Origin of the sequence: Microbacterium album (assembly GCF_014643695.1) — a bacterium.
In the GTDB taxonomy this organism is placed as follows: Bacteria; Actinomycetota; Actinomycetes; order Actinomycetales; family Microbacteriaceae; genus Microbacterium; species Microbacterium album.
In genome coordinates this window covers 57,672-171,805 of the sequence record NZ_BMJY01000005.1, presented here as the reverse complement: position 1 = coordinate 171,805, position 114,134 = coordinate 57,672, and the positions used below count along the sequence as shown (strand labels likewise).

Annotated in this window: 107 protein-coding genes, 1 tRNA gene and 1 pseudogene (2 of these 109 cut by a window edge); 73 read left to right on the top strand and 36 right to left on the bottom strand. The window is 70.8% G+C overall.

What is annotated here, in order from left to right; translation table 11 throughout:
* The 4 genes in view from IEX37_RS08290 to IEX37_RS08275 are tightly spaced (at most 53 nt apart) and all read right to left on the bottom strand, a layout consistent with a single transcriptional unit that may run on beyond the window.
* A protein-coding gene (locus tag IEX37_RS08290) for a hypothetical protein (protein ID WP_188755789.1) crosses the window boundary here: on the bottom strand, positions 1-666 show its 5' portion. It extends 18 nt beyond the left edge of the window; the window shows 666 of its 684 coding nt (coding positions 1-666); it begins with the start codon at positions 664-666; its stop codon lies off the left edge, out of view.
* Positions 648-1,058 (bottom strand): hypothetical protein, encoded by a 411-nt coding sequence (locus tag IEX37_RS08285; protein WP_188755788.1) that lies wholly within the window; start codon positions 1,056-1,058, stop codon positions 648-650. The genes IEX37_RS08290 and IEX37_RS08285 overlap by 19 nt, the downstream gene beginning before the upstream one ends.
* Positions 1,059-1,111: 53 nt before the next feature.
* Positions 1,112-2,815, bottom strand: coding sequence for a putative T7SS-secreted protein (locus tag IEX37_RS08280; RefSeq protein ID WP_188755787.1), 1,704 nt, complete (start codon positions 2,813-2,815; stop codon positions 1,112-1,114).
* A complete protein-coding gene (locus tag IEX37_RS08275) occupies positions 2,812-3,105 on the bottom strand; it encodes a hypothetical protein (protein WP_188755786.1) in 294 nt (97 codons plus the stop codon). The genes IEX37_RS08280 and IEX37_RS08275 overlap by 4 nt, the downstream gene beginning before the upstream one ends.
* A gap of 241 nt (positions 3,106-3,346) precedes the next feature.
* Between IEX37_RS08275 and IEX37_RS08270 the strand changes: the two genes are divergently transcribed.
* The 15 genes from IEX37_RS08270 (at position 3,347) to IEX37_RS08200 (ending at position 15,599) form a co-directional block, all read left to right on the top strand.
* Positions 3,347-3,643, top strand: a complete 297-nt coding sequence (locus tag IEX37_RS08270) for a flagellar protein FlgN (RefSeq protein ID WP_188755785.1) — start codon at positions 3,347-3,349, stop codon at positions 3,641-3,643.
* 46 nt (positions 3,644-3,689) lie between these two features.
* Positions 3,690-4,895 (top strand): hypothetical protein, encoded by a 1,206-nt coding sequence (locus IEX37_RS08265; RefSeq protein ID WP_188755784.1) that lies wholly within the window; start codon positions 3,690-3,692, stop codon positions 4,893-4,895.
* 50 nt (positions 4,896-4,945) lie between these two features.
* Positions 4,946-5,683: a hypothetical protein gene (locus IEX37_RS08260; RefSeq protein WP_188755783.1), complete on the top strand. Its 738-nt coding sequence runs from the start codon at positions 4,946-4,948 to the stop codon at positions 5,681-5,683.
* Positions 5,680-6,303, top strand: a complete 624-nt coding sequence (locus IEX37_RS08255; protein WP_188755782.1) for a hypothetical protein — start codon at positions 5,680-5,682, stop codon at positions 6,301-6,303. Before IEX37_RS08260 ends, IEX37_RS08255 begins: the two co-directional genes overlap by 4 nt.
* Positions 6,300-6,941, top strand: coding sequence for a protein TPRXL (locus tag IEX37_RS08250; RefSeq protein WP_188755781.1), 642 nt, complete (start codon positions 6,300-6,302; stop codon positions 6,939-6,941). The genes IEX37_RS08255 and IEX37_RS08250 overlap by 4 nt, the downstream gene beginning before the upstream one ends.
* 149 nt (positions 6,942-7,090) lie before the next feature.
* Positions 7,091-7,411, top strand: coding sequence for a flagellar protein FlgN (locus IEX37_RS08245; protein ID WP_188755780.1), 321 nt, complete (start codon positions 7,091-7,093; stop codon positions 7,409-7,411).
* Between the two features lie 16 nt (positions 7,412-7,427).
* Positions 7,428-8,612, top strand: a complete 1,185-nt coding sequence (locus IEX37_RS08240) for a hypothetical protein (RefSeq protein ID WP_188755779.1) — start codon at positions 7,428-7,430, stop codon at positions 8,610-8,612.
* Positions 8,609-9,256, top strand: a complete 648-nt coding sequence (locus IEX37_RS08235) for a hypothetical protein (RefSeq protein WP_188755778.1) — start codon at positions 8,609-8,611, stop codon at positions 9,254-9,256. Before IEX37_RS08240 ends, IEX37_RS08235 begins: the two co-directional genes overlap by 4 nt.
* On the top strand, positions 9,253-9,882 hold the full coding sequence (locus tag IEX37_RS08230; protein ID WP_188755777.1) for a protein TPRXL: 630 nt from the start codon (positions 9,253-9,255) through the stop codon (positions 9,880-9,882). The genes IEX37_RS08235 and IEX37_RS08230 overlap by 4 nt, the downstream gene beginning before the upstream one ends.
* Positions 9,879-10,610 carry a hypothetical protein gene (locus IEX37_RS08225; RefSeq protein WP_188755776.1) on the top strand — a complete coding sequence of 244 codons (732 nt, stop codon included), beginning with the start codon at positions 9,879-9,881 and terminating at the stop codon, positions 10,608-10,610. The genes IEX37_RS08230 and IEX37_RS08225 overlap by 4 nt, the downstream gene beginning before the upstream one ends.
* Before the next feature lie 24 nt (positions 10,611-10,634).
* Entirely contained in the window at positions 10,635-11,402 is a 768-nt protein-coding gene (locus IEX37_RS08220) for a hypothetical protein (RefSeq protein WP_188755775.1), read from the top strand.
* Between the two features lie 178 nt (positions 11,403-11,580).
* Positions 11,581-11,868 carry a WXG100 family type VII secretion target gene (locus IEX37_RS08215; protein ID WP_188755774.1) on the top strand — a complete coding sequence of 96 codons (288 nt, stop codon included), beginning with the start codon at positions 11,581-11,583 and terminating at the stop codon, positions 11,866-11,868.
* Positions 11,869-12,139: 271 nt separating this feature from the next.
* On the top strand, positions 12,140-12,844 hold the full coding sequence (locus IEX37_RS08210) for a hypothetical protein (RefSeq protein ID WP_188755773.1): 705 nt from the start codon (positions 12,140-12,142) through the stop codon (positions 12,842-12,844).
* A complete protein-coding gene (locus tag IEX37_RS08205; RefSeq protein WP_188755772.1) occupies positions 12,834-14,702 on the top strand; it encodes a periplasmic substrate-binding domain-containing protein in 1,869 nt (622 codons plus the stop codon). The genes IEX37_RS08210 and IEX37_RS08205 overlap by 11 nt, the downstream gene beginning before the upstream one ends.
* Before the next feature lie 180 nt (positions 14,703-14,882).
* Positions 14,883-15,599, top strand: coding sequence for an FHA domain-containing protein (locus tag IEX37_RS08200; protein ID WP_188755838.1), 717 nt, complete (start codon positions 14,883-14,885; stop codon positions 15,597-15,599).
* 125 nt (positions 15,600-15,724) lie between these two features.
* Here the strand turns inward: IEX37_RS08200 and purB are convergent, their stop codons facing one another.
* Positions 15,725-17,107 (bottom strand): adenylosuccinate lyase, encoded by a 1,383-nt coding sequence (gene purB / locus IEX37_RS08195; RefSeq protein ID WP_188755837.1) that lies wholly within the window; start codon positions 17,105-17,107, stop codon positions 15,725-15,727.
* Positions 17,104-17,619: a low molecular weight protein-tyrosine-phosphatase gene (locus tag IEX37_RS08190; protein WP_188755771.1), complete on the bottom strand. Its 516-nt coding sequence runs from the start codon at positions 17,617-17,619 to the stop codon at positions 17,104-17,106. The genes purB and IEX37_RS08190 overlap by 4 nt, the downstream gene beginning before the upstream one ends.
* A 166-nt stretch (positions 17,620-17,785) precedes the next feature.
* Here IEX37_RS08190 and IEX37_RS08185 point away from each other — a divergent pair, with 166 nt between their 5' ends.
* From IEX37_RS08185 to IEX37_RS08170, 4 genes are all read left to right on the top strand, one after another.
* On the top strand, positions 17,786-18,055 hold the full coding sequence (locus IEX37_RS08185) for a hypothetical protein (protein ID WP_188755770.1): 270 nt from the start codon (positions 17,786-17,788) through the stop codon (positions 18,053-18,055).
* Positions 18,052-19,368, top strand: a complete 1,317-nt coding sequence (locus IEX37_RS08180; protein WP_188755769.1) for a hypothetical protein — start codon at positions 18,052-18,054, stop codon at positions 19,366-19,368. Before IEX37_RS08185 ends, IEX37_RS08180 begins: the two co-directional genes overlap by 4 nt.
* 147 nt (positions 19,369-19,515) lie before the next feature.
* Complete coding sequence (locus IEX37_RS08175) at positions 19,516-20,376, top strand: ABC transporter ATP-binding protein (RefSeq protein ID WP_188755768.1); 861 nt, start codon at positions 19,516-19,518, stop codon at positions 20,374-20,376.
* Positions 20,376-21,254: an ABC transporter permease gene (locus IEX37_RS08170; protein ID WP_188755767.1), complete on the top strand. Its 879-nt coding sequence runs from the start codon at positions 20,376-20,378 to the stop codon at positions 21,252-21,254. The genes IEX37_RS08175 and IEX37_RS08170 overlap by 1 nt, the downstream gene beginning before the upstream one ends.
* 33 nt (positions 21,255-21,287) lie before the next feature.
* On the opposite strand, the gene IEX37_RS08165 is transcribed toward IEX37_RS08170, so the two are convergent.
* Positions 21,288-21,683: a phage holin family protein gene (locus tag IEX37_RS08165; RefSeq protein ID WP_188755766.1), complete on the bottom strand. Its 396-nt coding sequence runs from the start codon at positions 21,681-21,683 to the stop codon at positions 21,288-21,290.
* Between the two features lie 37 nt (positions 21,684-21,720).
* Between IEX37_RS08165 and IEX37_RS08160 the strand changes: the two genes are divergently transcribed.
* The 17 genes from IEX37_RS08160 (at position 21,721) to IEX37_RS08080 (ending at position 36,730) form a co-directional block, all read left to right on the top strand.
* Positions 21,721-22,836, top strand: coding sequence for a histidinol-phosphate transaminase (locus IEX37_RS08160; RefSeq protein ID WP_188755765.1), 1,116 nt, complete (start codon positions 21,721-21,723; stop codon positions 22,834-22,836).
* Entirely contained in the window at positions 22,833-23,996 is a 1,164-nt protein-coding gene (pdhA, locus tag IEX37_RS08155; RefSeq protein ID WP_188755764.1) for a pyruvate dehydrogenase (acetyl-transferring) E1 component subunit alpha, read from the top strand. The genes IEX37_RS08160 and pdhA overlap by 4 nt, the downstream gene beginning before the upstream one ends.
* A 2-nt stretch (positions 23,997-23,998) precedes the next feature.
* Positions 23,999-24,988: an alpha-ketoacid dehydrogenase subunit beta gene (locus IEX37_RS08150; protein ID WP_229663161.1), complete on the top strand. Its 990-nt coding sequence runs from the start codon at positions 23,999-24,001 to the stop codon at positions 24,986-24,988.
* Between the two features lie 40 nt (positions 24,989-25,028).
* A complete protein-coding gene (locus IEX37_RS08145; RefSeq protein ID WP_188755763.1) occupies positions 25,029-26,366 on the top strand; it encodes a dihydrolipoamide acetyltransferase family protein in 1,338 nt (445 codons plus the stop codon).
* Between the two features lie 72 nt (positions 26,367-26,438).
* Positions 26,439-27,608: a metal ABC transporter solute-binding protein, Zn/Mn family gene (locus tag IEX37_RS08140; RefSeq protein WP_229663155.1), complete on the top strand. Its 1,170-nt coding sequence runs from the start codon at positions 26,439-26,441 to the stop codon at positions 27,606-27,608.
* A 63-nt stretch (positions 27,609-27,671) separates the two neighbouring features.
* The gene (locus IEX37_RS08135; RefSeq protein ID WP_188755762.1) at positions 27,672-28,511 is read left to right on the top strand and encodes a metal ABC transporter ATP-binding protein; all 840 of its coding nucleotides are present in this window, start codon (positions 27,672-27,674) and stop codon (positions 28,509-28,511) included.
* Positions 28,508-29,458 carry a metal ABC transporter permease gene (locus IEX37_RS08130; protein ID WP_188755761.1) on the top strand — a complete coding sequence of 317 codons (951 nt, stop codon included), beginning with the start codon at positions 28,508-28,510 and terminating at the stop codon, positions 29,456-29,458. Before IEX37_RS08135 ends, IEX37_RS08130 begins: the two co-directional genes overlap by 4 nt.
* Positions 29,459-29,468: 10 nt before the next feature.
* On the top strand, positions 29,469-29,867 hold the full coding sequence (locus tag IEX37_RS08125; protein ID WP_188755760.1) for a Fur family transcriptional regulator: 399 nt from the start codon (positions 29,469-29,471) through the stop codon (positions 29,865-29,867).
* Positions 29,864-30,910: a permease gene (locus tag IEX37_RS08120; protein ID WP_188755834.1), complete on the top strand. Its 1,047-nt coding sequence runs from the start codon at positions 29,864-29,866 to the stop codon at positions 30,908-30,910. Before IEX37_RS08125 ends, IEX37_RS08120 begins: the two co-directional genes overlap by 4 nt.
* On the top strand, positions 30,903-31,769 hold the full coding sequence (locus tag IEX37_RS08115) for a TIGR03943 family putative permease subunit (RefSeq protein WP_229663153.1): 867 nt from the start codon (positions 30,903-30,905) through the stop codon (positions 31,767-31,769). Before IEX37_RS08120 ends, IEX37_RS08115 begins: the two co-directional genes overlap by 8 nt.
* Positions 31,759-33,183, top strand: a complete 1,425-nt coding sequence (locus tag IEX37_RS08110; protein WP_188755759.1) for a TolB-like translocation protein — start codon at positions 31,759-31,761, stop codon at positions 33,181-33,183. The genes IEX37_RS08115 and IEX37_RS08110 overlap by 11 nt, the downstream gene beginning before the upstream one ends.
* The gene (locus tag IEX37_RS08105; protein WP_373286259.1) at positions 33,162-33,854 is read left to right on the top strand and encodes a DNA-3-methyladenine glycosylase; all 693 of its coding nucleotides are present in this window, start codon (positions 33,162-33,164) and stop codon (positions 33,852-33,854) included. The genes IEX37_RS08110 and IEX37_RS08105 overlap by 22 nt, the downstream gene beginning before the upstream one ends.
* Before the next feature lie 180 nt (positions 33,855-34,034).
* Positions 34,035-34,271: a 50S ribosomal protein L28 gene (gene rpmB / locus IEX37_RS08100; protein WP_188755758.1), complete on the top strand. Its 237-nt coding sequence runs from the start codon at positions 34,035-34,037 to the stop codon at positions 34,269-34,271.
* On the top strand, positions 34,271-34,441 hold the full coding sequence (rpmG, locus tag IEX37_RS08095; RefSeq protein ID WP_155049151.1) for a 50S ribosomal protein L33: 171 nt from the start codon (positions 34,271-34,273) through the stop codon (positions 34,439-34,441). Before rpmB ends, rpmG begins: the two co-directional genes overlap by 1 nt.
* Before the next feature lie 2 nt (positions 34,442-34,443).
* Positions 34,444-34,749, top strand: coding sequence for a 30S ribosomal protein S14 (gene rpsN / locus IEX37_RS08090; RefSeq protein WP_188755757.1), 306 nt, complete (start codon positions 34,444-34,446; stop codon positions 34,747-34,749).
* Between the two features lie 158 nt (positions 34,750-34,907).
* Positions 34,908-36,254, top strand: a complete 1,347-nt coding sequence (locus IEX37_RS08085; RefSeq protein WP_188755756.1) for an MFS transporter — start codon at positions 34,908-34,910, stop codon at positions 36,252-36,254.
* A gap of 188 nt (positions 36,255-36,442) precedes the next feature.
* Positions 36,443-36,730, top strand: coding sequence for an HU family DNA-binding protein (locus IEX37_RS08080; RefSeq protein WP_188755755.1), 288 nt, complete (start codon positions 36,443-36,445; stop codon positions 36,728-36,730).
* A gap of 171 nt (positions 36,731-36,901) precedes the next feature.
* On the opposite strand, the gene IEX37_RS08075 is transcribed toward IEX37_RS08080, so the two are convergent.
* Positions 36,902-37,153: a DUF6458 family protein gene (locus tag IEX37_RS08075; RefSeq protein WP_188755754.1), complete on the bottom strand. Its 252-nt coding sequence runs from the start codon at positions 37,151-37,153 to the stop codon at positions 36,902-36,904.
* Positions 37,154-37,273: 120 nt separating this feature from the next.
* Here IEX37_RS08075 and IEX37_RS08070 point away from each other — a divergent pair, with 120 nt between their 5' ends.
* Positions 37,274-39,253, top strand: coding sequence for a bifunctional copper resistance protein CopD/cytochrome c oxidase assembly protein (locus IEX37_RS08070; RefSeq protein WP_229663152.1), 1,980 nt, complete (start codon positions 37,274-37,276; stop codon positions 39,251-39,253).
* Positions 39,254-39,343: 90 nt separating this feature from the next.
* Here the strand turns inward: IEX37_RS08070 and IEX37_RS08065 are convergent, their stop codons facing one another.
* Complete coding sequence (locus IEX37_RS08065) at positions 39,344-40,474, bottom strand: hypothetical protein (RefSeq protein ID WP_229663151.1); 1,131 nt, start codon at positions 40,472-40,474, stop codon at positions 39,344-39,346.
* A 135-nt stretch (positions 40,475-40,609) separates the two neighbouring features.
* Here IEX37_RS08065 and IEX37_RS08060 point away from each other — a divergent pair, with 135 nt between their 5' ends.
* Together IEX37_RS08060 and IEX37_RS08055 are read left to right on the top strand one after the other, a co-directional pair.
* On the top strand, positions 40,610-42,001 hold the full coding sequence (locus IEX37_RS08060; RefSeq protein ID WP_229663150.1) for an ATP-dependent DNA helicase: 1,392 nt from the start codon (positions 40,610-40,612) through the stop codon (positions 41,999-42,001).
* A gap of 64 nt (positions 42,002-42,065) precedes the next feature.
* Positions 42,066-43,334 (top strand): serine hydrolase domain-containing protein, encoded by a 1,269-nt coding sequence (locus IEX37_RS08055; protein ID WP_188755752.1) that lies wholly within the window; start codon positions 42,066-42,068, stop codon positions 43,332-43,334.
* 49 nt (positions 43,335-43,383) lie between these two features.
* Here IEX37_RS08055 and IEX37_RS08050 read toward each other — a convergent pair whose 3' ends face one another.
* The 7 genes and pseudogenes from IEX37_RS08050 to IEX37_RS08020 form a co-directional block, all read right to left on the bottom strand.
* Positions 43,384-43,734, bottom strand: coding sequence for a hypothetical protein (locus IEX37_RS08050; RefSeq protein WP_188755751.1), 351 nt, complete (start codon positions 43,732-43,734; stop codon positions 43,384-43,386).
* Positions 43,735-43,973: 239 nt separating this feature from the next.
* Positions 43,974-44,348 (bottom strand): DUF4440 domain-containing protein, encoded by a 375-nt coding sequence (locus IEX37_RS08045; protein ID WP_188755750.1) that lies wholly within the window; start codon positions 44,346-44,348, stop codon positions 43,974-43,976.
* A 320-nt stretch (positions 44,349-44,668) separates the two neighbouring features.
* A complete protein-coding gene (locus IEX37_RS08040) occupies positions 44,669-45,658 on the bottom strand; it encodes a LysR family transcriptional regulator (protein WP_188755749.1) in 990 nt (329 codons plus the stop codon).
* 68 nt (positions 45,659-45,726) lie between these two features.
* Positions 45,727-46,659 (bottom strand): zinc-binding dehydrogenase, encoded by a 933-nt coding sequence (locus IEX37_RS08035; RefSeq protein WP_188755748.1) that lies wholly within the window; start codon positions 46,657-46,659, stop codon positions 45,727-45,729.
* Positions 46,660-46,717: 58 nt separating this feature from the next.
* The gene (locus IEX37_RS08030) at positions 46,718-47,242 is read right to left on the bottom strand and encodes an MmgE/PrpD family protein (RefSeq protein ID WP_229663149.1); all 525 of its coding nucleotides are present in this window, start codon (positions 47,240-47,242) and stop codon (positions 46,718-46,720) included.
* Between the two features lie 142 nt (positions 47,243-47,384).
* A pseudogene (locus IEX37_RS08025) lies at positions 47,385-48,107 on the bottom strand (MmgE/PrpD family protein); the annotation flags it as partial.
* 8 nt (positions 48,108-48,115) lie between these two features.
* On the bottom strand, positions 48,116-49,306 hold the full coding sequence (locus tag IEX37_RS08020) for a M24 family metallopeptidase (RefSeq protein WP_188755745.1): 1,191 nt from the start codon (positions 49,304-49,306) through the stop codon (positions 48,116-48,118).
* 327 nt (positions 49,307-49,633) lie between these two features.
* Here IEX37_RS08020 and IEX37_RS08015 point away from each other — a divergent pair, with 327 nt between their 5' ends.
* The 5 genes from IEX37_RS08015 (at position 49,634) to IEX37_RS07995 (ending at position 55,049) form a co-directional block, all read left to right on the top strand.
* Positions 49,634-50,866 carry a type 2 periplasmic-binding domain-containing protein gene (locus IEX37_RS08015; RefSeq protein WP_188755744.1) on the top strand — a complete coding sequence of 411 codons (1,233 nt, stop codon included), beginning with the start codon at positions 49,634-49,636 and terminating at the stop codon, positions 50,864-50,866.
* 169 nt (positions 50,867-51,035) lie between these two features.
* Positions 51,036-51,530 carry a TRAP transporter small permease subunit gene (locus IEX37_RS08010; protein WP_188755743.1) on the top strand — a complete coding sequence of 165 codons (495 nt, stop codon included), beginning with the start codon at positions 51,036-51,038 and terminating at the stop codon, positions 51,528-51,530.
* 68 nt (positions 51,531-51,598) lie between these two features.
* Positions 51,599-53,014 (top strand): TRAP transporter large permease, encoded by a 1,416-nt coding sequence (locus tag IEX37_RS08005; RefSeq protein WP_229663148.1) that lies wholly within the window; start codon positions 51,599-51,601, stop codon positions 53,012-53,014.
* A 115-nt stretch (positions 53,015-53,129) separates the two neighbouring features.
* Positions 53,130-53,648, top strand: coding sequence for a flavin reductase family protein (locus IEX37_RS08000; RefSeq protein ID WP_229663147.1), 519 nt, complete (start codon positions 53,130-53,132; stop codon positions 53,646-53,648).
* A gap of 54 nt (positions 53,649-53,702) precedes the next feature.
* Positions 53,703-55,049 carry an NtaA/DmoA family FMN-dependent monooxygenase gene (locus IEX37_RS07995; RefSeq protein WP_188755742.1) on the top strand — a complete coding sequence of 449 codons (1,347 nt, stop codon included), beginning with the start codon at positions 53,703-53,705 and terminating at the stop codon, positions 55,047-55,049.
* A 340-nt stretch (positions 55,050-55,389) separates the two neighbouring features.
* Here IEX37_RS07995 and IEX37_RS07990 read toward each other — a convergent pair whose 3' ends face one another.
* The gene (locus tag IEX37_RS07990; protein WP_268236529.1) at positions 55,390-56,424 is read right to left on the bottom strand and encodes an amidohydrolase family protein; all 1,035 of its coding nucleotides are present in this window, start codon (positions 56,422-56,424) and stop codon (positions 55,390-55,392) included.
* Between IEX37_RS07990 and IEX37_RS07985 the strand changes: the two genes are divergently transcribed.
* The gene (locus IEX37_RS07985) at positions 56,374-57,003 is read left to right on the top strand and encodes a GntR family transcriptional regulator (RefSeq protein ID WP_188755827.1); all 630 of its coding nucleotides are present in this window, start codon (positions 56,374-56,376) and stop codon (positions 57,001-57,003) included. The genes IEX37_RS07990 and IEX37_RS07985 overlap by 51 nt on opposite strands.
* Before the next feature lie 97 nt (positions 57,004-57,100).
* On the opposite strand, the gene IEX37_RS07980 is transcribed toward IEX37_RS07985, so the two are convergent.
* Positions 57,101-57,171: transfer RNA gene (locus tag IEX37_RS07980), tRNA-Gly, on the bottom strand.
* Between the two features lie 100 nt (positions 57,172-57,271).
* Entirely contained in the window at positions 57,272-57,754 is a 483-nt protein-coding gene (locus IEX37_RS07975; protein WP_188755740.1) for a hypothetical protein, read from the bottom strand.
* A 131-nt stretch (positions 57,755-57,885) separates the two neighbouring features.
* Here IEX37_RS07975 and dcd point away from each other — a divergent pair, with 131 nt between their 5' ends.
* Positions 57,886-58,491, top strand: coding sequence for a dCTP deaminase (dcd, locus tag IEX37_RS07970; protein ID WP_188755739.1), 606 nt, complete (start codon positions 57,886-57,888; stop codon positions 58,489-58,491).
* Positions 58,492-58,894: 403 nt separating this feature from the next.
* Positions 58,895-60,055 (top strand): zinc-binding dehydrogenase, encoded by a 1,161-nt coding sequence (locus IEX37_RS07965; protein ID WP_229663146.1) that lies wholly within the window; start codon positions 58,895-58,897, stop codon positions 60,053-60,055.
* 22 nt (positions 60,056-60,077) lie between these two features.
* On the opposite strand, the gene IEX37_RS07960 is transcribed toward IEX37_RS07965, so the two are convergent.
* Both IEX37_RS07960 and IEX37_RS07955 read right to left on the bottom strand, forming a co-directional pair.
* Positions 60,078-60,443, bottom strand: coding sequence for a YchJ family protein (locus IEX37_RS07960; RefSeq protein ID WP_188755737.1), 366 nt, complete (start codon positions 60,441-60,443; stop codon positions 60,078-60,080).
* Between the two features lie 13 nt (positions 60,444-60,456).
* The gene (locus IEX37_RS07955) at positions 60,457-61,881 is read right to left on the bottom strand and encodes an MFS transporter (RefSeq protein WP_373286258.1); all 1,425 of its coding nucleotides are present in this window, start codon (positions 61,879-61,881) and stop codon (positions 60,457-60,459) included.
* Between the two features lie 199 nt (positions 61,882-62,080).
* On the opposite strand from IEX37_RS07955, the gene dnaK reads away from it, so the two are divergent.
* From dnaK to glgB, 9 genes are all read left to right on the top strand, one after another.
* Complete coding sequence (gene dnaK / locus IEX37_RS07950; RefSeq protein WP_188755735.1) at positions 62,081-63,946, top strand: molecular chaperone DnaK; 1,866 nt, start codon at positions 62,081-62,083, stop codon at positions 63,944-63,946.
* The gene (locus IEX37_RS07945; protein ID WP_188755734.1) at positions 63,946-64,686 is read left to right on the top strand and encodes a nucleotide exchange factor GrpE; all 741 of its coding nucleotides are present in this window, start codon (positions 63,946-63,948) and stop codon (positions 64,684-64,686) included. Before dnaK ends, IEX37_RS07945 begins: the two co-directional genes overlap by 1 nt.
* Before the next feature lie 139 nt (positions 64,687-64,825).
* Positions 64,826-65,815, top strand: coding sequence for a DnaJ C-terminal domain-containing protein (locus IEX37_RS07940; RefSeq protein ID WP_188755733.1), 990 nt, complete (start codon positions 64,826-64,828; stop codon positions 65,813-65,815).
* Positions 65,816-65,904: 89 nt separating this feature from the next.
* Positions 65,905-66,333: a heat shock protein transcriptional repressor HspR gene (locus tag IEX37_RS07935; RefSeq protein ID WP_188755732.1), complete on the top strand. Its 429-nt coding sequence runs from the start codon at positions 65,905-65,907 to the stop codon at positions 66,331-66,333.
* A complete protein-coding gene (gene glgX, locus IEX37_RS07930) occupies positions 66,330-68,474 on the top strand; it encodes a glycogen debranching protein GlgX (RefSeq protein WP_188755731.1) in 2,145 nt (714 codons plus the stop codon). Before IEX37_RS07935 ends, glgX begins: the two co-directional genes overlap by 4 nt.
* Positions 68,475-68,581: 107 nt before the next feature.
* Positions 68,582-70,564 (top strand): alpha-1,4-glucan--maltose-1-phosphate maltosyltransferase, encoded by a 1,983-nt coding sequence (locus IEX37_RS07925; protein WP_188755730.1) that lies wholly within the window; start codon positions 68,582-68,584, stop codon positions 70,562-70,564.
* Positions 70,561-72,330 carry a maltose alpha-D-glucosyltransferase gene (gene treS, locus IEX37_RS07920; RefSeq protein ID WP_188755729.1) on the top strand — a complete coding sequence of 590 codons (1,770 nt, stop codon included), beginning with the start codon at positions 70,561-70,563 and terminating at the stop codon, positions 72,328-72,330. The genes IEX37_RS07925 and treS overlap by 4 nt, the downstream gene beginning before the upstream one ends.
* Positions 72,327-73,844 (top strand): maltokinase N-terminal cap-like domain-containing protein, encoded by a 1,518-nt coding sequence (locus IEX37_RS07915; RefSeq protein ID WP_188755728.1) that lies wholly within the window; start codon positions 72,327-72,329, stop codon positions 73,842-73,844. Before treS ends, IEX37_RS07915 begins: the two co-directional genes overlap by 4 nt.
* Positions 73,841-76,093: a 1,4-alpha-glucan branching protein GlgB gene (gene glgB, locus IEX37_RS07910; RefSeq protein ID WP_188755727.1), complete on the top strand. Its 2,253-nt coding sequence runs from the start codon at positions 73,841-73,843 to the stop codon at positions 76,091-76,093. The genes IEX37_RS07915 and glgB overlap by 4 nt, the downstream gene beginning before the upstream one ends.
* Positions 76,094-76,366: 273 nt before the next feature.
* Here glgB and IEX37_RS07905 read toward each other — a convergent pair whose 3' ends face one another.
* Both IEX37_RS07905 and IEX37_RS07900 read right to left on the bottom strand, forming a co-directional pair.
* Positions 76,367-76,636, bottom strand: coding sequence for a GlsB/YeaQ/YmgE family stress response membrane protein (locus tag IEX37_RS07905; protein WP_188755726.1), 270 nt, complete (start codon positions 76,634-76,636; stop codon positions 76,367-76,369).
* A gap of 132 nt (positions 76,637-76,768) precedes the next feature.
* Entirely contained in the window at positions 76,769-77,359 is a 591-nt protein-coding gene (locus tag IEX37_RS07900) for a hypothetical protein (protein ID WP_188755725.1), read from the bottom strand.
* Between the two features lie 36 nt (positions 77,360-77,395).
* Between IEX37_RS07900 and IEX37_RS07895 the strand changes: the two genes are divergently transcribed.
* On the top strand, positions 77,396-77,905 hold the full coding sequence (locus tag IEX37_RS07895; protein ID WP_229663145.1) for an adenine phosphoribosyltransferase: 510 nt from the start codon (positions 77,396-77,398) through the stop codon (positions 77,903-77,905).
* 38 nt (positions 77,906-77,943) lie between these two features.
* Here the strand turns inward: IEX37_RS07895 and IEX37_RS07890 are convergent, their stop codons facing one another.
* The 4 genes from IEX37_RS07890 to IEX37_RS07875 form a co-directional block, all read right to left on the bottom strand.
* Positions 77,944-78,876 carry an NAD(P)-dependent oxidoreductase gene (locus IEX37_RS07890; protein ID WP_229663144.1) on the bottom strand — a complete coding sequence of 311 codons (933 nt, stop codon included), beginning with the start codon at positions 78,874-78,876 and terminating at the stop codon, positions 77,944-77,946.
* Positions 78,877-78,943: 67 nt separating this feature from the next.
* On the bottom strand, positions 78,944-80,377 hold the full coding sequence (locus IEX37_RS07885) for an NAD-dependent succinate-semialdehyde dehydrogenase (RefSeq protein ID WP_188755722.1): 1,434 nt from the start codon (positions 80,375-80,377) through the stop codon (positions 78,944-78,946).
* 22 nt (positions 80,378-80,399) lie between these two features.
* On the bottom strand, positions 80,400-81,620 hold the full coding sequence (locus IEX37_RS07880; protein ID WP_188755721.1) for an iron-containing alcohol dehydrogenase: 1,221 nt from the start codon (positions 81,618-81,620) through the stop codon (positions 80,400-80,402).
* Complete coding sequence (locus tag IEX37_RS07875; RefSeq protein ID WP_188755720.1) at positions 81,617-82,672, bottom strand: Ldh family oxidoreductase; 1,056 nt, start codon at positions 82,670-82,672, stop codon at positions 81,617-81,619. The genes IEX37_RS07880 and IEX37_RS07875 overlap by 4 nt, the downstream gene beginning before the upstream one ends.
* A gap of 146 nt (positions 82,673-82,818) precedes the next feature.
* Between IEX37_RS07875 and IEX37_RS07870 the strand changes: the two genes are divergently transcribed.
* Together IEX37_RS07870 and IEX37_RS07865 are read left to right on the top strand one after the other, a co-directional pair.
* The gene (locus IEX37_RS07870; protein WP_188755719.1) at positions 82,819-83,628 is read left to right on the top strand and encodes an IclR family transcriptional regulator; all 810 of its coding nucleotides are present in this window, start codon (positions 82,819-82,821) and stop codon (positions 83,626-83,628) included.
* A gap of 61 nt (positions 83,629-83,689) precedes the next feature.
* Positions 83,690-84,862 (top strand): enolase C-terminal domain-like protein, encoded by a 1,173-nt coding sequence (locus IEX37_RS07865; RefSeq protein ID WP_188755718.1) that lies wholly within the window; start codon positions 83,690-83,692, stop codon positions 84,860-84,862.
* Positions 84,863-84,888: 26 nt separating this feature from the next.
* On the opposite strand, the gene IEX37_RS07860 is transcribed toward IEX37_RS07865, so the two are convergent.
* Genes IEX37_RS07860 through IEX37_RS07840 form a run of 5 tightly spaced genes read right to left on the bottom strand, consistent with a single transcriptional unit; the run spans position 84,889 to position 91,252 of the window.
* Positions 84,889-86,028, bottom strand: a complete 1,140-nt coding sequence (locus tag IEX37_RS07860; RefSeq protein ID WP_188755717.1) for a mandelate racemase/muconate lactonizing enzyme family protein — start codon at positions 86,026-86,028, stop codon at positions 84,889-84,891.
* A gap of 1 nt (position 86,029) precedes the next feature.
* Complete coding sequence (locus IEX37_RS07855) at positions 86,030-87,217, bottom strand: mandelate racemase/muconate lactonizing enzyme family protein (protein WP_188755716.1); 1,188 nt, start codon at positions 87,215-87,217, stop codon at positions 86,030-86,032.
* 1 nt (position 87,218) lies between these two features.
* Positions 87,219-88,331 (bottom strand): ABC transporter ATP-binding protein, encoded by a 1,113-nt coding sequence (locus IEX37_RS07850; RefSeq protein WP_188755715.1) that lies wholly within the window; start codon positions 88,329-88,331, stop codon positions 87,219-87,221.
* A 24-nt stretch (positions 88,332-88,355) separates the two neighbouring features.
* Entirely contained in the window at positions 88,356-90,131 is a 1,776-nt protein-coding gene (locus tag IEX37_RS07845) for an ABC transporter permease (protein WP_188755714.1), read from the bottom strand.
* Entirely contained in the window at positions 90,128-91,252 is a 1,125-nt protein-coding gene (locus IEX37_RS07840) for an ABC transporter substrate-binding protein (protein WP_188755713.1), read from the bottom strand. Before IEX37_RS07840 ends, IEX37_RS07845 begins: the two co-directional genes overlap by 4 nt.
* 446 nt (positions 91,253-91,698) lie before the next feature.
* On the opposite strand from IEX37_RS07840, the gene IEX37_RS07835 reads away from it, so the two are divergent.
* From IEX37_RS07835 to IEX37_RS07795, 9 genes are all read left to right on the top strand, one after another.
* Entirely contained in the window at positions 91,699-93,102 is a 1,404-nt protein-coding gene (locus IEX37_RS07835; RefSeq protein WP_188755712.1) for an MmgE/PrpD family protein, read from the top strand.
* Positions 93,103-93,125: 23 nt separating this feature from the next.
* Complete coding sequence (locus IEX37_RS07830) at positions 93,126-94,262, top strand: flavin reductase (RefSeq protein ID WP_188755711.1); 1,137 nt, start codon at positions 93,126-93,128, stop codon at positions 94,260-94,262.
* A complete protein-coding gene (locus IEX37_RS07825) occupies positions 94,259-95,752 on the top strand; it encodes an aldehyde dehydrogenase family protein (protein ID WP_188755710.1) in 1,494 nt (497 codons plus the stop codon). Before IEX37_RS07830 ends, IEX37_RS07825 begins: the two co-directional genes overlap by 4 nt.
* 148 nt (positions 95,753-95,900) lie before the next feature.
* Entirely contained in the window at positions 95,901-96,911 is a 1,011-nt protein-coding gene (locus IEX37_RS07820) for an ABC transporter substrate-binding protein (protein ID WP_188755709.1), read from the top strand.
* Between the two features lie 39 nt (positions 96,912-96,950).
* Positions 96,951-97,760: an ABC transporter permease gene (locus IEX37_RS07815; RefSeq protein ID WP_188755708.1), complete on the top strand. Its 810-nt coding sequence runs from the start codon at positions 96,951-96,953 to the stop codon at positions 97,758-97,760.
* A 2-nt stretch (positions 97,761-97,762) separates the two neighbouring features.
* The gene (locus IEX37_RS07810) at positions 97,763-98,530 is read left to right on the top strand and encodes an ABC transporter permease (RefSeq protein WP_188755707.1); all 768 of its coding nucleotides are present in this window, start codon (positions 97,763-97,765) and stop codon (positions 98,528-98,530) included.
* Positions 98,527-99,339 carry an ABC transporter ATP-binding protein gene (locus IEX37_RS07805; protein ID WP_188755706.1) on the top strand — a complete coding sequence of 271 codons (813 nt, stop codon included), beginning with the start codon at positions 98,527-98,529 and terminating at the stop codon, positions 99,337-99,339. Before IEX37_RS07810 ends, IEX37_RS07805 begins: the two co-directional genes overlap by 4 nt.
* A gap of 73 nt (positions 99,340-99,412) precedes the next feature.
* The gene (locus tag IEX37_RS07800) at positions 99,413-100,714 is read left to right on the top strand and encodes an NtaA/DmoA family FMN-dependent monooxygenase (RefSeq protein WP_188755705.1); all 1,302 of its coding nucleotides are present in this window, start codon (positions 99,413-99,415) and stop codon (positions 100,712-100,714) included.
* On the top strand, positions 100,711-101,814 hold the full coding sequence (locus tag IEX37_RS07795) for a zinc-binding dehydrogenase (protein WP_188755704.1): 1,104 nt from the start codon (positions 100,711-100,713) through the stop codon (positions 101,812-101,814). The genes IEX37_RS07800 and IEX37_RS07795 overlap by 4 nt, the downstream gene beginning before the upstream one ends.
* 23 nt (positions 101,815-101,837) lie before the next feature.
* On the opposite strand, the gene IEX37_RS07790 is transcribed toward IEX37_RS07795, so the two are convergent.
* A complete protein-coding gene (locus IEX37_RS07790) occupies positions 101,838-102,785 on the bottom strand; it encodes a LysR family transcriptional regulator (RefSeq protein ID WP_188755703.1) in 948 nt (315 codons plus the stop codon).
* Positions 102,786-102,868: 83 nt separating this feature from the next.
* Between IEX37_RS07790 and IEX37_RS07785 the strand changes: the two genes are divergently transcribed.
* Both IEX37_RS07785 and IEX37_RS07780 read left to right on the top strand, forming a co-directional pair.
* Positions 102,869-103,984: an alcohol dehydrogenase catalytic domain-containing protein gene (locus IEX37_RS07785; protein ID WP_188755702.1), complete on the top strand. Its 1,116-nt coding sequence runs from the start codon at positions 102,869-102,871 to the stop codon at positions 103,982-103,984.
* A gap of 65 nt (positions 103,985-104,049) precedes the next feature.
* A complete protein-coding gene (locus tag IEX37_RS07780) occupies positions 104,050-105,201 on the top strand; it encodes a M24 family metallopeptidase (RefSeq protein WP_188755701.1) in 1,152 nt (383 codons plus the stop codon).
* A 39-nt stretch (positions 105,202-105,240) separates the two neighbouring features.
* Here the strand turns inward: IEX37_RS07780 and purQ are convergent, their stop codons facing one another.
* The gene (gene purQ / locus IEX37_RS07775; protein WP_188755700.1) at positions 105,241-105,948 is read right to left on the bottom strand and encodes a phosphoribosylformylglycinamidine synthase subunit PurQ; all 708 of its coding nucleotides are present in this window, start codon (positions 105,946-105,948) and stop codon (positions 105,241-105,243) included.
* Positions 105,945-106,193 carry a phosphoribosylformylglycinamidine synthase subunit PurS gene (purS, locus tag IEX37_RS07770; RefSeq protein WP_188755699.1) on the bottom strand — a complete coding sequence of 83 codons (249 nt, stop codon included), beginning with the start codon at positions 106,191-106,193 and terminating at the stop codon, positions 105,945-105,947. Before purS ends, purQ begins: the two co-directional genes overlap by 4 nt.
* 159 nt (positions 106,194-106,352) lie before the next feature.
* Here purS and IEX37_RS07765 point away from each other — a divergent pair, with 159 nt between their 5' ends.
* Together IEX37_RS07765 and IEX37_RS07760 are read left to right on the top strand one after the other, a co-directional pair.
* Positions 106,353-107,813, top strand: a complete 1,461-nt coding sequence (locus tag IEX37_RS07765) for an HNH endonuclease signature motif containing protein (protein ID WP_188755698.1) — start codon at positions 106,353-106,355, stop codon at positions 107,811-107,813.
* Entirely contained in the window at positions 107,789-108,163 is a 375-nt protein-coding gene (locus IEX37_RS07760; RefSeq protein ID WP_188755697.1) for a PLD nuclease N-terminal domain-containing protein, read from the top strand. The genes IEX37_RS07765 and IEX37_RS07760 overlap by 25 nt, the downstream gene beginning before the upstream one ends.
* 28 nt (positions 108,164-108,191) lie before the next feature.
* Here the strand turns inward: IEX37_RS07760 and IEX37_RS07755 are convergent, their stop codons facing one another.
* The gene (locus tag IEX37_RS07755) at positions 108,192-108,866 is read right to left on the bottom strand and encodes a DUF2690 domain-containing protein (protein WP_188755696.1); all 675 of its coding nucleotides are present in this window, start codon (positions 108,864-108,866) and stop codon (positions 108,192-108,194) included.
* A 608-nt stretch (positions 108,867-109,474) separates the two neighbouring features.
* Between IEX37_RS07755 and IEX37_RS07750 the strand changes: the two genes are divergently transcribed.
* Positions 109,475-114,134 carry the 5' portion of an Ig-like domain-containing protein gene (locus IEX37_RS07750; protein ID WP_188755695.1) on the top strand. The gene runs 1,340 nt beyond the window's last position, so 4,660 of the gene's 6,000 nt are visible here — the first part of the coding sequence; the start codon lies at positions 109,475-109,477; its stop codon lies beyond the right edge, outside the window.

Below are 114,134 nucleotides of genomic sequence, written 5' to 3'. Positions count from 1 at the left end.
GTGCCAGTAGGCGACGCGGATGAGCGCGTCGAAGAAGCCCACGAGCGTGTCCTGCAGGGCGCCGAGCGGAGCCGTGAAGACGACGAGCAGGAACCCCTTGGTGCCCGGCACGGTCAGGTAGTACTCGACGGCGAGCGTGTCGACCGTCTCCGGCACGTCCTCCGGCCGCGCGCCCGCGTGCGCCAGGGCGTCGGCCGACACGGGGCCGCCGAGGGGCGCCGGGACGCGCTCGCGTCGGACGCGCCGGGCCACCTCCGACTCGGCCGTGCGGAAGCGGTGGAGCTCGCCGGGCGCGCCGGACTCGAGCGCCCGCTCGAGCACGGCCATGGTGGCCGCGGGCGCCGTGCCGATCGCCGGGCTGAGGCGCCGCTCCGGCTGCACGACGAACGCCGAGAGCGGCAGCGGCGTGCCGGGAATGACCTGCAGCGCCACGTGCAGGGCGAGTGCGTCGCCCCCGATGGGCTGTTCGAGGCCCGCCAGCAGGCGGCGCTCGGCGGCGATCCGCACGGGAGCGAGCGCATCCCCCGGCAGCTGGCGTCGCACGAGGCCGCGGATCGCCTCGCGCGCGGTCTCCCGGTCGTGCAGGGGGATCTGCCACCACGCACCGGGCAGCCGCAGTCGCAGCTCGGGCAGCGGGGACGCGCTCGTCACCGCGGCTGCTCCCATGCCCCGAACCTCTCCTCGAGCTCCGCGGCCGTGTAGCCGCCCCACCGCTCGCCGCCGAGGCGCACCGTGTCGGGCCGTCCTGAGTCCGGAAGCGGCTCCGGCGTCACCCAGACCGAGATGCCCTCCGGACGCGTCTCGGCCGAGCGCCAGGCCGTGCCGAGGACGTCGTCCACGATGTCGCGCAGGGAGTCGTCGTCGAGGCTCTCCGCGTCGGGAACCGACACGGTCACGACCAGCTGGACGTTGGTGGGCAGGCCCGGCTGCTGGTACTCCGCGAAGGCCGCCGCCACGCCCGGCACGTCGGCGATCGCGGAGACGGTGCCCTCCGCGTCCGACGGCGCACAGGCCGTGAGAGCGAGCAGAGCGGACGCCGCGAGCGCGGCCGCGGACACGAGACGGAGCGTGCGGGCCCCCGCGTTCGCCGCGCGAGACGTTCGGCGCCGCATCAGAAGCCCTCCGCTCCGCGGTACACGTACGCGACCTCGTCATCCGCGAAGAACCGCCCCTGGGACTGTGCCACGGCGCCGTATGCGTCCTGCGTCGCGCGGTCCACCGCCCCCGCCGCGACCAGGTCGCCGCTGTCGAGGGCCGCGGCGGTGTCGGCGTACAGGGCGGCGCTGTGCTGGCTCACGTCGACCGGGAGCACCCCTGCGCCGGAGCCCCCCGACGGATCGACGCCGATCGTGACCCAGCCCGCACGGTCGGGCGGCGGGGCCTGTCCGTCCAGGCGGTGCACGGGGTCTCCCGCGTGCTGGAGGGAGACGACGGACACGTCCTCGGGGATCGCCATGTGGTCGACGGGGGCGCCTGCCACCGCGATGGCCTCGATGTTGAACGGGCTGGCGGGATCGGAGGCCATCTTGGCCGCGAGGATGCCGCCCTGACTCCAGCCGGTCACCATGACGGGATCGTCGGGGCCGATGCCCGCGCGGGTCATCGCCTCGACCACCATCCGCTCGTACGCGGCCTGATGGTGCGGCGCGAGCATCAGGGCGTAGTTCGATCCGAGGTCGTTCGCGGCCCCCTGGTCGATCCCGAACCCGAAGCCCTCCCAGTCCTTCGTGGAGGGGACCGTGACGCGCCACACGGGCCTGCCGTCCTCCGTCCCCACCTGGACGATCTCGATCACCGTCGCGTCGCTGCCGCCGAGCTCGTCGAGCGCCGCCGCCTGCTGGAACAGTCGCTCGTAGGCGGAGTATGCGCGCCCGGTCTCGCGGTCGTGCGTGGCGACCGGGCTGACACCCACGTAGTCGAGGTGAGGGGTGGGCTTGATCGCCTCGATCGCCAGCAGCGTCGCCATGGGCGCGTTGAGCATGACCGTCAGCGCGAGAGAGGCGGCGATGACGGCGTCGAGCACCTGCTCGGGGGTCGTCCCCGTCGCCAGCAGCGTCAGCGCGAACCCGGGAGCCAACAGGAGCGACAGCGCCGTGAGGGCGACCGCCAGCACGATGAGAGCCGTGACGAGCGTCGCGAGCGCCGTGAACACCCACTCCGCGAACGACGCGATCCACTCGCCCGCACCCGCGAAGAAGTCGCCCACGCCGCGCCAGAAGCCGTTCCAGTCGTCCCAGAAGCCGTCGTTGAGCGCCTCGAGCACCGGTTCGATGAGGTCCGCGGCGCGCTCGGCGGCGCGGTCGCGGTCCTCCACCGCCTGCTCGTAGAGCGCGAGGCTCGTGCGGATCGTCTGTTCATGGGTGTCGATGGACTGCTCGAGCCGCGTCACCTCGTCGAGCATCCACCGCGGCGGGTCGTCCTCCCGCGTCGCGGCGGCGTCGGCGTTCAGCCGGGCGGAGTCGAGCGCGCCGTACAGCGGGATGACCGCGGCCCGGGCGTCCTCGAGGTCCTCGGCCGCGCGCAGCGCGTCGTCCTGCGCGGCGCGGAGCGCGACCGCGTACTCGGTGAGCGCGGCGGCCGTGGTCTCGTAGCGCGGCAGCGCCTCGACGATGCCCGTGGCGGTGCCGCGCGCCTCGGTGCGGAAGTGGTCGGCCGCCTCGCCCCGGGAGGCGTCCTCGTCCGCAAGCGCATGGAGCAGGTCGGCGATCGACTGGATCTGCTCGGCCACGCCCGCGTAGCGGGTGCCGGCGTCGCTCAGGCGGTCGGGGTCGCCCGGCAGTGCGCCGAGCTGCGGGGCGGACCACGCGAGGCTCACCGCGCGCCCTCCAGCGCGCCGGCGTACTGCGCGTCGAGCTCGCGGAACGTCTCCCGGATCGCCTGGGCCAGGTCCGCGACGCGGGCGATCTTGTCGGCGAGCTCGGCCCGGCGGTCGTTCCAGGCGCCGCCGAAGTCGTCGACCGCGCGGCTCAGTCGGGGGTGCCCGGTGTCGTACCCCAGTCCCCGGTCGAACGCGTCGGTGCCCGTGAAGGCCTGGTGCAGGTCCCGCAGCTGCGCCTCCACGGACTCGAGCCCCGCGAGATGCTGCCTGACGTCTTCTCCGGCCACGGTTCCCCTCCCACCCCACCGGTCCAGCACGACGGTAGCGCGCGGCCGCGCCGCACCGCATGGGTACTCCTGCCGATGGGCCGATGGTGGCGGATGGGTCACGCTGTGGCATTGTCGGCCCCGGGTGGTCGAGGCGAAGGCCGCGGCCGGAGCGGTGGCGGCCCGGGGAGTCCTCCCCCTGTGCAGACCGGGGGCGCGGTGCCTAACGTGGTCGGGGACGTGAGAGCGGAGGGAGAACGCGGTGCCTGATGTGAAGATCGACTTCGACACGATGGGGGAGCTCGAGCGGAAGCTGGGCCGCATCATCGCGGAGTTCCAGAACGCATCCGGGCGGGCGGACGACCTCGCGGCGGCGATCGGGAGCCCGTACGGCCGATCCGGGCTGCGCGAGCGCTCACGGGACTTCGAGGACCGCTGGGAGGACAAGCGCAAGGAGCTCGTGGAGAGCCTGGAGAAGATCCAGGAGCACGTTCAGAACGTCGTGCAGGGTTTCCGCGACGGCGACGCCGAGCTGGCGACCCAGCTGAGCACGGAGTGACGCGAGGCGGATGCGCGTTGCGAAGCCGAAGGGAGAGGGGTGAGAGTTGTACCGGTCACCGGGATTGAACGAGATCGGACGGCTTGAGGGCGACGGATCGGCGATCTGGCTGCGGGGGCGCGCGATCGAGCGGCTGGGCGGCTACATGACCGACGCGGCGGACATCCTCCAGGCCGTCAAGAACAGCGGCGACGGTCAGTACGGCGACGCCGTCGACGCGCTGCGCGAGGAGATCGGCGACGCGTTCCAGGTGCTGCGGCAGGCGGGCGAGCTCTACACGCCCGTCGGGCCGGTGATCGCCGAGTACGGCGACGCGGTGCGGGACGTGCAGCCGCGCATCGATGCGAAGGTCGAGGACTGCGAGTCGCTGTGGGCGGCGTACGAGGCTCTGCCCGGCAGCCTCTACGGTCCGCGGTCCACGAGCGACGACGAGGACGAGCAGGCGGCGCAGGACGAGTACGCGGCCAAGCTCGCCGCGTACCAGCGGTGGGAGGACGCGGCGAGGGAGTACGACTCCCTGTACTACTCGTGGTCCTTCGCCTACGAACAGGCGGAGTTCGGCATCAAGGACGGGATGGCCGGCAAGATCCGCGATCCCAATGGCTGGCTGGACGCCCTGAACGGCATCGTCGAGGTGCTCGGCTGGGTGGCGTTCGGACTCGCGATCCTGGCGATCGTCTTCGCGGGCCCGTTCGTCGCGCTCGCGGCGATCGTGGGCGGGCTCATCCTCGTGCTCACGGTGGTGCAGTACGCGCTGGGGGAGGCGACCCTCGCGGATCTGGGGTGGGCGCTCGTCGGAGTGCTGCCGTTCGCCAAGCTGGGCACGCTCTTCAAAGGCGGGGTCGGCGGTTTCCTCGCCGAGGCGTCGTTCGGGCTCAAGCCCAGCAACTTCTCGAAGGTGGCGAGCGAGTTCAAGCAGATCCGCGAGATCATGGAGCCCGCGGGGGGCAGCGTGGTGCAGTGGGCGAAGAACGGCACCACCGCGGCCTGGCGCAACGGCGAGGGAATCGCCGGAATGCTCTCCCGCCTCACGACGGGCAAGGACCCCAAGGGGTGGATGAGCATGGTCGAGGGGAAGGGCCTGGAGAACATGAGCGTGCTGGGCCAGCTCGGGTTCATGGGCGACCTCGTCTGGCAGACCGGTCATGGCATGCTGGGCAACATGCTGAAGATCGAGGGGCTGGTCAACAAGGTCACGGGCGGCGAGTCGGTCAAGAAGGACATGCCCACGTGGGTGGAGGTCATCTGGTGACGGCCGCGGGCGCGGGGAGCGAGCCGATGTCCCAGGCGCAGACTCTCCGGGTGGAGAAGTGGGCGCACTCCAAGTCGGCGATCAGCAGGCCCTCGGAGATCGAGCGGCGCGTGCTGCTCGAGAGCCCGCGCGCGCGTGCCGAGACCGCCGCGGAGAAGCTGAGCGGCAATGCGTGGGCCATCGCGCTGCCGATCCTCCTGTTCGTCTCTCCCGTGATGGGGTTGGCGGCGCTGCTGTCGAGCCCGGACGTGACGGGGTGGTGGAACGGCCTCGGGCTGACCACCGCGCTGATCGCGTGCGGTGCCTGTTTCGCCGTGTCCGTGGTGACGCTCGGGATCGTGCTGTCCGGCTGGTTCCACTCGGGCCGCAAGCGGGACGGTGCGAGCGTCGCGACGTCGTTGCTCGTGGCCGTCTGCGCCGCAATCTCGCTGTGGCTGATCGTCGCGGTCGCGCCGACGTCGCCGGACCTGGCGGGCTGGAGCATCCCCGTCTGGGTGGCCGCCGTGGGCGGCGCGGCGGTGGCGATCGTGCTCCTGGTGGCCTCGACCCGGACGGCGGACCCGAAGCCGGAAGGGCGCGCTGCCGCCTCCCTGCCCGTCGACGTGGACGAGCTCAGCGAGCACGAGGTGCAGGAGCTGCTGGCCCTGCGCGGGCGCGTGGTGGACATCTTCGCGGCGAAGGGTGAGATCCCCGCCCGCGTACTGGAGCTCATCCCCGGGGTTCCCCTGGGGCGCCTGCACACGCTCGACGACGTCTACCTCAAAGAGAAGTACCCCCACCTGTCGTGAACCCTCCCTCCGCACCGCTGCGATTCCGCCGTATCGACGTGCCCGACGCCTGGCTCCCTGTGCCAGCCGGTCTCGACGAGGACCGTGCCGTGGCCTGGGTGCGGGGCGTCGTCGACTCGCTGCGCGACGACTGGGCGGATGTGTGGGACGACGACTACGAGGCACAGCTCCTGGTGCCTCTGCTCGGGGTCGTGTCCGAACGCGGCCCCGAGGCCGGCACGCTGTTCGTGTGCTGGCCCGCCGTGTCGCCGGTGATGGTGCTGATCGGCGTCTCGACGGTGCCGACACGCGACGTGCCCGACTGGGGCGCCGAAGGCTACGAGCCGACCTACTGCAGCGCGGCGGGCATCGGCCCGGGGATCGAGTGGAGGCGTCGGCGCACCGTCCAGTTCCGGGACCGGCCGCTCGAGCTCGTCACCAGGGCGCTGGTCTTCGCGAACGAGCACAGGAGCGTCGTCGTGGACATGACGGAGACGACCGCGGCCTTCGCGGCGCAGGTCGCTCTCGACCTGCAGCCGTTCGTCGACTCGCTGGAGATCGAGCATGAGGACGGCACCCGATTCCGGTCGGGGCCGCCCGCGGGGCTCCTGCAGCCCGCGGAGTGGGGAGGGGAATCGTGACCGAGACGAGCGGCCGGATCTCGCTGCGCGAGGAACTGGGGGCGGCGCCCGATCCCGACTTCGAGCTGACGCTCCTGCCGGGATGGACGAAGTGGGTACCGGACGAGGGCCGATACGTGGAGATGGGCAGCGCGATCCGGCGCCGGTTCGCGGAGCTGGGCCGCACCGACCTGATGAGCGCGGCGCAGGCGATGCTCGCGGACACGTTCGCGGACCTGCGCCGGCAGTCGGTGATCGCGGTGTTCTCCGCGACGGAGGAGCGTGACGAGACGATCTGGCTCCCGGGATCGATCGTGGCGAGCATCCGGCGCGGCGGCCCCGACTATTCGCTCGACGAGCTCGTGTCGGGTCTGATCCGGGAGTTCGGCGCGGAGCCGCTGTTCGGGGACAAGCGCTTCATCCGCTATGCGCGCGTCTCGCGGCGTGAGGTCGAGGGGCAGGTCCTGCGGGTGAAGGCGATCGAGTACCTGACGCCGGTGCCCGCCGGGCCCCGCACGCGCGCTCTGGCCCTGACGGCATCGTTCGGGGCGCCGGCGTCGGTGCCGGAGGACGACACCCGGCTCAAGGCGTACGAGCTGGCGTTCGACGCGATGGTGAGCACCCTGCGGTGGGTTCCGCCCCGGCCGACATCGGGCTGAGGGCCCGTTCGGGCGGCGCCGCACGGGTCGTCGGGTCGGGTCGTTCGGGGCGGGACGGCGGGACCGGGTAGTCGGGACCGGGCAGAGCTGCCCCTGTCCGCATCGCCGGTTGTCTCCTAGCGTGTTCACCGGTGGGAAGGAGCAGATCCATGAGTGACGTCTATGTGTCGCTGACCGACCTCCGGCGCGTCGGCCGCCAGCTCGAGCGGATCGCCAAGGAGTTCGAGCACGCCGTGAGCGTCTCCGACGCTCTCGAAAGCGCGATCGGGACGCCCTTCGGGCGGTCAGAGCTGCGGAGGAAGGCGGGCGACATCGAGTCGCGCTGGGACATCCAGCGCGGCCGGCTGGCGCAGCAGCTGACCGAGGTGAAGGAGCACGTCGACGCCGTCGTCGAGACGGTGGAGGGGTTCGACACCGAGGTGGCCGTCCTGCTCGACCCGTGCGCCAACCCGACCACCGCGACCCGCTGAGCCAGGAGAGTCCGACGTGATCATCATGCAATCGCCGTCAGGGCGTCTCATCGAGGAAGTGACGGGTGAGCCCGAAGACATCAGGGCACGCGGGCTCGAGATGGTCCGGCTGGGCAGCCGCATGGAGAACTGCGCGAGCGTGCTCGCCGACATCAGTACCCGGGCGACGGCCGATCAGGGCCAGGCGGTGGACGCGCTGCGGGAGTCCATCGGCGACTCGTACGTGACGCTGCGCGAGGCCGCGGAGCTCTACAAGCCGCTCGGGCCGATCATCCGCCAGTACGGCACCGACCTGGCCGCGGTCATGCCCGTCCTCAACGGCCACGTGGGCGAATGCGAACGCCTGCTCCTGACGTACATCTCCCTGCCGGGGGAGGTCCAGCCGCGGGGGACGGGCGGCCTCTTCCAGCCCGAGGACGGCAGCCCGGAGGCCGAGCAGCAGCGCGCGGAGGACGAGGCGAAGAAGGCGGCGTGGGACGCCTACCAGGCCGAGGGCGAGCTCTTCGACCGCGCGTACGACACCTGGGAGGAAGCGTTCGACACCGCCGTCTCGGGACTCAGCGAGGAGATGGCCGGGACCATCGAGGACGGCGGCTGGCGCAGCTTCCTGCACGGCTTCAGCGAGGTCCTCGGCTGGGCCGGCCTCATCGTGGGCGTCGCCGCCCTGATCATCGGCGGGCCCCTGCTCGCCGCGATCGCGCTCGCCATCGGCGTCGTCGCCCTCGCGGTCACCGTGATCCAGGCGGTGCAGTTCGGCGACAAGAACGGGTGGGACATCGCTTTCGCCGTCGCCGCCATCATCCCGGTCGGCAAGCTGGGGCCGAAGTTCATGCGTCTCGACTTCGCCGACGAGGTCTCCAACACCTTCAAGGTCTTCAAGCCGTCCACGTGGAGCGGGGCGTGGACGAATCGCGCGACCACCGACGGGCTCATCAGCATCGGCCGGACCCAGGGGTGGAAGAGCGCCCTCAGCAAAGGAGTGACGGGATACAGCAAGGAGGACTGGATCGGCCTCAGCTTCCTGTACACCCTCGGTGACGCCGGGCAGAGCCTGAAGGTCGGCCCGGTCGCCATGGTCGCCGAGGGCGTGTTCAATCTGGGCACGAACGTGCTGAAGTACCAGGGGTGGTTCAGCAAGGCCTTCGGGGACGGCAGCAGCTGGAAGCAGTCGATCCCCGAGCCCGTCCGGATCCTGCTGTGACGCCGGCCGACCCGGGCGGACCCCTCGAGGAGTGGCGCATCCGGCTGGAGACCGTCGAACCGGGCTGGCTGATCCTGCCGGGGGATCTTCCCCGTCAGGAGTGGGATGCCTGGGTGCGAGCGGCGACGGGCGAGCTGCGCGAAGCCTGGGGCGAGCAGTGGGATCCCCGCGCGGAGGACGACGTGCGGACCCTGCTCGGGCGGGGGCTCGAGGATCGGGCCGCGTCGCCGTCGGTCGCGGTGTTGCAGGTGTGGCCCGTCTTCGCCCCCATCGTGGCGATGTGCCGCGTGACCCTGATGTCGACGCAGGTGGCGCCGCCGTGGCGCGACCTCGGAGGTGTGCTGCACGGCGTCGAGGCGGAGGGGCTCGGCTCGGGGCTGCAGTGGGTGGACCGCTCCGCCGTGTCGCTCCCGCACGGTGAGAGCGTCGAGACCGTCACGGTCCACTACGCGTTCGACGACGGCACGACCACGGTGATCGTCGGCGTCGACGAGACGCCGGTCGGGATGTACCTGCGTCTGCTGTCGGGCCTGCGTGGGATGCTGGAGAGCATTCGCATCGAACGAGCGGACGGCGCGCGCTTCCGGGGAGTGCGGCCCGCGTGGCTGATGGAGGACGCGCCGTGGGAGATCGAGGTGTCATGACGAACGCATCCAGCCTCCGGGAGGCGCTGAGCATCCCGCCGGACCCCCCGTTCGAGATGGATCTCCCGCCGGGATGGTCGCGGCGCGAGCCGGACGACGACACGCTGCGCGACATGCTCGCCGAACTGCGGCAGCGGGCGATGCGCCACCAGCGACCGGACCTCTACGCGCACCTGAAGCCCGCCCTCGAGGCGTCCTTCGAGGACATGCGCGGCGCCGGCGTGTTCGCGTTCTTCTCGCCCGCCGATCCCGACCCCGGCACGCTGTGGCTGCCGACATCGATCAGTGCGTCGATCCGTCGTGCCGAGCCGGGCGAGACGCTCGACGCGCTCGTCCGCACCCTGGTCCGCCAGTACGGGGCGCAGCCCTTGCTCGACGATCGGCGCACCCTCTGGTTCGAACGGGAGGAGACGCGCCGCGCGGCGGACGGCAGCATCGTCGCCCACAGCCGGGTGTATCTCACTCCCATGCCCGGGTCGCGTCGGCGACGCGCGCTGCAGCTCGTCGCGGGGTTCGGTCGTGATCCTCAGACGCCGGCGGACGATCCGGCGCTCGAGCGGCTGCGCGGCCTGCTGGACGCCTGCGTGTCGACCGTCCGCTGGTACCCCGCGGGGGCCGCGTCGTGACGGGGCACGAGGACCGGATGGAGCAGCGGGGCACCGCAGCCGGCGCGTCGCTGACGGCGTGGGCACGTACGGCGACGTTCCCCGACCCGATCCGGCTCGGGGACGTCGAGGCCGAGGTGCTGTCGAGACCGGTGCGGGTCGACGCGGTCCGGCGGGAGAGTTCGCTCGGGGGCAGGATCGTGCTGCTGATCATCGCCTCCCTCTTCCTGATCGCCCCGGGGGTCCTCGGAGTGGTCGGGCTGCTTCTCGCCGACCGCGCGACGACCGCGGACGACATCGACTCCTGGCTGACGGGCAGCAGGGTCGGCTACATGCTGGCGACCGCCTTCCCCGTCGGCGTCTTGACGATGTGGTTCACGGTGTACGGTCGCCACCGCACGGGCTACGAGATCCTCGTCGGTGTGGCCTCCGCGGTGACCGGTGTCGCGGGTCTCGTGGCGGTGGCCGCAGGCGAGCTCGATGTGCCCGGCCACCTCGTGGTGTGGATCGTGCTCGCGATCGTCGCGGGGACCGCCTGCACCGGGTTCGCGATCTTCGCGTCCCGGTCCGGTCCGCCGCCGGAGCGCGTGCCGGACCACGTCCTGGCGGGGAGCGAGACGGAGCGGCTCCAGTTCCGCGACCGCACCCTGGTGCTGCACGTGCTGCGCGATCGGGGCCTGGTCGACGATGCGACATGGCGGCGGGCGCTCGAGATGCCGCTCGGCACCTGGCACCGGCTCGACCACTGACGGCCGGCCGACAGCGTGGAGCACATGGCCGAATCCGCCGTCGAGCGCTGGGCGCGGTCGGCGCGTCCGCTCGCGACACCCACGGAGGTCGAGCGCCGCGTGCTGCGGGAGAGCCCCCGGGCCCGCCCAGAGCGTCGTCGGCCGACGTTCCTCGACCCCGACCTGTGGCGGGGGCTCCTCGTGGCGGCCGTCGCCTTCTCGCCGGTCTTCGGCGTGGCCGCCTTCCTGTCGAGCCCGGACGTCACGGGGTGGTGGAACGGGCTCCCGGGCGATTCCGCCGTCGTCGCCGCCGGCGTGTGCTTCGCCGTGGCGCTGTACCCGCTCGGGGAGGGCGTGGTGGGCTGGCTCCGGCGCGGCCGGCCTCGGCAGGCTGCGGCGTTCCTGAGCCCCGGGCTCACCCTGGTCTGCGCGGTGTTCGCCCTCCCGCTGATGCGCAGCGTGCGCGGAACCGCCGGCTGGGACGCGTGGAGCGTTCCGGTGTGGGCCGCCCTCGTGCTCTCGGCCGTGATGATCGTCGCGTTGGCCGCGCTGTCGACGTCGAACCCCGCCGGCCCGCCCCCGAGGCGACCGCGGAAGGCGCCGCGGTTGCCCGTGCACATCCCGGCGCTCGAGGAGCGCGAGGTGCGTGACCTGCTCGCCCTGCGCGGGCGGGTGCTGGCGATCCTCGCCGAACGCGGGCACCTGCACCCTCGCGTGGTCGAGCTGGCCTCCGATGTGCCGCTCGGGGAGCTCCACACCCTCGACGAGACCGCCGCGGAGCTCCGGGAGCAGCTCCGGGGGTCCTCGGAATGACCGTCGGGCGGGCGCGGCGATCCGGCCGCGCGGCGAGCCCGGCCGGGTGGGCAGGGCGCCCCCGGGTAGTGCTACCCCTGTGCGCGGGCGGGGTTCTTTCCTAACGTGGTGTGCGGGTGGTGCGGCTGGGCCGGCCTCCGATACGAGAAGCATCCGAGATGAGAGGGGAAGCGTTCTGATGAGCGACTTCGGTGCAACTTATGACGAGATGGAGTCGACGGCCGCCAAGCTGGACGACGGGAAGAAGTCGATCGACGACCTGCTGAGCGAGCTGCAGGGCTACGTCGACGAGCTGACCGAGAGCGGCTTCAAGACCGAGAAGGCGTCGGGCAAGTACCGCGACGGGTACGAGGAGCTCACCAACGGTCTGAAGGACGCGTCGGAGGGCGTGTCCGAGATGGCGCAGGCGCTGCGCGACATGGCGGACGCGATCCGCGACATGGACACGCAGCTCGCCGGCGGCTGACAGCGACGTCGTGGGTTGCGAGCCGGGGGACGCCCGGCTCGCAACCCACAGTCGTCTCCCCGTGCGGTTGCGCCCCGAACCCGAGCTTCGCTCGCTCCGCCCGCCCCCGCGCCCGGCCCGGGAGGCGGGCGACGTGTGCCACCACTACAGTTTTTTCATGCCGCGCACGCCCGCGCCGCGCATGGTGGAGAGCCCCGGAGGATACGTCGGGGGCCTCGCATGTGCGGCCCGCGGCCGAGGCGAGCACGGAGGACGTGAGAGAAGGAGGGCGATGAGCGACCTGCGGACGGCCGTTGACTGGGCGCGCACCGCTCGGTTCGAGGGGCCGGTACGGCTCGGCGACATCGAGGCAGAGCTGGAGCGGCGACCCCTCGAGTCCCCGCCCGAGGACCGTCCGTGGGCGGGGCGCCTGGCGATGTCGCTCGGCTTCGTGCTGCACGGGGTCCTGATCGGCGCTCCGGCGCTCGGGACGCTCGCCCTCGTCGCGAACCCCGGATTCTGGGGTGGGGCGCCCGTCTGGTCGGAGGGGCTGTCGCTGCAGCTGTATGTCGCGGGCTACGTGGTCGGGATCCTGTACGCCGTCGCGGCAGTCGTCATGTGGGTGGCGGACCGGCGCCGTCGCTCGCGGCAGGGCCTCCAGCTGGTCTCGCTGTTGGCCGTCATCGCCGTCCTGACCTGCGGGCTGCTGTTGCTGCCCGCGTTCGCCGAGGTGCGTGCGAACGCGCTGACCCCGGCCGTGGTCCTGGCCGCGCTGTCGCTTGCGGGACTGCTCGCCATGACCCTCACGTCGCGGCTCCGCTCCGATGACGCGGCGGAGCATCCTCTCGACGGGCTGGACGCGCACGGCAAGCAGCTGCTGCACAATCGCACGGAAGTTCTGCGAATCCTGGTTCAGCGCGGGGTGCTTCCGCGCGATGTCATGTCGAAGGCGATCCTCGCCCCGCTGGGAACGTGGTCCACGCTCGATGACCAGTAGCCCGCGCCGTGTACCAGGAGCCGGTGCCCACGGCCTGCGCGTGCGCCTCGGCGCGGCACGACGCCGTGGGCGTCCTCGCCGATCGCTCCGCCCTGCGGCGCTGACGCTCGCGTTCGCGACGGCGCTGACGCTGACGGCGTGCGCACCCGCGCTGCCGAACAGCGTGGTGAGCGGCTCCTCCGCGGTGATGGCGTGGCAGGGGAGCCTGACGAGCACGAACCCCGCCAGCACGACCGGCGCGACGCCGGGGAACCTGGATGTCGCCGCGCTCACGCGAGCGCGCTTCGCCGAGCGGGTGGGCGGGGCGGACGTGGTCGACGAGAGGTTCGGCCGGGTGTCGATCGTCGACCCCGAGAGCTTCACGGTGCGCTACGACCTCGCCGAGCCCCAGTGGTCGGACGGGATCCCGATCGACGCCGCCGACCTGCTGCTCGCGTGGGCTGCGGGCTCCAACTTCCACGCTCCCGAGGACCTCGCGCCCGAGGGCGCCACGCCGGGTGGGGAGACGCCCGCGCCGCCGGAGGGGAGCGCGTGGTTCGACGCCGTGCCGAGCGGTCTGGTGCGCAGCGCCGGTGTGCCCGAGGTGGACGAGTTCGAGCGGAGGATCGACGTGCGCTTCCACGAGCCCATCGTGGACTGGCGGACGGCGCTCGACGTCGCCGTCCCGGCGCACGTCGTCGGCCAGCTGGCGTTCGACCTTTCGGATCCGATGGAGGCCAAGCAGGCCGTGTCCACCGCGATCCGGTCCGGTGACGGAGAGGCCGTGGCGCGCATCGCGACGGAATGGAACGCGGCGTTCGCGATCGACTCCGACGATGTCGACGAGCGGTTGCTGCTGTCGAGCGGGCCGTACCGCATCGACGCCCTCGACCTGCGCAACCCGGAGGCGCAGCGCATCGAGCTCGTCGTCAACAACGCATACCGCGGCCGGCCCACGCCGCAGTTCGAGCGGCTGGAGCTGCGGCGCCTTCCGGGCGTGAGCCCGCTCGACGCGCTCGGCGACACGGCCGACGTCGTGCAGCTCGCGCCCCGCACAGACAACCGTGAGGCGGTGCGCGAGCGCGAGCGGACGGACTACCGCGTCACCACCACGCACGACGGCACGCAGTGGGCCCTCGTGCTGCGCGCGGACCGCGGCGAGTTCACGACGCCGGGGCCGCGCACCGCGTTCCTGCGGGCGGTGCCGCGCCGCGACATGGTGGCGGCTGCGGCCGGTCCGTGGCAGGAGGCCTATCCGGCGCACGACAGCCTGCTGTTCCCCCCGGAGAGCGGCGGCTACCAGATCGCGCTCGAGGACGCGGACCTGCCGGCCGCTTTCGACCGTCCCGCGCGCGAGGCCGCGGAGGACCGCGAGCGCGCCCGCGTGCCCGCCGGCACGAGCGTGTGCGTGCTCTACGACGCGCGCAGTGAGTTCGCCACGGGGCTGTTCTCGGCGCTGCAGGCGGGCGCCGCGGAGGCCGGATGGGACGTGCGGGACTGCGGCGACGAGGACCTCGCGCGAGCCGTGTCCGAGCGTGACGACTGGTCCGCCGTGATCGCACGCGTTCCCGTCCCCGACGCCCCCGCCGACATCGCGGCGCAGTGGGGCACCTGGGGCGCCGCGTCCCTGAGCGGCGCGACGGATCCCGAGCGGGACGCCCTCATCGAGGAGCTCGCGCGCACCGCCGATCAGTACGAGGCCCGCGACCTGCGGGTGCGGATCGAGACCTCGCTCGTCTCCCAGGCCATCGCGGTCCCGCTGGCGATGAACCCCGTCGTGACCGTCGCCGACCGCGACATCGACGCGGTCCGGCCGCGACCGGGCGCCGTGGCGCCGCTCACGGCGGGGGCCGTGGACTGGTCGCCCGCGGACGGCTGACCCGCCGGGGCACGATACATCGGTATATCGCGTCTCGGAGGTGACGCGCCGGTGATCCGCGTGAACGCGCGCCCCGCCGTCATGGCAACATGTCTGGCGGGAAGGGGTCGCGTTGTGACGCAGATGAGTGAGTCCACGGGGCAGTTCGACGCGGTGGAGGTCGACACGATGCCGGGACGGATCGCCCCGCTGCGGGTCGAGTTCGCGGGCGAGTGGCACGAGGTGCCCACCGGCCGGCCGTTCGTGATCGGCCGCGAGGGCGACCTCGAGATCGACGACAACCAGTACCTGCACCGCCAGTTCCTCGAGCTGCAGTACCACGACGGCCTGTGGTGGCTCGCGAACGTCGGCTCCCGCCTGGCGGCCACGGTGTCGAGCGCGGGGGGCGCCGTGCAGTCGTGGCTGTCGCCGGGCGCGCGCATGCCGATCGTCTTCGCCCAGAGCGTCATCGTGTTCACCGCGGGCCCCACGACCTATGAGCTGACGCTCTACACGGAGGAGGCGCAGTACGCCGTCTCGAGCCAGGTGGAGGCGTCCATGAGCGGCGAGACGACCGTCATGCCCGTCAGCTTCACGCCGCTGCAGCGCCTGCTGATCGTCGCCCTCGCCGAACCCATGCTGCGCCGTGAGGGCGTCAGCATGGCGGACCTGCCCTCGTCGAGCGCCGCCGCGCAGCGTCTCGGCTGGACGATGAGCAAGTTCAACCGCAAGCTCGACAACGTGTGCGACAAGCTCGACCGCATGGGCGTGCAGGGCCTGCGCGGCGGCCCGGGCAAGCTCGCGACGAACCGCCGTGCCCGCCTCGTCGAGTACGCCGTCACGTCGCAGCTCGTCACGCGCGCCGATCTCGCGCTGCTCGACGACGAGGCGCTGCGGAACCAGAACGAAGAGGACTGAGCGCCGCCGTGCGCGGCGCCACATCGCGACAACACGTGTTCTGCACGGCGACACGTCGTCCCAGCGTGATCAGGACGTGTGCTCGCTGAGGACACGTGTTGTCGAGCCGCCCGAGCGGCCGCGGGTCAGAGCTTGGAGCGCGTGAGCTGCTCGGCCAGGCCGGTGTAGGTGGCGGGCGTGAGCTCGAGGAGGCGCTGCTTGGCCTCCTCGCCGATGTCGAGCCCGCGCACGAACTCCGCCAGGTCCTCGGGCCCGACGCGGCGGCCCCGGGTGAGCTCCTTGAGCAGTGCGTAGGGATCGCTGATGGACGACCGGCCGGCGGTCACCTCGGCGCGGACGACCGTCTGGATCGCCTCGCCCAGGACCTCCCAGTTGGCGTCGAGGTCGGCCAGCAGCACGTCGCGCGACAGGGAGATCTCGCCGAGGCCGCGCGTGAGGTTGTCGAGCGCGAGCAGCGAGTGGCCGAGAGCGACGCCGATGTTCCGCTGGGTCGTCGAGTCGGTCAGGTCTCGCTGCAGGCGCGAGGTCACGAGGGTCTGCGCGAGCGACGACAGCAGCGCCGAGGACAGCTCGAGGTTCGCCTCGGCGTTCTCGAACCGGATCGGGTTGATCTTGTGCGGCATCGTCGAGGAGCCCGTGGCGCCGGCGACGGGGATCTGCGCGAAGTAGCCGAGCGAGATGTACGTCCAGACGTCGGTCGCGAGGTTGTGCAGGATCCCGCCCGCGTGCCGCACCCGGTCGTACAGCTCGACCTGCCAGTCGTGCGACTCGATCTGCGTCGTCAGCGGGTTGAACGTCAGGCCCAGCGCCTCGACGAACTCGCGTGCGAGGTTGGGCCATGCCACCCGGGGCTCGGCCGCGAGGTGGGCGGACCACGTGCCCGTCGCGCCGGAGAACTTCCCCAGGTACTCGCCCTTCTCGAGCTGGGCCAGCACGCGCTCGAGGCGCCACACGAAGACGCCGAGCTCCTTGCCCATCGTCGTGGGCGTCGCCGGCTGGCCGTGCGTGCGCGCGAGCATCGGCGCGTCCGCGTGCTGCAGCGCGAGCGCGCGCAGCTTCTCGATGACGCCGCGGTACGCCGGCAGCCACACCTCGCAGATCGCGCGCTTGACCGTGAGCGCGTACGCGAGCGAGTTGATGTCCTCGCTGGTGCACGCGAAATGGGTGAGCTCGGCGATCCGGTCCAGGCCCAGGGTCGAGAGCCGGTCGCGCACGAGGTACTCGACCGCCTTGACGTCGTGGCGCGTGACGGCCTCGCGCTCCGCGAGCCAGTCGATCTCCTCCTGCCCGAACGCGAGGTAGAGCGTGCGCAGCTGGAACTTCTCGTCCTGCGTCAGGGGCCTCGTGCCGAAGAGGGAGTTGTTGGTGAGCGTGATGAGCCACTCGACCTCCACCTCGACGCGGGCCCGGTTCAGGCCCGCCTCCGACAGGTAGTCGGCGAGGGGCGAGACGGCCGCACGGTAGCGGCCGTCGAGGGGGCTGAGGGGCTGGGCTGGCAGAGAGGTCAGGAGATTCCTCCGGTTCGAGGCGGTCGGATCGCCGGTTCGAGCTGGCGGAACAGCGCCAGGCTGGCGCTTTCGATCATAGCGAGCACGTCGTCGAAAGCCGTCTCGTCGGCGTAGTACGGGTCGGGCACGTCCGGGACGGTCGCCGACGGATCGAACGACAGCAGCAGCGAGACGCGATCGCGGTCGTCCTCGTCGCGCGCCCACTGCCGCAGGATCCGCTCGTGTGTGCGGTCGAGCGCGATGACGAGGTCGTTGTCCCGGAACGCGCTGAGGTCGAACTGCCGCGCGCGGTGCGCCGAGCCGTCGTAGCCGCGGCGGGCCAGAGCCGCGAGCGTGCGGCTGTCGGCCCGCTCCCCGACGTGCCAGTCGCCGGTGCCGGCGCTGCGGGAGACGACGAGATCGCCCATCCCCCTGCTGTGCGCGAGATGCCGGAAGACGACCTCCGCCATGGGCGAGCGGCAGATGTTGCCCGTGCAGACGAAGACGACGCGGAACGGGTGCTGGCCGGTCATGCGCTCATTCTGCCTGGGACGGCGGCGTCGCGCCTCCCCGGGGCGGACGGGCCGCCCGTCCGGGCGCGCCGCGACCCCTCGTCCCCAGGCCGGCGGAACCGGCGGCTCATGCCCGGAAGGGGCGGATCCCGCCCGCCGCCGACGCGCCGTCGCCCACGCTGGGGACATGGGGGCAGATGCGGACATCGTCGCGGCCGCGGCGCAGGCGCACGCTCTGCTGGTCAGGGCGAGAGAGGAGGTCGCCGCCGCGCTCACCGCGCTCGACGCGCTGCTGCCCGACCTGGAGTGGCGCGCGTCCGCTGCGGAGCGGTTCCACCTGCGGGCGGGTGAGCTCCGCGCGGAAGCCGTGCGGCTCGACGTGCGCCTCGCCTCGGCCGCCCGCGGCGTCGCGGGGCAGAGTGCGTACGCGCTCTTCCCGGTGGACGGGTCGGGATGAGCCTCGAGATCGCGTCGGGCGGTGCCGTGGCGGTCGATCCGCAGAGCCTGCGCGACGCCGCAGCCCGGCTCGCCGGGATCGCCGAGCGGTTCGACACGGTCGCGACGGCGGGGTGGGCCGCGGTCGGCGTGGCGGTGCTGGATGCGCCCCTGGCCCGGGACGCCGCCGCGCACGCCGCCGAGCTCGCCGTGCAGGTGCGCCGCGTGGCGGACGAGCTGCGGCTGGCCGCCGACGTCTACGACGCGGTGGAGACGCGGGCGCGCCTCGCGGTGCTGGTGGCGGGTGGCACCGGCGCGCCCGCGCGGGCCGAGGAGGCCCGCGCGCTCGAGCAGCGGCTCGCGGCGATCGCCGCCCGCAGCCCGGCCGCGATCGCCGAGAGCGACCGGCTCTGGCGCCGGTGGGAGACCGGCTGGGACGACGAGCTGGCGCGGCAGGCGACGCTCGGAGGGCTTCCGGTCGCGGGGGTCCTCGGCCCCGTGGCCGTGTGGGGAGCCGCGGGCGCCGTGCGCGTCCTCGGGAGGGGCGTCGTCCACGCGCCTGCGCCGGGATCCGCGCGGGGTGCGCCGCGGGGGAGCGAGGAGGCCGTGCGCGTGACGGCGCTGTCCCGCCGCGCGGCTGCGGCCGCCGGGTCGCTCGCCGAGGTGGCCTCCCGGATCCCCGGCGACGACGCCCGCGTGCGCGTCGAGCGGCACGTCTTCGCCGACGGATCGCAGCAGTTCGCGGCCTACGTCGGCGGCACGGCCGGCGGGCTGGGGCCGGATCCGGGCGAGGCGTGGGACATGCGCTCCAACCTCGAGCTGTACGGCGGGCGCACGTCGGCGTCGCAGCAGGCGGTCGAGCGGGCGCTCGCGGACGCGGGGGCGCGCCTCGGCGACACGGTGCACCTGTACGGCTTCTCACAGGGCGCGATGATCGCGGGGCGCATGGCGATCGAGGGCCGCTACGACGTGCGCACGCTCGTCACGTTCGGCGCGCCCACGGCCGTCATGGCCGGAGCGTCGACGCTCAACGTCACGATGCGGTACCGCGACGATCCCGTCGTCGCGCTCGCCGGCGGCGGGGCGCCCGTCGCGAACGGATCGCCGCAGAGCTTCGTCGCCGAGGCGGTGCGGGAACCGCTCGCCTGGCCGGGGGACGTCACGATGCCCGCCCACCGCATGGACGCGTACGTCGACCTGGCCGCCCAGGTCGACGCATCCGGCGACCCCCGGGTCGCCGCCGCACGCGAACGGCACCTCGACGCGCTCGCGGGCGCGCGGGAGATCGTCGCGACGGAGTACGCCGCCGAGCGCGTGAGCGACGCCCGGGAGTGACGGCGGGCAGGGCCGCCGACGGATCGGGGGTCCCGCTTCCCACGACCCGGGCGGGTCACCTCGGTCTGCTATCGTGCCGCCGGATCGCCCCAACCGCCATCCCGTCCGCGCCGTCCCTTCCGTGCCGTCCTGTGAGGAGCCCAGCGCATGTCCGCGAGCGTGACCGTCGACGGCCTGACGAAGCGGTACCGGGGGATCACGGCGGTCGACGACATTTCCTTCGACGTGCCGGAGGGCAGCACGTTCGCCTTCCTCGGCACGAACGGGGCCGGCAAGTCGACGACCATCGGGTGCCTGACGACCGTGCTCGGCTTCGACGCGGGCACCCTCACCGTGGCGGGCCACGACGTGACGCGCGACGGGGACGCCGTCAGGCGCGCGATCGGGGTCGTGTTCCAGGACTCGCTGCTGGATGCCGCCCTCACGGTGCGCGAGAACCTCACGGCGCGCGGGCGACCCTATCTGGCGTCGCGCCGTGCGGTGCGCGAGCGCGTCGCGCTGCTGACCGAGCTGGTCGAGCTGGGCGACTTCCTCGACCGCCGCTACGGCTCGCTCTCCGGGGGTCAGCGCCGCCGCGTCGACATCGCCCGCGCGCTGCTGCACGATCCGCGCATCGTGTTCCTCGACGAGCCGACGACCGGACTGGATCCCGCGAGCCGGCGCGTCATCTGGAGCACGATCCATGACCTGCGCGAGCGGACGGGGCTGACCGTGTTCCTCACGACGCACTACATGGAGGAGACCGAGGAGGCCGACCGCGTCGCGATCATCGACCGGGGGCGGCTCGTCGCGGAGGGCACGCCCGCCGAGCTGCGCGCGCAGCACTCGTCCAGCGTCCTCACCCTCACGACGGCCGAGGGCACGCGCGCTGTCCGCGTGGCCGGCGCCGACGAGGCGCGCCGCCTGCTGGCCGAGCTGGGGGACGACGTGCGGGACTTCGAGTTCCGCCATGGCCGCATGGACGACGTGTTCCTCGCGCTCACGGGCCGTGAGCCGGAGGCGTCGTGATGGACGTCGTGCTCTCGATCACGGCGCGCAACCTGCGCCTGTTCTTCCGCGATCCGCTCAACGTGTTCTTCTCGCTGCTCGGCGCGCTGATCGTCTTCCTGCTGTACGCCCTGTTCCTCGGCAACCTGCAGGTCACGTCGATCGCCGACAGCGTCCCCGGCGCCGACGACGCCGAGGTGCGCGGCTTCGTGGACGCGTGGATGTTCGCCGGCATCGTCGCGCTGTCCGCCATCACCACCCCGCTGGGAGCGTTGTCGGTGTTCGTCGAGGATGCCGCCTCGGGCCGGTTCCGTGACTTCCTCGTCTCGCCCGTGCGGCGCGGCCAGCTCGTGCTGGGGTACCTGGCCTCGGCCTTCCTGATCGGCGTCGCCGTGACGCTCGTCGTGCTCGTCGTCGCCCTGCTCTACCTGTGGCTGGTCTCGGACGTGGTGCTGGCGGCGGGCGCGGTGGCCGCGTCCGCCGGGTGGATCGTCCTGGCGACGGCGGGCTTCGCCGCGCTCTGGGCATTCGTCGCGTCCTTCCTCCGCACGACCGGCTCGTTCGCCGCGCTGTCCACGGTCGTCGGGACCGTGGCGGGCTTCGTGGCGGGCGCCTACATCGCGGTGGGCCTGTTCCCGGACGCGGTCCGCGACGCCGTGAGCGCGCTCCCGTTCGCGCAGGCGGCCATGCTGCTGCGGCAGCAGTTCACGTCCGAGGCGCTGTCGGACCTCGTCGGAGGTCAGCAGGCGGCGATCGACGGCATCAACGCCGCGTACGGCATCACCCTCAGCGTCGGCGACTGGGCGGTCCCGGTCTGGTTCGCCGCGGGGGTCCTGGCCGCGCTCGCCGTGGTCTTCACCGCGCTCGCGGCCGCCCGCATCCGCTCCCGCATCCGCTGACCCGGCCCGCACCGGGCCCCGTGCGTCCGGCGGTCAGCGCTTCTTCTTCTGCGGGCGCAGGATCATGCCGAAGACCCCGTTGATGAGGCCGATCAGCAGCGCCGCCACGACGCCCCACCAGAAGTGGTGCACGTCCAGGCCCCAGCTCCATCCGCTCGTGATCGCCGCGGTCAGCCACAGCAGGAAACCGTTGATCAGGAGCGAGATCAGGCCGAGCGTCAGGATGTAGAGCGGGAACGCGACGATCTTGATGACCGTGCCGATCACGGTGTTGACGACCGCGAAGATCGCCGCCACGGCCAGCAGCGTGAGCACGAGCTGCAGGTCGCCGCCGGGCGCGAACGGCGTGACGTCGACCTGCAGCACCGGGATGAGCGTCACGATCCAGATGGCGAACGCGTTCACGACGACTCGGACGAGGAAGCGCATGCACCCAGTCTCCCACCCCGCAAATAGACTGACCCGCATGACCTCGAACGAGCCGGTCCTGCCGCGCGTCCGCCCCGAGATCGCGGCGCTCCCGCCCTATCGCCAGGGGCGGCAGGCCGACGACGCGGGGTTCAAGCTGTCGAGCAACGAGAACCCGTTCGAACCTCTCCCCGGTGTGATCGAGGCGGTCCACCGCGCGGCGACGTTCAATCGCTACCCCGACGCGACCGCATCGCGGCTGCGCGCGGCCCTGGGCGAGCGCTACGGGGTGGAGCCCGAGGGCGTGCACGTCGGTGCCGGCAGCGTGGCGCTGCTGGCGCAGTTCATCCAGGCGGTCGCCGGACCCGGGGACGAGGTGCTGTACGCGTGGCGCTCGTTCGAGGCGTACCCGGGGCTCGTGCTGGTCGCCGGCGCGACGAGCGTGCAGGTGCCGTTGCGGCCCGACTCCGGCCACGATCTGGACGCGATGGCCGCGGCCGTCACCGACCGCACGCGGTGCATCCTCGTCTGCTCTCCCAACAACCCCACCGGCCCGATCGTCACGGCCGCCGAGTTCGAGGCGTTCGTCGCCCGGGTGCCCGCCGACGTGCTGATCCTGCTCGACGAGGCGTACGCCGAGTTCGTCACGGATCCGGACGCGGTCGACGGGCTGGCCGCGCGCGTGTTCGAGGCGCACCCCAACGTGGTCGTGCTGCGCACGTTCTCGAAGGCTTACGGACTGGCCGGCCTGCGGGTGGGCTACGCCATCGGCCACCCGCGCGTGCTCGACGCGGCCCGCAGCACGGCGATCCCGCTGTCGGTCACGGCAACCGCGGAGGTGGCCGCGCTCGCGAGCCTCGCGCACGAGGCCGAGCTGCGCGCGCGGGTCGAGGAGATCATCGCGCGCCGCGACGCGCTCGCCGCGGCCCTGCGAGAGATCGGCTGGGACGTGCCCGAGGCGCAGGGCAACTTCGTGTGGCTGCCGACACACGACTTGGAGGGGGTGGCGAGGGCGTTCGACGACGCCGGGATCGTGGTGCGCGCGTTCCCCGACGGCCTGCGTATATCGATCGGGGAGCATGAGTCTGTGGAGAAGGTCCTAGGGATCGCCCGATCCGTTGTCCCGAGTCTTTCACCGGCGGTCGCGGGGGCCCCGGATAGCGTGGAACGGTGACTTCGGCAGACGCCCGGCAGACAGGCACTTTCCCCGCAGGCTCGGGGAGCGACCCCACCGTCCGCATCCTCGCACCCGACGGCGCCATCGCGCCGTCGGAGAGCGCGGAGCGCTACCTGCCCCTGGTCGACGCGCTCGGTGACGGGGAGCTCGAGCAGTTCTACCGCGACATGGCGGTGATCCGCTCCTTCGATCGCCAGGCCACCCTGCTGCAGCGGCAGGGACAGCTCGCCCTGTGGCCGCCTTCGCAGGGCCAGGAGGCCGCGCAGGTGGGCTCGGCGCGCGCCGCCCGCCCGCAGGACCACGTGTTCCCCTCGTACCGCGAGCACGTCGTGTGCCGCATCCGTGGCGTCGACCCGGTCGACATCGTCAAGCTGATGCGCGGCGTGAGCCACGGCGGTTGGGACCCGACCGATCCGAAGAACGGCAACACGCACCTCTACACGCTCGTGCTCGGATCGCAGACGCTGCACGCGACGGGGTACGCGATGGGGATCGCGTTCGACGGCGGGCACGCGACCGGCGATCCGGCGCGCGACCAGGCGGTGATCGTGTACTACGGCGACGGGGCGTCGAGCCAGGGCGATGTGCACGAGGCGATGGTGTTCGCGGCGAGCTACCGGACGCCGCAGGTGTTCTTCCTGCAGAACAACCACTGGGCGATCTCCGTGCCGGTCTCGACGCAGTCCCCCGTGCCGCTGGCGGAGCGCGCCGCCGGCTACGGGATGGAGAGCATCCGCGTCGACGGCAACGACGTGCTGGCGAGCTACGCGGTCTCGCGCGTGGCGCTCGACGAGGCCCGCGCGGGCGAGGGGCCGCGCGCGATCGAGGCCGTGACGTACCGGATGGGAGCGCACACCACGAGCGACGACCCGACCAAGTACCGCACGAGCGACGAGGAGCGTGCGTGGGAGGCGCGCGATCCGATCGCCCGCATGCGCGCGTACCTCGAGGGCCGCGGCGCGTCCGAGGCGTTCTTCGCGGACGTCGACGAGGAGGCCGCGGACGTCGCGGCCGACGCCCGCGCGCGTACCACGCAGCTTCCCGAACCCGCGCCCGACAGCATGTTCGCGCACGTGTACTCCGAGCCGCACCCCCTCATGGAGGAGCAGCGCCGGTGGCTCGCGGAGTACGAGGCGTCGTTCGAGGAGGGCCAGTGAGCATGGGCGGATCCGGCATGGAGACCATGACCCTCAGCAGGGCCCTGAACGCGGGGTTGCGCGCTGCCCTGGCGGGCAGCGACCGCGTGCTGCTCATGGGCGAGGACATCGGACGCCTGGGCGGCGTCTTCCGCGTGACGGAGGGGCTGCAGGCGGAGTTCGGCGAGCGCCGCGTGCTCGACACGCCCCTGGCGGAGTCGGGGATCGTGGGCACGGCGATCGGGCTCGCGATGCGGGGCTTCCGTCCCGTGATCGAGATCCAGTTCGACGGCTTCGTGTTCCCCGCCTTCGACCAGATCACGACCCAGCTGGCGAAGATCACCTCGCGGCACGAGGGCGCCGTGTCGATGCCGATCGTGATCCGCATCCCCTACGGCGGCCACATCGGCGCCGTCGAGCACCACCAGGAGAGCCCGGAGGCGTACTTCGCGCACACGCCGGGTCTGCGCGTGGTGAGTCCCTCCACGCCCAACGACGCCTACTGGATGATCCAGGACGCGATCTCGTCGGCGGACCCCGTCGTCTTCCTCGAGCCCAAGGCGAAGTACTGGCAGAAGGGCGAGGTCGACACCTCGGGGCGCGCGCTGCCCCTGCACGCCAGCCGCGTCGTCCGTCGCGGCACGGATGTGACCCTCGTCGGTCACGGCGCCATGGTGACCACGCTGCTGCAGGCGGCCGCGCTCGCGGAGGCCGAGGGGACCAGCTGCGAGGTCGTCGACCTGCGCTCGCTCTCGCCGATCGACTACGGTCCCATCCTCGACTCCGTGCGCTCGACCGGTCGCCTCGTCGTGGCGCAGGAGGCGCCGGGGAATGCGAGCATCGGCAGCGAGATCGCCGCCACCGTCGCCGAGCGCGCTTTCTACTCGCTCGAGGCCCCCGTGCTGCGCGTGTCCGGCTTCGACGTGCCCTTCCCGCCCGCCAAGCTCGAGGGCGTCTACCTGCCCGACCCCGACCGCGTGCTCGAGGCCGTGGACCGGGCGCTCGCCTACTGACCCGCGATACCATCGCCCCCTGACGCAGAGGATCCGTTCGATGCAGACCTTCCATCTCCCCGACGTCGGCGAAGGACTCACCGAGGCCGAGATCGTGTCCTGGCACGTCGCGCCGGGCGACACCGTCGCGGTCGACGACGTGATCGCCGAGATCGAGACTGCCAAGTCGCTCGTGGAGCTGCCGTCCCCCTTCGCGGGCACGGTCGGTGAGCTCCTGGTCGCCGAGGGCGAGACCGTGGACGTCGGCGCGCCGATCATCACGGTCGTCGAGGCCGACGGCGCCGCGGACGCGGACGTCGACGAGCCGACGGGACCGGGTCAGGAGCGGAAGCCGGAGGGCGGCGGGTCCGTGCTGGTGGGATACGGCACGGGCGGCGAGGCCAAGACGCGCCGCCGGAAGCCGCCCGAGAAGCCCGTCGCGTCGTCGGTCGGGGTGATCGCCAAGCCGCCGATCCGCAAGCTGGCGCGTGACCTGGGCGTCGAGCTCGCCGACGTGCGGCCCTCGGGCCCCGCGGGTGAGGTGACCCGGGAGGACGTCGTCAAGCACGCCGAGCAGGCCAGCGTGTTCCGCAACATCTCGACTCCCGAGTGGCCCTCCGTGCGCGATGAGACGATCCCCGTCGCCGCCGAGCCGACGGAGCCGGCCGCGGCGGCCGCGCCGGTGGCGTCCGCCGCCGCGCGGGTCGAGTCCATCCCCGTCAAGGGCGTGCGCAAGGCGACGGCGACCGGCATGGTGAAGTCGGCCTACACGGCCCCGCACGTGTCCGTATGGACCGACGTGGACGCCACGCGCACGATGGAGTACGTCAAGCGCCTCAAGGCATCGCCCGACTTCGCCGACGTCAAGGTCTCGCCGCTGCTGATCGTCGCGCGCGCGGTCATCTGGGCGGTGCGTCGCACCCCCATGATCAACTCCGCGTGGGTCGACGACGAGGACGGCGCGAAGATCCACGTGCGGCACTACGTCAATCTCGGGATCGCCGCGGCGACGCCGCGGGGCCTGCTGGTGCCCAACATCAAGGACGCGCAGGACCTCAGCATGCGCGACCTCGCCGCGGCGCTCGAGCGGCTCACCATCACGGCCCGCGAGGGGAAGACCACGCCGGCGGACCAGCAGGGCGGCACGATCACGATCACGAACATCGGCGTGTTCGGGATGGACGCCGGCACGCCGATCATCAACCCCGGCGAGTCGGCGATCGTCGCGATGGGGGCCATCCGGCAGAAGCCGTGGGTCGTGGACGGCGAGGTGCGCCCCCGCTGGGTCACGACGGTCTCGGGCTCGTTCGACCACCGCGTGGTCGACGGCGACGGCATCAGCCGCTTCCTCGCGGACGTGGCCGCGGTGCTGGAGGAGCCGGCGCTGCTGCTCGACTGACACGGATCGCACACGCTCCCGTCCAGCGGGAGCGGTTAGAGAACGATTCTCATTTGCGTTACGCTGGCGCCCATGGTGTCACGTCGCGTCCTCTCGGCCTCCGTCCTCGTCGTCCCCGCCGTCATCCTGGCAGGCTGCGCCGGTGCCGCATCGGAGGAGGAGGCCGCGCCGGTCCCGGTGATCGTCGCGTCCACGAACGTGTACGCGTCGCTCGCGCAGGCGCTCGTGGGAGACGCCGTCGAGGTGACGCCGATCATCGACACGGCCACGCAGGACCCCCACTCGTACGAGGCCACCGCGCGCGACCGCCTCACCGTGCAGGAGGCCGACCTCGTGATCGTCAACGGCGGAGGGTACGACCCCTTCATGGAGGCCCTCATCGGAGAGGGTGACGACCGTCCGGTCGTCACGGCGATCGAGTTCTCGCACGACTACCCGGGCGAGGGTGGCCACGACCACGGTCACGCCGAGGACGACCACGCCGAGGAGGCGCCGGCCGAGGAGACGCCCGCCGCCGACGAGCACGCCCACGCGGAGGACGAGCACGACCACGAGCACGAGCACGATCACGCCGAGGGCGAGCACGAGCACGCCGAAGGCGAGCACGAGCACGCGGAGGACGACCACGAGCACGCGGAGGACGACCACGGACACGCGGACGACGGTCACGGCCACGGCGAGGACGGGCACGAGGGGCACAACCACATCGACGGCTTCAACGAGCACGTCTGGTATGACGCCCACACGATGATCCACCTGGTCGAGGCGCTCGCCGAGGAGATCGAGCGCGAGCTGCCCGGGGCGGTCGACCCCGACACGCTCGCCGCGAACCGGGACGCCCTGATCGGCGAGCTGGAGGGGCTGGAGGCGCGCCTGGACGAGATCGCCGTGGCGTACGAGGGTCGCGGCGTCTTCCTCACCGAGCCGATCGGCGGCTACCTGGCCGCGTCGGCGGGTCTCGTCGACGTCACGCCCGACGGGTTCGCGGAGGCGGTCGAGGAGGGGCAGGACGTCGCCCCCGCCACGCTGCTCGCCGCGATCCGGGTCATCGAGAGCGGAGAGGTCGCGGTGGTGCTCGCCAACGCGCAGACCGGCGGTGCCGAGACCGATCGCGTGATCGAGACCGCCGAGTCCGCCGGCGTGCCGGTCGTCGAACTGAGCGAGGTGCTCACCGGAGACGAGACGTACGTGGAGTGGATGAGCGCGAACATCGACGCGCTCGAGGCCGCGCTCCAGGGCTGAGGCCGTACCGGCGCGCTCGCGCCGGGAGAGAGAACGATTATCACTGGAGCTAGGCTGGTCGGCATGTCTTCGCGCGCGCCCGAGCACCCGGTGCTCGAGGTCTCGGGGGCCGCGCTGCGTCTGCGGGGGCGCGAGCTGTGGTCCGGCCTCGATCTGCAGGTCCGACCCGGCGAGTTCGTCGCGGTGCTGGGCCCGAGCGGCTCGGGGAAGACGACGCTGCTGCGCGCGATCCTGGGCCTCCAGGAGCTCAGCGCGGGCACCATCCGGGTGGGCGGGGCGCCGGCGCGCCGGGGCGACCGCCGCATCGGGTACATCCCGCAGCAGAGGCCGCTGCCGGCCGGGACGAGCCTGCGTGCGCGGGATCTCGTCGCCCTCGGCATCCAGGGGCCCCGCTTCGGGCCGCCGATCCCGCGCCGCGGCGACCGCGAGCGCGTCGACGCGCTGCTGGCGGGTGTCGGAGCGACGTCCTACGCCGAGCGCCCGGTCGGCCTGCTCAGCGGCGGCGAGCAGCAGCGGCTCCGCGTGGCGCAGGCCCTCGCGGACGCCCCCGCGCTGCTGCTGTGCGACGAGCCGCTGTCGAGCCTCGACCTGGCCAACCAGCAGGCCGTGACGTCCATCATCGATCGCGAGCGACGCGAGCGCGACGCCGCCGTCCTGTTCGTGACCCACGACGTCAATCCGATCCTGGATCGCGTCGACCGCGTCCTCTACATCGCGGGCGGCCGCTTCACGCTCGGGACGCCCGCGGAGGTGCTGCGCTCGGACGTGCTCACGGACCTCTACGGCACGCCCGTCCACGTGCTCCACGCGGGGGACCGGCTCGTCGTCGTCGGCATCCCGGACGCCGAGCCGCACCACCACCACGACCACGATGCTCCCGGCGCGGGGGAGGCGATCCTATGAGCCAGGCCGTCCTCGCGCCCGCTCTCGCGGCCCCCGTCGCGCGCGTGCTGTCGCTGCAGTGGAGCGACGTACTGTCGTTCGAGAACTACGGCGCGCTGCTGCAGCTCGTGGCCAACTCCGTGATCGCGGCAGCCGTGCTCGGCATCGTCGGCGGCCTCATCGGCGTGTTCGTCATGCAGCGCGACATGGCCTTCGCGGTGCACGGCGTGAGCGAGCTGTCCTTCGCCGGCGCCGCCGCCGCGCTGCTGTTCGGCGGCAGCGTCGTGGCCGGCTCGCTTGCGGGCGCGGTCGCCGCGGCGGCGATCATCGGCGTGCTCGGGACGCGCGCCCGCGACCGCAACTCGATCGTGGGCGTGCTCATGCCGTTCGGACTCGGCCTCGGGATCCTGTTCCTCTCGCTCTACGAGGGGCGCAGCGCGAACCGCTTCAGCCTGCTGACGGGGCAGATCGTGTCGGTGTCGACGCCGAACCTCGGGTGGCTCATCGGCATCTCCCTGGTGGTGCTGGTCGGCCTGCTGATCGTGTGGAACCCGCTGCGCTTCGACTCGCTCGACGCGCAGTCCGCGGCCGCCCGGGGCGTGCCCACACGGACCGTCAGCCTCGTGTTCATGCTGCTGCTCGGGTTGATCGTGGCCGTCGCCGTGCACATCATCGGCGCGCTGCTCGTCATGGCGCTGCTCGTCACCCCCGCGGCCGCCGCGATGCGCGTCAGCCACGGGCCGCTCGCGGTGCCGCTGCTGGCGGCGCTGTTCGGGTTCGTGTCGGCCGTGGGCGGCATCCTGCTCGCGATCGCCGGCACGCTGCCCGTCAGTCCGTACATCACCACGATCTCGTTCCTCATCTACGTCGTGTGCCGCGTCATCGCGGCGCGCCGGGAGCGGGCGCAGCGCCTCGCCGTCGCCCGGCGGCCAGGGGGCGCCCAGGCGACGCCGGGGCCGGCGTCATAGACTCGTCCCCATGGTCGGCCAGCGGAACACGTGGCAGCGCGAGCGCGTGCGCGATGCGCTCGCGGAGGCGCGCGGCTTCGTCAGCGCGCAGGCGCTGCACGCGACGCTGCGCGATGAGAACACGGGAATCGGGCTCGCCACGGTCTATCGCGCGCTCGCCGGTCTCGCCGCGTCCGGTGAGGCCGACTCGCTGCAGAGCCCCGAGGGCGAGGCCCTCTACCGCGCCTGCGCGATGGAGGGACACCACCACCACCTGATCTGCCGCTCGTGCGGCCTCGCGGTCGAGATCGAGGCGACGGCCGTCGAGCAGTGGGCCCGCGAGACCGCGACCCAGCACGGGTTCACCGAGGCCGAGCACGTCGTCGACATCTTCGGTCTGTGCCGCTCGTGCGCCGCAGCGAGGGCATGACGACGACGCAGGAGAGCACCCTGCGCCGCGGGGCGCCGCCGACCCGGGGTGCGGGCCCCGGGCGCACCCGGGCGCTCGCGGCGCTCGGGCTGGGCGTCGTGGCCGTCGTCGTGCTGATCGCGCTCGACGTCTTCGCGCCCGCGCTCTTCCCGCAGGCGCTGCCCTCGCGGCTGCAGGACGGGCTCACGCTCGCGCTCAGCGTGCTGATCGAGTCGCTGCCCTTCGTCATGCTCGGCGTCGTCCTGTCGATCGGCGTCCAGGTGTGGCTGCCCGCGAGCGTGATCGAGCGATGGATGCCTCGTCGGGCATGGGCGAGACGGGCCGTGCTGTCGCTGCTGGGGATGCTGATCCCGGTCTGCGAGTGCGGCAACCTGCCCTTCGCCCGCGGGCTGATCATGCGCGGGATCAGCCCCGCCGAGGCGCTCACGTTCCTCGTCGCCGCGCCCATCGTCAATCCGATCGTCATCATCACGACCCACGCGGCATTCGGCTGGGACAGCGGTATCCTCGTCGTCCGCATCGTCGGCGGATGGGTCATCGCCAACCTGATCGGCTGGATCTACAGCCGCCACCCGGATCCCGCCTCGCTGCTGACGGGACGATTCCTCGACACGTGCGAGATCGTCGCGACGGACACCGGAGCGCGGGGCCGCCGCAGCCTCGCGCAGTTCATCGTCGAGCTGCGCGCGGTCATGCCGGCGCTCGTGATCGGCTCGGGCATCGCGGGCGCCGTGCAGGTCGTCGTCCCGCGGGACACGCTGCTCGCGATCGGGTCGAACCCCGTGCTGTCGATCGTCGCGATGACGGCGCTCGCGATGACCGTCGCGATCTGCTCGAACGTCGACTCCTTCTTCGCGCTCTCCTTCGCGTCGACGTTCTCGCCCGGATCGCTCGTCGTGTTCCTGCTGGTCGGCCCCCTCGTCGACGTCAAGATGCTCGCGCTCATGCGCACGACCTTCACCACGCGCACGCTCGCGGGCATCGTGGCGGTCGTGCTGCTGGCGTCCTTCGCGATCGGGATCGGGGTGAATCTCCTTGCGTGAACTGCTCGGAGCCCGCGGGCTCCGCTCCATCGGGACGCGCTGGCTCGGCGCGGGGCTCGCGGCCGCCGTGTCGGTCGTGACGCTGAGCCTCGCGATCACCGGCCGGCTCTCGCTCTACATCAACCCGGACCAGGCCTGGTTCGCGGTGGGCATGGCGGTCGTGGCGTTGGTGGGGACCGTGCTGTCGTTCCTGCTCCCGCTCGGAGGCGAGGACGATCACGGCCACGACCACGGACACGAGCCGCACGAGGGGGCGGTGCCGGCGCCCGCGTCCCATCCTCCGCACGACGACGACCACGACCACCGCGAGGACACCGCGGCACAGCGGATCCGCCAGGCGCACGCCCCGCGCACGCACGTCGCGGTGGCGGTCGGCGGGGTGCTGGCGTCCGGCATCGTCGTGGCGTCGCTCGTCCTCCCTCCCGCCCCGCTGTCGGTCGAGCTGGCGATGGCGCGCGACACCGGGACGGCGCCGCTGTTCGCGGGCGCCGACACCGTGCGGCTGGCCGCGAGCTCGGACCCGTCGGACTTCGGCGTGGGTCAATGGTCGGCCGTCTTCGCGACCGCGACGAGCCCCGACACCTTCGAGGGCACGCGCGTGACTCTCAGCGGGTTCGTGACGCCGCAGGACGGCGACGGCGACGTGCTGCGTCTGGGCCGTCTCGTGATCACCCACTGCGTGATCGACGCGCAGCCGGCATCCGTGCCCGTCGTCTCGCCGGGCTGGGAGGGTGCGGTCGACGTCGGGGACTGGGTGGAGGTCGACGGCGTGGTCACGACCGACGCCTCCGGCGGGCTCGTCATCCAGCCGCGCGAGATCGCCGCGATCCCGGAGCCGGACGACCCGTATGAGTACTGAGGCGCGACCGGCGTCCCGGCGATCACGACGCGGGGCGCGCCGGCGGCGCTTCGCGCTCACGCTGGCCGGCGTGCTGGCGGTGCTCGTCGCGCTCGGCGGTGCGGGCGCGGCCGTGAGCCTCGCGCAGGGCCCGCGGCTCACGAGCGTGCAGGCGGACCCCGCGGCCGCGGTCGAGGTGTCGGGCACGCGCGTGATCCTCACGGTCAACCAGGCGCTCGCGGAGTTCGACCCCGCGCAGGTGACCGTCGAGCCCGAGGCGCCCTTCACCGTCGATGCGGCGGGGCGCAGCGTGGGCGTGCGCTTCACCGTGCCGCTCGACGACGACACCGAGTACCGCGTCACGGTCGGCGGCGTGCGGTCGGTGGGCGGCGGTCCGCCCGCGACGCTCGAGACCACGTTCCGCACGCCGCCCGCGGAGGTCTTCCTGCTCCAGCGCGACCCCGACGGAGACGACGCGATCGTCCGCAGCGGCGTCGACGGATCCGATCCCGTGCGGGTGTTCACGAGCCCCGAGATCGACGACTTCCGTGCCACGTCGACGCGGCTCGTCGTGGCGACCGTGGAGGACGGGGCATCCGCTCTCCACGTCATGCGGCGCGACGGGTCGGGTGCGGCCGAGGTGAGGCTGCCCGGGCGCGGCATCGTGCAGGGACTGCAGGTGTCGCAGCGCGGCGACCGCGTCGGCTACACCTACTCCGATCCGGGCGGCGTCGGACACGCGAGCGTGCTCTTCACCTCCGAGCTCGGGGATCCCGATTCCGATCCGGTGCCCGTCGAGATCGGCGGCGAGGCCCCCAGCGTCGACCGCTGGCGCTTCGTGCCCGACTCGTCGGCGCTGCTGCTGATCGACTTCGCGGGAGACCTGATCCTCACCGACCCGGAGAGCGACGCCGGGCCCGCGCCGCTCGGCAGCGCGATCACGATCGACGCCGTCACGCGGGGCACCTACACGGCGGTGATCGAGCGGATCGAGGCGGGGATCGTCGAGCTCGACCTCACGAGCGGGCAGGAGGAGCCGCTCGTGGAACCCGAGCGGGAACTGGGAGTGCTCGGCACCGTGATCCCCGTGCCGGGAGGGGAGGACGGGCGCGGCGGCACCGTGCGGCAGTACATGCGGATGCTCGACCCGAGCCGGCCCGAGGCGCAGCTGCTCGCGCATGTGGGGGAGGACGGCGCCGTGCGCGAGCTGTTCGAGGTCGGCTCCGACGACGCACTGCTGCACGCGTGCGTGTCCCCGAGCGGACGGTACGTCGCCGCGCTCGTCGCGCCGCAGCTCATCGACAACCCCTATGACCTGGCCCAGCAGCCGATGCCGCGCGAGCTCGAGACGCACATCGTCGAGCTCGACACGGGCGAGCCGGTGTCCGTGCTGCCGGGGTTCGACATCAGCTGGTGCGCGACGGGACCGTGGTGAGCGCGGTGGGGGAGGGACATCACCCCGCCGCCCGCGAGGAACTCGCCGGGCTGCCGGTGGATGTCGCGCCGCGGCTGCTGGGCGGCCTGCTCGAGACCACGCTGCCCGACGGCGTCGTCACGGTGCGCATCACCGAGGTGGAGGCGTACCACGGGCTCGGCTCGGGCGACGTGGCCGATCCCGGCTCGCACGCCCGGATGGGTCCCACGGCGCGCAACGCGACGATGTGGGGCGAGGCCGGGCACCTGTACGTCTACCTGAGCCACGGCATCCACTCCTGCGTCAACGTCGTGTGCGGCCCCGCGGGCCGTGGCGACGGCGTGCTGCTGCGGGCGGGGCAGATCGTCCGCGGTGCCGATGTCGCGCGGCGGCGCCGGGAGCGGAGGGGAGTGGCCCGCACGGATCGCGACCTGGCCCGCGGGCCCGGTCGCCTCGGCGACGCGATGGGTCTGCGCCATCCGGTGCACGACGGCATCGACGCGGTCGCGGGCGAGCCGCGGGCCGACGCCACGGCGCGCCTTCTCCTGCGCGACGAGCCGCTGGCGGACGTGGCCTCCGGCCCGCGCGTGGGCGTCGCGGGCATCGCCGGCACGGCCGCGTACCCGTGGCGCTTCTGGATCCCCGGCGACCCCACGGTCTCGCCCTTTCGCGCGGGGCGCGGCGCCGCCTGACCCGGCCCGCCCTGCCCTGGCCAGCGCCGTGTGGTAGGGTGGTGGATTGTCTGCGTGCACTCCTGTGCGCAGTTCGTACGTCTCCTCCCGATACACGGCCCGCAAGGGCGGGTGGAGCACGTGCAGGCAAGAGATCTTGGGTGGGTCCGTCCGGTCCCACGGTAATGAAGGAGAACCATCATGGCTGCTGTGTGCCAGGTGACCGGTGCCGTTCCCGGCTTCGGTCACAACATCTCGCACTCGCACCGCCGGACGAAGCGTCGCTTCGACCCGAACGTGCAGAAGAAGACGTACTACGTGCCGTCGCTGGGCCGTAAGGTCACGCTGAACGTGTCGGCCAAGGGCATCAAGGTCATCGACGCCCGTGGCATCGAGTCCGTCGTCAAGGACCTGCTCGCGAAGGGTGTGAAGCTCTAATGGCCAAGAAGGCTCAGGACGTCCGTCCGATCATCAAGCTGCGTTCGACGGCGGGCACGGGGTACACCTACGTGACCAAGAAGAACCGCCGCAACAACCCCGACCGCCTCGTGCTGAAGAAGTACGACCCGGTGGTCCGCAAGCACGTCGACTTCCGCGAGGAGCGTTAATCATGGCCAAGAAGAGCAAGATCGCTCGTAACGAGCAGCGCAAGGAGATCGTCGCGCGCTACGCCGAGAAGCGCGCCGCCCTCAAGAAGCAGCTCGTCGACCCGAACGCGACCGACGAGGAGCGCGAGGCCGCCCGCATCGGCCTGCAGAAGCTGCCCCGCAACGCGTCGCCCGTCCGCGTCCGCTCGCGCGACGTCATCGACGGCCGCCCCCGTGGCGTGCTGACGAAGTTCGGCATCTCGCGTGTCCGCTTCCGTGACATGGCGCACCGTGGCGAGCTGCCCGGTGTCACCAAGTCGAGCTGGTAAGCAACCATCGCTCTCGCAGGGCGGGTCCTCCTCGGAGGACCCGCCCTTTCGCGTGGGCGAGAATACCTATGTCGGTAGGTCTACTCACGTAGACCTACCGACATAGGTATATGCTGACCACTTCAGCAGTGTCAGTACCCGACGAAGGCTACGAATCCATGACAACGACCGTCACCCCCGCGCGAAGCCTGCGCGCTCACATCGAACACTCGTCCATGACGGTGTACCAGTGGCTGATCGTGGCGTGCGCCGTGCTGCTGAACGCCAACGACGGCTTCGACGTCGCCGCCATGTCGTTCGTCGCGGCGAACGTCGAGCGCGAGTTCGACCTCAGCGGATCGGTGCTCGGCACCGTGATCAGCGCCACGCTGGTCGGCATGGCGATCGGCGCGCTCGTGATCGGGCGCCTCGCGGACATCCTGGGCCGACGCTGGACCGTCGTCGGTTCGGCCGTGCTGTCCACGGTGGGCATGTTCCTCGCCGCGACGTCGCAGGACGTGGTGCAGCTGGGCGTGTGGCGCGTGCTCACCGGCATCGGCGTGGGCGGCATCCTGGCGAGCATCACCGTCATCACGTCCGAGTTCTCGTCGGCCCGCTGGCGCGGCCTCGCGATCGGCGTCTACACGGCCGGCTACGGTGTCGGCGCGTTCCTCGGCGGCATGGCCGCCAACGGCCTGCAGACCGAGTACGGTTGGCGGTCCGTGTTCTTCGTCGGCGCGAGCGTGAGCGTCTTCATCGTGCTCGCCCTCGCGATCATCACGCCGGAGTCGGTGCAGTTCCTGCTCACGCGCCGTCCGCGGTACGCCGACAAGGCCCTCGCCCGCATCGCCAAGCGCGTCGGCTACGACCCGGCCAAGGCCACGGTCGCCCAGCAGGTGGACGAGAGCGCTCCCCGGGAGGCGTCGTCGCGCCTGTCAGACCTGTTCACCCGCAAGGTGATCGTCGCGACGCTGCTGCTGTGGCTGGCGTTCTTCACCGTCATGTTCGGCTTCTACTTCGTCAACTCGTGGACGCCGCGCCTCATGGGCGAGGCCGGCATGAGCGACGAGCAGGGCGTGTACATCGGCATGGCGCTGGCGATCGGCGGCACGATCGGATCCGTGCTCTACGGCGTGATCGCCGCGCGCATCGAGCGCGAGAAGCTGGCGCTGGCGTTCCTCGTGATCAGCGCGATCGCGATCATCGCGTTCGTGCTGTCCACCGCGATGCTGACGATCGCGATGATCCTCGGCGTCGTCGTCGGGCTCCTCGTGAACGGCTGCATCGCCGGGATGTACTCGATCGCCCCCACGCGCTACGCGGCCTCGGCCCGGGGAACCGGTGTGGGAGCCGCCCTCGCCGTCGGCCGCATCGGTGCGATCCTCGCGCCGATGTTCGGCGGCGCGATGCTGGACGCCGGCTGGACGCTCATCATGCTGTATGCGAGCGCCGCCGTGATGCTGCTCATCGGCGCCGTCGCGGTGCTGTTGCTGCGCCGGATCCCGGAGGTCGGCGGCGCGAGCTGAGCCGTCTCACGCGTCACAGGCGTCACATTCCCGCGCGACACGCCCTGGAAATCTGCGAAAACCCGCGAAAATCCGCATGATTTCGCGGCGCGTTGATACTGTCAAGGCGGTCACACGACCAGCCGGAGGCAATCCGCCCCCGGTCCGAAACACCACGTCTGCGGCGTCCTTCGCCGCTGGAGGATGACATGGCCGACAAGTCCATCACCAAGACCGAGCTCGTCGCGAGCATCGCCAGCGCGACCGGTCAGAGCCAGGCCGCCGTCTCGGGCGTTCTCGACGCCCTGTTCACCACCGTCTCCGAGTCGGTCGCCAAGGGCGCAAAGGTCTCGATCCCCGGCTGGATCGCGTTCGAGCAGGTCGAGACCGCCGCACGCACGGGCCGCAACCCGCAGACGGGCGAGGAGATCAAGATCCCGGCCGGCAAGCGCGTCAAGGTGACCGCGGGCTCCAAGCTGAAGGCCGCCGCCAAGTAAGCAGGCCCTCGAGCCGACGTCGAAAGGGGATGCCCCGTGGGGGCATCCCCTTTCGCGTGCTCGCGCATCGCGAGCGGTCCGGTCGGCGGCAAGAGGCCCGCGTCGCCCGCCGCCGACCGGGGTCAGTGCACGCCCGCTCGCGGGAGCCGGTCCCGTCGGGCGCTCTGGGTGTCAGAGCGGGTCGACGTCGGTGCGGCGCTCCGTCACGCGCTGGTCCGTGCCGGGCTCGGCGACGGTGCGCGTCCGCTCGACCGCGGAACGCCGCCGAGTGACGAGGATCAGCCCGACGATGAAGACGACGACCCCAGCGCCCATCAGCAGGTACCCGACGAAGTCGTCGTTCAGGCCCGGGATGTCGACGTCCAGGCCGAACGCGAGGATCGCGCCGATGATGAACAGTACTACTCCGGTTCCGATGCTCATGCGCTCACGCTAGGGGGCCGGGCCCGTGGTGGTCACAGGGGTTGACAACGGCGCCACCCGGCGGGGCGGCTCTCAGCCCGCGTGCCGCTTCGCGCGAAGGGCACGGCCTAGGCTGGATGGGTGAATCCGCGCGCGCTGCGGGCCGCCGGCCCCGCCATCCTGGTCGTCGCGGCGGTGCTGACCGCCGTCGCGGCGCTCGCCTACGGCGGCGCCGCCGACCCGCTCGCCGCGGGCGACCCCGGACCCTTCGTGCGCTGGGGCCTGCCGCTGGCCAAGCTCGTCGTCAACCTGGCCGGGGCGGTCATGGCGGGCTCGCTCGTGCTGGCCCTGTTCGCGCTGCGCGCGGGCGAGCGGGAGTTCGACGCGGCCCTCGACACGTCGTCGATCGGCGCGGCGGTGCTGACGGTCTCCGCCGGCGCGGTGGGCTTCCTGACGTTCCTGGACGCCTTCAATCCGCAGCTGTCGGTCGGACCGCAGTTCGGGGCGCAGCTCGGCACGTTCCTGACGCAGATCGAGCTCGGCCGCACGTGGCTCATCACGACCATCGTCGCCGCCGTGGTCACGGTGCTCACGTTCGCCATCCGTTCCTGGACCGCGACGCTGCTCACGACCGTCCTCGCGATCGCCGCACTCATCCCGATGGCCACGCAGGGCCACTCCGGCGAGCTCGCGAGCCACAACGCGACCGTCATGGCGATGAGCCTCCACATCGTGGGCGCCGCGCTGTGGCTGGGCGGTCTCGTGCTGCTGGTCGTGCTGCGCGCGGCCCTGCCGGCGGAGCGGATGCAGGCGGTGCTGGCCCGATACTCGTCGGTCGCGCTGTTCGGCTTCATCGTCGTGACCGTGTCGGGCATCGCCCGCACCCTGTCATCGATCGGCTCGTGGGATCAGCTCCTCACGCCGTACGGCGGCATCCTGTGCCTCAAGATCGCGGCCCTCGTCGCGATGGGCCTGCTGGGCGCGGCCTACCGCCGCGCGCTCATCGCCCGTGTCGCGCGGGGCGCCGTGGCCGCGGCGCGCGCGTTCTGGCTGCTCATCGCAGTCGAGCTCGCGCTCATGGGTGTCGCGTCGGGCGCCGCCGCTGCGCTGGCCCGCACGGCGCCACCGCTCACCGAGACGCCGTACTCCTCGACGCCGGCCGAGATCCTCACGGGCGAGCCGCTCCCGCCGCCGCTCACGCCCGAACGGTGGCTCACGGCCTGGAACGTGGACCTGCTGTGGGCGATGGTCGCGGCCTTCGGCATCTTCTTCTACCTGGCCGGTGTGGTCCGGCTGCGCCGGCGAGGCGACTCGTGGCCCGTCTTCCGCACGGTGCTGTGGGTGCTCGGCATGCTGACCCTGCTGTGGGTCACGTCGGGCGCGGTCAACGCGTACCAGGCCTACCTGTTCAGCGTCCACATGCTGGGGCACATGCTCCTGACCATGGCGATCCCGTTGATGCTCGTGCCCGGGGCGCCCGTGACGCTCGCGATGCGCGCGATCGACAAGCGGGAGGACGGCACGCGCGGCGGCCGCGAATGGATCCTCTGGGCCGTGCACAGTCCCTTCGCGCGCGTGGTGACGCACCCGCTCGTCGCGGCCGCGATCTTCGTGGGGTCGCTGTGGGTGTTCTACTTCACCGACCTGTTCCGGTGGACCCTGTACGACCACCTGGGGCACCAGTGGATGATCGTGCACTTCCTGCTGTCCGGGTTCCTGTTCGTCATGTCGCTGACGGGGATCGACCCGTTGCCCTACCGGATGCCGTACCCCGGTCGCCTGGTCACGCTGATCGCCGTGATGGCCATCCACGCCTTCTTCGGCGTCGCCATCATGATGACCTCCGGCCTCATGGTCGCGGAGTGGTACGGCGCCATGGGGCGCACCTGGGGGCCGACGCCGCTGGAGGACCAGTACATCGGCGGCGGCGTGGCGTGGTCGATCGGCGAGATCCCGACGCTCATCACGGCCATCACCGTGGCCGTGCAGTGGAGCCGCAGCGACGAGCGTCAGCAGCGCCGTCAGGACCGCCACGCCGACCGCACCGGGGACGCCGAGCTCGAGGAGTACAACGCCCGGCTCGCCCGCATCGCCGAGCGCGACGCCCGCATCGGCAGCTAGGACCTCGTCCCGCTCCCGCCGGCGACGATGTCCCACTTCCGGTCGGTATGCGGGCTCGATACCGGCATCAAGTGGGACATCCTCGGCCGGTCACCGCAGCATCGGGCTGCCGATGAGGATCGAGGCCGTGCCGTCGGGCAGGATGTCGATCGTGCCGTCGATCACGAACGGCACGTCCTCGCTGAGCTGGTAGACCGATCCGTCGAAGATCGAGCGCACCTCCGCCTCCACGTGCGCCGTGGCGGTCGCGGGCGCGATCGCCCAGTACGCCCCGTGGGGGACGATCTCGACGACCGGGTCCTGGATGATGGACCATGAGATGGTCTCGCCGTCGACGCGATCGTCGATGCTGATGCCGAAGGGGCATCCGGTCGGCTGCAGCACCTGCTGCGTCCCGCATTCGCGCAGGAAGTTCTCGACCTGCTCCTGCACGACGCCCGTGAACTCCTCGGTGGGCTCCGCCTGGATGTCGACGCGGACGCCGCGCATCGCGGCGTCCGCGAGCACGAGGGTCTCCTCCGCCCGCGCCGTGGGCGTGTCGACCGTGATGGCGTACAGCCCGGGGGAGAACACGAGGAGCGGCACGGGGGCCAGGACCTCGGCCTCGGCCCCGTCCGGCGACACCTGGCGCTTGTCGATCTCGAAGTCATTGACGGTGAAGCGCATCGACCCCCGCACCGTCAGGTCGATGACCGCGAGCGGGCTCGTCGCGAAGCTCCAGCGGGGGACGAGCCCCTCGGTGCCGTCGCGCACCACGCGGTACGTGCTGGAGGCGCGGCGCCCCTCGGCCAGATAGCCGACGGTGACCTCCGTCACACCGTCCACCGTGCGTTCGGACAGGACCTCGACGTCGCTGAGGGGTCGGTTCATCACCGCGCTGCGCAGGAGCGCCTCGGAGGCCGTCGCCGGAAGTCCGGCCGCCTCCAGGTCGCGCGTGTCCAGCGCGACGCCCGGCACGTTGAGCGCCTCGGCGGCCCGGCCCTCCGCGAGCAGACTCACGTAGCGCTCCACGAACGCGCTCGGGCCCCAGAACTGGCGGTACAGCACCGCGAAGCCCGCGGCGATGGAGGCCGCGAGCAGGGCCCCGACGATACCGAGCAGCAGGAGATCGCGCCCGAGCTGCGACGGGCGCCCCGAGGGCGAGCGCGTTCCGGTGGCGGGCGCGCCCGCCGCCGCGACCGGCGACGCCGGACGCGTCGCGCTCGCGGTCGCCTGGTCCATGGCGCAAGTCTACGAAGGCGCGGCAGGGGCGATCCTGTGCGTGGGAGGATGGGATCCCGCCGCCGCGCTGATCGCGGCGTCCTGGAGCTCCCCATCCCACCGTCCCCATCGCCTGAGGAACCACTCGAGGAAACCGTGACCGCTGGCTCCCCCTCCACCGGACGCGTCCTGTCCGACGAGCAGGACGAGCTGTTCCGGCTCATCGAGGACACGCGCGAGCACGTGTTCGTGACGGGGCGTGCCGGCACGGGCAAGTCGACGCTGCTGAACCACCTCGCGCGCCAGACGAGCAAGCAGATCGCGGTGTGCGCGCCCACGGGCGTCGCCGCGCTCAACGTCGAGGGCCAGACGATCCACTCGCTGTTCCGGCTGCCGATCGGGCTCATCGCCGACGGCGACATCGATCAGAACGACGCGACGCGGAAGATCCTGAACGCGATCGACACGCTGGTGATCGACGAGATCTCGATGGTCAACGCCGACCTCATGGATGCGATCGACCGGTCCCTGCGCCAGGCGCGCGGGCGGCGCGGCGAGCCCTTCGGCGGGGTCCAGGTCGTGATGTTCGGCGATCCCTATCAGCTCGCGCCCGTGCCCCCGCGGGGCGACGAGGCGCGCTACATCGCCGATCACTACCGCTCGTTCTGGTTCTTCGACGCGCACGTGTGGGCGGGCCGCGAGCCCGAGGGGGACGGCCTGATCGAGCTCGGGCGTCACGGCGCCGAACTGCACATCCGCGAGCTGACGCGCATCCACCGGCAATCGGACGACGGGTTCAAGGCCATGCTGAACGCCGTCCGCTACGGGCGCGTCACGGCCGACATCGCGGAGGTGCTCAACCGCACCGGCGCGCGGACGCCCCCCGACGACCCCGAGCACCCGATCATCACGCTGGCCACCCGCAACGACCGCGTGAACGCCATCAACGCGCGGCACCTGGCGCAACTGCCCGGTCGCGAGCAGACGGCGCGAGCCGAGGTGAACGGCGACTTCGGGCGCGGCGACGTGTACCCCGCCGACCCGGAGCTCAAGCTCAAGGTCGGTGCGCAGGTCATGTTCCTCCGCAACGACATCGGGTCGCAGGGTGAGCCGCCGCGCTGGGTGAACGGGACGATCGGCACCGTGACGCGGATCGTGGGCGAAACCGTCCGCGTCGAGGTCGACGGCGAGGAGTTCGACGTCGAGCCGAGCGTGTGGGAGAAGTACCGGTACGCGTACGATCCCGCGGCCCGCAAGCTGACGCGCGAGGTCGTCGCGGAGTTCACGCAGTTCCCGCTGCGCCTCGCTTGGGCCGTGACGATCCACAAGTCCCAGGGCAAGACGTATGATCGCGCGATCGTCGACCTCGGGGCCGGAGCCTTCGCGCCCGGGCAGACCTACGTCGCGCTGAGCCGTCTGACCTCCCTCGACGGCCTCTACCTGACGCGCCCGCTGCGCCCCAGCGACATCCGCGTCGACCAGGATGTGCGTCGCTTCATGAGGGCCATGTGGGAGCGTCGCCAGGAGGAGGCCGCGCAGGCCCGCTGAGTCGCGCCTCGCACGAGGGGCCGCCGAGGCGCCCTACACTCGAGGGAGGATCTACGGGGGTTTCATGCGGGTGAACAGGCGGTGGCGGCGCGCCCTCGTGGCGGTCGCCGGTGCGATGGCGGTCGCGGTGGGGCTGAGCGGATGCACGGGTCAGCCCTCGCGTGCCGAGACCCCTCAGCAGGTCGAGGCCGAGCTGCCGGGCGAGACGGTCGAGCAGCTCGAGGCCGCCGTGACGCACGCGATGGCGGCGACGGGATCGTCGGGAGCCATCGTCGGGGTGTGGGTGCCGTGGGCCGGCACCTGGGTGACGGGGCTCGGCACGACCTCCGTCGACGGTGATGACCCGGTCACGACGGACATGGCGTTCCGCATCGCCACCCTGACGCGCCCGATGACGTGCGACGCCCTCTACCGACTCGCCGAGGAGGGCGTGGTCGGGCTCGATGATCCCGTCTCCGCGCACGTGCCGAGCTCACCCGACCTCACGGACGTCACGCTGCGGCACCTGTGCGACGGCACCGCGGGCCTGGTCCCGTCGGTCGACCTCCTCGAGTCGAACCTGCTGCGGACCCCCGAGCGCCAGTGGCACGCGCGCGAGGTCGCCGCCGCCGGCCTGGGCAAGGGCAGGTCCGAGCCGGGCGTCGCGTTCCGGGACTCCGACACGGGGTACCTGCTGCTCGGGCTCGCGCTGCAGAACGCGTCGGGCAAGAGCGCGGCGGAGCTGATCCGCCAGTACGTCGCGGAGCCGCTGGGCCTCGAGTCGACCCGCCTGCCCGGCCGCGCGGCGGCCGACCCCGGCTCTCCCGCGCTGCCGGGCTTCCGCTCGGACAGCGCGGACCGCGAGGCGGGCTGTGTGGCGCCGCGGGAGTTCACCCGGATGTCCGCGAGCTTCGGCTTCACCGACTCGGGGGCCGTGTCGACGATCTCGGAGCTGGGCGCCTACATCCAGGCGCTCGCCGCCGAGGCCAAGGACGGCGGGGAGTTCACGGAGCGCTGGAGCGCGGCGAGGCCCGTGGATCCCGAGGGCGACACGTGGTACCAGTACGCGGGCGGCACCTACATCGCGGGATCCATGGTCGGTCAGCAGGGCAGGGTGCCCGGCTACCTCACGAGCGCATACGCGGACACCGACAACGGGCTGACCGTGGCGGTCGTCCTGAACAACTCGGCGGGCTCGAAGGAGGCCGTGGGCTACCTCGCGAGGGAGCTCGCCGCCCTCGTCTCCAAGGTGCCCGCGCCCGACGGGGCGCCAGCGCCCGAGTTCGGCCTGCCGTGGACGGCCGAGGACTACCACCAGCGCATCGCCGACAGCGCCGTCTGCCCCCTCGGGTGAGCTCGGCCGGCGCACGCGGCGACGGCGGCCGGCCCGGTGAGCGAGCCGGTCAGGCCTGGGGGAGCTGGGCGGCCCAGAGGATGCCGAGGAGGAGCGCGAGGGCCGCGACGGCCATGATCAGCATGAGGGCCGCGAGCGTGAAGTTGCGCGCGCGGTCCTCGCGAACCGCGAACGCCGTCACGAGGATCGCCAGGAGCGATGCCACCACGAACGCGATGCCGATCCACGCCAGGGCGAGATTGATCGGCATCGACGCGACGAACGCGACGATCGCGGCGGCGGCGAGCAGGATCGAGGGCACGATCCAGATCCACCGCTTCGGCGTCGCCAGAGCGGGCTGGTTGCGCATGCGGGTCGGGTCGGCGGCACGGCCGCGTCGCCGCGGGGTCTGATCGCTCACTGCTCCTCCTCGCTGTGACGCGCCCCGGTGGGCGCCTGATCGCCACGATAGGAGCCGTCGGCCACGGACGGCACGGGCTTGACACGCGGGGAGCGGCGGTGGGTCGTGCCGTGAGCCGGGGGCCGGACGGCGACGGTGGGAGCGGCATCGATCGCCTCAGCCAGGAGCGACCACGGCGCAGCGGCCGTCGCCCGGTGCCGCGCGGACGGCGGCGTGCTCGAGCAGTCCGCTGTGCCTGTTCAGTGCGTGATGGTCGTCTGCTGGTACAGCGTGAGGCGTGCCCTGCCGTCGACGAGGCGGTAGTGGCTCGCCATGAGCGCGATGAACGGCTCGTCCTGTCCGTCGCGCCGGGCTGAGGCGCGGTAGACGAGCGCGGTGGCGTCCTGTCCGGTCGGGACGAGCCTCGTCTCGCTGAGCGTGTACGACGACCAGGGTGGCGATTCGTTCAGCGTCGCCGCGATCGTCGCGCGATCGAGGATCATGCCGTTCACCAGGATCATCACGGCCTCGGCGGTCATCAATTCGCCGTAGAAGTCGCCGCCCGCCGACCGGCACAGCGCATCCCAGCCGCCGTGCTCGAGTGCCAGGAGCGCGTCGAGACTGAGCTCATCCATGCGGCGAGGTTACCGCCATCGGGGCGGCGGCCGTAGCCTTTGGCGGAGGGAGCAGCGATTCGGAGGTAACCCGCGAATCGCGCTGAATCGTGGATCCTGCCGAATCCGTGGCGGATGGACAGCGTACGATTCTGTCCGGTTTTTGCGGAGTCGTCGACCGTAGCGCATGTGGGACGGTTTCGTCCTCGAGGGCGGCGCCGCAGCCGCGTGTGATCGTGAGCTGCTACTCATTCGATGCCGGATCGCGCTCCTCCTGGCGGGCTGCCTGGCGCATCCTCACTCTCGCGAGCGGGCGCACGCTTCGGGGCGCGAGAGAGTTCTCATGGCTCGACTGACTCAGCGCCTCGCCAAATGGCCTTGGTCGGGTTCGGCTCCTCGGAGGCTTGCGTCATGTCGGTGAGGTCCCCTGCATCGAACGTCTGGAGGTAGCGCTTGATCTCTTCGAGCACAGCGCGCGCATGGCGGGACAGGGGCAGGCGCCTCGACGACAGGAAGCCCCACTCCCAACCCAGCGTGTCCGACCCCCGTGGAACGGGGTGGCCGGACAGCTCCTCGGGGCGCACCCAGGTCAGGTCGGAGTTTGACACGACCAGGTAGTCGGTTCGCAGAGCGAGCTCGGCAAGCACCCTGTAGTCGTCGACGGTGACGGATGGTCGTTGGAATCCGAGTCGCTCGAACCCTCGGCCGCCGAGACGTTCGGTAACGAACGACTCGCTGGCGACTGGATAGTGTTCGGTCTCGCCCCAGCTGACGGCCGCACCCTCGATCAGAGGGTGACCTCGACGGAGCACCATGAAGATCTCGTCAGTAGACGAATGGCGCGGCTCCCAGTCGAACTCGTTTGCGCGTAGAAAGCGATCGGATCCGACGTAAGTCCCTCCCAAGAAGAAGTCGATCTCGCCGCGGCTCAGCAAGGAAGTGAGGCTCGCCGTCGTGCCAGTGTGGATCTCGAGGCGAACCGGGAGTTTCGTGAGACGCGTGAGAACGTGCGGCAGGTGCCGCCCGGTCATCAGCGGACCTGCTCCGAAGCGAACGGTCGCGTTCTGACCGCTGGCGATCGAGTCCAAGCGCTCCTCGGCCCTTTCGACGCTCAGCAGCGCCTCAGTCGCCACGCTGATGAACGCGGAGCCCTCATCTGTCAGTCGAGCGCCTTTTCGCCCTCGTTCGAAGATCCGGATGCCGAATTGCTGTTCGAGAGCCTGAATGCTCCTCGTTAAGGCCGACTGAGACATCGGCAACCTCTGAGCAGCAGCACTGAGGCTGCCCTCGTTCGCTACAACGATGGCGTGCTTCAGCCTGTTGATGTCCATATCGCGCCTCCAGGCCGTGGCGGGCGGATCTCGAGCGTTAACGTCACGGAACCGGGCGTCCCGCTCCGTCACGGTACGAGCAGCACACTACCCATGGTTGCCCTGCTTTCGATCAGTTCGTGCGCCGACGCAGCTTGAGCCAAGGGGAGAACACGGGATACGTGCGGCTTGATCGTCCCGTCTGCGACGAAACGGAGGATCTTCTCCATGCTCCTCCGATAGAACGGTATGTCGCTGTGCTGGACGGCGATTCGGGTCACCCAGATAGCACCCTTGAAGGCGAGCGTAAGGATGTCGAACGGGGCGACCCGCCCCGCCGCGTTGCCGTAGTTGATCAGGGCGCCGTTTCGCTTGATGACGTCCAGCGATCGCGTGAAGATATCACCTCCGGCACCGTCGAAGACGACGTCGACCCCGTCTGGGCGCAGCGAACGGACCTCTTCGACGAAGTCCTGTTTGTTGTAGAGGATGCACTCAGCGGCGCCGCGCTCTCTCGCGAACTCCGCCTTGTCCGGCGACCCGACGGTGACGAGCGGCGTCACCCCGAGAGCGCTCAGCCAAGAGACGAGGATCGATCCGACACCGCTCGCTCCGGCATGCACCAGTGCCGTCTGTCCGGGCTCTGCTCGATAACTGAGGTCGAGGATCGTCGCGGCCGTCAGGCCCTTCAGGAGGACCGCCGCGGCGGAGTCATCCGTGACGTTCGAGGGTATACGCACCAGTCGCTCTGCCGGCACGTTGCGGTATTCCGCGTACGAGCCCGGCTCGGAATGGAACGGCCCCCTGCCTTTGACGTAGCCCACGCGGTCTCCGGGGACGATGTCTTCGACCTCCGCGCCGACCTCCTCGACGACGCCCACCGCCTCGTTGCCGAGCAGGCTCGGCAACGAAGGGCTGGTGGGGTAGAAGCCGCCACGGCGGACGTTGATGTCCGAGTAGTTCACACCGATTCGCGTGTGGCGGATCCTCGCCTCGTCGGGCGCGAGGGTGGGCAGTGCCACGTCTACCAACTGCATGACCTCTGTCCCGCCGTGGCCATTGATTGACACTGCTCGCATCTCACGCCTCCCGTCGCACGACGGTAAGCGCGGGGATGGCACCGACGTCCGCGAGACCTTCGATACCGTCCACCGCGGCCAGCACCGTCTCCAGATGCTCGCGGCTCGCGGTGGGCTTCCCGAAACCCGCGCGCTGGAAGAAGTCGTACCGGAGCCGTTCCTCGCTCAGAGGGGCGCGGGCCGAGCCAGTCATGTGATCGACGTTGCGCCGCGTGCGGGTGCCGTCGGCCCACTCGATCTCCGTCTGCGCTCGCACGAGGTAGTCACCGGGGATCGACGGGTCGAGGTGCACGTCCACCCGTGCGGCCAGGTCGCCGAGGAGCGGGTCGCGGACGCTCTCCGGGGTGAAATGGGCGAGCTCAGGCGTTCCGCGCAGCAGTGCGTTCGCGACGGCATACCGCACGCTGAACTGGCCGTCGACCGTGGGAAAGCGTCCCACCTTGAAGGGGTTTCCCACCATCCGGTAGGACTGTTCGGTCACCAGCCGCACCTCGACTCGCGCGATCGAGCGCGCATCGCAGGGCACCCCTCCCGTGGCCGCGAGTGCCGCTTCGGTCGCGGCCACCGTCCCACCGCACGGACGGGTAGTTCTTGAAGGCCATCCCCCGCACCTTCCACTCCACGCCCAGGTTGTGGACCAGCGCCGCTGCGTCGCGCTCCCCCTTGCAGTAAAGGTGGAAGAAGCCCCAGTGCCCAGAAATCCAGTGGTCGGGTCCTGTCATGCCACGCTGGGCGAGTTGCGCGCACAGCAGGCCGTTCTCGGAAGCGAAGCCCTGGATTAGACGCACGGCGAGGGATCCGTCGACGTTGCTCTGAAAACTCCCGCCCATGCGGTTGAAGGCGATCCCCAACGCGTTGCTCAGTTGGGACGAGTCGAGCCCCATCAGCAGCCCGGTGACCGCGGTTACGGCGACAACGTTGCCCACCCCCGTCGGGTCAAAACCGTCCAGTCGGGAGACGGCGCCGAACCTGGCGCCGATCTCGCAGCCGAGGGCGAGAGCGCGGATGAACGCCTCGCCGTCGATCCCGCCGATGAGCTCGGACACCGCCAGCGCAGTCGGGATCACGGAGGCTCCCATGTGCTGGCCAGCGCCGATCGAATCGCAGATGTCATACGCCCTTGCCATGACACTGTTGACGAAGGCTGCGCCGCGGGCGGGCACCCGCTCGCCGTGCACGAGAATCGTGGACTGCGGCGCCCCGCCGGCACTGGTCACGGTGTCGCGCACCTCATCGCAGCCATCGGCGGAAGCGCCGGCGAACGCGCATCCGAGGATCACATACGTGAGACGCCGCATGAGCCCGCGGACCTCGGGCGGGACGTCCTCGTATTGTGTGGTGACAAGCCACTGCGCAATCTGCGATTCCGGGCTGGTCGTCGTCTCGACCATGACGGAGCTCACTGGGTGGGCTCCGTCGTCCGCAGGAGCTGAGAAGCGGCGTTAAGACTCCTCGAACCTGTCTCGGTCACCAGATAGGTCTCCCCCCAGAAGAACCCATAGTCGCCGTTGGCGTGGTGCACCTTCGGGTGGATGATCAGGGCGTCGTCAACGTTGAGCACGCGGTCGTTGTCGGGCAGGAGCCGTTCGTACAGGAGGTTCACGCCGACCGTGTGTCCGAGGGGGTACTCGGCGCGGTAGCCGGCCCGGCTAACCGCCTCCATTAGCACCCGAGCGACTTTGCCGATCGTGACGCCTGGCTTCAGCGCTGTTGCGGCCTCGGCCACGGCGTCGACCGCCACCTGCCTCAGCCGATCCGCATGCTCGGATGAGTCGCCGCGCCCGACCTGGAAGGTCCGGACGAGCTGCGTGTAGTAGCCCGCGTAAGCCGGGCTCATCTCTAGGGTCACGAAATCACCCTCGTTCACCGTTCGCCATGTGGGGGGCGCAAGCTCGGGCAACGGCGTGGATGGCGTGCACGGGCCGGATGCGACCAGCGTGAAGTTCCTGTTCGCGCCGTGACGAGTGGCAGCATGGTTGAAGGCTGAGACGATCTCGTACTCGCTCATGCCGGGCTGGACGTGTTCCAGAAGATCGTCGTAAGCGGCGTCGGCGATCTCGGCAGACCTGCTGCACGCCGCGGCCTCTTCGGCGCTGCGTCGATACCACAGGTCGAGAAGGTCCGAGGAGATATCGACCCAAACGATGTCCGGGAACTCGGCGCGGAGCGTGTCGTGCCATGTGGCGGGCACCGCTTCCCATCGCCAGCCGAGCACGCCCGAGGTGTGTCCCATCTGACGAAGCGTCTCGACGAGGACCTCAACTTGTGGCTTGGTCTCGACGAAGATTCGCACCTCGCTCGTCGTGCTGTTCTTCGCGTGTGACTTCGCCTGCAGGTAGGTGGACATGGCAACGTGCTGGCCGTGCCGCGGGATGATCGTGACGCTCCGGCTCAGTGGGACGTAGTCACTCTGGAGAAAATAGAACTCCTCCTGGACCATCGGGCTCGGCCCATTATGAATGAGCACGATGGCGCCGATGTCCCGTCCCGCCATGATCTCTCGCAGCATCGCGAAACGGCGCGCCGTCTCCGTCGCCGAGAAGTACTGATGCCGGGCGATATCCGCGGCATCGACAGTGGAGTTGGTCATGGGTGTCTCCCATCGTCATTGGTGGAACAGACTGGCAACCGGCGAGGCCATCATAGGCAGCGGTTGATTCACCGAAAGGTGCGAATACGGCATCCTTCTATGCGGTCAGCGCATAGGCGTTAGCAAGCGGTAATGCGCTCTCCTCGTGCATCGCGTCGCACGGGTAAGGATGAACGTTCCTTGCGTGGGGTGCATGGATAGTCCCGCTAGTTGCATGATGGCGCGCCGCAGGACACGGCTAACGTTGCCGATACGCTCGCGAGTCAGCGAGCAGACGCGGTCCTCAGCGGTCCCAAGGGGCCGGTTGTAACAACAAGGGAGTTGTTTATGCAGTCCACGTCGTCGTATCGGAAGATCCTCGGCCTGCCCGTCCTCACGATCGGTGTCCTGCTCCTCAGCGGGTGCGCCACCACTGGTAACAGGGCGGGAGCGGAGGGCGGGCTGGAGGGACTGGAGCCCATCACCCTCCGGTTTTCCAGCCAGGAAACGCCCGTAGCCGCCACTGCGGCCGCGACTCTCGCCTTCCAGGAGTACGTCACGGAGCACACGGACGGGCTTATCACTTGGGAGAACTACTTCAGCGCGTCTCTCGTGCCCGGGCCCGAGTTTCTCGAAGCGCTGTCGTCCGGCATCCTCGATGTCGCTCGCATCCCCACGTCGTTTGTGCCCACCGAACTGAGAATCGCGAACTGGCTGGTTTTCACGGGAGGTGAGCCCGAGCGCATGTGGCCGATGGACCTGGTGCAGGGGATGCTGGCCAGCAACCAGCTCTACTTAACGAGCGAGGATGTGGCGGAAGAATACTCCGCTCACGGGGCGAGGCTGCTCATGACGCAGTCGACCGGTTACTACCCGATGATCTGTTCCAAGCCTGTGCAGACGCTGGCCGATGCCGAGGGCGTACGCAACCGGGTCGGCGGCGGCGCGTGGAATGCCGAGGCCGAGGCCCTAGGCATGACACCGAGCGTGGTCCCGGTCCTCGAGACGTACGAAGCCTTGCAGCGAGGGATCGTCGACTGCGTCACCATCGGGGAGAGCGGCATCGAGACCTATGGCCTCTGGGAAGTCGGTAAGTATGTGTCGACGACGCAGTTCTCCACGTATCCCGGGGGATTCCACCTCGCGATTAACGACGAGATCTGGAGCGGATTCCCCGATGATGTCAAGCGCGTATTTGCGGCGGCCAGCGGGCTCTACAGTGAGGCGTACGTCGACATCCTGATCGGCGAGCATCTGAAGATCCTCGAGCTCGGGGTGAGCGAGCACGGCCTGGAGTATCTCGACACACCCGAGTTGAACGACGTGCTTGCAGAGCATCAGAGGGCGACCTTTGCCTCTCTCTCGGATCGGGCGCCGGACTCGGTGACCGATCCCGAGGGGATGCTCGAGGAGTATCGCGCATATCTCGACGCGTGGGCCGAGAAGTGGAAGGACGGCGGACTGCCGACCGAGACCGAAGGCTACGAAGGAGACTTGAAGCGCGCTCCTGGCCTCGACTACGGATTCCTGTTCGACGACATGCGCGACTCCGACTGGTATGTGGCGTCCTTCCTCCGCTAACCCAGGCGTTCGCCGCCTCGCGATCCCGGCGTGTCCGGGGCACGGGACGGTGGTCCGCACCGGATCCGCCGACATGCAACCTGACATTCGGGCGCAGCAGATGGAACATACACGACCCGGCAGCGATCAATCGCCACGGTTGATCCGCGGAGTGCTGAGATGGGTGAGGGTGATCTCGACCGCGCTCGGTTGGTTCGGCGTGGCGGGGGCGCTCGTCATGGTCCTCTTCATCGTGGTGGACGTGATTGCGCGTAATCTCTTCGGCCTCAGCTTCCTTCTCACGATCGACTTCACCACCTACTGGCTCATGCCGGTGGTGGCGCTCTGCCCCCTTGCCGCGGCGCAGTTCAGGGGTGAGCATATCTCCGTCTCGGCCCTCACGGCCCGTCTCGGTGCGCGCGGCCGAAGAGCCGTGCGGCGGTCGGTCCTGTGTCTGATGCTCATCGTTGTTGTGCTGCTGGGTTGGTCCGCTTGGGACATCGCCATCGACAAAATGCGCGCGGGCGAAAGCGGGCTCAGCGCAACTTGGCTCCCGATCTGGCCCGCACGGTTCGTCGTGGCGGCCGCATTGACCGCCTGGGCGCTGAGCCTGTTCGCCTGCATATTCGAAGCCGACGCCGACGAAGCGTCAACCCATGCTGCTACCCCGGGAGCGACGTCGTGACCACTCTTACCGCGCGGACCGTGGCACCGCCGCCCCCCGCTCCCGTCCGGAAGCTCTCCACCGGCGGCGTGATCCTCATCGCGGCGGCAAGTGTTGTCATTGTGCTTGTGCAGCTCTTCGTGCCCCTCGAAAGGCAGACGATTGGCGTGCTTGCGATGGTGCTCTCGCTGCTGCTCCTCCTGCTCAACGTCCACGTCTCGATCGCGTTCGCCGTGGCAGGACTCGTCGGCCTGTGGCCACTCGGAGGGTGGCGGGCAGTTCAGACGACCGCCGAGTCGACCGTTTTCGCTTCCGCAGCCTCGTGGCAGCTTTCCGTGATCCCGATGTTCATCCTCATGGGGGTCATCCTGTGGAAGGGAGGCCTCACCGCCGCGGCGTTCGAGGCTGCTCGAATCTGGTTCGGAAGGCTGCCTGGTGGTCTCGCTATCGCGACGACGGTGGCCGGCGGCGGGCTCGCTGCTAGCAGCGGTAGCACGATCGGTATCGTGCAGTCGCTGTCACGCATGGCGATTCCCGAGATGCTGCGGCACGGGTACTCGCCGGCGATGGCGAGTGGCGCGGTCGCGGCCTCAGGTTTGCTTGGTCAGATTATTCCGCCCAGCGTCATTCTCGTCGTCTACGCCGGTGTGATGCAGACGCCTGTAGGACCGCAACTTATCGCTGGTGTGGTGCCAGGTCTCCTCATACTGACGGCTTTCATCGCGATGATCTTGGTTCGGGCAGCCGTGAGTCCGCGCTCGGTACCCTCGCACCGCGACCTCCGGGCCACATGGAGTGACCGGTTGCGCGCCTTGCCCGCTGCGCTGCCACTGGTGATCGTCGTGGTAGTTGTTATCGGCGGCCTGACATCCGGGGCCTTCACTGCCACGGAGTCGGGAGCCTTCGGGGTCGTCGCCGCCGTCGTTGCATCGATATGGACCCAGCGTCGTGAGCGCCATGGTGCGCGATGGTGGCTCAGCTTCCTCGCGGAGAGCACCTTCATCGCCATCCGGAATGCGGCGGCAATTTTCATCCTGATGGCGGGCGTGCACTTCCTGACGCGGGTCGTGGCCCTCAGTCAGCTCGCTCAGGGGCTGGCAGACTCCATCACCCACCTGGGGCTGAGCCGCCTGTCCCTCCTGCTCATCCTGATGCTGGTCTTCCTATTTCTCGGCTTGTTTATGGACCCGCTGGCGATGATGCTCTTGACTCTGCCGGTGCTCATCGTCCCCCTCGACGTTGCGGGTGTGGATCCGATTTGGTTCGGCATCTTCATCGTGCTTATGGCAGAGATCGGAATGATCACTCCACCGATCGGGATCCTGTCGTTCATCATCCATCGTATTGCGAGCGATCCCGCGATAAACCATGGGCGCGACACGACAATCTTTGACGTCTATCGCGGAGTGACCCCGTATGTGCTCGTCTCGCTCGGCGCGGTTCTACTGCTGATTTTCTTTCCTGAGATCGCGACTTGGTTGCCGACCTGGGCTGGCCAGCACTGAGGCGGGAAGACTTCCATGGGTCGGCGGCCATGTGCGCCCTGAATATGCAAGACGCGCATACTGTGAGCGACTTTTTGCACTGTACAGCAACAATATCAACCTGGATATTGGAGATATGACTACGACATCCGAAACCCGCGACGAACCCGTCGTCGGAGCGACGCAGAAGGTCCAGTTCATCGAGGCGATGGGCCATGTGCCGACCCCTGTCGCCATCGCCACCACACTTGAGGCGGGGATGCCTCACGGCACGACGGTGAGCGCGTTTTTCTCACTTTCCGTCGAGCCTCCGAAGTTCCTCCTCTCACTCGACCAGAACTCCAAGCTGCTCGAGGTGGTGAACCGAACGCGCAGTATCGGACTCAATGTCTTGGACAGCGCTCAAGGTGGGCTGGCCCGCCGCTTCGCGTCGAAGCTCGCGGACCGATTTGATGAGACCCCTTGGTCCGTGGAGTCCGGAGTTCCGAGGCTCGATGGTGCTGCGGTGTGGCTCTCAGGCAAAGTTGACCGCATCGTTGCCGCAGGCGACCACTTTCTGGTGCTCGTCGACGCAACCGCCGTTTCTGCCCGACGAGACGCGGACCCGCTGACGTATCGACTTCGTCAGCTGGGCACGCATCGGCCCGTCAGCTAGGACCCTCACGCCATCGCATCGTTGTGGATGCGTCACACTCAAGGAGATGGAGTCATGCGGAACGACCACATGGTGCTCAGCGCGTTCGGTCAGGCGTCGGCGAGCAAGACGCAGAACGGGGCATGGTCACATCCGGCAAGCACGCCCGACGTGACCGATCCCGAGTATTACATCAACCTCGCACGCGAGCTGGAGCACGCCGGCTTCGACATGGTGTTTTTCGATGACCGGCTGGCGATGCCAGCGGTCTACGGGGGCAACTTCCGCAAGGCGGTCGAACTGGGAACCCGTGCGATCAAGCTGGACTTGCTCACGATTCTCGGGCTCATGGCCGCACACACCACACGTCTCGGGCTGGGGGCGACCTATTCCACCACCTACTACCACCCGTACCACGTCGCACGGGCGTTCGCGACGCTGGACCATCTCACCCGAGGGCGGGCGATCTGGAACATTGTGACGTCGCTCAACGAGGACGAGGCCGCGAACTTCGGCACCGAACACCTGGATCACGACGGGCGCTACGACCGCGCCGACGAATTCCTGGAGGCAGCGACTGCGCTGTGGAACTCGTGGGACGCCGACGCCTACGAACTGGACCGGGCGTCAGGGCGCTTCGCCGACCCGGACAAGGTCAGGGAAGCGGCGTTCGATGGGGACACCTTCGCTACCAGGGGGCCGCTGACCGTGCCGCGGCCACCCCAGGGCTGGCCGACACTCCTTCAGGCCGGACAGTCCTCCCGCGGCCGCACGTTCGCGGGCCGCTGGGCGGACCTCATCTTCATCTCTGCCTCCACGTTGGAGCGCGCTCGCAAGAGTTACCGCGAACAGCGCGAGGCCGTCGAAGCCGCAGGCCGGGACACGTCGGCCGTCAAGATCATGCCCTCGGTCTACACGCTCGTCGCGGAGACGGACGAGATAGCCAGAGAGCGGAAGAAGTTCCTCGAGTCGAGGAGCGACCCGGTGGAGGCGCTTATGCTCCTCTCCGAGCTGTCCGGAGTCGATCTCTCCAAGCTCGACGCAACGCGCCCTATCCCGGACGATCTGCTCGACCGCACGACCGGATCGAAGGCCATCATGACCAACGTCATCGGCCGCTTGCGCGAGCTCTATGGTCCCGACGCGACCCCCCGAGACCTCGCCGACTTCTCCGTGAAAGGTACCTCGCAATGGTTTGTGGGCGACGCGATGACGGTGGCGGACGGCCTGGAGGAGTGGTTCCTGGAGGAGGGATGCGATGGGTTCGTGATCAACCAGGCTGAGACCCCGGGATCGTGGGAGTCCTTTGGGCGCTCCGTGATCCCGGAGTTGCGCCGTCGCGGACGCGTCGCTCCGGCTGGCGAGAACGGACTCAATTTCCGAGCGCGGGTCGGGCTTGAACGGGAGCCAAGCAAGCGCTGAGCTTGACCAGTGGTTGATCTCCTGCCGACGCGCCTTTTCGGCTTCGGTGGCCTACTTGGGCGCCTGCAGTGCTCGCTGCGAGGGACGGCGGCCGATCTGTGCGGAGGATCCTGGCAGGAAGGCGCCTGCCGTCAGTAGTCAACCGAGGAAGCTGCTCTGGATCACCTTGCCGCCCGGCGTGCGTCCCCTGTGACGTGCGGGGAGGGGGCAGCCGAGGCTGGCCACCCTCCCCGCGCGGTTCGGTCCTCAGGCCTCGTGTGCGATGTCCCGCCCACGATTGTGGCGAGGATCCGCGCGTCGGGGAGCGTGTGCGAGTCCATCTCCAGCAAGTCGCCCTCGATCATGCAGAAGTCGGCGACCTTGCCGGGCTCGGTCGAGCCCTTCCAGTCTTCCGCGAGTCCTGATAGGCGGCGGTGGTCGAGTAGGTGCGCAGCGCGGGGATCAGCCCGATCCGCTCCTCGGGACCGCTCACGCGGCCCGTCGCCCTCCCCTCCCGCAGCATCATCGTGGCCACGGCCTGACGCCAGGTGGGAGCCGTGACCGGCGCGTCCGAGGCGCTCGTGACCCACGTCCCTGCGCGAAGCGCTGAGCGGTACGGCCATTCGCGGGCCGCGAGCTCCTCGCCGACGTTCTCGACGGCGGAGTCGCTGATGAGCCACTTGATCGTCGGGTTCATGTTGGCCCCGATCCCCCACTCGGCCATGCGGGCGAGGGTCGTGTCGCTCACGAAGTCCGCGTGGATGCCGTAGTGGCGGGGATCCGGACGCGGGAATGCGCGCATCGCCTCGATCATGGCGTCCACGGCAATGTCGGTCGCCTTGTCCCCCGTGACGTGAACCGCAACCTGATGGTCCGCGCGGTGTCCCTCGAGGATCATGTTCCGCAGCGTCTGTTCCTGGGCCTCGGCGCTGTCACCGCCCACTGCGAGAGACCCGTTCCCGTCCCGACGTAACCGCAGTGCATGAGCGCCGTCCGGCTCACCGGGACGCCATCGCCGAAGATCTTGACTCCGAGAAGCTGAAGCCGGCGAGGCACCTCGGTCACCGGGGTCGCCGTCCGCAGGCCCTCGCGGAAATCCTCGACTCCCTCCCCGAGCGCGGCGGGCGCCACGAGGACGGCCGTGCGCAGGGGGGAGCTCCACGCTCGAGGCCAGCGCGTTGAACGCCCGAATCCCCGAGCGTCCCTGCGCTCCTCCGAGGATCCCCTCGCGACCGGGCCCGAGCGCGGGGCCCGTGTCGCTCGTGATCCCTTCGGCGGCCAGGGCCCGCATCGCGACGAGGATGGCGCGCCGGAAAGTGTCCTCGTCTGCAGGCGGCACGGCTCCCTGGATGAGCCGCTGCGCGCCGTCGACAGCACCTTCGCCCGCGGGGAGCAACTAAAGTTCGCCCGCGGGGAGCAATTAAAGGACGTCGAGTTGGCGGCGTGGCTCGGAGTCAGTCGCACACCCGTCCGTGAGGCGCTGCTGCGTCTCGGGAGGAGCGGGCTCGTGGTGGCGTTGCCCGGACGCTCCACGACTGTCAGCACGATCGACTCGCAAGCCGTGCGGGACGCACGCGATGTGGTGGCCGCGATGCATGAGCTGGCCGCGCGCGAGGTCGCAGGCAAACTGGAAAGCCAGGACCTGGACCGCATGCGCGAGGCCAACCGCCGATTCGCGGACGCGGTGGACGCCGGGGGTGTCAGCGCGGCACTGGAAGCCGACGAGGAACTCCACCGGATCCCCGTGGCGGTGCTCGGCAACCGTGCCATCGAGGCGGTTCTCGAGCAGTTTGGCCCGCTGGTGCGACGCGCGGAGCGGCTCCGTTTCGACTCGGACGGCCACGCCTCCGTCGAGCTGCACGACAAGCTGATCGAGCTGCTTGCGTCAGCCGACGCTGAGGCCGCCGCGTCCGTCGCCTACGAGATCTGGCACAGCTTGGCAGCCGAGGAGCGGGACGCCGCGGCCGAGGGGTGAGCGGCCCGCCACGCGCGGCGTGGCGGCGACGGCACCGGGGCCGCGGCCTTCGTCCATCCGGCTCGCGAAAGTCTCACCCAGCTGAGAAGTGAAGCGGAGGGGCTGACGGGAATCGAACCCGCGCTGTCTGCTTGGGAAGCAGAAGTTCTGCCATTGAACTACAGCCCCGTACGCGCCCGAGCGCGTGAGAGCCAGCATAACAGGGACCCAGGCGAGGCACGGCTGCGAGGGGGCGGGTGTCTTCCCGCCCCCTCGCAGCTCTGGTTGCTCAGCGCTTGCGGCGCGCGATGCGGCTCAGCAGGAAGAGGCCCGCGACGGCCCCGGCCGCCGCTACCCACGGCTTGCGGCGCACGAACGACTTGGCCTCGTCGACCATCGCGCTCGCGTCCTTGCCCGAAACCCACGACGAGGCCTGGTTGAGCCCCGCGGAAGCCTTGTCCGCGAGATCCCGCGCGACGCCGTCCTCGGGCGCCATCGCGCCGAGCTTCTCGCCCGCGGTGCGCAGACCTCCGGCCACGCGGCCCTGGCCCGTCTCGAGGCGGTCCTTCAGCTCGCCGTCTGCCGTTGCGCCGGCGTCCTGGATGCGGTCCTTCGCCTCGTCGGTCGCCGACTCGGCCTGCTCGGAGGCCGCCTTCGCCTTCTCGCGGGCTGCGCCCGCGACCTCCGCGGCGGCCTCCTTCGCGGCCTCGGCCGTCGTCGGGGCGCTGTTGTCGACGCCTTCGGCGTTCGTGTTGCTCGGGTCCTGACGCATGTGCGACTCCTTTCGGCCGTTCTTGCGGTGTCCTACATGTAACGCCTCTTCCGGCCGTCGCGCCTCCCGCTTGACGGGGACGCCGTGCATGTGCGATCGGCGTTGAGCCGCGCTCCCTCTAGGCTGGGGGCGTGCTGCTCTCGGATCGCGACATCAGGGCCGAGCTCGACTCCGGCCGCATCGGCCTGGACCCGTACGACGCTGCGATGGTGCAGCCCTCGAGCATCGACGTGCGGCTCGACCGGTACTTCCGGCTCTTCGACAACCACAAGTACCCCTTCATCGATCCCGCCGAGGACCAGCCCGACCTCACCCACCTCCTGGAGGTGGACCCCGACGAGGCGTTCATCCTGCACCCCGGCGAGTTCGTGCTGGGATCGACGTTCGAGGCCGTCTCGCTGCCCGACGACATCGCGGCGCGCCTGGAGGGCAAGTCCTCGCTCGGGCGTCTCGGGCTGCTGACCCATTCGACGGCCGGTTTCATCGACCCGGGCTTCTCCGGCCACGTCACGCTCGAGCTGTCGAACGTCGCGACACTGCCGATCAAGCTATGGCCGGGGATGAAGATCGGGCAGCTCTGCTTCTTCCGCCTGACCTCCCCGGCCGAGAACCCGTACGGGTCCGGCCCCTACGGAAACCGCTACCAGGGACAGCGGGGGCCCACGGCGTCGCGTTCGTTCCGCAGCTTCCACCGCACGGACGTCTCGATCAGCGACGCCGGGGCCGCCGGCGCCTGAGCCTCGGTACCCGACGCGCCCGGGCGCCTCAGGCGTCGCGCGAGGGGCCCGTGAGCGACGCGACGGTGACGGGCCGCCCGCTCGCGCCCGAAAGGTCGGTGAACGGAGTCTGAACAACGCTGTGGCGGGAATCTCCCCGGGCAGCGGGGATGCCACCCTGTAGGGGATCTGACGCCTCATCCCGCCGGGAAACGGTCCCGACAGGATGAGGCGTCATCGCACCCTCTTCCGGGATCCGCCGGGCAGCGCTGCCTGGGCGACCGCGCCGTCCGGTGACGGTGGGAGAGGCCGACCCGCCGAGAAAGGAACCGTCGATGGAACCCATGTCACCGGTCGACGCCGTCCTCGGCGACGACGCCTTCGCCGCCCGGCCGCCGCGCGCGTCACAGCGGAGGCGGGAATGATGGCCGGAATCCCCGTGCTCGCCGCGACGGCGCCGCTCGACAGCCGTGACGTCTGCCTCGAGCCGCCTGCCGTCGCCATGGTGTGGACGGGGCCCGATCGCCCGCACGAGACCGTGGCCGTCCCGGGGGTCGTGCTGCGACGCGGAGAGACCCTCGTCGCGATCGAGCTGGCGATGGCGTGCGCCTCCGATGCCCAGGTCGTGACCGGGCACCGCGCGCAGCGCCCGCCGCTCGTGCTCGGCCACGAGTTCGTCGGCCGCGTGGTCGACGTGGCCGACGGGGTCCGGGCCGTGGACGGCGCCACCGTGAGCATCGGCGACCGCATCGTCTGGTCCGCGACGGTCGGCTGCCGCGACTGCGACCGCTGCCGGCGCGGCCTGCCGCAGCGGTGCCGCGCGCTCATCGCCTACGGGCACGAGCGGCTGCAGCCGCGCTGGGAGCTCACGGGAGGCTTCGCCACGCACGCACACCTACGCCCGGGCACCGCCATCGTGCGGGTCGGCGAGACCCTCCCGGCCGAGGTGCTCGCGCCCGCCACGTGCGGAACCGCCACGGCGTGGGCCGCGCTCGAGAGCGCCGACGAGGTCCTCGACGTCAACGGCGCCGCGATGCTCGTGCTCGGCGCGGGGCTCGTGGGGATCACGGCGTGCGCGATGGCGAGCGATCGCGGCGCGACGGTGGTCGTCGCCGACCCGGATCCGGCTCGCCGCGCGCTCGCCGCCCGCTTCGGCGCCGCGCGCACGGTCGACCCGGATGCCCCCGGGGCGATCGACGACGCGCTCGCCGGCATCGGGGCGCCCGAATACGAGATCGTGCTGGAGGCGTCCGGAGCGGCGCGCGCCCAGCGCGCCGCGGTCGACACGGTCGGCGTCGGGGGCGTCGTGGTGCTGGTGGGGGCCCCCTCGGCGGAGGCGCTCGCGGTGGACGCCGAGCGCCTCGTGCGCGAGCTGATCACGATCCGCGGCGTGCAGGACTACGCGCCCCGGCACCTGGACCGGGCCGTCGGTTACCTGCGCGAGCGGGGTACGGCGCATCCGTTCCTCGAGCTCGTGAACGCGCGCTACCCGCTCGCGCAGATCGACCAGGCGCTCGCCGCGGCCGCGGCGGGTACCTCCGTGCGCGTCGCCGTCGATCCGCGCGACGCCCGCCGTCGGCGCTGAGAGCGGATCGCGCCGCCCCGACTCAGGCGGAGACGTCGCCGTCGACGTAGAACCAGCGGCCCGCGCGCCGCTCGAACCGGCTGCGTTCCGCGAGCGTTCCGGGGCCCTGCGCGTCCTCGTACCGGGCGACGAACTGCACGGTGTCGCCGTCCGCTGCCAGGACCTCCAGCCCCGTCCAGCGCATGTCGCCGAGGGAGAGTGTCGCGGGCCGCGTGTGCGGATGCCATGTCCGCAGGACGTACTCCGCGTTGCCGCGCGCGTACGCCGCGTAGCGCGACCGCATGAGCTCCTCCGGCGTCTCGGCCATCCGTGCACCCGCGTGCAGAGCGCCGCAGCACGCCGGATACGCCCGGCCGCTGCCGCACGGGCACATCGCGGCGAAGCTCATCCCCTCAGGGTAGTCAGCGCTGCGGCGTCTTCACCGGCAGCAGCAGGAGCAGGCCCACCAGCAGCACGAGCACGATGCCGAGGATGCCGAACGTCGTCGACTCTCCGATGGTGATCAGCAGCGCCCACATGGCTGCGGCCATCCAGCTCGCCGCGCGTCCCGTCGTGGCGTACAGCCCGAAGATCTCGCCCTCTCGCCCTGCGGGCGTGACGCGCGCGAGGAACGAGCGCGATGCGGCCTGCGCGGGTCCGACGAAAGCGCACAGTGCGAGCCCTCCGATCCAGAACACGATGGTGCCGAGGTCGACGAGCAGGAACACGGCGAGGCCCGCGACGATCATCGCCGACAGGGCGAACACGATGATCGCCTTCGCGCCGAAGCGGTCGTCCCAGCGGCCGGCGACGATGGTCGACACCCCCGCGATGAGGTTGGCCGCGATGCCGAAGATCACGAGGTCGAGGAATCCGAAGCCGAACACCTGCGCCGCGATGACGGCGCCGAACGCGAACACGCCGCCGAGACCGTCGCGGAACACGGCGCTCGACAGGAGGAACCAGAAGGTGGGTCGCGTCTTGGAGTCCAGGAACAGGCGCACCACGTCCCGGGCGAGCAGCACGTAGGACGCGAAGAAGTTGACCTTGCGCTCCGGTCGGCCGAGCGAGGGCTCGGGCACCCAGAAGAAGATCGGCAGGGAGAACACGATGGCCCACAGAGCGCACCCGACCGCGATGATGCGGAACGGCAGCCCCTCGTCCTCGGCCAGTCCGAACCAGTTCGCCGAGTAGAACACCACGACGAGCACCAGGGCGACGATGCCGCCGAGGTAGCCGAATCCCCACCCGAGACCCGAGACCCGACCGATCGTCTTCGGGGTGGCGATCCCGATCAGCATCGCGTTGGAGTTGACCGCCGCGATCTCGCCGAACACCTGTCCGGCCGAGATGAGCGCGACACCGAGCCAGAACAGCGCGGGAGCCGGCTCGACGAACCACAGCCCGAGCATGCAGGCGACCAGCGCACCCGTGCCGATTCCCAGCCACAGCTTCTGTCGTCCCGCCGCGTCCGCGCGCTGACCGAGCACCGGTGCGAAGAGCAGGATGGCCAGCCCGGCGACCGTGCCGCCCCAGCCGAGGCCCGCGGCCAGCTCGGCGAGCGCGAGCTCCTTTTCCCGCGCACCGTCCGGCAGCGCCTGGACGTCAGCCGGCAGGAAGACGTCGGTCGTCAGGTACAGCGCAGTGAAGATGAAGGTCAGGATCACCGTGTTGAACGGCTGCGTCGCCCAATCCCACAACGCCCAGGAGAACACCTGGCGACGCGGCGCCGGGCGGCCTTCGCGCAGTTCGAGGCCCATGGTGACCACGGCGTCCGTGCTCGCGGTCGCGGGCGGCTGCGGTGCCGCCGTCTCGGAAGGGTTCCGGTCGTGGACGTCCATGCGCATGAGGCTACGGCGTACAGGTGAACGGATGGTGCCGTCCGTGGGGGCGCCCGCGCCGGACGGTGGTCAGCACGCAAAACTTGAGTCCGGCCATATCAACTTCGTTGACAGGGTGAGTCGCTACGCGTACGCTTGAGTCAGCGCGGCTCAAGATCGCGCGCAGGCTTCCGACATCAGAAGCGTCCAGCAGAAGGAGAGCAACATGGCACGTGCTGTGGGTATCGACCTCGGAACGACCAACTCGGTCGTCAGCGTCCTGGAGGGCGGCGAGCCGAAGGTCATCGCCAACGCCGAGGGCTTCCGCACCACCCCGTCGGTCGTCGCGTTCACGAAGGACGGCGAGGTGCTGGTCGGCGAGACCGCCAAGCGCCAGGCCGTCACCAACGTGGACCGCACGATCGCCTCGGTCAAGCGCCACATCGGCACCGACTGGACCTTCGAGGTCGACGGCAAGAAGTACACGCCGCAGGAGATCTCGGCGCGCATCCTGATGAAGCTCAAGCGCGACGCCGAGCAGTACCTCGGCGACACCGTGACCGACGCGGTCATCACGGTTCCTGCGTACTTCAACGACGCCGAGCGCCAGGCGACCAAGGAGGCCGGCGAGATCGCGGGCCTCAACGTCCTGCGCATCATCAACGAGCCCACCGCCGCGGCCCTCGCGTACGGCCTCGACAAGGGCAAGGAGGACGAGCTCATCCTCGTCTTCGACCTCGGCGGCGGCACGTTCGACGTCTCGCTGCTCGAGGTGGGCAAGGACGACGACTTCTCGACCATCCAGGTGCGCTCGACCTCGGGCGACAACCGCCTCGGCGGCGACGACTGGGACCAGCGCATCGTCGACCACCTGATCAAGCAGTTCAAGGAGACGACGGGCGTCGACGTCTCGGGCGACAAGATCGCGCTGCAGCGCCTCAAGGAGGCCGCCGAGCAGGCCAAGAAGGAACTGTCGAGCTCGACCTCGACCAGCATCAACCTGCCGTACCTCTCGCTCACCGAGTCGGGCCCCGTCTCGCTGTCGGAGACGCTCACCCGCGCCAAGTTCGAGGAGCTGACGAAGGACCTGCTCGAGCGCACCAAGAAGCCGTTCGACGATGTGATCCGCGAGGCCGGCATCAAGGTCAGCGACATCGCGCACGTCGTGCTCGTCGGTGGCTCGACCCGCATGCCCGCGGTCAGCGAGCTCGTCAAGCGCGAGACCGGCAAGGAGCCCAACAAGGGCGTGAACCCCGACGAGGTCGTCGCCGTCGGCGCGGCGCTTCAGGCCGGCGTCCTCAAGGGCGAGCGCAAGGACGTCCTGCTGATCGACGTGACGCCCCTGAGCCTCGGCATCGAGACCAAGGGCGGCATCATGACGAAGCTCATCGAGCGCAACACCGCCATCCCGACCAAGCGCAGCGAGACCTTCACGACGGCCGACGACAACCAGCCGTCGGTGTCGATCCAGGTCTTCCAGGGCGAGCGCGAGTTCACGCGCGACAACAAGCCGCTGGGCACCTTCGACCTGACCGACATCGCGCCGGCCCCGCGCGGCGTCCCGCAGATCGAGGTGACCTTCGACATCGACGCGAACGGCATCGTGCACGTGTCGGCCAAGGACAAGGGCACCGGCAAGGAGCAGTCGATGACCATCACGGGCGGCTCCTCGCTGCCCAAGGAGGACATCGAGCGCATGGTGCGCGAGGCCGAGGAGCACGCGGCGGAGGACAAGCGCCGCCGCGAGGCGGCCGAGGTGCGCAACCAGGCCGAGACGCTCGCGTACTCGATCGACAAGCTGATCAAGGAGAACGAGGACAAGGTGCCCTCCGACGTCAAGGAGTCGGTGCAGGCGGACGTCGACGCCCTCAAGTCGGCCCTCGCGGGCGACGACGACGAGGCCGTGAAGACCGCCTTCGACAAGCTCAACGAGAGCCAGGGCAAGCTCGGCGAGGCGATCTACGCGCAGGCGCAGGCCGCCCAGCCCGAGCAGGCCGCTCCGTCCGGCGACGCGCCGGCCGGCGACCAGAGCGCGGATGAGGACGTCATCGACGCCGAGGTCGTCGACGACGACGAGGACAAGAAGAACTGATGGCCGGCAAGGACTTCGAAGAGCCCGACGACACCGGCGGCGAGGTCCAGCCCGAGGCCGAGGGGGCGGAGGCGCAGGGCGCGTCCGCCCCCGGGCCGCAGGACTCGGACGACGCCGCATCGCAGGCGCCCGACGAGACCGGCGAGGGCGAGGACACCGCTGCCGACTCACGCGAAGGCGAGGACGGCGTGCCGGATGACGCGGACGCGGCGAACACCGCGGACGGCCCCGGCGGCGCCGAGCAGGGCGAGCCCGAGCTCACGGTCGACGACATCCTGAACGTCGGACAGAACGACGAGGCGGCCGAGCAGGAGAAGAGCGACTACGAGACGCAGCTGCTGCAGGACCTCAAGCGCCTGCAGGCCGAGTACGCCAACTACCGCCGTCGCACCGAGGAGCAGCGGCACTTTGAGATCGCCCGCGCGAAGGGCGAGGCCGCCAAGGGCCTCCTGCCGGTGCTCGACGACCTCGATCGGGCCGACAAGCACGGCGACCTCGGCGAGGGCACGCCCTTCGCCGCGATCGCCGAGAAGGTGCGCGCGGTCGCCGAGCGCCTCGGCGTCGTCGCGTTCGGCGCCGCGGGGGAGGCGTTCGACCCCCAGCAGCACGAGGCGATCTTCCAGCAGCCCACGCCGGGCACGACCGAGGCCACGGTGCTCGAGGTCGTCGAGGTGGGCTACCGCCTGGGCGACGTCGAGCTGCGTCCGGCCAAGGTCGTCGTCGCGGTTCCCGCCGAATAGTCCGGCAATCGGGTCGACGCGGAGGCGTTTCGACTCGCATCGCGCTCGGCCAGCGGCCGTGGGGTGAGCCCCGCGGCCGCCGGTCGAGCGGGGGCCGCGAGGCCCCGTCGAATCCCTCCAGCCTTACGAAGAGGTGAAGATGGCCAGTCAGGACTGGTTCGAGAAGGACTTCTACCAGGTCCTCGGAGTGTCGAAGGACGTCAGCGCCGTCGACCTGAAGAAGACCTATCGCAAGCTCGCGCGCAAGTATCACCCGGACTCGAACCCGGGGGATACCGCGGCCGAGGCGAAGTTCAAGGAGATCAGCGAGGCGTACGCCGTGCTGTCCGATCCCGCTCAGCGCGAGGAGTACGACCAGATCCGCGCGATGGGCTCCGGCGCGCGCTTCACCGCGGGGGGCGGCGGCGCGGGTGGCTTCGAGGACGTCTTCAGCGCGTTCACGCAGAACCGCGGATCCACCGCCGACTTCGACGACATCTTCGCCATGTTCAACCAGGGGGGAGGCCGCGGCGGCCGGTTCGGCTCGGGCGGCTTCGGTCAGCCCTCGGGCGGGTTCCGGGGCTTCGGGGGTCCGCAGCGCGGAGCGGATGTGCGCGCACGCACGACGATCGACTTCGTCACGGCGGCGAAGGGCGAGACCATCACGCTGCAGGGCGAGGACGGCAGGCCCTTCAAGATCAAGATCCCCGCGGGCGTGGCGGACGGGCAGAAGATCCGGCTGCGAGGGAAGGGCCGGCCGTCGCCCGACGGCGGCGAGAACGGCGACATCGTCGTGGAGGTCGCGGTGCGGCCCCACCCCGTGTTCACGCGGGACGGGCTCAACCTGCGCGTGACGGTGCCCGTGACGTTCGCCGAGGCCGCGCTCGGCGCGACGATCGAGGTGCCCACGCTCGGCGGCGATCCCGTCAAGCTGCGCGTCGCCCCCGGCACCCCGTCGGGGCGCGTCCTGCGCGTCAAAGGCCGCGGCATCGTCACGCAGAAGGGGACCGGCGACCTGCTCGCCGAGGTCCAGGTCGCGGTGCCGTCGCACCTCGACGCGGCCGCGCGCGAGGCCCTCGAGCGATTCGCCGAGGTCGGGCCCCAGGGCAACCCGCGGGCCGAGCTGATGGCCAAGGCGCGGACCTCGTAGCCTAAGAGGTGGTGTCCCGCTTCGTGTCGGAATGCCGGCCGGATACCGGCAGCAAGCGGGACATGGTGAAAGCGAGCGAGGAGGTGAGGATGTCCGAGACGTACGAGGTCGACGAGGACGCCCCCGTCTTCGCGATCGCCGTCGCGGCGGAGCTCGCGGGCATGCATCCCCAGACGCTGCGCCAGTACGACCGCATCGGGCTGGTCGTGCCCGGTCGTACGCGGGGCGGATTCCGGCGATACTCGGCGCGCAACATCGAGCAGCTCCGCGAGGTGGCGCGCCTGTCGGGGGAGGGTATGAGCCTGTCGGCGATCGCACGCGTGCTCGACCTGGAGGACGAGGTGCGGGATCTGCGTCGGCGCGTCACGGATCTCGAGACGAGGCTGCGCGCCGAGCTCGAGAACCGTCCCGGCGCCCGCGTGTTCGCGGCGGGCGCGACGGGGTCCGTCGTGACCCTCCGCGCCGGCACGCGCGTGCGCCGCAGCGCCGACATCGTGCTCTGGCGGCCGCCCGGATGACCCCGGTCACGTGGAGGTCGTGGGGCGAGCGCGCCCGGGTGTGGCCCGGACGCGAATGGCCCCTCGGCGCGACGTGGACGCCCGACAGCACCAACTTCGCCGTGTACGCGCCGAACGCCACGGCGGTCGACCTGTGCCTGTTCGACGACTCGGATCGCGAGACGCGCTACGAGCTCACCGAGCACACGCTCGGCATCTGGCACGGCGCCCTGCCCGGCATCCGCCCGGGACAGCGCTACGGCTACCGCGTGGACGGGCCGTGGGACCCGGCCTCGGGCTACCGGTTCAACCCCCACAAGCTGCTGCTGGACCCGTACGCCCTCGCCACGAGCGGCACGCTCATCGCCGAGCAGCCGATCTACGGCGCCCGCGAGGACGACCGCTCGGTGCGCGACGACACGGATTCGTCGGGCTACACGGCCCGCAGCGTCGTGGTGGATCCGGCGTTCGACTGGGAGGGCGACGCGCCCATGCGGCGGCGCTGGCGCGACACCGTGATCTACGAGCTGCACGTGAAGGGCTTCACGAAGCTCCACGACCGCGTCCCGGAGCACCTGCGCGGCACGTACGCGGGGCTGGCCGAGCCCGCGGTGGTCGACTACCTGCGCGATCTCGGCGTGACGGCGGTCGAGCTCCTGCCCGTGCAGCAGTTCTTCTCCGAGCCCGCGCTGCTCGAGAGGGGTCTGACGAACTACTGGGGCTACAACACCCTGTCGTACTTCGCCCCCGACGCCTCCTACAGCTCATCGGGCGACCGCGGGCAGCAGGTGACCGAGTTCAAGCACATGGTCAAGGCGCTGCACCGCGCCGGCATCGAGGTCATCCTCGACGTGGTCTACAACCACACCGCGGAGGCGGGCCCCGACGGCCCCACGCTGTCGTTCCGGGGTCTGGACGACCGGGGCTTCTACAAGCGGGTGATCGCCCCCGACGGCGGCTTCGATGACCGCTACTGGGACGTGACCGGGTGCGGCAACACGGTCGACTCCTGGAACCCGCTCGCCCTGCGGCTCATCCTCGACTCGCTGCGCTACTGGGTCACCGAGATGCACGTCGACGGCTTCCGCTTCGACCTCATGTCGGCGCTCACTCGCACGGGCTACGAGGTCGACTTCGCGTGCGCCCTGCTCATCGCGATCGACCAGGACCCGATCCTGCGGCACGTCAAGCTCATCGCCGAGCCGTGGGACGTGTCGATGGACGGGTACCTCGTAGGGCGGATGCCGCCGCCGTGGGTCGAGTGGAACGACCAGTACCGCGACACGATCCGCGACTTCTGGCGCGGGCGGGCGCCCATCCGCGACGTCGCCACCCGGCTCGCGGGGTCGAGCGACCTCTACGCCGACGACGGCCGCTCGGCGTTCAACTCGGTCAACTTCATCACGGCGCACGACGGCTTCACGCTGCGGGACCTGGTCAGCTACGACCGCAAGCACAACGAGGCCAACGGCGAGGGGAACCGGGACGGGACGGACAACAACCGCTCCTGGAACCACGGCGTCGAGGGGGAGACGGACGATCCCGACATCGTCGCCCTGCGCCGCCGTCAGGCGGCCAACCTGATGGTGACGCTGTGCCTGTCCAACGGCGTGCCGATGATCACGGCGGGCGACGAACGCGGGCGCACGCAGCGCGGCAACAACAACGCCTACTGCCAGGACAACGAGATCTCGTGGATCGACTGGCGGCCCGACGACGCCTGGCTGGACCTGTACGAGATCACCAAGGCCGCGCTGCGCCTGCGGCGGGAGCATCCGGCGCTGCGCCAGCGGCACTGGTTCGAGGGCAGGCCGACCATCAAGGGCGGCTCGCTCGACCTGGCATGGCTGCACCCCGACGGGCGGCTGATGAAGGACGGGGACTGGGCCGACGGAGGCCTGCGGACGGTCGGCATGTTCGTGTCCGGCCGTCCCCTGCGCGAGCCGGGTCCCCGGGGCGAGCAGCTGATCGACGACTCGTTCCTGCTGTGGTTCAACGCGTTCCATGAGCCCGTCGAGGTGCGGCTGCCCGAGAACGACTGGGTGAACACCGGCGAGGTCGTGCTCTCGACCGATCCCGAGATCCCCGAGGGGCTCCGCATGAACGCCGGCACGACGGCGCAGCTGGGCGCACGCACCGTGGTCGTCGTCCGTTCTCTCTGAGGCCGCGCTCGGCCGCATTCGACGGCCGGGTTACACCCTCGTGAACGGTTCGCGCAAGGGGCCCGGTGAGGCTGGTCACGCGGGGTGCCGTGTGCGAGGTTTGTGCCATGCTCGGACGCATCCCCGTCATCGACGTGCACCCCCTGGTAGACCTCGGAAGCAGGCCCGCCAAGGCGACTGAGGGCGAGCCGCTGCCCGTCCGCGCGACCGTATTCCGCGAGGGGCATGACCGCCTGGGGGCCGAGGTCGTCCTGACCGGCCCCGACGGCGCGCGACGCGCTCCCGTCCGCATGCGGGAGCAGCGGCCCGGCACCGATCGGTACGAGGCGTGGGTGACCCCCGACGCCGAGGGGGCGTGGGCGTTCGAGGTGCGCGCGTTCTCCGACCCCCTCGCCACGTGGACGCACGCCGCGAGCCTGAAGGTCCCCGCCGGAGTCGACGTCGAGCTGATGTTCCTCGAAGCGCGGCTGTTGCTCGAGCGGCTGCGTGAGCAGGCGCTCGCCGACGCCGACGCGCCGCTGAGCGCGGACGACGAGGCCGCGATCACCGCGGCGCTCGACGCCGCGACCGACGAGATCCGGCCCGTCGACGCGCGTCTGGCCGTCCTGACCGGCCCGGGGACGCAGGAGCTGTTCGCCCGGCACCCGCTGCGCGACCTGGTGACGGTCTCGGGGCCCTATCCCCTGTACGCCGACCGTCGTCGCGCGCTCACCGGCAGCTGGTACGAGTTCTTCCCGCGCTCGGAGGGCGCGCGCCTCGACAAGCACACCGGCAAGGTGCGCAGCGGGACCTTCAAGACGGCGGCGAAGAGCCTGGAGCGCGTCTCCGCGATGGGCTTCGACGTGCTCTACCTGCCGCCCATCCACCCCATCGGCGAGGTGAACCGCAAGGGCCCCAACAACACGCTCGACCCCGGTCCCGACGACCCCGGCTCGCCGTGGGCGATCGGTTCCCGGTTCGGGGGGCACGACGCGATCCACCCCGAGCTCGGCACGTTCGAGGACTTCGACGCGTTCGTCCGGAAGGCGCAGCGACTGGGGATCGAGGTCGCCCTGGACCTGGCCCTGCAGGCGGCGCCCGACCACCCGTGGGTCACGGAGCATCCGCAGTTCTTCCGGCACCGTGCCGACGGCTCGATCGCGTATGCCGAGAACCCGCCGAAGAAGTACCAGGACATCTACCCGATCCACTTCGACGACGACTTCGAGGGCGTCCTCGCCGAGGTCGAGCGCATCGTGCGGCTGTGGATGTCGCACGGCGTCCGGATCTTCCGGGTCGACAACCCGCACACGAAGCCCGTCATCTTCTGGGAGGAGCTCCTGCGGCGCATCCGGGAGACGGATCCCGACGTCGTCTTCCTGTCCGAGGCCTTCACACGTCCCGCCATGATGCACACGCTGGGGTCGGTGGGCTTCCACCAGTCCTACACCTACTTCACGTGGCGCGTGGAGAAGGAGGAGATCGAGGACTATCTGCGCGAGGTGTCGAGCGAGAGCGACCACCTGATGCGGCCGAACTTCTGGGTCAACACCCCCGACATCCTCCACGCGTCCCTGCAGTACGGCGGGCCGGCGGCGTTCGCCATCCGCGCGACGCTGGCGGCGATGGCGACGCCCTCGTGGGGCATGTACGCCGGCTACGAGCTCTTCGAGCACGTGGCAGTCCGCCCCGGCAGCGAGGAGTACCTCGACAGCGAGAAGTACCAGATCCGGGTCCGCGACTGGGAGGGGGCGGAGCAGTCGGGCAAGACGCTCATGCCCTACATCGCGACGCTCAACCGGCTGCGCCGCACCCACCCGGCGCTCGGGCTGCTGCGCAATCTCGTCGTGCACGCCACGGACGACGAGCACATCCTGTGCTTCTCGAAGACCTTCGGCGACGACACCGTCATCGTCGTGATCAACCTGGACCCGCACGGCGCTCACGAGACGACCGTGCACCTCGACCTCGAGGCGGCGGCGCTCCCCGAGAGCTTCGTCGTGCACGACGAGCTGACGGGCGCGGAGTGGGTGTGGGGTGCCGACAACTACGTGCGACTGGACCCGGTGGGTGACGTCGCGCACATCCTGAGCGCGCGGAGGACCGCATGACAGCCGCATCCGAGCCCGCCGCCTTCACGTCGTCGATCCCGATCCTGACGCAGGAGCCGTTCCCGGACACCCCCGGGAGCGGCGCCCCCACCTGGTTCAAGACCGCCGTGTTCTACGAGGTGCTCGTGCGCTCCTTCAAGGACGGCGACGGGGACGGCACGGGGGACTTCCGCGGGCTGACGGAGAAGCTCGACTACCTGGAGTGGCTCGGCGTCGACTGCCTGTGGCTGCCGCCGTTCTTCCCGTCCCCGCTGCGGGACGGCGGCTACGACGTGTCCGATTACACGGGGATCCAGCCCGAGCTCGGCACGATCGCGGACTTCCAGGCCCTGCTCGACGCGGCTCACGCGCGGGGCATCAAGGTGATCATCGACTTCGTCATGAACCACACGAGCGACGAGCACCCCTGGTTCCAGGCCAGCCGCAGCGATCCGGACGGCCCCTACGGCGACTTCTACGTGTGGAGCGACACCGACGAGCTGTACCAGGACGCGCGCATCATCTTCGTCGACACCGAGCCGAGCAACTGGACGTGGGACCCGGTGCGCCAGCAGTACTACTGGCACCGCTTCTTCTCGCACCAGCCCGACCTCAACTTCGACAACCCGCGTGTCCACGAGGCGATGCTCGACGCCATGCGCTTCTGGCTCGACATGGGGCTCGACGGCTTCCGGCTCGACGCCGTGCCCTACCTGTACGAGCGGGAGGGCACGAACGGCGAGAACCTCCCGGAGACGCACGCCTTCCTCAAGAAGGTGCGCCGCTTCGTCGACGAGAACTACCCCGGGCGGGTCCTGCTCGCCGAGGCCAACCAGTGGCCCGCCGACGTCGTCGACTACTTCGGCGATCCGCGGGTCGGCGGCGACGAGTGCCACATGTGCTTCCACTTCCCGGTCATGCCGCGCATCTTCATGGCCGTGCGACGCGAGTCCCGCTATCCGATCAGCGAGATCCTCGCTCAGACGCCGCCCATCCCGTCCAACTGCCAGTGGGGCATCTTCCTGCGCAACCACGACGAGCTCACCCTGGAGATGGTCACGGACGAGGACCGCGACTACATGTGGAACGAGTACGCGCAGGATCCGCGGATGAAGGCCAACATCGGCATCCGGCGCCGGCTCGCACCGCTGCTCGAGAACGACGTCGATCAGATCGAGCTGTTCACCGCGCTGCTGCTGTCGTTGCCCGGTTCGCCCGTGCTCTACTACGGCGACGAGATCGGCATGGGCGACAACATCTGGCTCGGAGACCGCGACGGCGTGCGCACGCCCATGCAGTGGACGTCCGACCGCAACGCGGGCTTCTCGACCGCCAACCCCGGCAAGCTCGCGCAGCCGGTCGTGCAGGACCCCGTCTACGGCTACCTCGCCGTCAACGTCGAGGCCCAGCAGGAGGACCGCTCCTCGCTGCTGCACTGGACGCGGAAGATGATCCTCGCCCGCAAGCGCCACCCCGCGTTCGGCCTCGGCAGCTTCAACGACCTGGGCGGATCGAACCCCGCCGTTCTGTCGTACTCGCGCGAACACACCAACGCCGACGGCACGGTCGACGTCATCGTCTGCGTCAACAACCTGTCGCAGTTCCCGCAGCCGGTCGAGCTCGACCTGCGCCGCTTCGAGGGGATGGTGCCCGTCGAACTGCTGGGAGGCGTGCCGTTCCCGCGCATCGGCGAGCTGCCCTATCTGCTCACGCTCGGCGGGCACCAGTTCTACTGGTTCCAGCTGCACGCGCCGGCCGACGAGTCCGAGGAGGTGGGGCTGCTGTGAGCGCCCTCCATGCAGGCAGGATCGATCCGGCCCTCCTGGAGGGCTACCTGGTGCGCACGCGCTGGTTCGGGGGCAAGGGACGCCCCTTCCGCGTCGCCCGGGTCGACGTCGTGGCCGAGCTTCCCGGCGGCGAGCACGGCCCGTGCGCGGCCATCAACCTCGTCACGGTGCGGTATGACGACGACGAGGGCGGCAGCGAGCTCTATCAGGTGCCGCTGTCGACCTACGACGAGCTCGAGGAGCGCCTCTCGTTCGCGTACGTGGGCCCTGCGGAGGACGACGCGGGCCAGGTGCGGCACCTCTACGACGCCGTACACGACCGCGATGCGATGGCACTGTGGCTCAATGGCTTCGTCTCCGCGGAAGGCGACGGCTCGGCGGAGAGCGGCGGCGTGCGCTTCCGCCGCGTGCTCGGCGACCGCGACGTGAAGCTCGATCCGGAACTGCGGTCGACGCCCCTGACGGGCGAGCAGTCCAACTCCTCGGTCAAGTTCGACGATTCGGCCATCATGAAGGTCTTCCGCAAGGTGACGCCGGGCGTGAACCCCGACATCGAGATCCACCAGGAACTGACGCGCGGCGGATCGGATCACATCGCCGAGCTGTACGGCTGGGCGGAGGTGGAGGTCCGCGCCGACACGGACACCGACGACGCGGGCGGCGCGGACGACGCGGGCGGGACGGGGGTGCTGCAGCTGGCGATGCTGCAGCGATTCCTGCGGACGGCGACCGACGGCTTCGAGATGGCGACCGGCAGCGTGCGCACGCTGCTCGCCGAACCCGAGCTGCCCGCGGGCGACTCCGGCGGCGACTTCGCGGGGGAGGCGGCCCGGCTCGGCGAGGCGCTCGCCGAGGTCCACGAGCTCCTGCGCGAGCGCTTCCCCAGCGAGCGCCGGGGCGCCGACGCTGTGGCGGGCCTCTCGCGGGCCATGACCGCTCGCCTGGAGAACGCGCTGCGGATCGTGCCCGAGCTGGAGGAGTACGCCGCGGGTCTGCGCACGGCCTTCGAGGCGGTGGGCGCGCTCTCGGGTCTCGACGTGCAGCGCATCCACGGCGATCTGCACCTCGGTCAGACGCTGCGCACGACCGGCGGCTGGAAGATCGTCGACTTCGAGGGGGAGCCCGGTCGCCCGTTCGCGGAGCGCGCCCTGCCGGACTCGCCGTGGCGTGACGTCGCCGGCATGCTGCGCTCCTTCGACTACGCGCCCGGAGTCGTCGCGATGACCGCGCCGGCGCCGCCCGACGCCGACGACGAGGACTCGCCGCAGGCCGACCTGCGCCTGCGGCGCGGCCGCGAGTGGTCCGAGCGGGCCCGCGGGCACTTCCTCGACGCCTATGTCGCCGCGCTCGGGACCGACGGTGACGGGGCGGGGGATTCGCCCGACGAGCGCCGGTTGCTGCTCGACGCCTACGTCGCCGACAAGGCGGTGTACGAGGCGGTGTATGAGAAGCGCAACCGGCCCTCGTGGATCGAGATCCCGCTCGAGGCGCTGGCGCGGATCGGAGGAGCATGACCGCCGCCGAGATCCTGCCGGTCGACCGGGCCACGATCGAGAGCGTGGCCGCGGGTGTCCACGCCGATCCGCACGCCGTGCTCGGACCGCACCCGCACGCGGGCGGCGTCACGGTGCGCGTGCTGCGGCCGCTCGCCTCATCGGTCGCCGTCCGCTACCGGCTCGAGGCGCCGACCCGGCGGGCGCCGGACGGCTGGGCGGAGATCCAGCTGGCGCACGAGCACGAGGGAGTCTGGGCGGGCGTCCTCCCCGTCGCCGACGTGCCCGCGTACCGGGTCGTGGCGGCCTACGGCGAGGGGGACGCGCGCACGAGCGTGGTGCGCGACGATCCGTACCGCTTCCTGCCGACCCTGGGCGAGGTCGACCTGCACCTGATCGGCGAGGGACGTCACGAGATGCTGTGGCGCGTGCTGGGCGCGCATGTCCACCGCTACGACGCGTGGGGCGACACCGTCACGGGAACGGCGTTCGCGGTGTGGGCGCCGCGCGCCCGCGCCGTGCGCATCAAGGCCGACTTCAACGACTGGGACGGGCGGGAGCATCCCATGCGTACGCTCGGATCGTCCGGCGTCTGGGAGCTGTTCGTGCCGGACGTCGGGTCGGGCACGAGGTACAAGTTCGTGGTCCTCGGCGCCGACGGCGTCTGGCGCGAGAAGGCCGATCCCATGGCGGCGTACGCCGAGGTGCCGCCGGACACGGCGTCGATCGTGCACGAGTCCTCGTACGAGTGGGGCGACGAGGAGTGGCTGCGGCGCCGCGCGCACGACCAGGCCGAGGGGCGCGGTCACGTCGCGCGCCCCATGGCGATCTACGAGGTCCACCTCGGATCGTGGCGGAGGGGGCTGACGTACGAGCAGCTCGCGGAGCAGCTGCCGTCCTACGTGAGCGACCTCGGCTTCACGCACGTGGAGTTGATGCCCGTCATGCAGCACCCGTTCGGCGGCTCGTGGGGCTATCACGTCACGTCCTACTACGCGCCCGACAGCCGTTTCGGCGATCCCGACGGGCTGCGACTGCTGATCGACCGGCTGCACCAGGCGGGCGTCGGGGTCATCCTGGACTGGGTGCCCGGGCACTTCGCGACCGACGAGTGGGCGCTCGCGCGCTTCGACGGCGCGCCGCTGTACGAGGACCCGAACCCGCAGCGCGGGTGGCACAAGGAGTGGGGCTCCCACATCTTCGACTTCGGCAACCCGCCGGTGCGCAACTTCCTCTACGCCAACGCGGTGTACTGGCTCGAGGAGTTCCACGCCGACGGGCTGCGCGTCGACGGCGTCGCGTCCATGCTGTACCTCGACTATGCGCGCGACCCAGGGGAGTGGAGTCCGAACGTCCACGGCGGTCACGAGAACCTCGAGGCCGTGCAGTTCCTGCAGGAGATGAACGCGACGGTCTACCGTCGCGTGCCGGGCATCCTCACGATCGCCGAGGAGTCGACGTCGTGGCCCGGGGTCACGCGCCCCACGTCCGCGGGGGGCCTCGGCTTCGGGTTCAAGTGGAACATGGGGTGGATGCACGACACGCTCGGCTACATCGGCCGGGACCCGGTGCACCGAGCGCATCACCACCACGACATGACGTTCTCGCTCACCTACGCGTGGTCCGAGAACTACGTCCTGCCCCTGTCGCACGACGAGGTGGTGCACGGCAAGGGCTCGCTGCTGCGCAAGGCACCGGGCGACCGGTGGCGCCAGTTGGCGACCTTGCGCGCGTATCTCGCGTTCATGTGGGCGCACCCCGGTAAGCAACTGCTGTTCATGGGAAGCGAGTTCGGGCAGGAGTCCGAGTGGGCGGAGTCCCGCGAGCTCGACTGGTGGCTGCTCGACCTGCCGGATCACCGCGGCGTGCAGCAGGCCGTGCGCGACATCAACACCCGCTACCGCGAGACACCGGCGCTGTGGGCGCTCGATGACGACCCGGCGGGCTTCCGCTGGCTGCAGGCCGACGACGCGGGCGGCAACGTGCTCGCCTTCGCACGCCTGGACGGGCGCGACGTCGAGGAGCCGGGCGCCGCCCTCGTGTCGGTCACGAACTTCGCCGCCATGCCGCACGAGCGCTACCGCCTCGGTTTCCCCGCGCCCGGCGTGTGGGACGAGGTCCTGAACACGGATGCCGTCGGCTACGCCGGCTCGGGGGTCGGCAATCTCGGCGCCGTCGAGGTCGAGCCCGCCCCGCACGCGGGCCATCCGGCCTCGGCGGAGGTCACGCTGCCGCCTCTGGCGACGGTGTGGTTCCGCCTGCGCGGCTGATCCCGCCCCGCCCTTCCGCGCTGCAGGCCTCGGGCCGCGCTTTCACGTTGCCCCGCGCGGTCCGGGGCTCATGTCCTGCGCTCGCGGGGGCAACGTAGAACGCCCGCCGCGTGTGCGACGGGCGTTCTGCGTCTCTCGTTCGGGGCGCCCCCTCCGTGACCGAGCCCGCTGGGCGGGTTATGACGGCTCGCGAAGGGGCGTTCCCCTGAAGGTCGGACGCTGCGCCGGTGAGAGAGAGGGCACCGGGGAGGGACGCGGCCGACGTCTGTGGGGCTATCGGGCGGACTTGTTGCGGCCCGTGATGAGGCCCCAGATCAGCAGCACGATGATCGAACCACCGATCGCGAGCAGCCAGGTCTGGATGCTCCAGAACTCTTCGATGCCGACGCCGAAGATGGCCGAACCGAGCCATCCGCCGAGGACGGCGCCGATGACTCCGAGGATGAGGGTGGCGATCCATCCGCCGCCCTGCCGCCCGGGCAGGATCGCCTTCGCGATCGCGCCCGCGATGAGCCCGAGGATGATGAATGCGATGAAGCCCATGACGCGCTCCCTTCTTGCGGGGATCTCCCGCGCTGCCCACGGTAGGAGAACCTGGACGTCTGCCGGGAGGGGCTTGACACCGCCACGCGGATTGCGCTTTGTGCGCGCTATGCGCGGGCGTCCGCGCGAGCGTCAGGCGGGGTCGAGCCGCAGCACGCCGGTGGTCTCGCCGACCCGGAGGTCGTCGATGATGCGCACGCTGCGCGCGAGCGCGTCGGCAGCGCCGAGCACCGTGCGGAACCGTTCGCGATCGCCGGAGACGGCCGTCACGGTCACGAGGTGGGCACCGGTGTCCCACGTGTAGGTCGCGAAGGGCGGCGTGGCCGGCTGGGGCGGCAGATCGATCACGAGCCGCTCGCCCATGCCCAGATACGCCCCGCGAAACGACTCCGTGTCGTCGTACTCGATCGGCATCATGGCCCGCGCCGCCCGCAGCTGCGGCGTGAGGTCCTGCAGCTGGGCCATCACGACCAGCAGCTCGGGATCGTCCTTCCACACCCAGACGAGCAGGCGGCCGTCGGCGCGCCGCATCATCAGCGGGGCCGCCTGGCTGATCGCCCATGCCAGCACGCCGTTCGGGCGGCCGGCGCCGCCCATCATCCGGCTTCCCTGCGACAGCAGCATCCGGATGGCCGCCTTGCGGTGGCGGCGACCGCGGAGCCCGAGGGACCCGGTCACGGCCACCCACGTCGAGGGGTCGGCGTCGGCCTGCAATCGGGGCATGCCTCCAGCGTATGCGGCCGGCAGTAGCCTGGGGTGGTGGACCTGACCCGCGCCGAGTCGCTCATCGCGCTCACGCCCGACTACCCCGAACCCGGTGTGCTGTTCCGCGACGTGTCACCGTTGCTGGCCGACGGCGACGCGCTGCGTGAGGTGGTGGAGGCACTCATCGCGCCGTTCGATGGCCGCTTCGACATCGTGGCGGGCATCGAGGCGCGCGGGTTCCTGCTCGCGGGCTACGCCGCCGCGCTCGCGGGCGTGGGGATGCTCCAGATCCGCAAGGCGGGGAAGCTGCCGCGTCCCGCCGCCGCCGTGTCGTACGCGCTCGAGTACGGCACCGCGACCATCGAGGCACCCGGCGTCCTCCGGCCAGGCGAGCGGGTGCTGCTGCTCGACGACGTGCTCGCGACGGGCGGCACCCTCACGGCGGCCCAGCGCCTGGTCGAGGACCTGGGCGCGGTCGTCGCCGGATCGGCCGTCGTCCTGGAGCTCACAGACCTCGGCGGACGGACCGTCGCGGGCGACGTGCACACGGTCTTCACGGCGTAGCAGGGCGCTTCAGGCGCCGGCCGGCGCGCCCGTGCCGATCAGGCGCGGATGACCACGTTGAGGGGCTCCTCGCCGCGCGCCATCCGCTCGGCCTGCGTCGCGACGAGGCGGGCGATGCGTGGCCGCATAGCCCGCGAGCGCCCGCCGACGTGGGGTGCGATCAGCACGCCGTCCAGCTTCCACAGCGGGTGGTCGGCCGGGAGGGGCTCGGGATCGAACACGTCGCTCGCGACGCGCAGGCGACCGCGCGAGACATGGTCGACCAGCGCGTCGGTGTCGACGATGGGGCCGCGGCCGACGTTCACCACGAGGGCGCCGTCGGGCAGGGCGGACAGCACGGCGTCGTCCACGAGGTGGTGCGTCTGCGGACCCCCCGGAAGGACGATCAGCAGGATCTCGGCCGTGGGGAGCAGCTCCGCCAGGTCGTCGATCGACCGCACCTCGAGGCCCTCCTCCTTGCGCGCGTGGGACGCGACCGGGACGAGGTCGACCTCGAACGGGAGGAGCCGATCGGCGATCGCTTTCGCCACGCCGCCGAAGCCGAGCATCACGACCCGCCGGTCGGCGAGGCCGGGTGCCTCGAAGCTGTCCCACTCGCCGCGGTCCTGGCTGCGCACCATGCGCGGCAGGTCGCGCTGGGCGCCGAGCAGCAGCGCGAGCGTGAGCTCGGCCGTCGCGGCCTCGTGCACCGACGACGCGTTCGCGTACACGGTGCCCGGGGGCAGACGCTCGGCGACGCCGTCGTACCCGATGGCTTGCCCCTGGATGAGGCGGTACTCGACCTCCTGCAGCCGCTTGAGGGTCGCGCCCTGCTTCATGTACGGCGGCACGACGATGTCGAGCCGGTCGCGCGGCGCATCGACCGAGCTGTCCCAGACGATGACCTCGATGTCGAGGGCCGGGTCGAGGAGGGCGCGCACGTCCTCCGCCAGTTGCTCGGTGGGCACGGAGAGGATCACGGATTCGCTCACGCCTGCGACCTTACTCCCCACCGGCCGCCGGGGGAGGGAGCGTTCCGCTGGACGGACCCGTCCAACCTCACGCATCGAGCGCGATGTACTTCTCCTCCAGGTACTCGAGGATGCCCTCGCTGCTGCCCTCGCGACCGATGCCGCTCTGCTTTGCGCCGCCGAAGGGCGCGGCCGGATCGCTGAGCACGCCGCGGTTGACCGCGACCATGCCCGACTCCATCCGTAGCGCCGCCCGCATGGCGTCCTCGTCCGGTCCGAACACGTAGGCGACAAGTCCGAACTCGGTGTCGTTGGCCATCCGTACGGCGTCGTCAACGTCGTCGTACGAGACCACTGCCGTCACCGGACCGAAAATCTCCTGGCGGGTGATCGTGTCGCCGTGCGACACCCCGTCCAGCAGGGTCGGCGCGTAGAACGCGCCCTGGGGGGAGCCGGTGCCTCCGGTCACGATGCGCGCGCCCTCGCCCACGGCGGTCGAGACGAGCTCCGCGACCTTGTCGCGCTCGCCGGTCGAGACCAGCGCGCCAAGGTCGTTCTGGCGGTCCAGCCCGGGGCCCGTGCGGATCCGTTCGAGCTCCTCCCTCATCCGCTCGACGAACGCGTCGTGGAGGCTCGAGTGCACGTAGAAGCGGTTGGCCGCCGTGCACGCGGAGCCGCCGTTGCGCATCTTCGCGAGAAGCGAGCCCGACACGGTCCTGTCGAGGTCCGCGCCGGGCAGGACGATCACCGGGGCGTTGCCGCCGAGTTCCATCGACGTGCTCACGATCGTGTCGGCGCAGGCCCTGAGCAGCTCGCGGCCCACCTCCGTGGAGCCGGTGAAGGAGAGTTTGCGCACAGCAGGGTGGGCGATCATCCCCGCCACGAGCGGGCCCGTGGGTACCGGCGTGACGAGGTTGACCACGCCCGCCGGCGCGCCCGCCCGGCGAAGGACGTCGACGACATACGCCGCCGTCAGAGGGGTCTCCCGCGCGGGCTTGAGGATGGTCGTGCAGCCGGCGGCGAGCGCCGGGCCGAGCTTGCGCGTCGCCATCGCGGCCGGGAAGTTCCATGGCGTGATGAGCAGGGCGACGCCGACCGGCTCGCGCGTCACGACGATGCGCTTGTCGCCGTTCGGCGACAGGCGGTAGTCGCCGGGGACGCGCACGGCCTCCTCCGCGAACCAGCGGAAGAACTCCGTCGCGTAGGCGGCCTCGGCCATCGCGTCGGCCCAGGCCTTGCCGTTCTCGCGCACCATCAGCTCCGCGAAGTGCTCCCGCTCGGCGCGCAGGATCTCGAACGCGCGGTAGAGCAGCTCGGAGCGCTCCCGGGGCGACGTCCGCGACCACGCGGGGAACGCCCGCTCCGCGGCCTCGACCGCCGCCCGGCAGTCGTCCTCCGTCGCGGCTGCGAACTCGGCGATCGTGGAGCCGTCGGCGGGGTTCACGACGCGGAAGCGGCGGCCGTCGCCACCGGCGCGCCAGCGGCCGTCGATGAACAGGTCAGCGAGTGGCGTCGAGGTCATGGGTTCCTCCTGGGTGACGGGATCAGGCGAGCAGCGAGCGGTCGCCGACGTGGGCGGCCCGGACGATCCGCGCGACCGCCTCGGCGTCCTGGGGGAGCGGTGAGATGGTCACGAGCCGTGCCGACATCAGCGTGAGCTCGACGATGCGGTCGAGCTCAGTCTCGGAGATGCCGAGCTCGGCGAGCGATGGGGGCAGACCGATCCGAGCACACAGGGCGGCGATGGCATCGACCGCCGACTGGGCTCGAGCGGCGACCGTGCCGTGCGGCGGCAGTCCCAGCGCCTCGCCGAGCCTGGCCAGCCGATCCGGCACCGCCGCCGCGCACGCCTGCATCACGAACGGCAGCAGCGTGCCGGTGCCCAGGCCGTGCGGCGTGTGGGTGAGCGCACCGACCGGGTACTGGATCGCGTGGCTCAGGTGCGTGCCCGCCGCGCCGAAGGCCATGCCAGCCAGCAGGCTGCCACGGGCCATCGCCGTGCGGGCCGCGACGTCGGCGGGGTCGTCGATCACGCGGGGGAGGGCCTCGTGGATCAGCGCCGCAGCCTCGAGCGAGAGGGGCGCGGTGAGCGCGTTGCGTCCGACGAAGACGGGCAGGGGCGCCGTCTGAGCCGGGACGAGGTCGCGTGCCGTGAAGGACTCCACCGCGTGCACGAAAGCGTCGATGCCCGCGTGGGCGGTGACGCCGCGCGGCGCGCCGACCGTCAGCTCGGGATCCACGACAGCGACCCGGGGGATCAGACGGGGACTGGAAACGCCGACCTTGAGCTCCCGGTCGGGGTCCGAGATCACCGCGACGGGCGTCACCTCGCTGCCGGTGCCCGCGGTCGTCGGGATCGCTACCAGCGGCAGCACGGGCCCGGGCACGCGGTTCTCGCCGTAGTAGTCGGGAAGCGTGCCGCCGTGCGTGAGCAGCAGGGCGACGAGCTTGGCCGCGTCGAGGGCGCTACCGCCGCCGTATCCGACAACGACGTCGGGCGCGAGGTTGCGGGCGGCCTCGGCGAGCCGAACGATCGCGGTCATCGGCAGCTCGGCGGGTACGTCCGTTTGCACGGTCACACCGACGCCGGCACCCTCGATCTCGGCCATCAGGTCGCGGAAGTGCGGGGTGCCGGCGAGAACCGCATCCGTGACGACGAGTGCACGGACCCCCAGCGCGCGGACGATCCCGGGCACGCTGGCGCGCGCGCCCCAGCCGAACCTGATCTCCTCCGGCAGGCGCAGGACGCCGAACTCCGCGCTCATGCCTTGCTCCCTGCGGCGGCCGCGCGGTGCAGAAACTCCCACACCTCGTCCGTCACGTCGAACCCGTCGGCGAGCGCGTCCGCGCGCGCCTGCCGGGCGCGGTCTCCCGGGATTCGCACCCGCGTCCCGTCCACTCCGCTTGCGCGCACCCGCTCGAGGTATGCCGCCAGACCCTCCGAACGCGCCGGCTGGCCGAACGCCTCGATACGGAGCACGATGATCACGTCGCCCTTCGTCGTCTCGTGTTCGGCGTCGAGTGTGCCCACGACGTCCAGCCCGAATTCAGTGCCGGTGAGCACGCCGACGACGGCGCCGAGCGTGATGCCGAGCGCATACCCCTTCGAGCCGCCGAACGGCGAGATCGCCCCGCGGACGGCCTCGGCGGGGTCGCGCGTCGGGCGGCCGTCCGCGTCGACGGCCCAGCCGTCCGGCAGCGGCCTGCCGCGCTCCAGGTGGTCGAGGATCTTGCCCGCTGACACGGAGCCTGTCGACATATCGAGGGTGAGCGGCGCCTGGGCAACGGGCACGCCAACGGCCAGGGGGTTGGTGCCCAGCAGCGCGCCCGAGCCGCCCCAGGGGTGGACGAGACCCTCGGTGGACGACAGGACCACGCCGACGCACCCAGCCTCGGCGATGCGCTCGACGTAGGGGGCGAGCATGCCCAGATGGTGGGTGTGGTGCAGCGCGCCGACCGCGACGCCGGTGCGCGCGGAACGCTGCAGCAGGGCGTCGATCGCCGCGTACGCCGTGAGCGGTCCGAAGCCGCGTCGACCGTCCACGCGCAGGGTGGCGTCGGCTGTCCAGCGCAACTCAGGCTGGGCGTCGGGGTCGATCAGCCCCGCCCGGAGACGCTCGATCAGGACGGGGAGCCGCCGGAGACCGTGCGACGTGTGGCCACGGAGCTCGGCCTCGGTCAGATGGGCCGCCTGCAGCGTCGCGGCGTCGCGGCCGGCACCTTCCGCCTCGAGCGCCGCAGCCGCCCGTACGGTGGCCTGCTCTGCGGAGAGCCGGTGGGGCCCTCGGGGCGCGCTCGTCGACCGTTCACTCGTCATAGCCCGTCCTCGTCGTGATCAGCCCCATCGCCGCCGATGAGTGCGCTCCGATTGTGTCCGAGCGTGTCCGCGGCGCTCGCGGGGGGTCCCGCCATGCAGGACGCCCCCGAACACGCCGACCCGGATAGAGGGACATAATTGCCCTCGTGGTGAACGTGATCCAGGGTGACGACACGCCGTCGGCGGAGCCGGGCGAGCCAGGCCGCCCCGAGGCCGCCTCCTCGCTCTCGCGGGGGCTGAGCCTGCTCGAGCTGTTCACGCCCGACGAGAGCGAGATCTCCATCCGGGAGATGTCCCGTCGCACGGGCATGCCGAAGTCGACGACCCACCGTCTGGTGGGAGACCTGGTGCAGTGGGGTGCGCTCGAACGAGGGCGCAAGGGTGTGCGGCTCGGCGTCCGCATGTTCGAGCTGGGCAATCTCGTCCCCGATCAGAGCCGTTTGCGTGATCTCGCGGTGCCGTTCGCCCAGTCGTTGGCGGAGGTCACGCGCCTCACGTCCAACGTCGCGATGCGGCAGGGGAGCGACATCATCTACGTGGAGAAGATCAGCGCTCTCGACCTGCGCGTGCCGCACTCGCGAGTCGGGGGCCGCCTTCCGATAACCTGCACGGGGTTGGGCAAAGCGATTCTGGCCTTCAGCAGCCAGGAGTTCATCGACGCGATTCTGAGTGGCCAGCTGGTGCGGCTCGCGCCGGGATCCATCACCGACCCCGAAGAGTTGCGCAAGCAGCTCACCACGATACGGCGCACGCGCGTAGCGTACGACCTGGAAGAGTCGCAGCCCGGGTTGTTTTGCGTGGCGGCGCCCATCTTCACACGCAATAACCGGATCATCGGCGCGATCTCCGTGACCGGTGCCACCTCTCGCAGCCAGGCGCAGAGTTTCGCGAATGTCGTGCTTGCCTCGGCCACGACGCTCTCGCGCGCGCTCGGGGCCGGGGCGCCGGGGCGCTGAGCCGCCCCGTCAGCCGGGACGCTGCGTTGCCCGACCGGACGGTCGAGGCCAGGCTGGCCGCATGGCAGCGCAGCTCATCCGGTCAGTCACCATCCGCAAGGTGCAGTGGGAGGTGGAGGGTCGTCGCCAAGAGGCCGGCTTCTATCCGACCGCCTACGATGGGGGACGTACGCCGCAGACGGGCTTCGTCCTCGAGGTGATGACGGACGAGGGCGTGCGCGGCGAGTACACCTGGACCACCGGGATCAACGGGCACGCGGCCGACCACCTGCGCTCCGTCGCGGGCTGGATGGTCGGCCAGGACGCGCTCGAGCGCGAGCGGATCTGGAACGAGCTGCGCCGCGTCTGGCGAAAGTACGACCAGCTCGGCCTCGGCCCCCTCGACTGCGCGCTGTGGGACATCGCGGGCAAGGTCTACGGTGCGCCGCTCTGGCAGCTGCTGGGCGGCTATCGCAAGCGCCTGCCCGCCTATGCGTCGACGCTGTTCGGCGATGACGCCGGGACCGGCCCCCTCGGCACGCCCGCGAAGTACGCGGAGTTCGCGCGCTACTGCGTGTCGCTCGGCTACCGCGCGATCAAGCTGCACGGCTGGAACGATGGCGACATCCGTCGGGAGATCGAGCTCGTGCACGCGGTGCGGGACGCCGTGGGCCCTGACGTCGCCCTTATGCTCGATCCCTCCGGTGCGTACCGGACCTTCGGCGACGTGCTGGCGGTCGGCCGGGCGCTGGATGAGGCGAATTTCTACTGGTATGAGGACCCGGGCATCGAGGGCGGCAACTCCGCGTTCGCGTACCGGAAGCTGCGGGAGAGCCTGAAGACACCGTTCCTGCAGGGTGAGCACATCCGCGGCCTGCAGCCCCGCATGGACAACATCCTCGCGGGCGGCACGGACTTCATGCGCGCCGATGCCGGGCTCGATGGGGGCGTGACAGGGGTGCTGAAGATCGCCCACGCCGCGGAGGCGCTCGGCGTCGACGTCGAACTGCACGCGACGAGCCCCGTCCACCGACACCTGATGGCGTCGATCCGCAACAGCAACTTCTACGAGCTGGGTCTGGTGGCGCCGAGTCTCCACCGAGCCTCGCCGCCGTTCTTCGCCGATTACGCCGACGACCTCACCGAGGTGGATGCTGACGGCACGGTCGGCGTCCCGGACGGCCCGGGTCTCGGCACTCCGCTCGACCGCGACTGGATCGCGGCGCACCAGGTGGAAGAGGCGGTCTTCGCCTGACGCCCCGGCGGCGAACCGCCACGGCATCAGGCGGCGGGCCGCGGCCAGGGTGAGCCAGGCTCTCCCTGGAAGTCAGCGGCGAGGCGTTCCTCGTCGACAGCGACGCCGAGGCCCGGTGCGTCCGTCACCCGCGCGTCGCCGTCCGCGACCACCACGCCGCCGGAGATCACGTCCGTGCGCAGCGGGTTGACCGCCGTGGGATCGGCCTCGAAGTAGTCGCGCGAACCGAGAGCAGACATGGCCGTGAGCGTCGCGGCATGGTTCAGCGCCGTGTGCGAGATGTGAGGGACGAAGCGCACGCCCATCGCCTGCGCGACGTGGCCGACGCGGATGGCCTCCGTGATGCCGCCGACTCGGCTGACGTCGGGCTGGGCGACCTGGATCGCGCCGGAGCGGATCCAGTCGGCGAACGCGTCGGCGCCGAAGATGTTCTCTCCGGCGGCCAATGGCACGCGGCGCAGTGACGCGAGCGCGACGTAGTCCGCCCGGCGCGTCGGCACGAAGGGCTCCTCGAGCCACTCGGCGCCGATGGCTCCGAGCGCGCCGGCCAGCCTTGTGGTGTCGTACTTCAGTCCGAGGTTCGCGTCGGTCATGAGCCCGAACTCCGGCCCGAGCTCGGCGCGTGCGGCCTCCACACGTGCCACGTCCGTCTCGTACCCGTCGCCCACCCGGACCTTCGCTGCCCGGAAGCCGCGCTCCCGCAGCCCCACGAGGTCCGCCACAAGCAGGTCAGGCGTCGAGTAGCCCAGCGTGAAGCCCCCCGCGTAGGCGGGGAAGGACGTCAGGCTGCCGCCCGCGAGCCGCCAGGCAGCCCGGCCGGCGGACTTCCCGTACGCGTCCCACATCGCGATGTCGATGCCGCTGAGCGCATACAGGAAGCCGCCGAGGCCGTTCGCGCCGAAGCGATCGCGGATCTCCTCGCGCACGGCCAGCGTCTCAGAGGCGAGCCGTCCGACGACGACGTCCTGCAGGGCCGTGTTGACGATTTCGGCCACAGCGGTGCCGGCGTGACCGTGGAACGCCTCTCCATAGCCCACCGAGCCGTCGTCCAGCTCCACGCGGACCAGCACGAAGTCACGTCGGAGGACGCTACCCGTTCCGATCGCGCGCGGCGGCTCGGCGAACCGCCAGGTGTGGGGCCGCGCGCTCAGCGAGACGATCCGCATCTCACACCTCCCACGTCGGCGGGTGGGCGCGGATCGCGTCTTCGTTGACGTCGCAGCCCCAGCCGGGCGCGTCCGGGAGCACCATCTCGCCGTTCTCGATGATCGGAGGTGTCGTGAGCTCGTCGCGCCACGGCACACCATCGACGTCGATCTCCAGGATCGAGAAGTTCGCCAGCGCGGCACCGAACTGCGCGCTCATGTGTGTCATCAGGTGGCTCATCGGGTTGTGCGGCGACACATTGAGGTCGTACGACGCCGCGAGGTCCGCGACGCGCTTGGACTCCGGCAGCCCGTTCCACGCGATGTCGACCTTCACGAGGTCCATCGCGCGTCGCTCGAAGAAGCGGCGGTACTCCCGCACGCCAGAGAGCGCCTCGCCCGACACGATGCGCAGCTGCCCATTCCCGCGCGCGGCGACCAGCGCCTCGGGATCGTGCGTGTCGGACTCGAGCCAGGACAGCGGCGTCTGCGCCAGGCGCCGGGCCAGCCGTGCGATCGCCTCACCCTTGACGCACCAGACCGTGTCGAGCAGAAGGTCCACGCCGTCGCCAGTGCCGGCGTGGAACGCCTCGATCAGGTCGACGAGTCCCTCGATCGTGGGGCGCGTCAGCTCGAGCGAGGTCTCGCCCTCGCCGCTCCACAGCGGCAGGTAGAGCGTTGCGGCGCCGTCCTCGAACAGGATCACGTTGGTCTTCAGGGCTCGGAAGCCACGCTCGCGGACCTCGGTTCCCAGGGCGGTGATGTCCTCCAACGAGCGAATCGGTGGATGCACGCCGGCTTGCGACATTCGCACCCGTCCGAGGCCGCAGTGCGACCAGTACAGCGGGAGCCGGTCGCGCAGCACGCCGCCGAGCAGGTCCGCCACGCGCAGGTCGAGCGCCCGCGCCCGGATGTCGAGGCTCGCGTTGAGGATCGCCGCTGCCGCCCGGCGGTTCAGTCCCTCCTCCGCCTCGTGCGTCGCGGAGTGGAGGATCGCTTCCAGCCGGTTGGTGTTCATCGCGTCCTGGCCGACGACCAGCTTCGCCAGGCGCTCGATCACCTGATGCGTGCCGCGCGAGGAGTACCCGCCGTCCGTGAACTCGGCCCATCCGGTGATGCCGGCGTCGGTCGTGAGCTTGAGGAACGCCCACACGCGCGTGCCGGCGGCGGCGTGCAACGTCTCCGCGGCGGTGATCCTGACGGCGGGCACGTCAGGCCCCCGGCACGAAGTGGACGTCGCGCGCCCGGACGCCTGCCGTGACCTGTGCGCCCACGGCGAGCCGCGTGTCGATGGGCAGCTCGGCGCGGATGGTGCCGGTGGGCATGGTGAGGGCTACGTCGAGATGGCGCCCGAGGAACGAGATGCGCTCGACGGTCGCCGTCCAGCGGTTCTCGAGCCCCGCGGCCGCGTCCCCGACGCGGACGTTCTCGGCGCGGAAGATCGCCGTGACGTCCGTCCCGGGTCCCGCGTAGGGCTCGTCGGACACGATGGTCACGCCATCCCGCGTCGCGGAGATGGCGTCGGCGCCCAGGCTCGCGCGGATGAGGTTTGCGCGCCCGATGAAGTTCGCCGCGAACTCCGTCGCGGGGCGGCGGTAGATTTCGCGCGGAACGTCGAGCTGCTCGATGAGGCCCTCACGCATGAGCACCACTCGATCGGACATCGACATGGCCTCGGTCTGGTCGTGCGTGACGTAGACCGACGTGATGCCGACCGTGCGCTGCAGCTCGAGCAGCTCCACGCGCATCTGCTCGCGCAGGCCGGCGTCGAGGTTCGACAGAGGCTCGTCGAACAGCAGGATCTTCGGACGGGTCACGATCGCGCGGGCCAGCGCGACGCGTTGCTGCTGACCGCCGGAAAGCTCGGTGCCATATCGCTTGGCGAACGGGCCGAGGCCGACGAGGTCGAGCACCTCGGAGACGCGCGTAGAGGCCTCCTTGCGATCCACGCCCTTGAGTCCATAGCCGACGTTCTTCTCGACCGTCATATGGGGCCATACTGCGTACGACTGGAAGACCATGTTGATGCCGCGCTTGTCGGGGGGCGTCTCCCGTTCCGCGGACGCGATGGTCTTCCCGTCGAGAACAACCTGGCCCCCGGACGGGGACTCGAGACCGGCGATGCAGCGAAGCGTGGTCGTCTTGCCGCACCCCGACGGCCCCAGCAGGGTCAAGAACTCGCCCGGCTGGATGGAGAACGAGATGCCCTTCACGGCCTCGACCTCGCCGTACTTGATGCGGAGGTCGCGGACCTCCAACGCGGCGCCGCGGTGGGCGGTGCGACTGGCGCTCGCCGGGGGCGCCTGCTCGGTGATCTGGCTCACGTCTGTGTTCCTTCGAGTCGGGTTCTAGAGGTTGGAGGAGTCGAGCCGCGCACGTAGCGCGAAGCGGGCGAAGAGGATGCCCACGGCCATCACAAGGGTGAGGAAGAGCCCGACGACGGCCGCGTTCCGGATGGAGCCCTGCTCCACGTAGTTCCACGCGAGCACAGACAACGGCCGCGACTTCGGGCCGGAGAGGATCACGGCCTCGTTGACCTCCCGCGTGGCGAAGACGAACAGAAGCGTCCAGGCCGACAGCAGTGAGGGTCGGAGCAGGGGGAACGTGACCGTCGTGATCGTCCGGAGCTTGCCTGCCCCGTTCATTCTGGCCGCTTCTTCGAGCGACTTGTCGATCTGGATGAGGCCGGCGCTGCCGAAACGCGCCGCCTGCGGCAGATAGGCGCCGATGAGCGCGATCGCCACGACGATGATGGTCGCGTAGATCGGCGAGCGAACGTACATCCAGAGCAGACCCGTCGCGAAGACGATGCCCGGCACCGCGATCGGGAAGGTCGCGAGGTAGTCGATGATCGCGCCCATCCGCCCGCGCTCGCGCACCACCACATATGAGATGCCGAGGCCGATGAGCACGGTGACCGTGGGGACGAACAGGCCCAGCAGCAGCGTGTTGCCGAATGCGGTCGCGGTGTCGGCGCGGTTCCACACCTCGGTGATCCCGGCGAACGAGAACGTCATCCGGCGGAAGTCCGTGATGGCGAACGGTGATAGCGACATGACGATCAGCACGGCATAGGGCAGCACGGCCGCGAGCAGCGTGTAGAGCCCGAACCCACCGGCGGCGATCCAACGCCCGATCGGCATCTTGACCGGCCGCGGACGTGTGCCCCGCGCGCCGACCGTCACGAACCGGTTGGCGTTGCGCACCGACCGTCGGTACAGGAACACGCCGATCAGCGTGAACCAGAACAGCAGCGTGCCGAGCGCCGCGCCCACGGGCGGGCGCGACGGGAACACGGTAACGGCGCGGTAGACCTCGACCGCGAGCGGCGAGAACGAGGCGTTCATGCCGAGCACGGCGGGGATCACGAAGACGCCGGTGGCGAGCACCGCGACGAAGAAGAACGAGGCCACGATCGCCGGCCGCATGATCGGCAGGGTCACCTTCAGTGCTGTCTGGAACGTACCGTGCCCGTTCATGTAGCTGGCCTCCTCGAGCGAGGGGTCCATGTTCTTCAGGGCCGACGAGATGAACAGGTACGCGTACGGCACGTAGAACAGCAGCATCACGAACACGACGCCCGGCATGGACATCACGTTCACAAACGTCGCATCGGTGTTCAGCATCCAGCGCAGGTTGACGTTGATGATGCCCGAGTTCGGCGCCGCCAGCAGCATCCAGGCGAGGGCGCCGACGAACGGCGACAGGAAGAGCGGCAGGATGAGGCCGAACTCCCACACCTTGCGCAGCGGCACGCGCACGCGCGTCAGGAACCACGCCGCGACGGCGCCAATGACGACCGCGAGCGATGCGACGCTCACCGCCATGACGAGTGTGCCGATCAGCGAGCCGTAGTACTCGCCGCTGACGTACACCCGGTAGACGGCGTCCAGCGAGAACGTGTTGTTCGGCAGCCCGGGAGCGCTGCTCTGAACCGCTCCCACGAACACCATCAGCACCGGGCCGGCGACCAGGCCCAGCAGCAGGAGAAGGAGGACGATCGCGAGGGCGGAAGGGTAGCGACGGCCGCCGCGACCTCGGCCGGTGGGTGGCACCGCGACGGCCTCCGTCTCGGTGCCACCCGTCTCGCCGGTCCGCAGACCGATCGTCTCTTGCAGGGTCATCCGGAGTACCCGAAGACCTGGTTCCAGCGGGGGAGGAAGTCGCCGTCGGCCGACGACGCCTCCAGGAACGCCTCGTCGCGGATGAAGTCGAACCAGACGTCGGACACGTCGGGCTGGCTGTACCACGCCACGTCGAGGATCTCGCGGGAGTCCTCCACTTCGGTGTTGGCAGGGATCGTCTGCGTGATCTCCGTGTAGAGGGCGTTCGCCTCTGGGGTCGTGGCCCACTCCATGAAAAGGCGAGCGGCGTTGGGGTGCGGCGCGGTCTCGACCACGCTCGTGGCGAAGTAGCCACCCACAGTCGACTCGGGATAGACGAACTCGATCGGCGCGCCCTGCATGGCGAACGAGAAGGCCAGCGAGTCTGTGATGCCGAAGCCGATCGAGTACTCGCCCGCGATCAGGTTCTGGACGAGCGTCGCCGAGCTGTAGAACAGCGGGTCGTTCGAGGCGATCGCCTCGAGCGCCTCCCAGCCGTACTCGTCGGCGTAGTCGCCCTCGGCGAGCCGATAGTAGAACGCGGCGATCTGCTGCGACGACTGCGGCATGTTCACGCCCACGCGCCCCGAGAACGCGGGGTCGCCCGCCGCTGCGACCGGATCGGCCTGGATCCTGGCGATCTCGTCCTCGCTCAGCAGCGTCGGATTGTAGGCGATGGTCTGGAAGTAGCCGTTCTGCACCGGATAGAAGTAGCCCTCCATCTTCTGGTCCTCCGGGTACTGGTCGCCGTGCTCCGGCGTGTACTCGGCGATCATTCCCTGCTCGACGGCGGTCTCGATCGATACGCGGTCCGCGATCGCGAAGATGTCCGCCTGGTGCTGTCCAGCCGACTGCTCCTGCAGGAAACGCTGGTTCAGCTCGCTGCCCGGCAGGCGCAGGATGTTCACGGCGATGCCGTACTCCTGGGTGAACGCCTGGGTCCACTGCTGGAGAGTGGTCTCGTTCGCGTCGCCGTAGAAGGTGAGCTCGCCCTCGGCCTGGGCCGCGCTGATCAGCTCGGCCATCTCTCCGGTCGGCTCGATGCCGGACCCGGCCGGCGTCGGCTCGGCGCTGCATGCGGCCAGCGCGAGGGCGGCGATCGCCCCCGCGACTCCCGCGGCGACCCTCTGGGAAGTGTTCACAGTAGCTCCTTTGCCATCACTGCTCCTGGTCACCGTCGGCTGACGATCAGCCTCGGCTGCGACCCCTCGCCACGACGTGACGTGACCGTGTCACGACGCAGCTGCGCGTCTCACAATCTGGTGAATGGGCGCCGGTACGGCAACAGAGCGTCCCGCATAGGGGGACCCTCGTCACCAACGCGGCAGGAGGGCTTACCTCAATCTGTCATGGATCCGATATCTCGGTTCGACGGTGATCCCTCGCGGAATCGGGGCCGGCGCGCGCAACCTCAGCGTCCTCCTCGCGGCCGGCCGACTCGGAGTAACTCGGATTTTCCGATGTAATACCGTCAAAAACCGCCTCTTTGCAGATTTACTGCCCGGTGTCACGCTGGGGCGAGCGGGGCCGACGAGGGCCCCGGCGACCCGCGGCGAAGAAGTCGCGGGACGAGTGGAAAGGGGTATCCATGGTGGATCGCGTCGCCGAGAGGGCCGTCGACTATGCCGGCGCCATCGCCGAGCACCTCGAGGGCACGGGGCTGCGGGACATGCCCGAGGCGGCGATCGCCCGCGCGAAGCAGCGTCTGATCGACAGCCTCGGCAACGTGCTCGCGGGCGTGCACGCCACCGGAAACGCCGCGGCCCGCGCCGCGTTCGCCGGCTACGGCGGGCGACCGGAGGCGACGGCCGCCGGCGTGGAGGAGAGGCTGCCGGCGCCGCATGCCGCGCTGCTGAACGCCATGGCCATGCGCTCCTACGACTTCGAGGCGGTCGGTGCCGAGGCCGCCGACGCGAGCATGGTCGCAGCCCACATCAGCGGCACCACGGTTCCGGTCGCGCTCGCCGCGGCGGAGCGGGCAGGGCGCGACGGCACCGCGTTCCTCGAGGCGCTGATCCTCGGCGAGGATCTCGCGTCGCGCCTGGCGGTCGCCTCGGGCTTCCACACCGCCAGCGGCGGCGACAACACCGGGACCGTCAACGTCATGGGCGGCGCGGCGATCGTGGGCCGGCTCGAGGGCTTCACGCAACGGCAGTACCGGGACGCCCTGGGTCACGCGCTCAACCAGATGGCGGGGACCGTGCAGAACCTCTTCGACAAGGCCGACTCGTTCAAGCTGCCGCAGTCGCTCGCCGCGCGCAACGCGATCGTCGCCGCCGACCTGGCGAAGTGCGGCTTCGGCGGGCTGGACGACGCGCTCGGGGCGGCGTTCGGGTTCTTCCGCCTCTTCAGCCCGGCGCCGCGCCCCGAGGCCCTGCTGGAAGGCCTCGGTCGCAGCTTCTACGCGGACATGATCATCAAGCCCTGGGCCTCGTGCCGCGCGGCGCACCCGGCCCTCGACGCCGTGCTGCGCCTGCGCTCGGGACACGGCCTGACGCCGGACGACATCGAGCGCGTGGAGATCCACGTCACCCCCACGACCAAGCGCGGCTTCACCGGGCAGCGTTTCGCGGACGACCCGCGCTCGGAGGTGGACGGGCTGTTCAGCATCCCGTACAACGTCGCGGTCGGACTCATCGAGGGAACCGTGCGCCCCGAGCACCTGGACGTCGCCTACATGGCACGCCCCGACGTGCGCGAGCTGCTCGAGCGGGTCGAGCTGGTCGACAGCCTGCCGCCGGACGAGTACCAGACGGCCGAGGCCGTGGTGCTCACGAGAGACGGCCGGCGGCTGCACCAGCGTGTCGAGGACCCGCTCGGCGACATCTACCGCAACCCGCTGAGCGACGCCGCCGTGCGCGACAAGTTCCGGCGCAACATCGAGTTCGCCGGGCGCGAGGAGCGCGTCGGAGACGAGCTGATCGCCGCGGTGGAGCGCGTCGAGGACCTGGACGACCTCACGCCCATCACGTCGCTGCTGGCCGCTCGCTGAACCCGAGCGGAGAGGAACAGGAGATGCTGACAGAGCTTCAGACGGCCCCCGCCGTCGATCAGGAGACGTTCCGATTCGTCGTCGGCCACTTCGCCAGCGGCGTCGCGGTCGTCACGACGAGCCTCGAGGGCGTGCCCTACGGCACGACGGTGTCCGCGGTCAGTTCGCTGTCCATGGAGCCGCCCATGATGCTCGTGTGCCTCAACCGCACGAGCCAGACGCACGACAAGGTCAAGGCGGCGCGCAGCTTCGCGATCAACGTGCTCAGCGCCGATCAGGACGCCGAGGCGCGCCGCTTCGCGCGCAGGTCGGATGCCAAGTTCGAGGGCGTCGACGTCGAGGAGATCCGCGGCGTGCCCACCCTGCGCGGAGCGCTCGCACGACTGGTGTGCGTGACCGACGAGGAGGCGGTCGGGGGGACGCACACGGTCTTCATGGGCCGGGTCGTCGAGGCTCGCGCGGCCCACGCGGAGCCCCTGGCGTACTACCGGGGCGCGTTCGGCGCATTCCACTCCGCCGCCGAGGACGCGGCCTACGGCGCCGTGCGCACCTGGCTCCTCGAACACCGCGAGCTGCGCGGCACGCCCGTCCCGTTCGAGCGGCTCGAGGAGGAGCTCGGGCTCGAGCCGGCCCTGCTCGCACGCGCCATCGCGAACCTCGCGCTGGATCGGCTCGTTGCCGCCGGCCCGGGGGAGGCGCTCACCCCGCTGCCGATCACCGCCGAGCTCATGAGCGCCTGCATCGAGGGCAGGGCCACGATCGAGTGCGGCGTGCTCATGACCCGTCTGCGCGACGCGGACGCGGAGACGATCCGCGGGATCCGGGAGCTCTTCGACCGGATGCAGGCGCTGCGCGGCCGCGACGGCGCGATGGGCGAGTTCCTCGACCTGAACGCGCGTCTGCAGGCGCGCATCACGAGTATGGCGGGATCGGCGGAGCTGACCCGGGCCTTCCACCGGATGGGACTCGGCGCGGTCTGGAACGCGACCGTGCCGCCGCACTCGTGGAGCGAGCTGTTCGACGACGGCCCGCAGCGGGCGCTCGTCGAGGCGCTCGAGGCCCGCGACGCCGGGGCCGCCTGCCGGGCCGTGCAGCAGCACGCCGCAGTGACCAAGCGGATCGCCCGGGAGCTGATCGAGAAGAGCGGGGGAGAGGTATGACGACGACAGCAGCAGGACCCGATGTCGACATCCGGGTGAGCCAGTACCTCGCGGAGCCGCTGCGCCCGCTCGTGGACGGGCGACGCGTGCCCGGCCGGGGCGGCACGCGCGAGTTGATCGATCCGGCCACCGGTGAGGTCTTCGCGCTGGCGGAGATGGCGTCGGCGGCGGACGTCGACGATGCCGTTCGCGCCGCGCATGCCGCGCGTGCCGTCTGGACAGCGCTGAGCCCGGCCGACCGCGGTCGTCGCATCCACCGGCTCGGCGAGCTCATCGAGCGCGACGCGGAGGAGCTCGCGCTGCTCGAGTCGCGCAACGGCGGCAAGCCCCTGGCGCAGGCGCGCGCGTTCGACGTCGCGCACGCGGCCGAGAGTGCCGTCGCGAACGCGGGCTGGGCGACGCGCCTGAACGGCGAGACCCGCGACATGTCGCGCCCCGGGCAGTGGCAGGCGATGACCCTGCGTCAGCCCATCGGCGTCGTCGGAGCGATCGTCCCGTGGAACGCGCCTCTGCCCATGGCCGTCAACAAGGCGACCGCCGCGCTCGCCGCCGGATGCACCGTCGTCCTCAAGCCCTCGGAGCTGACGCCCGTCACGGCACTGCGCCTGGGGGAGCTCGCGCTCGAGGCGGGCATTCCGCCCGGGGTGCTGAACGTGGTGCCCGGGCTCGGTCCCGAGGCGGGGGCCGCGCTCGTGCGCCATCCCCTCGTCGCGAAGATCGCCTTCACGGGGTCGACGCGCGTCGGGGCGGAGATCGGCCGCGACTGCGCGGCCGCGATGAAGCGGTTCTCGCTCGAGCTGGGCGGCAAGTCCCCCGTCCTCGTCTTCCCCGACGCGGACCTCGCGCGCGCGGTGCCGGCGGTCGCGATGGGCATCTTCGGCAACACCGGCCAGGTGTGCGCGGCGGGTTCGCGCCTCTTCGTGCACGAGAGCATCCATGACGAGGTCGTGGCAGGCATCCGCGCGGTCGCCGAGCGGCTGCGTCTGGGCGCCGGGGACGACCCGGAATCGGACCTCGGGCCGCTGATCTCGCAGGCGCAGAAGGAGCGGGTGCTCGGCTACATCCGGTCCGGCGTGGAGGACGGCGCGACGCTCGTGTGCGGCGGCGACCCCGGCGGACCGGGGTACTTCGTCAAGCCGACCGTGCTGACCGGGGTGCGCCCCGACATGCGGATGGTGCGCGAGGAGATCTTCGGCCCGGTCCTGGCCGTGCAGACCTTCGGCGACGACGACTCGATCGACGAGCTCCTGCGGCGCGCGAACGACACGGAGTACGGGCTCTCGGCCTCCGTGTGGACGCGCGACATGAGCCGCGCCCTGCGCCTCGCGCGAGGCCTCGAGACCGGCACCGTGCGCCTCAACAGCGCCGTCGGCATCGACCCGGCCGTCCCCTTCGGCGGCGTGAAATGGTCCGGCGTCGGCCGGGAGAACGGCATCGAAGGCGTCGAGCAGTTCACCGAGCTGAAGTCGGTGGTGATCGACCTTTCGTGACGACTCCGCCGCGCCGCGGCGGAGTGAACAAGACCGCCGCACCGCGGCGGAGCAGGACATCGGCAGCGGGATCGCTGGGCCCCTCGCCGACACACCCCCGACTCAGCGACCCCCCGCACATCCGTGCGAGCACTACGAGGAGGTAGTCATGAACAAGCGCATGATCGGGGCCCTGGTGCCCCTCGCAGCAGTCACCCTCGCCCTGTCGGGCTGCGGTGGCGACCCGCTCGGAGCGACCGAGCCTTCCGGCGCCGGAGAGCCGGGCGGCGGCTCCGCCGAGCTGACGCCCATCTCGGTGGTCGTGGCGCCCATCCACTTCGAGCCGACCTATATCGCCGACCGCGAGGGCTTCTTCGAGGAGGAGGGGCTCGACGTCGAGATCATCCGCGGCGCCGACCCGACGTCGAACATCGCGCGCGTCGTCAGCGGCGAGGTCCAGATCACGACGGGCTCGCTCGGCACGCTCGTCACGTCCAACGCCCGCGGCGTCCCCGTCACCGCGATCGCCGGAAACGGCTACACGAGCGCGGAGTACGCGACCTCGGGCATCCTCGCGCTGGAGTCGAGCGGCATCGAGTCGCCCGCAGACCTCGCCGGCCGCACGGTCGGCATCCAGGGGCTGAACACCGGCTCCGAGATCGGCATGTTCCTCGCCGCGGAGGACCACGGCATCGATCCCATGTCGATCGAGCGGGTGGAGCTCGCGTCGGCGGGCATGGAGACCGCGCTGCTGGAGGGCACCGTGGACGCGGTGCTCGCCTCCTCGCCGTTCTTCGAGCAGATCGGCGCCCGCGACGGCGTCTCGCTGGTCTCGACGCCCTCGACCGAGTACCTCGCGGGCTCGCCGATCACGGTGTGGACCGTCACGCGCGAGTGGGTGGGCGCGAACGCCGACACCGCGAAGGCGTTCATCCGGGCCATGGAGAAGGCGCAGGCCTTCTACGAGGACGACGCGAACGCCGAGGCGGTCCTCGACATCACCGCCGAGATCTCCGAGGTCGACCGGGAGAGCCTGAGTGCCGACTCGCTGATCCCGATCTCGGTCGCCATCGACGAGGAGCAGGCGAAGGTGCAGGCGGACGCGTTCGTGGAGTACGGCATCATCGACACCGCGGTGACGATCGACGACCTGCTGTGGAGCGAGGCGCCGCGCCGATGAACGCCTCGCACACGAGCCCGACCCCCGGGCGGTCGTGAGATGTCGACGTTCACGATCCCGATCGTCCAGCCCCGCGGGCGCCGCGTGCTCTCGCACCAGGCCCGGCTCGTGCTGAGCCGGATCGGAGTGCTCGCCGTGCTCGCGGGCACCTGGCAGCTGCTGTTCGTCGCCGGTGTGCTTCCGCAGGTGGCCCCCGACGTCTCGGCGGTCGTCGCCGCCCTGGTCTCCGTGGTGTCCTCGGGGACGTTCTGGACGGCGCTCGGCCAGACGCTGTTCGCCGCGTTCGCGGGCTGGACGATCGCGGCTGTCCTCGGGGTCGTCCTCGGCCTCGCGATCGGGGTGAGCGGGTTCCTCAGCCGGTCGGCCGAGGTGCTCGTGGAGTTCGGCCGCGCGTTCCCGATGCTCGCCCTGATGCCGGTGGTGGTGCTCGTGATCGGCGTCAACTGGCGGATGGAGATCCTGATGGTGGTGCTGTCGTGCCTCTGGCCCATCCTCATCCAGTCGATCGCGGGCAGCCGCCGGCAGGACCAGGCGGTCGTCGACACCGCGCGCGTGTTCCGGATCGCGCCGCTGCGCCGCTTCCGCAAGGTCACGCTCCCGGCGGCGATGCCGCTGATCTCGACGGGGCTGCGCATCGCGGCGTCCATGGCGATCCTCGTCGCCGTGGGCGTCGGGGTGCTGAGCCAGACCCCGGGGCTGGGGCGGCAGATCACGATGGCGCAGGAGGCGTCGCGCTGGGACGTGGCCTTCGCGTACATCGCGTTCGCCGGTCTCGTCGGCTGGGGTCTGAACTCGGCCATCGCCGCGGTCGAGAAGAAGACCCTCAGGTGGAACAGGCAGGAGGCGTAGGGATGGACATCCTCAGGAAAGCCGTGGAGAAGACGTGGCTGGTGATCGCGCTGGTCCTGCTGTGGTGGTTCGCCTCCGCCGGCAGCACCAACGTCTTCTTCCCCCCGCTGTCGGTCATCCTCGAGACGCTGTGGCGCGATCTGGCGAACGGCCTGCTGCTCGGGTACCTCGCCTTCAGCCTCACGAACCTGGCGCTCGGGCTGCTGTTCGCGCTGGTGATCGGGATCGGAGCGGGCCTGCTGATCGGCGAGATCCGGTGGCTGCGCGAGGCGCTCGCCCCGTTCGTCGACTTCGCGCGGTCCGTGCCCCAGGCGGCGATCGTGCCGCTCATCGTCGGGACGTTCGGGCTCGGCGCCGGACCGAAGATCTACACGATCGCCTTCGCGTGCGTGTTCCCGATCCTGCTCAACACGATCGACGGCGTGCGCGGGATCGAGCCGACCATCCGGCGGTTCGGCAAGGTGTACCGCATCTCGCCGGCGCGCTACTTCCGGCGCGTGGTGCTCCCCGGCGCCATGCCCCAGATCTTCGCCGGGATCCGTGTCGCCCTGCCGATCGGCATCACGGTGATGGTCGTCAGCGAGCTCTACGCCGCCAACCGCGGCGTCGGGTTCTACATCCTCAACTCGTCCAGCACCTTCCAGCTGGCGCAGACCTGGGCGGGCGCCGTGCTCGTCGGCGTGGTCGGCTACGCGATCGCGCTTCTCTTCTTCCGCATCGAGCGCATTCCGCTGCGCTGGTACTTCACGTCAGGAGCGATGGCCAAATGAACGCAGAGACAATGATGGCGCCCCCGGCCGCAGGGCCATCCGGCGAACCCGCCCCCGCACTGCGCGTCGAGGACCTCTCGATGCGGTTCGGCGAGGGCGCGTCGCTGAACCGCGTGCTCGAGGGACTGTCCCTCGCCGTCGCGGAGGGCGAGTTCATCTCGATCGTCGGCCCGTCCGGGGTGGGCAAGACCACCCTCCTGCGGTGCCTGTCGGGACTGATCACGCCCAGCGAGGGGCGCGTGCTCGTCCGGGGAGAGCTGCTGGCGCAGCCGCATCCCGCGGTCGGAGTGATCTTCCAGGACTACAGCCGGTCGCTCCTGCCCTGGATGACGACGATCGACAACGTCGCCTTCCCCCTCGAGGGGAGGTTCGACAAGCGCGAGCGCCGTCGGCGCGCGGAGGAGGCGCTCGCGAGCGTCGGTCTCGCGGGGCAGGGCCACAAGTACCCGTGGGAGATGTCAGGCGGCATGCAGCAGCGCGTCGCGATCGCGCGGGGTCTGGCGTACGAGGCGAAGATCCTGCTGATGGACGAGCCGTTCGCATCGGTCGACGCGCAGACGCGCTTCAACCTCGAGGACCTCGTCGCCGACCTTCACCGAGACCTCGGCCTGACGGTCATCCTCGTCACGCACGACATCGACGAGGCCCTGTACCTGTCCGACCGGGTCGTCGTGCTGGCCGGCAAGCCGGCGGGAGTGGTCGACGTGCTCGACACCGACTTCGGGGACCACCGCGACCAGGCGGCGACGAAGGCCGACCCGCGCTTCGGCGAGGCGCGCACCAAGATCCTGGGCCTGCTCGGCCACTGAGCGCCGCCCCCGGACGCCCCAGGCCCCACCCGACAGAAAACGAGGAGATGACGTGGACCGTCGACCCGAAAAGATGAATCTGACCACCTTCATGCTTCCCGCCGGCTATCACAAGGACAGCTGGCGGCTCGAGGGCAGCCGGGTCGAGGAGCTGGGCTTCCTCGACTTCGTCGCCGACATGACCCTGCTCGCGGAGGAGGCGAAGCTCGACGCGGTCTTCTTCGGAGACATCGTCACGGCCGACACGCTCCTGCGGGGAGACGTGAAGATGAACGGCCTCTACGAGCCCATCAGCGTGCTGTCGGCGCTGGCCGCCCGGACGAGCCGGATCGGGCTCATCGGGACGGTGTCGACGACGTTCTCCGAGCCGTACAACCTCGCACGGCAGATCCTCGGCGTGGATCACATGAGCGGCGGACGCGCGGGGTGGAACATCGTGACGAGCTCGCGCGGGAACCAGAACTTCGGGCTGCCGGAGATGCCGGATCCCGTGGACCGCTACCGCCGCGCGCAGGAGTACCTCGAGGTGGTCACGAAGCTCTGGGACAGCTGGGAGCGCGACGCGGTCATCGCCGACCGAGCCACGGGGCGCTGGGCCGATGCCTCGAAGCTGCACCGGATCGACCACCAGGGCGAGTTCTTCACGGTGCAGGGTCCCCTCAACATGCGACCGTCCGTGCAGGGCCGGCCGATCCTCGTGCAGGCGGGGTCCTCCGGTCCCGGTATCGACCTCGGCTCGTCGTTCGCCGACTGCATCTACACGGCGCAGCCGGACCTGGCGCGCGCCCAGGAGTACTACCGCGAGTACAAGGAGATCGTCGCGTCGAAGGGACGCAACCCCGCCCAGGTGAAGATCCTGCCGGGCCTCGTGCCGATCATCGGGGACACGCATGCCGAGGCGGAGGAGCTCGCCGAGCTGCTCGCGAGCCAGATCGACATGGACTACGGGCGCATCCAGCTCGAAGCCGACCACAAGCTCGACCTCACGGGCCTCGAGCTGGACGACCGCGTGCCGGCCGAGCGATTCCCGGAGAAGCTGGCGACGAGCCGGTCCAAGATCTTCATGCGCAAGGCGCTGGAGGAGCGCATGACGATCCGCGAGCTCATCGTGGAATCCGCTCGCGGCACGGGCCACGGCTGGTTCATCGGGACCGCGAGCGAGGTGGCCGAGCACATGATCACGTGGTTCAACGGGGCCGCGTGTGACGGATTCAACATCAACGCGCCGCACATGCCCGGTGGCATGGAGACGATGTGCCGCAAGCTCGTCCCCGAGCTGCAGGAGCGCGGCTACTTCCGCGAGGACTACGAGGGCACGACGCTGCGCGAGCACCTCGGCCTCGACCAGCCCGCGTCCGTGCTGGAGCGGGTGTGAGCGCCGGCGTCGGCGGGACGGCCGCCGTCCTGCACGGTCTGGGAGAGCGACTCGTGCTGGAGGAGGTGCGCTGGAGCGAGCCCGCCCCCCAGGAGGTGCTCGTGCGCATCGAGGCCAGCGGGATCTGCCGCAGCGACCTGACGGTCTCGCGCATCGACAACGGCTTCCCCCTGCCGCTGATCCTCGGGCATGAGATCGCGGGCGTCGTCGAGCGCGTCGGCTCCGCCGTCACCTCGCTGTCGCCGGGCGATCACGTGGTGGCGTGCCCCGTGAACCACTGCGGCCGCTGCCGAAGCTGCCGCATCGGTGAGCCGTTCCGCTGCAGCGACCACGCGGCGACGCAGAGGCGTGCCGACGAGGAGCCCCGTGTCAGCGCGGACGGGCGATCCCTCACCCAGTTCATCGGCATCGGCGGCTTCTCCACCCATACCGTGATGCACGAGAACCTCGTCGTGCGCGTGCCCCGCGAGCTGCCCTTCCACGTGGCCTGCCTCCTCGGCTGCGGCGTCGCGACGGGGCTCGGGGCGGCGCTCCACAGCGCGCGCGTGGGCCCGGGCGACACCGTGCTGGTCATCGGATGCGGCGGGGTCGGGTTGAACGTGGTGCAGGGCGCGCGTCTCGCGGGCGCGCGCCGCATCATCGCGGTCGACCGCAACCCGGCGGCCCTCGCGCTGGCGACCGAGCTCGGCGCGACCGAGGCGCTGCAGGCCGATGAGGTCGATGTCGTGGCCGCGGTGAAGGAGATCACGGGAGGCGGCGTTTCCCACGCGTTCGAGGTGATCGGCGTCCCCGACACCGTGGGGCAGGCGATGGACGCCCTGCGCAAGGGCGGGACCGCGTACCTCGTGGGCGTGCAGCGGCCCGACGCCGTCCTCGGGATCCCCTTCCGCCACTTCTTCGAGCAGAAGGGCATCCGGGGCGTCGCGATGGGCTCGACGGTTCCGCACGTGCACATCCCCGAGTACGCCGACCTGTACCTGCAGGGCCGGCTGTACCTGGACGCGCTCGTGGCGAACCGGATCCCGCTCGCGGACGTCAACGACGGGTTCGACCGCCTGCTCGACGGCGCACTGGCCCGCTCCGTGATCGAGTTCGCGTGACGGCCACCGCGACGCGGCGCCGGTCAGACGGCCGACGGCTCGCGGATGACGTTCCAGGCCGTCTCCATCCACCGCTTCGTGAGCGCGCTGGGCTTCGCACCCTTGGGAAGCACCATGCACAGGTCGATGGGCTGGGCGGAGCCGCTCGAGATGGGCTTCGAGACGATCTCGAGGTTCTCGACGGACACCCTCAGGTCGTACTGCTCGTAGGAGAGGCCGAGCCCCGTCCCGCGCCCGACGAACGCCCGCATCGTGCCGACGTTGCGGCACGTATGGGCGATGCGGGGCTCGATGCCCTCGTCCGCGAAGATGCGCAGGTAGTGCTCGAAGAGCGGGGACGCGCTGAAGAGCACGAACGGCTCGTCGGCGACCATCGCCAGCGGGACGCTGTCGGGCGCATCGGGCCCCGCGAGCGGGTGGTCGACGGGCATCAGCAGACGGGGCGTCACCGACACGAGCGGAACGCGCTTGAGCCGGTGGTCGAGATCCAGGTCGTACATGAACGCCATGTCGATCGTGCCCTCGAGCAGTCGCTCCTGGAGCTCGTCGTGCGCGTCCTCGATGAACTCGAGGCTCGCGTGGGGCAGCACGGACGCGAACCGCGCCTGCGTCATCGGCAGCACCACGGGAGCGAGCGACATGTAGCAGCCGACGACGAGGGGGCTCGTGGTCGAGTCGTCCTCACGGAACGCGTTCTCGAAGTCGAGCAGGTCGGTCAGCAGATTCCGGGCCAGCGCGAGCGCGGCCTCGCCGGACGGCGTCAGCACGAGGCCCTTGGCCTTGCGCCGCACGCACAACTGCACGCCGAGCGTCGCCTCGAGCTCGTCGATCGAGGCGGAGATGGCCGAGGGCGCGACCCTCAGCAGCCGGCCCGCCTCCGCGAGCTTGCCGCTCTCGGCGGCCGTGACGAAGTGCCACAGCTGCCGCGTGGTCACGCGCGGCAGACGCCGTTTGAGCAGTCGCTGGTCCATGGCGCCCAACATAGGGCATGCCGCGCGACCCATCCCCACGGGCGGCGGCGCCGGCCCGTCCGCCGTCTCGAGAGGGCGAGCTCATGACCCGCACCGGCATCGCGGCCGTCGTCCGCGCCCTCGACGGGGTGTTCCGCGTCGAGCAGGTCGAGTTCTCGGAGCCGGAGGGCACCGAGGTGCTGGTCGAGGTCGCGGCGGCCGGGCTGTGCCACTCCGACCTCAACGTGGCCAGCGTGGACCGCGGGCGGGCCCTGCCGCTCGTGGCCGGTCACGAGCTCGCGGGCACGGTCGTGGCCGTCGGGCCCGGTGTGACCTCGCTGCGGACCGGCGACCGTGTCGTCGGGACCGAGGTGCGCACGTGCGGGCGGTGCCTCCCGTGCCGGGAGGGCCGTCCGACCCTGTGCGCGGCGCCCGGTGCCCTCGAGCGCCCCGCGGGGGCGTCGCCGCGCATCCGCAGCGGCGAGGGCTCCGGACGCGGGACTGCGGTGCACACCCTCGGGACCTCGGCGTTCGCGACGTACTCCCTCGCAGACGAGCGCCAGTTCGCCGTCATCCCGGACGAGATGCCGTTCGCGCAGGCGAGCCTGCTGGGCTGCGGCGTCGCGACGGGCGTCGGCGCGGTCCTGAACGTCGCTCGCGTGCGACCGGGGGAGAGCGTCGCCGTGTTCGGGCTCGGGGGCGTCGGCCTGAACGTCGTGTCCGGCGCCGTGCTGGCGGGCGCGACGACGATCGTGGCGGTCGACGTCGACCGGGACAAGCTCGAGCTCGCCGGGCGGCTCGGGGCGACGCACCTGGTGGACGGCTCCGTGCCGGACCCGGCGAGAGAGGTCGCCGCCGTCGCGCCGGGAGGCGTCGACCACGCGTTCGACGCCGTCGGCGCCGTGCAGGCGACCATCGCCACGATCCGCTCCACGTGCCGCGGCGGCGCCGCCTACCTCATCGGCATCCCGCGCCCGGGTGCCCTGCTCGAGCTCGACACCATGCGGGACATGATCGGTCACCAGCGATCGCTCCGGGGCGTGTACATGGGCGGCACGAACCCCGCGCGCGACATCCCGCTCTACGCCCGCATGTACCTCGACGGCCGGCTGCCCCTGGACGACCTCATCTCGGAGCGCATCCACCTCCGTGAGATCAACCGCGCGTACGCCGCGCCGCCCGCCCATGGCGCCCGCGCCGTGATCGAGGGCTTCGCGTGAGCGGCGTGAACCGCCGTGCCGACCCGGGGCGACCATCGCCCGACCATCACCAGAAGGAGAACACCATGACCATCGCCAGCGTGGAGGGGATCACCCAGATCCCCGTCAGCGAGCTCACGGATCGCATCGCGAAGATCCGGGAGGAGATGAAGGCCCGCGACATCGAGGTCCTGCTGGTCGCGGGCCTGCAGGACATCTTCAACCGCGGGCACGTCCGGTACATCTCGAACCTCGGCGGCGGCGGGATGATCGTCCTGCCGGCCGAGGGGCGGCTGACCCACTTCATCCATCCGGCGATCGCCCACTCGCCCAAGATCGACAAGGTGGGCCCGATCCGCGAGTTCATCGACGTGCGGCCCTTCGGCGACGGAGCCTACGGCTTCAGCAACGATTCGGTCGGGCTCATCCGCAGCATGAACGTGTCGGGCAAGGTCGGCTATGTGGGCGGATCCGCGATCGGGGTGAGCGTGTACGACGCGCTTCGCAATGCCGTGGGCGACGCGCGCATCGTCGACGCGAGCGATATCTTCTGGAAGCTGCGCGCGATCAAGAGCGAGAACGAGATCGCGCTCATGCGGCGCTCCGCCGCGATCGCCGACGATTGCTACGACATGCTGCGCGACTTCATCCGGCCGGGGATGAGCGACTACACCGTGTACGGCGAGATCAAGAAGTTCGTCTTCGAGCACCAGTCGCCGTACTCGCTCGAGGTGATCGACGCCGAGGGCGGGTTCATGAACTTCGACCGTTACCCCACGGGCGACGTGCTCGAGTCGGGCGGGACGCTGTTCATGGAGATCACGCCGGCGTACGGCGGCTACTACGCCCAGCTGCCCGTCTCCATGCCCGTCGACGAGCTGAGCCCCTCCCTGAAGCGCCTGGCCGCCGCGTGGCACGCGGGTTTCACGCTCGGGGAGTCCATGCTGCGCCCCGGCACCCTCGTGTCGGACGTGTCCAAGGCGATGCGTGCGCGCATCGCGGAGGCGGGCGCGAGCAACCCGTTCTCGCACGGGCACGCGATCGGGCTGGACGTGTCGGACGGCTGGGTGCTGGGCGACCAGGCCGAGTTCGAGCTGCGGCCGGGCATGACGCTGGCGATGCATCCCGCGGCGATCACGGAGATCGCCGGGGAGGGCTTCACCGCCGGCTACACGTACCTGATCACGGAGGACGGTGCCGAGCGCCTGAGCCGGCACGACTTCTCCTTCGGCTGGTGAGCCGCGCCTGGGTCCGTCGCCGCCTCGAGGGCGGCGGACTCAGGCGGCCTGCGCCACGACCGCGGAGATCGCGCTCGCGAAGATGCCGAGACCGTCCGTGCCGGAGCGCATGGCGGCCGGCGTGGCGGGGCCGAAGCCGGGCTCGACTGCGTGCTCGGGGTGCGGCATCAGGCCGACGACGTTCCCGCGCTCGTTCGTGAGGCCAGCGATGTCGTTGAGCGAACCGTTGGGGTTCACGCCGAGGTAGCGGAAGGCGACCTGGCCCTCGCCCTCGACCCGCTTGAGGGTCTCCTCGTCCGCGATGTAGCCGCCGTCGGCGTTCTTGAGCGGGATGATGATCTCCTGGCCCTGCTCGAACTCCGTGGTCCACGCGGTGTCGGCGTTCTCGACGCGCAGGCGCTGGTCGCGCCGGATGAACTGCTGGTGGGCGTTGCGGATCAGTCCGCCCGGAAGCAGGTGCGCCTCCACGAGCATCTGGAAGCCGTTGCAGATGCCGAGCACCGGCATCCCCTTCGCGGCTGCGTCCTTGACCTCGGTCATGATGGGCGCGAGCGCGGCGATCGCGCCGGCGCGCAGGTAGTCGCCGTAGCTGAACCCACCGGGGAGGACGAGCGCGTCGACGCCGTGCAGGTCGTGCGAGCCGTGCCACAGCGCGACGGGCTCGGCGCCCGCGAGTCGGACGGCGCGCTGGGCGTCGCGATCGTCGAGCGACCCCGGGAAGGTGATGACCCCGATGCGCGCGGTCATTCCGCCACCTCGATGCCCACGACGTCCTCGATCACGGAGTTCGACAGGATCTCGTCGGCCACCTGCCGCGCCTGCGCGAGCAGCTCCTCGGTGACCTCGCCCTCGACCGTGAGCTCGAATCGCTTGCCGATGCGCACCTCCGTGAAGGCGCCGTGGCCGAGCCGGGAGAGCGTCCCCGTGACGGCCTTCCCCTGCGGGTCCAGGAGCTCGGCCTTGGGCATGACGTCGACGACGATGGTGGGCATGTTCGGGCTCCGAATGTCGCGGGAGGGGGAGGACCGTTCCATTCTAGGCGCGGCCCGCCGCAGCGGGCTCACGGGAGTCGGTCTGCCGCGGAGGCGTGGTTGTCCACAGCCACCCCGGAGATTCGAACAAATGTCCGAGGGTGGTGGCAGAGTCGGGGTATGCCGAGGTTCATGGACGCCGACGAGGTCAGCTGGGGGTTCACCCCGGCTGAGCGGCGCCGTGCTCGGGTGCTGATCGAGGAGCTGAAGCAGGTGCACGCCGCGCGGGCGGCACTGGCGGCCCGCGAGGCGCGGGTGCTGGCCGGGCTCACCGGGATCGCGCTGGACCAGCTGGAGCGGTGCGAGTCGGCGGGCCAGTACGAGCTGCCGTTGCGGTCCATGGCCGCGGAGGCCGCCGCGGCGGTACGGGAATCACCGCGCGGTATGCAGGGCCGCATGGACCGCGCGTTCGATCTCGTGCGGCGTTTCCCCGCGACCTACGACGCCCTCGCGGACGCGCGGATCTCGGAGCGGCACGCACGCGAGATCGTCGACGCGGGAAGCCGTATCGCCGACGACGCGGCGCGCGCCGGATACGAGGCCGGCATCCTGCCCCTGGCCGAGGGCAGCACGCCGGCGCGCACGAGCGCGCTCGCCGCGCAGGTCGCCGAAAGACACCACCCCACCACGCTGGCCGAGCGGCACGAGACCGCCCGCGAGGAGCGCCGGGTCTGGGTCGAGGACCTGCCGGACGGGCTGGCAGAGGTGCACCTGATCGCCCCGGCGATCGTCGCCTACGGCATCTACGACCGCCTCACCACGATGGCCGAAGCCGTCCGACGCGACCGTGCGGCCGCCGCCCGCGACCTCGACCACCCCGAGCCCGCCGGCGCGGCCCCCGCCAGCGTCGAGCCGGCCGGCGGCGAGGGCGCCGACGCCGGGCACGGCGGGGACGACCCGCGCGCGGTGAAGGCCAGCGATCAGCGTCGCCTCGCGCAGCTGCGCGCCGACATCGCCGCCGACCTGCTGCTGACCGGCGCCCCCACCGGTCACGACGCCGAGGGCGCGATCGCCGCGACCGTCGAGGTCACGATCCCCGCCACCACGCTCACCGGTCTCGACGACGCCCCCGCGCTGCTTGCCGGCTACGGCCCGATCGACCCCGACACCGCCCGCCGCGTCGCCGGGCACGCCACGGCCTGGGAACGCCTGTTCCACCATCCCGACACCGCGGCGCTCCTCACCGTCGACCACTACACCCCCACCGCAGCGCAACGCCGCTACCTTCACGCGCGTGACAAGACGTGCCGCGCACCCGGCTGCACCACCAAGGCCTCGCGCTGCGACATGGACCACACCGTGCCCTACTCTCACGGCGGCCGGACCCACATCAGCAACCTCGGCGCGCTCTGCCCGGGCCACCACACCATGAAGCACCACCCCCCTGGCGCCTCACCCAGCTCCCCGGCGGGCGCATGCGCTGGCACAGTCCCGCCGGCTACGAATACACCGACATCCCCACGATCGTCTATACCGGCGGGCCACCCCCGCCCTTCTGACGAGCGAGCAGCCGCCAAGGGTCGCCACACACCGGAATGCGGCGATAGCGTGGCGGCATGTACATCGTGCTGTCGCTGCTGACGTTCGCGTTCTCGGTGGTCACGCTCATCGACATCATCACCCGCCAGGACGGGCAGGTGAAGCACCTACCCAAGTTCTTGTGGCTGATGATCGCCATCATCATCCCGCTTCTCGGCGGCATCCTGTGGTGGGCCGTGGGACGCGAGTATCCGGAGCGCCCCGTCCGCGCCGCGCGTCCCACCGGAGCCTGGGAGGCGCCGGTGCGGATCGTGGACGCGCGTCCCGATCGTCGCAGCACCGAGCAGCAGCTCCTCGATCTCGAACGCGAGATCGAGGAGGAGCGGCTGCGCGCCGAGATCGCCCGGCGCAAGCGCGAGCGCGAACAGGGCGCCGGCGAGCCGGCCGGCTGACGCGCCGGCCCACGACGCGGCGACCGGGTCAGATGCAGATGGGATCGCCGAGGTCGATGCGCTTGCCGTCGACCGTGAAGCTGCCCTCCGCGCACAGCAAGGTGTCGGGCGAGGGGCGGACCACCAGCGTCGTGTACGCGCCCTGCACGTCGTGCTCGGTGGCCTCCTGCCGGTCCGGGCCGTTCGGCGCGGTCTGTGGGTAGATCGCGATCGTCACGGTGTTGCCCTGGTACAGGCCGTCGTAGCGGGTGATGCGCCCCCACCCGGCGTAGCACTTGTTGGACCAGACGATCTCGAGCAGGGAGTTGTCGGCGCGGGTGTCGCCGGTCGCGACGGACGCGTCGTCGACGCACTCCGTGTGGGCCGGATCCTGGCCGGTCTGGACCGCGATCCGCGGAGCAGTCGGGGGCGTGAGCGCGCGGATCTGCTCCTGGTGCAGGTGGGACGTGACGAGCGCGGCGGCGGTGCCGGTCGTCGCGGAGCCGAGGACGAAGGTCGCGGCCGCGAGGAGGATGGCCGTGCGCCGGCGCATCGGGCGCGCGGCCGGCGGCGTGACGGCAGCGTCGCCCGGCTCCTCGTCGTCGGGGACCGTCGTCGGGACGGCCGGATCGGCCGCCTCGCGCGCGGTCATTCCCGCGAGCGCGTCCCGCCGGTCGATCCACACATGCGGCTCACCCGTGCAGATCCGGACGATGCCGTCCACGGTGCGGGCGGAGGGGAGTCGTCGGCCGGCGAAAGCGTCCGACAGTACACTGCGCGAAATACCGGTTTCCCGCTGCAGGTGCGTGAGGGTCGGGTTTCCCGCCTCAAGACGGAGTTTGCGAAGATCCGCGGCGAAGCGGGCCACCGAATCGGCGTCGGCTGTGGACTCTGCGGGCACGGGCGTTTCCCCTAGGTCTGCATTCCTCGGACGTGACATATATACCACCGGTGAGGCGTCGTCCCTCTGTGGTATGCGCGCGGAATTTCACACCGATTCGCCGACGAATCGGGATTCCAGAATGTGACGGATTTTCCGGAAAGGGCCGGATCGGACGTTTTCCGCGGCAGGAGGCGACTCCGCGTCGATTAGATGTGACTCGTCCCCGGTGCGCGTACCCGCGCCTGCACCGGGGCGGGGAGGCGAAGCAGAGCGTTACCCGGCGCCAGCTGTGACGCCCATCGTGATGCCGACCGTGAGGTCGGCATCACGGCCGGCCTCGTCAGCGAGACCGGGCTCGCGGAGCCGCTCGTTCCGCGAGCCATCCCGTGAAGCGATCGTCCCCGTCCAGTGTCCATCACGCCGCCCGCGCGGCGCGACCCGGGAGAGCGATGCCGCAGCTGTTCACCGCCCTGCGCCGGCACCGCTCTGCCCTTGCGTCAGGCGCGACCCTCACCGCGGCCGCGGTGGTGGTCTCGACGCTCGCCATGATCTACGAGGGCGTCGCCACCGCGGATCTCGAGCTCGACGACGGGGGCGTCTGGGTGACGAAATCCGACGACCTGCTCGTCGGACACCTCAACTATCCGTCGCGCCTGCTCGATGACGCCGTCCGCGCGCGGTCCCCGCAGTTCGACGTGCACCAGGACGGCGATGCCGTCCTGGTCGTGGATTCCGCGAACGGCACGCTCGCATCCCTGGACGTCGCGCGCGTGGAGTTGGCGACCGAAGTGACACTCCCCGCCCCGGGCGCCGTCGCGCTGGGGGGCACGACGATCGGACTGGCCGTCGAGGGGCGACTGTTCTCCGTCCCCGTCGACAGGATCTCAAGCGCGACCTTCACCGAGGACGATGCGCTCGGGGAGGTCGGTGAGGGAGCGGGGGTCGCCGTGTCGCGCGACGGCTCCCGCGTGTACGCGGTGTCGCGTGCGAGCCGATCGCTCTTGACCGCTCCCGCGGGAGCGTTGCGCGACGACGTCGAGTCGGCGGACCTGCCCGGGGTCACGGACGAGTCGGAGCTCGCCGTGACCGCGGTGGGCGACACCGGGGTCGTACTCGATGCCGCGGCGGGTGCCGTGCTGCTCGCGGGACGCCGCATCGAGTTGCCGCAGGCGTCCGGAGGCGTGCTCCAGCACGCCTCCGCGGCGCACGATGCCGTGTACATCGCGACGCCATCGGCGCTCGTGCGTCAACCTCTCGACGGGGGGTCGCCGGAGATCGTCGCCACGGTCGACGAAGGCGTACCGAGTGCGCCGGTGTGGCTGAACGGTTGTGTCTACGCCGTCTGGAGCGGGTCCGGCGTCTACGTACGCGACTGCCCGGGGGAGGCGGACGACCTCACCACGGCCATCGACGTCCCGGCCGAGGCGACGCTGGTGCTGCGCGCCAACCGGCGTGTGGTCGTCGTGAACGACACGATGGCCGGCACCGTGTGGATCGTCGACCAGTCCGTGGAACGGGTCGAGAACTGGGACGATGTCGTCCCGCCACCGGACTCGAACGCCGACGAGGAGCAGAGCCAGGACGAGCAGCCGCACTTCGACCTTCCGGAGCGCAGCGCCGAGAACACGCCGCCGACCGCCGTCGACGACCAGTTCGGGGTGCGGGCGGGACGCTCGACGCTGCTGCGGGTGACCGACAACGACAGCGACCCCGATGGCGATCTGCTCAGCGCCCGCCTGGTCGGTTCCCCGCCCAGCGGATGGGACATCGCGCCGGTGCTCGGCGGCTCGGCCCTGCAGGCGGCCGTGCCCGCGAACGCCACCGGCACGGTCGTGTTCGCCTACGAGGTCGACGACGGGCGCGGCGGCACGGATCAAGCGGACGTCTCGGTCTCGGTGCACGGCGACGAGGTCAACGGCCCGCCCCAGCAGCGCCGCGTCAACACGCTGCAGGTGGAGGCCGGCGCGTCCGTGACCTACGGCGCGCTGGACGGGTGGATCGATCCCGACGGGGACGACTTCTTCCTCGCCCACGCGACCGTCGAGGGCGGTGACGAGGTCACGTTCCGCAGCAACGGCGTGATCGACTACCGGGCCAGCAGCGCGACGCCGGGGATCAAAGAGGTTCAGCTGACCGTGTCGGATGGTCGTGAGGAGGCCGTGGGCACGCTGCGCGTCGACGTCCGGCCTGCGGGCGCTTTCGGACCCGTCGCGAACGCCGACCGCGTGACGGCGACCGCGGGCATCCCGGTCACCGTCGCCCCGCTCGAGAACGACCTGAGTCCGAGCGGCGAGCCGCTACGCCTGGCCAAGCACGACCATGCGCCCGGCGCGCGCATCACGCCCGACTTCGCGGCGGGCACTTTCGAGTTCCTCGCGGAGGCCCCCGGCACCTACTACGTGCAGTATCTCGTCACCGATGGACCGCGTTCGGCGCTCGGGGTCGTCCGCATCGACGTGCTGCCGGCGACGTCCGACTCCCAGCCGCCGGTCGCGGTGCGCGACGTCGCGCTGCTGCCGGTCGGGCGCGACGTGCTCGTCGACGTGCTTGCCAACGACTCCGACCCCGGCGGCGGGATCCTCGTGGTCCAGAACGCCGTGGCCCCGGCCGGCGGAGCCGTGTCGGTCGAGGTGCTGGAGCACCGCATCCTCCGCGTCACCGATCTCGGTGGCCTCCTCGCACCGCTCACGCTCACCTACACGGTGTCCAACGGCGCTCAGAGCGCGACGGGCGAGGTGCTGGTCATGCCCGTGCCCCTGCCGGAGACGCTGCGGCCGCCCGTGACCGTCGATGACACCGCCACCGTGCGCGCGGGCGATGTCGTGACGATCCCGGTGCTCGCGAACGACTATCACCCGGACAATGACATGATCCGGCTGGAGCCCGCGCTCGTCGAGACGAACGTCGGCGCCGACGATGCGATCTTCGTCGACGGTGATCGGGTGCGCTTCCACTCGGGCGGGACGCCCGGCACGGTGTACGCGACCTACGAGATCGTCGACTCGCAGCAGAATCGGCGCGCCGGATACGTGACCATCCAGGTGCTGCCGCCGGATGCGGGCACCAACGCCGCGCCCCGGCCCAAGCCCGTGGTCGCGCGCGCGATCGCCGGCAACACCGTCCGGATCGCGGTGCCGCTGGACGGCATCGATCCCGACGGCGACTCGGTGGAGCTGGTCGGCGCGACGTCGAGCCCGGGGAAGGGTCGCGTCACGGTAGGCGACAGCTGGTTCACCTACGAGGCGTATCGCAACGCGTCCGGGCGCGACAGCTTCACGTACGCGGTACGGGACCACATGGGCGCGACCGCGGAGAACACGGTCACGGTCGGCATCGCGCCGCCGGGGGTCGACAACCAGCCTCCGTACGCCGTCAAGGACGTGGTCACGGTCAAGCCCGGGCGGCGCGTGGCGGTGCCGGTGACGGTCAACGACTCCGACCCCGACGGCGACGCCATCGCGATCGACCCGTCGCGGCTGGTCGTCCCTGCGGGAGTGGAGGCGTCGGTCGTCGGTGGGCGGGTGCTCGTGACGGCCCCGGCCACGCCCGGCGAGTACTCGCTGACCTACACGATCGCCGACACATACGGGGCGACCGCCGACGGCGTGCTCGTGGTTCGCGTGGACCCCGAGGCGCCCGCACTGGCGCCGATCGCGCGTGACGACCGCGTCAGCCCGCTGCGCATCGGCGCGGGCGAGCAGGTCGATGTCGCCGTGCTCGAGAACGACGAGGACCCGGACGGCACCACGGACGCGCTCACCGTGCGCGTGGCAGACCCGGACGCGACGGTGCGGCGCGACGGCACCGTCCGGCTGGCCGTCGGGGACGGTCCGCGCATCGTGCGCTACTCCGCGACGGACCCCGACGGCGAGACCGGTCAGGCGTTCGTGTTCGTGCCGGGACGCGCCACTCTGCTGCCGACGCTCATGACGGCCGAGCCGATCCGGATCGTCGGCGGCCAGACGCTCAGCATCCCGCTCGCAGATCACGTGCGCGTGCGTGCGGAACGGGTGCCGCGCATCGCGGTGGCCGAGTCCGTGCGCACGGGGCACTCGAACGGCGCGCCGCTCGTCAAGGACGAGCACACGCTCGAGTACACGGCGGCCGAGGGATACTTCGGACCCGACAGCATCGGCGTCCGTGTGACGGACGGCACCGGGCCGGATGATCCCGAGGGGCTGAGCGCGTATGTGAACATCCCGATCCACGTGCTCCCGTCCGAGAACCAGTCGCCGACCCTGCGCAATGCGTCCGTGAAGGTCGCCCCGGGCGAAGAGGCGGTCACGGTGAACCTCGCCAAGCTGGCCTACGACCCCGACGAGGACGACCAGGACCGGCTGACGTTCTCCATCGACGGAGCCGTGCCCGCCGGGTATCGCGCGTCCGTGTCGGGCGCCACGCTGACCGTCTCCGCGGACGCGGATGCACAGCCGGGGGCCTCCGCGGCGCTCGGTATCCAGGTCAGCGACGGCACGACCACGCCCGGCACCGGGACGATCACCCTCACGACCGTCGTGTCACAGCGTCCTTATGCGGTCGCCAACGACGACGTCATCGCGCGCGCGAACCAGGGCGAGGCCCGTCGCGTGGACGTGCTCGCGAACGACGTCAACCCGTTCGAGGGGGAGGCGCCCCTGCGCGTGCTGGGCGCCCGGGTGGACAGCGGCGCCGGAACGGCCGTGGTCGACGGCGATCAGGTGGTCGTTACACCTGCCGCGACCTTCACCGGCACGATGATCGTGTCATACCGCATCGGCGACGCCACGAACGCTCCCGAGCGCGAGGTGGACGGGCGCATCCGGCTCACCGTACAGGGCAAGCCCAGCGCGCCGTCGATGCCGTCGGTGACGTCCATCCAGGACCGGACGGTGGTGCTGTCGTGGACGCCGCCGGCGAACAACGGCTCGCCCATCACAGGGTACGAGGTGACGTCGCCGCAGGGCCACAGTTCGAGCTGCGCCTCCACCACTTGCACGCTCGACGGACTGACGAACGACGTGGAGTACACCTTCCAGGTCGTTGCGATCAATGAGGTGGGTCGCTCCGACCCGTCGCCGATGTCGGCGCCCGCACGCCCCGATGCCCGCCCCGACACCCCCGCGCCGCCGA

Excerpts from the sequence above, each read along its gene's own strand:
- IEX37_RS08110 (WP_188755759.1), top strand. The coding sequence starts at position 31,759 with ATGAGTACTGAGGCGCGACCGGCGTCCCGGCGATCACGACGCGGGGCG.
- IEX37_RS07800 (WP_188755705.1), top strand. The coding sequence starts at position 99,413 with ATGAATCTGACCACCTTCATGCTTCCCGCCGGCTATCACAAGGACAGC.
- IEX37_RS08190 (WP_188755771.1), bottom strand. The coding sequence starts at position 17,619 with ATGACCGGCCAGCACCCGTTCCGCGTCGTCTTCGTCTGCACGGGCAAC.
- IEX37_RS07880 (WP_188755721.1), bottom strand. The coding sequence starts at position 81,620 with ATGAGCGCGGAGTTCGGCGTCCTGCGCCTGCCGGAGGAGATCAGGTTC.
- IEX37_RS07900 (WP_188755725.1), bottom strand. The coding sequence starts at position 77,359 with ATGCCCCGATTGCAGGCCGACGCCGACCCCTCGACGTGGGTGGCCGTG.
- IEX37_RS08015 (WP_188755744.1), top strand. The coding sequence starts at position 49,634 with ATGCAGTCCACGTCGTCGTATCGGAAGATCCTCGGCCTGCCCGTCCTC.
- IEX37_RS07760 (WP_188755697.1), top strand. The coding sequence starts at position 107,789 with ATGTACATCGTGCTGTCGCTGCTGACGTTCGCGTTCTCGGTGGTCACG.
- IEX37_RS07815 (WP_188755708.1), top strand. The coding sequence starts at position 96,951 with ATGTCGACGTTCACGATCCCGATCGTCCAGCCCCGCGGGCGCCGCGTG.
- IEX37_RS07835 (WP_188755712.1), top strand. The coding sequence starts at position 91,699 with ATGGTGGATCGCGTCGCCGAGAGGGCCGTCGACTATGCCGGCGCCATC.
- IEX37_RS07935 (WP_188755732.1), top strand. The coding sequence starts at position 65,905 with ATGTCCGAGACGTACGAGGTCGACGAGGACGCCCCCGTCTTCGCGATC.
- IEX37_RS08170 (WP_188755767.1), top strand. The coding sequence starts at position 20,376 with ATGGACGTCGTGCTCTCGATCACGGCGCGCAACCTGCGCCTGTTCTTC.
- IEX37_RS08165 (WP_188755766.1), bottom strand. The coding sequence starts at position 21,683 with ATGCGCTTCCTCGTCCGAGTCGTCGTGAACGCGTTCGCCATCTGGATC.
- IEX37_RS08175 (WP_188755768.1), top strand. The coding sequence starts at position 19,516 with ATGTCCGCGAGCGTGACCGTCGACGGCCTGACGAAGCGGTACCGGGGG.
- IEX37_RS07830 (WP_188755711.1), top strand. The coding sequence starts at position 93,126 with ATGCTGACAGAGCTTCAGACGGCCCCCGCCGTCGATCAGGAGACGTTC.
- glgB (WP_188755727.1), top strand. The coding sequence starts at position 73,841 with ATGACCGCCGCCGAGATCCTGCCGGTCGACCGGGCCACGATCGAGAGC.
- IEX37_RS08130 (WP_188755761.1), top strand. The coding sequence starts at position 28,508 with ATGAGCCAGGCCGTCCTCGCGCCCGCTCTCGCGGCCCCCGTCGCGCGC.
- IEX37_RS08210 (WP_188755773.1), top strand. The coding sequence starts at position 12,140 with ATGAGCGACCTGCGGACGGCCGTTGACTGGGCGCGCACCGCTCGGTTC.
- rpmB (WP_188755758.1), top strand. The coding sequence starts at position 34,035 with ATGGCTGCTGTGTGCCAGGTGACCGGTGCCGTTCCCGGCTTCGGTCAC.
- IEX37_RS08065 (WP_229663151.1), bottom strand. The coding sequence starts at position 40,474 with ATGGACCAGGCGACCGCGAGCGCGACGCGTCCGGCGTCGCCGGTCGCG.
- purS (WP_188755699.1), bottom strand. The coding sequence starts at position 106,193 with ATGCCCACCATCGTCGTCGACGTCATGCCCAAGGCCGAGCTCCTGGAC.
- IEX37_RS07975 (WP_188755740.1), bottom strand. The coding sequence starts at position 57,754 with ATGCGTCAGGACCCGAGCAACACGAACGCCGAAGGCGTCGACAACAGC.
- IEX37_RS07965 (WP_229663146.1), top strand. The coding sequence starts at position 58,895 with ATGGCCGGAATCCCCGTGCTCGCCGCGACGGCGCCGCTCGACAGCCGT.
- IEX37_RS08000 (WP_229663147.1), top strand. The coding sequence starts at position 53,130 with ATGACTACGACATCCGAAACCCGCGACGAACCCGTCGTCGGAGCGACG.
- IEX37_RS07790 (WP_188755703.1), bottom strand. The coding sequence starts at position 102,785 with ATGGACCAGCGACTGCTCAAACGGCGTCTGCCGCGCGTGACCACGCGG.
- IEX37_RS08230 (WP_188755777.1), top strand. The coding sequence starts at position 9,253 with ATGACGAACGCATCCAGCCTCCGGGAGGCGCTGAGCATCCCGCCGGAC.
- IEX37_RS08080 (WP_188755755.1), top strand. The coding sequence starts at position 36,443 with ATGGCCGACAAGTCCATCACCAAGACCGAGCTCGTCGCGAGCATCGCC.
- IEX37_RS08215 (WP_188755774.1), top strand. The coding sequence starts at position 11,581 with ATGAGCGACTTCGGTGCAACTTATGACGAGATGGAGTCGACGGCCGCC.
- IEX37_RS07885 (WP_188755722.1), bottom strand. The coding sequence starts at position 80,377 with ATGACCTCGACGCCACTCGCTGACCTGTTCATCGACGGCCGCTGGCGC.
- IEX37_RS07805 (WP_188755706.1), top strand. The coding sequence starts at position 98,527 with ATGAACGCAGAGACAATGATGGCGCCCCCGGCCGCAGGGCCATCCGGC.
- purQ (WP_188755700.1), bottom strand. The coding sequence starts at position 105,948 with ATGACCGCGCGCATCGGGGTCATCACCTTCCCGGGGTCGCTCGACGAT.
- IEX37_RS07925 (WP_188755730.1), top strand. The coding sequence starts at position 68,582 with ATGCTCGGACGCATCCCCGTCATCGACGTGCACCCCCTGGTAGACCTC.
- IEX37_RS07780 (WP_188755701.1), top strand. The coding sequence starts at position 104,050 with ATGACCATCGCCAGCGTGGAGGGGATCACCCAGATCCCCGTCAGCGAG.
- IEX37_RS08125 (WP_188755760.1), top strand. The coding sequence starts at position 29,469 with ATGGTCGGCCAGCGGAACACGTGGCAGCGCGAGCGCGTGCGCGATGCG.
- IEX37_RS08140 (WP_229663155.1), top strand. The coding sequence starts at position 26,439 with ATGGTGTCACGTCGCGTCCTCTCGGCCTCCGTCCTCGTCGTCCCCGCC.
- IEX37_RS07960 (WP_188755737.1), bottom strand. The coding sequence starts at position 60,443 with ATGAGCTTCGCCGCGATGTGCCCGTGCGGCAGCGGCCGGGCGTATCCG.
- IEX37_RS07905 (WP_188755726.1), bottom strand. The coding sequence starts at position 76,636 with ATGGGCTTCATCGCATTCATCATCCTCGGGCTCATCGCGGGCGCGATC.
- IEX37_RS07875 (WP_188755720.1), bottom strand. The coding sequence starts at position 82,672 with ATGACGAGTGAACGGTCGACGAGCGCGCCCCGAGGGCCCCACCGGCTC.
- IEX37_RS08040 (WP_188755749.1), bottom strand. The coding sequence starts at position 45,658 with ATGGACATCAACAGGCTGAAGCACGCCATCGTTGTAGCGAACGAGGGC.
- IEX37_RS07945 (WP_188755734.1), top strand. The coding sequence starts at position 63,946 with ATGGCCGGCAAGGACTTCGAAGAGCCCGACGACACCGGCGGCGAGGTC.
- dnaK (WP_188755735.1), top strand. The coding sequence starts at position 62,081 with ATGGCACGTGCTGTGGGTATCGACCTCGGAACGACCAACTCGGTCGTC.
- IEX37_RS08120 (WP_188755834.1), top strand. The coding sequence starts at position 29,864 with ATGACGACGACGCAGGAGAGCACCCTGCGCCGCGGGGCGCCGCCGACC.
- IEX37_RS08135 (WP_188755762.1), top strand. The coding sequence starts at position 27,672 with ATGTCTTCGCGCGCGCCCGAGCACCCGGTGCTCGAGGTCTCGGGGGCC.
- IEX37_RS07820 (WP_188755709.1), top strand. The coding sequence starts at position 95,901 with ATGAACAAGCGCATGATCGGGGCCCTGGTGCCCCTCGCAGCAGTCACC.
- IEX37_RS08205 (WP_188755772.1), top strand. The coding sequence starts at position 12,834 with ATGACCAGTAGCCCGCGCCGTGTACCAGGAGCCGGTGCCCACGGCCTG.
- IEX37_RS08020 (WP_188755745.1), bottom strand. The coding sequence starts at position 49,306 with ATGACCAACTCCACTGTCGATGCCGCGGATATCGCCCGGCATCAGTAC.
- IEX37_RS08145 (WP_188755763.1), top strand. The coding sequence starts at position 25,029 with ATGCAGACCTTCCATCTCCCCGACGTCGGCGAAGGACTCACCGAGGCC.
- IEX37_RS08075 (WP_188755754.1), bottom strand. The coding sequence starts at position 37,153 with ATGAGCATCGGAACCGGAGTAGTACTGTTCATCATCGGCGCGATCCTC.
- rpmG (WP_155049151.1), top strand. The coding sequence starts at position 34,271 with ATGGCCAAGAAGGCTCAGGACGTCCGTCCGATCATCAAGCTGCGTTCG.
- IEX37_RS08220 (WP_188755775.1), top strand. The coding sequence starts at position 10,635 with ATGGCCGAATCCGCCGTCGAGCGCTGGGCGCGGTCGGCGCGTCCGCTC.
- IEX37_RS08245 (WP_188755780.1), top strand. The coding sequence starts at position 7,091 with ATGAGTGACGTCTATGTGTCGCTGACCGACCTCCGGCGCGTCGGCCGC.
- IEX37_RS08160 (WP_188755765.1), top strand. The coding sequence starts at position 21,721 with ATGACCTCGAACGAGCCGGTCCTGCCGCGCGTCCGCCCCGAGATCGCG.
- IEX37_RS07765 (WP_188755698.1), top strand. The coding sequence starts at position 106,353 with ATGCCGAGGTTCATGGACGCCGACGAGGTCAGCTGGGGGTTCACCCCG.
- treS (WP_188755729.1), top strand. The coding sequence starts at position 70,561 with ATGACAGCCGCATCCGAGCCCGCCGCCTTCACGTCGTCGATCCCGATC.
- IEX37_RS08045 (WP_188755750.1), bottom strand. The coding sequence starts at position 44,348 with ATGGATGAGCTCAGTCTCGACGCGCTCCTGGCACTCGAGCACGGCGGC.
- IEX37_RS07995 (WP_188755742.1), top strand. The coding sequence starts at position 53,703 with ATGCGGAACGACCACATGGTGCTCAGCGCGTTCGGTCAGGCGTCGGCG.
- IEX37_RS08180 (WP_188755769.1), top strand. The coding sequence starts at position 18,052 with ATGAGCCTCGAGATCGCGTCGGGCGGTGCCGTGGCGGTCGATCCGCAG.
- IEX37_RS08085 (WP_188755756.1), top strand. The coding sequence starts at position 34,908 with ATGACAACGACCGTCACCCCCGCGCGAAGCCTGCGCGCTCACATCGAA.
- IEX37_RS08150 (WP_229663161.1), top strand. The coding sequence starts at position 23,999 with ATGGGCGGATCCGGCATGGAGACCATGACCCTCAGCAGGGCCCTGAAC.
- IEX37_RS07940 (WP_188755733.1), top strand. The coding sequence starts at position 64,826 with ATGGCCAGTCAGGACTGGTTCGAGAAGGACTTCTACCAGGTCCTCGGA.
- IEX37_RS07785 (WP_188755702.1), top strand. The coding sequence starts at position 102,869 with ATGACCCGCACCGGCATCGCGGCCGTCGTCCGCGCCCTCGACGGGGTG.
- glgX (WP_188755731.1), top strand. The coding sequence starts at position 66,330 with ATGACCCCGGTCACGTGGAGGTCGTGGGGCGAGCGCGCCCGGGTGTGG.
- IEX37_RS08055 (WP_188755752.1), top strand. The coding sequence starts at position 42,066 with ATGCGGGTGAACAGGCGGTGGCGGCGCGCCCTCGTGGCGGTCGCCGGT.
- rpsN (WP_188755757.1), top strand. The coding sequence starts at position 34,444 with ATGGCCAAGAAGAGCAAGATCGCTCGTAACGAGCAGCGCAAGGAGATC.
- IEX37_RS07810 (WP_188755707.1), top strand. The coding sequence starts at position 97,763 with ATGGACATCCTCAGGAAAGCCGTGGAGAAGACGTGGCTGGTGATCGCG.
- IEX37_RS07825 (WP_188755710.1), top strand. The coding sequence starts at position 94,259 with ATGACGACGACAGCAGCAGGACCCGATGTCGACATCCGGGTGAGCCAG.
- IEX37_RS07865 (WP_188755718.1), top strand. The coding sequence starts at position 83,690 with ATGGCAGCGCAGCTCATCCGGTCAGTCACCATCCGCAAGGTGCAGTGG.
- IEX37_RS07860 (WP_188755717.1), bottom strand. The coding sequence starts at position 86,028 with ATGCGGATCGTCTCGCTGAGCGCGCGGCCCCACACCTGGCGGTTCGCC.
- IEX37_RS08185 (WP_188755770.1), top strand. The coding sequence starts at position 17,786 with ATGGGGGCAGATGCGGACATCGTCGCGGCCGCGGCGCAGGCGCACGCT.
- IEX37_RS07955 (WP_373286258.1), bottom strand. The coding sequence starts at position 61,881 with ATGCGCATGGACGTCCACGACCGGAACCCTTCCGAGACGGCGGCACCG.
- IEX37_RS07845 (WP_188755714.1), bottom strand. The coding sequence starts at position 90,131 with ATGACCCTGCAAGAGACGATCGGTCTGCGGACCGGCGAGACGGGTGGC.